Source organism: Flavobacterium denitrificans DSM 15936, from assembly GCF_000425445.1.
GTDB lineage: Bacteria > Bacteroidota > Bacteroidia > Flavobacteriales > Flavobacteriaceae > Flavobacterium > Flavobacterium denitrificans.
In genome coordinates this window covers 1-104,224 of the sequence record NZ_AUDL01000015.1, presented here as the reverse complement: position 1 = coordinate 104,224, position 104,224 = coordinate 1, and the positions used below count along the sequence as shown (strand labels likewise).

Here is a 104,224-nt window from a genome sequence, read left to right as displayed (position 1 = left end):
TTTTCTTTATCTCAGTATGTTAAGATATTGTTTTAATTATCAATTGTCAATTATCAATTATTAATTAAAAAGTTGCCCAAGCAACGAACGACCTTAAGGTGGTTATTGCGGCGGGGCTCACCTCTTCCCATCCCGAACAGAGAAGTTAAGCCCGCCTGCGCAGATGGTACTGCATCATTGTGGGAGAGTATGTCGTCGCCTTTCTTTTGAAAACCCTGTCCGTATCGGACGGGGTTTTTTGTTTTGTATCGGTTTTGAAAATTTTAGCTGTAAAATTCAAATAACTTATTTTTAAGAGAAATAATTCTCTATTTTTGCTTTTGCTACTTTATGTGGAATAATTATGAAAAACATTTTCTCAAAAGATGATTCTGACGAATTCATAAATCGTATCAATCAATTAAAAAATGATTCTCAGCCACTTTGGGGTAAAATGTCTGTCAATCAAATGCTGGCTCACTGCAATGTCACTTATGAAATGGTGTATGATAATATTCATAAGAAACCTAATGCTTTTATGAAATTCTTTTTAAAATCATTTGTAAAGAAAAATGTAATTAATGAAGTGCCTTATACTAGAAATATTAGAACTGCTCCTCAATTTATTATTTCAAGAGACTGTAATTTTGATTTTGAAAAAGAGCGACTAATCAAGTATATTATTAAAACTCAGGAATTAGGCGAAAGTGAATTTAATGAAAAAGAGTCACTTTCGTTTGGTAAACTGAATTCTAAAGAATGGAATATTATGTTTGCAAAACATTTAGATCATCATCTTTCTCAATTTGGCGTTTAAAAATCGATGATTATGAAATATATAATTATTTGCTTCTTACTATTAGGATTAACTGCGAATGCACAAAAGCAAGAAGTTCAAAAAACTATAGAAGTGTTTTTTGAAGGATTTCATCAAAAAGATTCTACTAAAATAAAATCGGTTTGTTCTGATCGAATTATTTTGCAGTCTATTTCAGAAAGTTTTACCAAAGGAAATAAATTGTCAGATGAAAAGGCAAGTGCTTTTTACAAATCTATTGCATCAATTCCATCAAGCATGAAATTTCAAGAGAAGATTTTGAGCTATAATATTCAAATTGATGGTACAATGGCTCATGTTTGGGCTCCATATGAGTTTTATTTGAATGAAAAATTAAGTCATACGGGCGTAAATACTTTTACTTTGTTTAAAGAAAAAGATTCTTGGAGAATTATTTATTTAATTGACACTAGAAGAAAGTAGATTTTTATTATGCGACTTCTGTAGCATAATAAAAACAAATATCTGCTAAGAGACATTCTTCGCATTTTGGTTTTGGTCTGCATGTTTCTCTTCCTAAAAAAGAAATTGCCATTCCAATTTCTGACCAGATATTTTTTGGCAAAACTTGCATCAAATCTTTTTCTACTTTATTTCCGTCTTTTGCTTCTTTAATAATTCCAATTCTTGGGGCAACACGAATAACATGTAAATCAGCAATAATACCTTCGGCGGGTCTTCCAGTTTCCCTTAAAATTACATTTGCAGATTTTCTACCAACTCCTTTTAGAGCTGTTAGTCCTTGCATTGTTAAAGGAATATCGTCATCATTTTGAATTGTTTTTGCAATTTCTAATATCCAATTGGCTTTTGTCCCGAAATTACGAACTTTACTTATATAAGGAATTAATGTTTCAATATCTGTTCGTGATAAACTTTTTAAAGTTGGAAATTTTTCAAATAAACCAGGCGCTATTTTATTAATATTAGCATCAGAATCTTGGGCAGATAAAATTACCATTACCAATAATTGATATGTATTTTGATATTCTAGAGGGTGACTTTTTCCTTTATATTTCTTTAAAATTGGTTCTAATTTAGTTTCCCAATCTGATGTTTCTCCAAATAAATTCATATCAAATTTCTCTTAAGTTAATCATGATAAAAATGCAACTATCACAAAATTAGTTAGTTTTGATGAAATCTAGAGTCGTTTTGATAACAATTTGATTTCCAAGTATTTTTCGATGACCTAAACCATCAGTTAGGTATAATGTTCCATTTTGAAGATTTTGATGGATATGAATTCCTGCTTTAACAAGAACTTCAGGATCATCATTATCATGAATTACTAAAACTGGAATTTTTACTTTTTGCGCCGCTCGATATGCTGAAAAATCATCCATTTTTACTTGATATTTTTCCTCAAAACGATCACGAAGACATTCGCTGATTTCTTGTTTTAAACCCAATTTTGAGATAAACTCATCTAAAATATCTTGTACAATATCACCGCTTCCAATAATAACTGCTTTGTTTACTTGAAGTCCGTCTTTAATTGCATTTAGAACTGACATTCCGCCAAGCGAATGACCAATTGCAATCTCAAATGGGCCAAATTGTTTTTCTATTTCTAATATAGAGGCAATAAACTCAGACATTATCGTGGATTTTCCTCGAGATTTTCCATGTGCAGGAGCGTCAAAACTCACTGTTGAAAAACCATTTTTTAAAAGTTCATCTGCTATTTTAAATAGTTGTGTGCCTCTTCCAGACCATCCATGAACTAATAAAACCTTACGATTGCTTTCTCCATATTGGTACGTTACAATGTTTTTGTTTATTGCTGGTACATGAATTATTTTGTGAATGCTTTTAGAATCCATCTCAAGTTCTCGTTTTGGAACCTTATGTTTTATAGGCGTTGTAAACAATTTTGCTGCATATGAAGTAACCAATTTGGTTGAAATAAAAGCGCAAATTTTACAGGATATAATAATAAACTGTGGAATTTTTAATGATTTAGTAGGATTACTTTCCTTTTTTGACATATTGATAATTTTTTTTTGAGAGCTTGATTCTCCTTATTTTTTCCTAAATTTAAAGAACATAAAAATAGCATATTATTGATTAGCTGTAGAAAAAAATAAATCAACAATTACTATTTAATACTGTTATAAAATTTTAGGATGGAAATATTTCATTTAAGCGCAGAATGTTACCCAATGGCAAAAGTGGGGGGATTGGCCGATGTTGTTGGAGCGTTGCCAAAATATCAGACTAATGCAGGACATCAGGTAAGAGTCGTTGTTCCTTGTTATGATACCAAATTCAGAAAAGAAAATGATTTTGAATGCGTGCATTGGGGAAATGTCAAATTAGGAAATTTTAATTTTCCATTTAGTGTTTTAAAAGAGACTTCTGATAAGCTTGGCTATGAGCTTTATTTGATTGAAATTAAAGAATTGTTTGATAGGCCAAATGTTTATGGCTATGAAGATGATATTGAACGTTTTCTATCTTTCCAAATTGCAAGTTTAGATTGGATTGTTGCTCGCAGTAAAGTTCCGGGAATAATAAATTGTCATGATCATCATACGGGAGTTGTTCCGTTTTTAATAAAGTATGCTTATAAATACGAAAGTTTACGAAATGTAAAAACGGCCATTACAATCCATAATGGTTTATATCAAGGATGGTTTGGATTTGATAAACTGCATTATTTGCCAGAATTTGATTTGATCCATGTTGGGTTTTTAGAATGGAATCATTCGATAAATTCATTAGCGGTGGGAGTTAAATGCGCGCATGCTGTTACGACTGTTTCTCCGAGTTATCTTAATGAAATAAATCGCTATGCAAACGGATTAGAAGGATTGTTTAATTCGGTTCGAAATAAATCTAAAGGAATTTTAAACGGAATTGATATTGAAGTTTGGGATCCATCAAAAGATCAAATGATTGAACATCATTATTCGATTGAAACTTTTGAATTTGGAAAACAAAAAAATAAAGAAAAGCTCTGTGAACAATTTGAATTAGATCCTACAAAACCTTTATTTAGTTTTATAGGACGTTTATTTGAAGAAAAAGGAGGGGATTTGTTGCCACAAGCTTCGGCGTTAGCATTATCTGAAAATTTTGAAAATATTAATATTTTAATTTTAGGATCCGGAAATTCAGAAATAGAAGCACAATTGACACAATTACGCAATGATTATAAAGGTAATTACAACGTTTTTATTGGATATAATGAAGATTTGGCTCATTTAATTTATGCTGGTTCCGATTTTATTCTAATGCCTTCAAGAGTAGAGCCTTGTGGTTTGAATCAAATGTACGCTATGCGATATGGTACAGTTCCAATTGTTAGAAGAACTGGGGGATTAAGAGATACAGTGATTGATTTTGGTGATGAAGGAAATGGTGTTTGCCACGATCAGGCTTCGGTTGGCGATATTTGTTATTCGATAAATCGTGCGGTAAAGCTGTACGATGATAAAATAAATTTCAATAAAGTTTTAAAAAGAGGAATGTCAGCAGATCATTCCTGGGAAAGTGTGTGCCAAGAATATATCGAAATATACAACTTAATAATTCAGCAAAATGAAGTTTAAAAAGAAAAATGTAGTTGCCATTATTTTAGGAGGCGGACAAGGATCTCGCTTGTTCCCATTGACAGAAACAAGATCAAAACCAGCTGTTCCAATTGGAGGTAAATATCGTTTGGTCGATATCCCGATTTCGAATTGCATCAATTCGGATATTTTTAAAATATTTGTTTTGACACAGTTTAATTCGGCATCTCTGAATGCTCACATTAAAAACACTTTTAATTTTAGTATTTTCAGCCAATCCTTTGTTGATATTTTGGCGGCAGAGCAAACTCCTGATAATCCAACGTGGTTTCAAGGAACTGCTGATGCTGTTAGACAATGTATGTCTCATTTTTTGAAGCATGATTTTGATCATGCATTAATTCTTTCGGGCGATCAGCTTTACCAAATGGATTTTAACGAAATGTTAGAAGCTCACATTGCGGCAGATGCTGAAATTTCTATTGCAACGTTGCCTGTAAATGCTAAAGATGCTCCAGAATTTGGGATTTTGAAAACCAATCACGAAAGTGTTATTGAGGCTTTTATCGAAAAACCTCACGCTTCATTATTGCCAGAATGGGAATCTGAAGTAAGTGAACAGATGCAGGAAAAGGGGAAAAAATATTTGGCTTCGATGGGAATTTATATTTTTAATAAATCATTGTTGGAGGAGTTAATGTCTAATCCCGATACGAAGGATTTTGGAAAAGAAATTATTCCGCAGGCCGTTGGAAAACATAAAATATTGAGTTATCAGTACGAAGGATATTGGACAGATATTGGAAATATTGAGTCATTTTTCGAAGCAAATATCGGCTTGACCGCTGATATTCCAGAGTTTAATTTGTTTGATAATGATAATAAGATTTTTACGAGACCAAGATTGCTTCCGCCATCAAAATTCAGAAATTCAATTATCAATCAATCATTGATTTCTGAAGGTTGTATTATCAATGCAAAAGAAATTAAAAGCTCAGTTATTGGTATTCGCTCCAGAATTGGTGTTGGAACTGTACTTGAAAATTGTTATGTGATGGGGAATGATTTCTACCAAGATTTGGATGAACTGAATCACGAAGCTAGTGTCAATAAAATTCATGTTGGAATTGGTGAAAACTGTTTTATAAAAAATGCTTTAGTAGATAAAAATGTCCGTATTGGAAATAACGTTCACATTAGCGGAGGAAAACATTTAGATAATTTTACCAACGAATTGTACAGCATAAAAGATGGTATTGTTGTGATTAAAAAAGGAGCAATTCTTTCGGATAATTTTAGAATCGAATAAAGTTTTAAAATTCCAATAATATAAAACCCAAATTTCAATTGCCTTAAAAACCAAATATGACAAAAGTAATTACGCATTCTCTATTTACCGATTTTGATATTGATTTATTCAAAGCCGGAAAACATTTCAAATTATATGAAAAGTTAGGCGCGCATTTAATTGAAGTAAATGGAACAAAAGGTGTGTATTTTGCCGTTTGGGCTCCTACTGCCAAATCGGTTTCTGTAGTGGGCGATTTTAATTATTGGGTGGAAGGTGAGCATGAATTACAAGTTCGTTGGGATTCTTCGGGTATTTGGGAAGGTTTTATTCCTGATTTGTCTAAAGGTTCACTTTATAAATATAAAATTCAGTCGCATATTGATGGAGTTGTAACCGAAAAAGCAGATCCTTTTGCTTTATATTGTGAAAAACCTCCACATACAGCATCAGTGGTTTGGGATTTGGATTACAATTGGAAAGATAAAAATTGGATGGAGTCGCGCCACGAAAATAATGCTCTAGATAAGCCATATTCGGTTTATGAAGTGCATTTGGGATCATGGAAACGTGCAGAACATAATCGTTTTTTGACTTACTTGGAATTAGCAGACGATTTGGTAAATTATTTAAAAGAAACTGGCTTTACGCATGTTGAATTTATGCCAATTATGGAATATCCTTATGATCCTTCGTGGGGATATCAGCTGACAGGCTATTTTGCGCCAACTTCTCGTTTTGGAAAACCACAGGATTTTATGGTTTTGGTTGACAAACTGCATCAGGCTGGAATTGGTGTGATTTTGGATTGGGTTCCGTCTCATTTTCCTGATGATGCGCATGGTTTAGGTTTCTTCGATGGTTCACACTTGTACGAGCATCCAGATCGAAGAAAAGGTTATCATCCCGATTGGAAAAGTTTGGTTTTTAATTATGGACGAAATGAAGTTCGTGCTTTCTTAATCAGTAATGCTGTTTTTTGGCTTCAAAATTATCATGCTGATGGACTACGAGTTGATGCTGTAGCTTCGATGTTATATCTTGATTATTCGAGAAATGACGGCGAATGGGAACCAAATATTTATGGCGGAAGAGAAAATTTAGATAGTATTAGTTTTCTTAAAGAATTCAATGAGGTAATCTATTCTAATTTCAAGGGAGTTCAGACAATTGCTGAAGAAAGCACCTCCTTTCCAATGGTTTCGAGACCAACATCTTATGGAGGTTTAGGTTTTGGAATGAAATGGATGATGGGTTGGATGCATGATACTTTAAAATATTTCCAGAAAGAAACTGTTTATCGAAAATACCATCAAAATGATTTGACTTTTTCGATGACGTATGCTTTTACAGAAAATTTTATGCTTCCGTTTTCTCATGACGAAGTGGTGTATGGCAAAAAATCTCTTATTTATAAAATGCCTGGCGATGAATGGCAACGATTTGCTAATTTAAGATTGCTCTACGGCTATATGTTTACGCATCCCGGAACAAAATTACTGTTTATGGGAGCAGAATTTGGACAAAGCGATGAATGGAATTTTGAAAAAAGCTTAGATTGGCATTTATTGCAATATGATTATCATTTGGGAATTAAAAAAGTAATTACAGATTTGAATCAGTTATACAAATCTGAACCGGCATTGTATGAAAAACAATTTACAGGCGAAGGTTTTGAATGGATCAATTATTCTGATCATCAAAATGCTGTTGTTTCTTATATTAGAAAAGGAAATAATCCTGATGAAAATCTAGTTGTAGTTTGCAATTTCACGCAAGTAGTAAGAGAGAATTATAGAATTGGCATTTCTAAAAAAGGAAAATTAAAAGAGATTTTCAATAGTGACGCAGAAATATATGGAGGAAGTGGCGTTGGAAATCCTGACTCTATAAAAATTGATGTTTCTCCTTATGATGGAAGAGATTATTCTGTAGAATTAACTTTGCCTCCTTTAAGCGTTACGGTTTATTCTTTTGAGTAGAAAATTAGAGATAAATTTCAATAATGTTGTTTTATCAATTTTGTGTTTTAAAATTATCGAATTATTGATTTTTTGTAAACTAATTTGTAACTCATTCAGAAAAAACGTTTTCGTGAATAAACCTTTTATTCATAGTGCTTTACCAAGTTTTTTTGTATGTTTGAAGTAAGGATTGAGTTATATAATTAAGACAATAGCGATATGATTACAAATACATCACTAGAACATAAAGGCAATTTATTTCCGTCGAAAATAGTTTCGTACGAGCATGAGGGAGATTCCATTTCTTTCTACACTGACAATAATGTAATTTTAAAAGTCACGGTTCTTAGAGACAGCTTAATTCGCTTTCGGTTTACTACGAAAGGATATTTTAGTAATGATTTTTCGTATGCGATTGATAAAACGCAATTGCATGGTTATAATTTTTTACAGGTTAGTGAAGATGAGAATTACTTTGAAATTAGAACCAGTAAAGTAATTTGTAAAATTAAAAAAGCAGATGTTCGTTTGTCTATTTATGACCTAGAAAATTGTTTGATCCTTCAGGACGAACTTGGATTTCATTGGGAAGAAAGTTATGAATACGGCGGTAACATTGTAAAAATGAGTAAATCGTCAAAAGACGGAGAATGTTTTTACGGTCTTGGTGACAAAGCCACTCAAATGAATTTAAAAGGCAAAAGAGTAGAGAATTTTGCTACTGATCAATATGCTTATCAAAAAGATCAGGAACCACTTTATAAAGTAGTTCCGTTTTATATTGGATTGCATAATCAAAAATCCTACGGAGTTTTCTTCGATAATACTTTCAGAACCTTTTTTGACTTTTGCCAGGAAAGAAGAAATGTAACAAGTTTTTGGGCTGAAGGAGGCGAAATGAATTATTATTTCATTTATGGTCCTCAAATGCAGGATGTTGTTACAACTTATACCGATTTGACAGGAAAACCTGAATTACCACCACTTTGGGTTTTAGGTTATCACCAATGTAAATGGAGTTATTATCCAGAAAGCAAAGTAAAAGAAATTACCTCAAAATTCAGAGAACTTAAAATTCCTTGTGATGCCATTTATCTGGATATTGATTATATGGACGGTTTTCGATGTTTTACATGGAATAAGGAATATTTTCCTGATCCAAAAAAGATGGTCAGTGAACTAGCTGAAGACGGTTTTAAGACAATTGTAATCATCGATCCGGGAATCAAAATCGATAAAAATTATTGGGTTTATAAAGAAGCTTTAGAAAAAGATTATTTCTGCAAAAGAGCCGATGGTCCTTATATGAAAGGAAAAGTTTGGCCTGGAGAATGTAACTTTCCAGATTATACAAATCCTGTAGTAAGAGAATGGTGGGCAGGATTATTTAAAGAATTAATTTCAGACATTGGCGTAAAAGGAGTTTGGAATGATATGAACGAACCAGCTGTTATGGAGGTTCCAAATAAAACTTTCCCGATGGATGTTCGTCACGTTTATGACGGAAATCCTTGTAGCCATAGAAAAGCCCATAATATTTACGGAACCCAAATGGCAAGGGCTACTTATCATGGTGTAAAACGTTTTGCGTATCCAAAACGTCCATTTGTAATTACAAGATCGGCTTATTCTGGTGCTCAGCGTTATACATCTTCATGGACGGGAGATAATGTTGCAACCTGGGAACATTTATGGATTGCAAATATTCAAGTTCAAAGAATGTCAATTTCCGGAATGGGTTTTACAGGCTCTGATATTGGTGGTTTTGCGGAACAACCTACAGGCGAATTATATGCACGTTGGATTCAGTTGGGTGTTTTTCATCCATTTTGCAGAACGCATTCTTCTGGAGATCATGGAAATCAAGAACCTTGGGCTTTTGATGAAGAAGTCATTAATATTACCAGAAAATTTGTAAGTCTTCGCTATCAGCTTCTTCCATATTTATATACTATGTTTTGGCAATATATTGAAGAAGGTATTCCGATGTTGAAACCATTGGTTTATTATGATCAGGATGATACACAAACGCATTATCGAAATGATGAATTTATTTTTGGAAACCAAATTTTAGTATGCCCAATTCTTGAACCTAACGCTGTAGGTAGACGAATGTATATACCAAGAGGCGAGTGGTATAACTTCTGGACAAATGAACTTTTCGCAGGAGGAAGAGAAATCTGGATTGATACAAAATTTGATGAGATTCCGGTTTTTATAAAAGCGGGTGCCATTATTCCAAAATATCCTGTTCAGCAATATGTTGGTGAATTGGAATTTGATGAATTAATATTGGATGTTTATTATAAAAAAGGCAAAGAGCAATCAGCAGTTTATGAAGATGCGCAGGATGGTTATGATTACAAAAAAGGTCGTTATAGCTATTTATCATTACGTTCTATAGGAAAAGAAAAAGAATTGATTATTCAGCTTCATAAAGAAGGAAAATATGATACGCCTTATTCTAAATATAAAATCAATTTAATTGGACTTCCGTTTAAAGTTACTGAAATCGAAATAGACAATGAAAAAATTGAGTTTGATAAAATAAGCTTTGAACAAAATAATTTCTTGATTGTTGACAAGGAGTTTAATGAACTTCATATTGTAGGGGAGTAGGTAAATTCTGGTAAAGTTTTTGAGAATTATATAAAAGTGAAATCAAATTTAGTTGTATTTTTGTTAGTGCTAAATTTGTAAAATCATGAAAAAAAATCTAATTGCTGGGATTTTTACAGCTGTTTTGGTTTATGGCTGTGCAACAAATCCAATAACGGGAAAACAAAATTTGAATTTTGTTTCAAATAGTGAATTATTTCCATCTTCATTTCAACAGTACAATCAGTTTTTGACTGAAAATAAAGTAATTACGGGAACTGCAGATGCAAAACTTGTAGAAACAGTAGGTTATAAAATTAAACTAGCTGCCGAAAAATATCTAAATTATCTAGGTCAAACGCAATACTTGAAAGATTATCGCTGGGAATATAAGCTAGTGGATAATAAAGAAGTAAACGCTTGGTGTTTGCCAGGAGGTAAAATTGTGGTTTATTCAGGTATTTTGCCTGTAACACAAAATGAATCTGGTTTGGCAACCGTAATGGGGCATGAAGTTTCTCACGCTTTGGCTAATCACGGTGCACAAAGAATGTCGGCCGCGCAATTGCAACAAATTGGAGGTGCTGCATTGAGTGCAGCGACAAGTACCAAATCTGCGCAAACTCAAGAAATTTTTGCTCAGGCATATGGAATTGGTTCTGAAGTAGGAGTTATGTTGCCTTTTAGCAGAAGCAATGAAAGTGAGGCCGATAAAATTGGTTTAACATTAATGGCTATTGCGGGTTATAATCCAGATGATGCTGTTGCTTTCTGGAGCAGAATGGCTTCAAAATCTGGTGGATCTGGAACTCCTGAGTTTATGAGTACTCACCCTTCTGATGCAACAAGAATTGCTAATATTAAAGCCTTAATTCCTGAAGCAAAAGCAATTGCATTAAAAGTAGGAACTATAAAATAAAATCTACAAGGCTTGATTTATAATATTGAAAGCTATTCGTTATTCGGGTAGCTTTTTTTTTATTTCATAATTTAATAATATACGAATCGAAATTTTCTCTTTGATTATAATAAAAATTAGATAAATTCGTAGCCTATTATCAAAACTACTTCCATGAAAAACCTACAAAAAGGCGACAAGAAATTATTAAATGCTTGGGCATTTTATGATTGGGCCAATTCAGTTTATACACTTACAATTGCTTCTGCAGTATTTCCAATATTTTATGAAGCATTGTTTACTGATCGCGGACATTATATTGAAGTTTTTGGGATGAACCTTAAGAATTCGGCTTTAATTAGTTTTACTACAGCTTTTGCGTTTTTAGTTGTTTCATTTATTTCGCCGCTTTTGTCAGGAATTGCAGATTATGTTGGGAACAAAAAAGCATTCATGAAGTTTTTTTGTTACTTAGGCGCTTTGTCGTGCGTTGGATTATATTGGTTCGATCTTGGAAATATTTATATCGGATTGGCATTTTATTTCTTAGGATTGATAGGATATTGGGGAAGCTTGGTTTTTTACAATTCTTATTTGCCAGATATTGCTTTTGAGGAGCAGCAAGACAGAATTAGTGCAAAAGGTTATTCTCTTGGATATATTGGTAGTGTAATTTTATTGCTGATCAATCTTGGTATGATTATGTTTCCAAAAACTTTTAATATCACAGCAATGGAAGCAATGCGTTATTCTTTCATTATGGTTGGTATATGGTGGATTCTTTTTAGCCAATATACGTATTACTATTTGCCAAAGGGAAGCAAGGAGAATGGCCAAAAACTGACAAAAGACGTGGTTTTTAATGGTTTTAAAGAATTGAAAAAAGTGTGGAGCCTATTAAAAGATAATGTGCCACTAAGAAGATATTTAGGAGGTTTTTTCGTCTCAAGTATGGCAGTACAGACCGTAATGCTGGTGGCAACTTATTTTGGCGCACAGGAAATTCAATGGTCATCAAAAGAAGAAGGAACAATAGGACTAATTATCTGTATCTTAATTATACAATTAGTTGCTGTAATTGGTGCAATTATTACTTCAAGATGCTCTGCAAAATTTGGCAATATTCCAACTTTGATTGTAATTAACGGTGTTTGGGCAGTATTTTGTGCATTAGCTTATTTTATTACTTTACCAATGCAATTTTATGTCATGGCAACGATTGCAGGGTTTGTAATGGGCGGAATCCAGGCTCTTTCACGTTCAACTTATTCAAAGTTATTGCCTGAAACAAAAGATACTGCTTCATTTTTTAGTTTTTATGACGTTGCAGAGAAAATAGGAATTGTAATAGGAATGTGTATTTATGGAATAATTGACCAACGAACTGGAAGTCCGCGTAAAGCAATTGTTGTTCTCGCAATTTTCTTCGTTACATCAATTTTTCTTCTGAGAAGAGTTCATAAAAAAGAGGCGCTTTAAGCGCCTCTTTTTTTTAGATTTTAAATATGAAAATAAATTAAAACTCAATAATAAAAGAGGATTGATTTGTTCGATTTTTGATTGAATGATGTTTTAAAATCTTTTATTATTGAGTTTTATCTAAAAATTATACTTTTGATACACTGCCTGAACCTGAAACCTTTGCATCACGTTTTTCCGGATTTCCAGCATATTTGATATCTCCCGAGCCTGAAACTCTTGCTGTTATACTTTCGTTGCAGTTTACTTTGACATCGCCTGAGCCTGATACATTTACAGTAGCATTTTTAGATTTAAGATTAGCCGCATCTATATCACCAGAACCAGAAAGTTTCACAACTACATTATCTGAACTGCCTTTTAGCTTGACATCTCCTGAACCGCTGAGACTGAAATCAAAAGAGTTGGATGCAACATCTAAATCAATATCTCCAGATCCTGATAATCTCACTGTAAATGAATCATTTTTTATTTGATTTCTTGATACGATATCACCTGATCCAGAAAGATTTAATTCTGATATTTTTTCAAACGGAACCGTAATTTCAACTTTTTTTCCACTGCTAGGGTGTACATTAGTGCCTTTTTTAACGTGAATTTTCAAAGCATTATCTTCAACTTCAACAACAATTACGTTTAAAATATTTTCTTCGCCCTTAATTGTAATTTTTCCTTCTTTTCCAGCTACTAAATCAACATCAAAAAAGCCTGATATTTTGATTGCATCATATTCTGAAGTTGTTCTGGTTTGAGTTACAACATTACCGTTTCCATTGATTTTTTCGGTTTGTGCATTAGCTGTAAAACCAACTAAAAGCGCACTGCAAACTACTGATTGAATAATTTTTTTCATGGTTTTTGATTGTTTAAAATTATTGTTTTTTGATTAATGATACGTTTCCGTAATTTGAATTAATTATTACCTTATTCTGACCTTTCTTTTTATGATAACCGCTTATACTTTTTGAATTGTTTTTAGTTTCGCTGATGTTAATTTCAAGATCATCTCCATTTTTAATGTTTGCGTATTTAGTGTTGATATCAAAATCGAAAGCATAATTGTAATTGTAGCCTAATGAAATATCAGTGTATCCAGAGTTAATATTTACATTGTTTGCCTTTTCTGTCAATGAACCAATATTTACTTTACTATAATTGGTATTGATGCTTAAATTGCTTGATACTTCAGCAACTGACACTGTAAGGTAGTTTCCAGAACCTGAAAAAGAGTTTACTTTTTGAAATTTCAGATTTCCATAATTACAATCGTATTTAATGTTTTGCGCATCAGAAACCACTAAATCAGTATAATTTGCATCAAAATTAATATTACCAGAATCATTGATTTTTAAGCCAGAATAACGTGCTAGCACTGTACCATTTTTTATAAAATCAATTGATGAATTTTGGCAATATTCAATATTTAGTCTATTTGCTGAGTTGTTTAATTTCCCAAGAGTGACTTTTCCGTATTTGCAGCTTATGTCGGTTGCGCCATCTATAGTCATTGTTGTAATGTTTCCGTATTTGTTCATCAATTTCACGGTTCCATTTTTTGGGATTTTAATCACATAATTAATCTCAAAACTATTGCTGCTTCCTCGTCCTTTGTTTGTTGAATTTCCAATTTTCGTAACAGCGGTAACCATTGATTTCAATCCTGTAATGTCAACATCAATTGTGTTTAGTTTTTCATTGACCCAGTTTTCATTTCCGCCAGTAACTTTTATTGTAATATCAAGGTCAATTTTATCTTCATCCCAAGTCGATACTGAAATATTTCCATACTTGTTATCAATGTCGATTCCGGCATTAGAATTTACGATAAAGGTTTTTTTGATGCTTTTTTGTTTTGAGATAGCAGTATCATCATTTGAAAACCCTAAAAAAGGAATCAAAATGAACAGAATTAGTATTTTATAATGTTTTTTCATGGCTAGTGTTTTTTAAATTTTCGTTTTCTTCAATTCTTTTCAAAACCGTCTGCAAAAAGGAAATTCTAGTTTGCAAATTGCTTATCATGGCATAAATGATTTGTTTGTTTTCGCCGTTTTTCTGCAATTCACTAATGATTTTTTGATAATCGGCATCAAAAACTTTCATTTGTTTTAATGCGTCATTTATGATTTGCTCATTTTCGGGCGAACTTTTTTCTTTGAGCTTAACCAGTTCGTTATCAATTAGGATGTTGAAAATAGAATCTGTGCGTTGCGTTTCTTTAGATGCAAATTTGAATTCCTTTGGCTTTTCATTTTTATAAAAAACAGTTATTCCAAGCATTAAAACTATAGTTGCAGCAATTGCTGTAGCAAACCAATAATTTTTCTTTTTAGGCTGTTTTTGGTTTAGTTTGCTCAAGAAAACATCCTGATGATCTGGATTTAATTCTTGAACATCCCATTGGTCTTCAAACTTGTTGAATAATTGATCTAAATTGTCGTTGTTCTTTTCCATTTTCATATCTCCTCTAATTTTTTTCGCAAACTTTCTTTTGCTCTGCTTAATGTAGTTCGGCAGTTTTGATAACTAATGTTCAAAATTTCGCTTATTTCTTCTTGATCGTAACCTTCAATGTAAAATAGTGTCAGGACCATTCGGTAGTTGTCCTTCAGACTCAAAATGGTGTCTAAAACTTGTTTTACTTTTAATGTGTTAAAATCAATGGTTTCAGAATAAAAGTCATCATTATCCTCAATTTTATAAAGCGTCTTGCTTAGATCATCGATCTGAAAAGCATTATTCTTTTTGTAAAAATCAATACTATAATTGATCACAATTTTCTTCAACCACGCGCCAAAAGCAACTTCTTGTTTGTAGTCGTTTATTTTTGTAAATGCTTTCAAAAAACCTTCTTGCATGACGTCTTGTGCAAAATGTTCGTCTTTTACAATACGGTACGCTACATTATACATAGCTTTACTGTATCTGTTGTAAATTTCAAATTGGGCTTTCTGATTATTCTCTTTACAAAGCGCGATTAATTCTTCGATATTTTGGTTGGTTATACTCAAGTAATGGTTGCTAGTTTTTTATAATGACTGGACTTTTTTTTATTTGTTACACTTTCTATAAAATTAATTTTATTTTTTTTATTTTTTTTTCTTTCCAATGGCTAAATTGGTGCCCAAATTGATTTCAGAATCTTCTTTTTTGCTTTTGGCACAATGATTGACTATTTTTATGTCCTATCTTTTAAAGATAACATTTAGCATAATTTTACTAAAAACTGCCCCAAGGAATGTTACTTTTGTAGATTGTATTAATCATTTAATGACAAAACGACTTATATATTATTATGTCAAATCATAAAATACTTACTATTGACAATCTGTCACTTCAGGAATTTGATTCCGAAGCAGAATTAATTCCATTATTAACTCCCGAAGACGAAGAAGAAATGAATAATGAGGAACTTCCGGTTTCTCTGCCAATTTTGCCTTTGCGTAATACCGTCTTATTTCCAGGTGTAGTTATTCCGATTTCTGCGGGAAGAGATAAATCAATCAAATTAATTAATGATGCCAATGCTGGAGGGAAAATCATTGGTGTAGTTTCTCAAATTAATGAAGAAGATGAAGATCCATCAAAAGATGATATTCATAAAATTGGAACTGTGGCAAGAATTCTTCGCGTTTTAAAAATGCCTGACGGAAATGTTACTGTTATTTTACAAGGAAAAAAACGTTTTGAAATTGATGAAGTAGTTTCAGAAGAACCATATATGAATGCAACGATCAAAGAAGTTGCAGAGGAAAGACCAGCAGACAATGATACTGAATTTACAGCTATTTTAGATTCTGTAAAAGAATTAGCAATTCAGATTATCAAAGAAAGCCCAAATATTCCATCAGAAGCAACATTTGCAATCAAAAATATTGAAAGCCAATCGTTTTTGATCAATTTTGTTTCATCAAACATGAATTTATCGGTAAAAGAAAAACAAGGGCTTTTATCTATAAATGGTTTAAAAGAACGCGCTTTGGAAACTTTGCGTTATATGAATGTTGAGCTTCAAAAATTAGAATTGAAGAACGATATCCAGTCAAAAGTGCGTTTTGATTTAGATCAGCAACAAAGAGAATATTTCCTTCATCAGCAAATGAAAACCATTCAAGAAGAATTGGGAGGTGTTTCGCAAGAAGAGGAAATGGATGAAATGGGGCAGAAGGCGAAAACCAAAAAATGGGACGAAAAAACGCAGAAACATTTCGAGAAAGAGTTATCTAAAATGCGTCGTATGAATCCGCAGTCGCCAGATTTCGGAATTCAAAGAAATTATTTAGAGTTGTTTTTAGAATTGCCTTGGGGTGAATATTCTAAAGATAAATTCGATTTAAAACACGCTCAAAAAATATTAGATAAAGATCATTTTGGTCTTGAAGAGGTTAAGAAAAGAATGATTGAGCATTTGGCAGTTTTGAAATTGCGAAATGACATGAAATCACCAATTATATGTTTGACAGGGCCTCCGGGAGTTGGTAAAACTTCAATCGGGCGTTCAGTTGCTGAAGCTTTAGGACGTGAATACGTACGTATTTCATTAGGTGGTTTGCGTGATGAAGCAGAGATTCGCGGACACAGAAAAACATATATTGGAGCAATGCCAGGAAGAATCATTCAAAGTTTGAAAAAGGCTGGAACATCAAATCCTGTGTTTATTTTAGATGAGATAGATAAATTATCTAGTGGAAACAGCGGTGATCCATCCTCTGCATTATTAGAGGTTTTAGATCCTGAGCAAAACAATGCTTTTTATGATAATTTCCTTGAAATGGGATATGATTTGTCAAAAGTGATGTTCATTGCAACGTCAAACAATATGGCGGCAATTCAGCCAGCATTGCGTGATAGAATGGAAGTAATCAAAATGTCTGGTTATACAATTGAAGAAAAGGTTGAAATTGCAAAAAGACACCTTTTTCCAAAACAATTGGAAGCACATGGATTAACTTCTAAGGATTTGACTATTGGCAAAAAACAATTGGAAAAAATTGTTGAAGGTTATACGCGTGAATCTGGAGTTCGTAACTTGGAAACTAAGATTGCACAGGTAATTCGTAATGCTGCAAAAGCAGTGGCGATGGAAGAAGAATACAATAAAAAAGTTACAGACGAAGATATTGTAACAGTTTTGGGCGTGCCAAGATTGGAGCGCGATAAATATGAAAACAATGATGTTGCTGGAGTTGTTACAGGTTTAGCTTGGACAAGTGTTGGAGGTGATATATTGTTTATCGAATCGTTGATTTCAGAAGGAAAAGGATCGTTGACAATTACAGGGAATCTTGGAAATGTCATGAAAGAGTCGGCTACAATTGCTTTAGAATATATTAAAGCTAATGCTAAGAAATTGGGATTGAGTACAGAAATTTTTCAGAAATATAATATTCACTTGCACGTTCCAGAAGGCGCAACTCCAAAAGACGGTCCAAGTGCTGGTATAGCAATGTTGACTTCATTGGTTTCGTTGCTAACTCAAAAGAAAGTAAAGAAGAGCCTTGCAATGACTGGAGAAATTACTTTACGAGGAAAAGTTTTGCCAGTAGGCGGGATTAAAGAAAAAATCTTGGCAGCGAAAAGGGCTGGTATCAAAGAAATCATTTTGTGTCACGAAAACAAAAGTGATATCGATGAAATCAAAGCTGAATATTTAGAAGGACTTAATTTTCATTATGTAAAAGAAATGAGTGAAGTTTTGGCCATTGCTTTGACAGATCAAAATGTAAAAAATGCTAAAGATTTGAAATAAATTCTTTTTTAATAATAAATTTCAATAAAAATCTAAATTCCAATTTTCTGATTGGGATTTGGATTTTTTTTATGCCCTTCTATGAATGATTTTTCAATTTATTTCTGGTATAGTTATTGATTTTAAGCTAATTATAAAAATTATTTTTTCAATTATATAATTTTATCTTTGTATTTACGTTATTCCCACATAGGAACGTTCCAAAAACATGTTAAAACAGATTGTTTTATTTTTTTTGTTGCTAATTTGTTCGAGCTCAATCGGGCAAGTAGGAGGGCGCTACACCTATCAATTTCTAAACCTGACATCATCGCCCAGGCAAGCAGCGTTAGGAGGGAAAATAGTTACAATTTATGATGAAGATGTTAATCAGGTGATGTTTAATCCCGCGGTTTTAAATGAAGATATGGATAATCATCTTGCGATGAATTACGGTAGTTATTACGGGGAAGCTTCTTACGGAACAGCATCGTATGCGTATACTTATGACAGGCACATTCAAACTTTTTATGCCGGTGTAAGTTATGTAAATTATGGTAGCTTTGAAGGTTATGATGAAAATGGTCAGGCAACTTCAGATTTTACAGGAAGCGAAGGCGCGTTGACGCTAGGATATGCGTACAATGTTCCTTATACGGATCTCCATATTGGTGTAAATGCTAAGTTAATAACTTCAACTTTAGAAAGTTATAATTCTATAGGTGGTGCAATTGATGTGGGAATTTTGTATGAAATTGAAAAAAATAATGTAAATTTGGCTTTAGTATTCCGCAACATTGGTACACAGTTTACCACATATTCTGGAATAAAGGAAAATTTGCCCTTTGAAATCATAGCTGGTGTTTCGCAGGAATTAGAGCATGTACCGCTTCGTTGGCATCTTTCATTAGAGAATTTGCAACAATGGAACATTTCTTTTTCGAATCCCGTTCGTGGAGAAACCAGTATTGATGGTTCAACAAGTGATGAAAAAGTTTCGTTTGTAAATAATGCTTTGCGACACGTCGCTTTTGGAGTAGAATTATTTCCCCAAAAAGCATTCAATTTACGTTTAGGATATAATTTTAGAAGGGGAGAAGAATTACGGATAGATGAACAACGTAATTTTTCTGGAGTTTCACTAGGATTTGGTTTAAGAATAAATAAATTAAAATTCAATTATTCTTATTCAAGATATACATTGGCAGCTAATACAAGTCTTTTTGGTCTAACTTTAAATTTTCAATAGTTAATGAAAATATTTACTCTATTTTTATTTATGACTGTAGGTGTTTTTACGGGAGCAAAACACTACTTCAAAGAAGAATCTACGATAACCAATGTTGAGATCGAAAGGATCAATACTAGAATAGTAGATATCAAAAACATGATTAAAAACGATCAGAAATACAATTCTAAAATTGCGTTTTTGATTGATATGAAAGTTCCATCTGGAAAAAATCGCTTTTTTGTTTATGATTTAGAAAAGAATGAAGTTATAGATCAAGGTCTTGTAGCGCATGGTTCTGGATCTGAAACGGGAATAAGAGGAATTCTTAAATTCAGCAATATGCCAAATTCAAATTGCACTGCATTAGGAAGATATTCAATTGGAAAAACATACAAAGGTATTTTTGGAAAAGCTTATAGACTTGCAGGTTTGGAAGAAACTAACAATAATGCTTTAAAGAGAGCAATTGTGCTTCATTCCTATTCAGCTGTGCCATATGATGAGCAAGATCATTATATTAGCAATAGCCACGGATGTCCAATGGTAAACGAAGAATTTTTCAAAAGAATCCAGAAGTTAATTGATGGTTCTAAAAAGAATATTTTGATGGATATTTACTATTAAAATAAACAAACTAAGAAATAACTTTTTAATTTAAATTAATATAGCTTTTTATTGTCATAAGTAATTTTACTTTTGATAATCGAAAGCTTTTTTTTTGTTTAAAAGTAATCTTTTATAACTGTTGTAAATCTTCCGAATAAAGAGAAAGATGGTTACATTTGCAACACTTTGATTAATTAGACTAATAAAATAAAAATAAAAAATTGAAAAAGATTACCATTGCAATCGACGGATTTTCATCAACAGGAAAAAGTACTTTGGCAAAACAACTGGCAAAAGAGCTTGAATATGTCTATGTAGATACTGGAGCAATGTATCGTGCAGTTGCCTATTTTGCTATGCAACATAATCTTATTGGAGTCGACTTTTTTGAAAAAGAAGCTCTAATTGCATCATTGCCAAAAATTCAGCTAGAATTCAAATTTAATTCTGATTTAGGTTTTGCAGAAATGTATTTGAACAGTGAAAATGTGGAAAAACAAATCAGAACTATTGAGGTGTCTAATTTTGTTAGTACAGTTGCTGCAGTTTCTGAAGTTCGTTCTAAATTAGTAGAACAACAGCAGGAAATGGGGAAAAACAAAGGAATTGTAATGGATGGGAGAGATATTGGAACAGTTGTTTTTCCTGACGCCGAACTTAAAATATTCATGACTGCCAGCGCAGAAACTCGTGCGCAGAGGCGTTTTGATGAATTGCAACAAAAGGGCAATAATGTCACTTATGAAGAGGTTTTGAAAAATGTAGTTGACCGCGACCATATGGATACACATCGTGAAGATTCGCCATTAGTAATTGCCGATGATGCAATCGAAATTGATAATTCTTACTTGAATAAAGAAGAGCAGTTCGCTGCGGTTTTGGAATTAATAAATGATGTTGTAAAAAACGCTTAATTTTTTGCAGATATTATTTTAAATGTTAGTTTTACCGCTTCATTTTTATTTTAAAGACAATTTCGATATATGGGAATTAAAAACAGGTTAATCGTAATGAGTTTTCTTCAATTTTTTGTTTGGGGAGCTTGGCTGATTACAATTGGAAATTATTGGTTTGGAACCAAAAATTGGGAAGGAACACAATTTGGTTTAGTATTTGGTACCATGGGAATTGCTTCTTTATTCATGCCTACATTAACCGGAATTATTGCCGACAGATGGGTAAATGCTGAAAAATTATATGGCTTTCTACATATTGCCTACGCAGCAGTTTTGTTTGGAATTGCACAAGTTACCACTCCGGATAACTTTATTGTTGTGATGCTTTTGGCAATGTGCTGTTACATGCCAACAATCGCTTTGAGCAACTCGATTTCGTATACTTCATTAAAATTAAACAATAAAAACATTGTCAAAGATTTTCCTCCAATTCGTGTTTGGGGAACTATTGGTTTTATTGTTGCGATGTGGATCACTAATTTAAGTGGGAGCAAGGCAACTGAATATCAGTTTTATATTGCAGGAATTGGTGCTTTAATTCTTGGAATTTATGCTTTTACATTGCCAAAATGCGAACCTCAAAGATTGATTAAAGAAAATGCAACGTGGATTGAGACTTTTGGTTTGGAGTCTTTCAAATTGTTTGCAAATTATAAAATGGCTTTGTTTTTTGTTTTCTCTATGTTTTTAGGAGGAGCATTACAATTGACAAATGCTTATGGAGATGTTTTCTTAGATGAATTCAAGCATTTTCCAAAATATGCAGATTCGTTCGTAATTAAATATTCAACTATTATAATGTCGATTTCTCAGGTTTCTGAGACGTTATTTATATTAGCGATTCCGTTTTTCTTAAAGCGTTTCGGAATCAAACAAGTTATGTTGATTAGTATGCTGGCTTGGGTATTACGTTTCGGATTGTTTGCTTTTGGAGACCCTGTAGGCGGATTATGGATGATTATCCTATCTTGTATTGTTTACGGAATGGCGTTTGATTTCTTTAATATTTCAGGTTCTTTATTCGTAGAAAGTAATACCGATTCTAAAATTCGTTCTTCTGCACAAGGTTTGTTTATGATGATGACAAATGGAGTAGGGGCAGTTTTAGGAAGTTTGACTTCTGGTTGGGCAATTGATCGTTTCTTTACAAAATCATTTGCTAATACAACTGAGTTGGCAGGATTTTTACAAACAGATACAACGAACTCTAAAATGCTAGAATTTGTAAAAAGCCAAGGAAATTCAGTTTCTGCAGATGGAATTTTTGCAAATCCGGTTTTAATGAAAGACTGGCATACAATCTGGTTGTCTTTTGCCGCTTATGCTTTGGTTATTGCAATTGCTTTTGCTGTTTTGTTTAAGCATAAACATGATCCGAAGGAGATTGAGAATTTGAGTCATTAAAATAATATTTGATCTTTTTCGGCGTTAAAAGGTTGAAGAAGTAAAATAAGTTAAAATTAAAAAATACCACAAAGTTTCTATTTATAGAAACTTTGTGGTATTTTTGTTATGTATAAATTGAATGAAATATTTTGAAACTAGATTTCTAGAAGAAGCAGATAAATTTATTTCCACATTAGATCGAAAAGCAATTGCTAAAATATTATATAATATAGATTTAGCTGAAAAGAATAATGATCCGAGACTGTTTAAAAAGTTAGATAATCATATATGGGAGTTTAGGATTAGATTCAATAATACTCAAATTAGGCTTTTAGCATTTTGGGACAAGACTAATAATCAGGAAACTTTAGTTTTTGCAACTCATGGTTTTATTAAAAAAGTAAACAAAATTCCATTAAAAGAAATTGAAAGAGCGCATAAAATAAGATTAAAATATTTCGAAAATAAGTAAAACTCATAAAGATGGCAAAGGAAAAAATGAAGTCGTATTCTCTTTCTGAGATGAAAGATAAATATATTGGTAAGATAGGAACTCCTGAAAGAGATCAATATGAATACGAACTTAATATGGAGTTATTAGGAAGAATGATTAAAACTGCTAGAAAAGAAAGAAATCTGACGCAAAACCAATTAGGTGAATTAGTTGGTGTGAAAAAATCACAAATCTCAAAACTGGAAAGTAGTGCCAATAGTGCAACGATAGATACGGTTATGAAAGTTTTTAAAGCATTAAAGGCAGAAATAAGTTTTAATGTAAAAATTGAAAATCAAAGTTTGCAGGTATCATAAAATATTTGCTAAAATTTAAAGCTTTGAAAAAGATAGTTGTGCATAGTAAATCTGACAGGTTTTTAAAACCTGTCGGATTTTTCTAATTAAGATCTTATGAAAAACAAAACTTTCTAATGTAGCCCCGATAGAAGTGAAAATCCTTTTATGGTGAGGTTCATCATAAAAGATTGCAACGGATAGCGGGACTTAGCTTCTTCAAAAAACATAAATCTTCTGCTTCATAAATAATCAACTGATAATCATATCGGTTTTGTTTTGTTAATTCAGAAAAATGTATTAATTTTGCAAACCTTTTGGCAGAGAAGAGTTTCCTTTAGGTATCAACCATTTATGTAAAACAACTTCTGTATTTTCTATCGCTTGGAGAAACTCGAGAAAAACAGAATACAAATTTTTTATCAGCATGTCTGAACAAACAAAATCACAAGAAGAGTTTTTAGCAAATTTTAACTGGCACAACTTCCAAGAAGGAATCGATGCAGTAGATGAAAAAAACTTACAAGAGTTTGAAGAACTAGTATCAAAAACTTTCATCGCTACAGATCAAGAAGAAGTAGTTGAAGGAGTTGTAGTTAGAATTACAGATAGAGACGTTATCGTTGATATCAATGCTAAATCTGAAGGTGTTATTTCTTTAAACGAATTTCGTTACAACCCAAACTTAAAAGTAGGTGACAAAGTAGAAGTATTAATCGACATCCGTGAGGATAAAACAGGTCAATTAGTATTATCTCACAGAAAAGCACGTACTATCAAATCTTGGGATAGAGTTATTGCAGCTAATGAAACTGGAGAAATCGTTAACGGTTTTGTTAAATGTAGAACTAAAGGAGGTATGATTGTTGACGTATTCGGAATCGAAGCGTTCTTACCTGGATCTCAAATTGACGTTAAGCCAATTAGAGACTACGATGTATATGTAAACAAAATGATGGAATTCAAAGTGGTAAAAATCAACCACGAATTCAAAAACGTTGTTGTATCTCATAAAGCGCTTATCGAGGCTGATATTGAAGTACAGAAAAAAGAAATCATCGGTCAATTACAAAAAGGACAAGTATTAGAAGGTGTTGTTAAAAACATTACTTCTTATGGTGTGTTCATTGACTTAGGTGGTGTTGACGGATTAATTCACATTACTGACCTTTCTTGGAGCAGAATCAACCACCCAAGTGAAGTTCTTGAATTAGACCAAAAATTAAACGTTGTAATCCTTGATTTCGATGATGAGAAAACAAGAATTCAATTAGGATTGAAACAATTAAACGCTCACCCATGGGATGCTTTAGATGCTAACTTAACTGTTGGTGATAAAGTTAAAGGTAAAGTAGTTGTAATCGCTGATTACGGTGCTTTCATCGAAGTTGCTGAAGGTGTTGAAGGTTTAATCCACGTTTCTGAAATGTCATGGTCAACTCACTTACGTTCTGCTCAGGACTTCGTGAAAGTTGGAGATGTTGTTGAAGCAGTTATCTTAACTCTTGACAGAGATGATCGTAAGATGTCATTAGGTATCAAACAATTGACTCAAGATCCATGGACTGACATTACTTCTAAATACCCAGTAGGTTCTAAACATACAGGTATCGTTAGAAACTTTACAAACTTTGGTATTTTCGTAGAATTAGAAGAAGGAATTGATGGATTAATCTACATTTCTGACCTTTCTTGGACTAAGAAAATTAAACACCCATCTGAGTTTGTAAATGTTGGTGAAAAACTTGATGTAGTTGTATTAGAATTAGATGTTGAAGGACGTAAATTATCTTTAGGTCACAAACAAACTACTGCTAATCCTTGGGATCAATACGAAGATTCTTTCGCTGTAGGAACTATCCACAACGGTGAGATTTCTGAAATCGTTGACAAAGGAGCTACTGTAGAATTCGGAGATGATATCGTTGCTTTCATTCCTACTCGTCACCTTGAAAAAGAAGACGGAAAGAAATTGAAAAAAGGTGATACTGCTGATTTCAAAGTAATTGAATTCAACAAAGAATTCAAAAGAGTAGTTGCTTCTCACACTGCTATCTTCAGAGAAGAAGAAGAGAAAAACGTGAAAGCTGCTGCTGAAACTACTGCATCTGCATCTACAAACGCACCAGCTGCAACTTTAGGTGACAACAATGATGTATTAGCTGCTTTAAAAGCTAAAATGGAAAAAACTGAGAAAAAATAATTTCTTAGATTCCTATAAATAGAAAGTCCCACAGTGATGCGGGACTTTTTTTATATTTTTTTGTTTCAGGTTTCAAGTTTGTTATTTCTACCGGAGTCGAGAACTTTATGGCTTAAAATTTTTATGAATTTAATTCGAGGCAAGTAATTTTGATTCTTCTGAAGTATAATAATCTACAACAGAATAGGAGTTAATTCCTGTAATTTTCATTTCATCAAGTATATCTACTAAATTTCCATAACTGGACTTTTTGCTTGGTTTGATAATAACTATAAGTCCATTTTGTGGTTTTCCTAATTGAGCAGAATATTCTAGTACTTTTTTATTTCTCTCTAATAATTTTTTTCTAATGCCGTCTTTACCATATTGAACTTCTTTTGGTGCATCAATGGGAACAAATAGTAATCCTGTATAAGTAATTATCTTATTGTTGTCATCTAAAAGTAATGTCATGACACGCCTTTCGGCATGCATATAACATCCAGTGCGAGGATATTCATCAATACAATTTGGTTTGCCGAATTCCATGCCTTTTGGCTTCGATAATTCTCCAACAACCATAAAAAATATAATCAATAAAAAAGAAACGCTGACCATTGCAGTTAAGTCAACTCTTGAATTTAACTTTTTGCTTCTGATTTTTTTAGGTAGATTTTTCATAAGCATTAATTTATTAATTAGAAGCTAATAATTTTTCTTCTTCTGGTGTAAATTGATCTACAATAGCGTAAGTGTCTATATTATTGATTTTCATTTCGTCCAATATATCAATCAAATTTTTGAAATTACTGCTTTTAGTGGGCTTTATGATAACAATTACACTGTTTTTAGGTTTTCCAATAGAAATCATTCTTTCGTCTACTGATTTTTTATGAACAGATATTTCTTTTCTGATGCCTTTTCTGCCGTATTCGGATTTTTTTGGTGTTTCGCTACTATCTGATAAAAGACCTGAATAAGCAACAATTTTGTTGTTTTCATCTAAGAGTATTGTATACAAACGACTTGTGTCTATACATGCAATAGTTCCTCTGCAGACATCTTTTTCCGAAAATGCGAAATCAAATACTTTTGGCTTAGATAATTCTCCAACAACCATAAAAAATATTATTAGTAAAAATGAAACGCTGACCATTGCAGTTAAGTCAACTCTTGAATTTAACTTTTTGCTTCTGATTTTTTTAGGTAGATTTTGCATACTAGATGATTTTGGTATTTTAAAGTTAATAATAAAATGGCGACAAAATTGAATTGTTTTTCAGATTTTATGAAAAAATATAAAATTTTCTTAGTCCTATATTTTTCAATAGTTGAGATTGATAATTTGGTGATTTTGTCATTGAATGTATTTTTTAATTTAAAACCAAAACAAAACTATCTGCGTAAATGAGCTTATAACTAAAAATTTATAAATTATGAAAACGAAAAAAATTTTATCAGCGGTAGTTTTGACTTTAGGATTTGCATTTGCATCTAATGCACAAAAAACAGTAATGGTTGGCGGTGCAGCGATGTATCCGAATAAAAATATTATTGAAAACGCCGTAAATTCAAAAGATCATACCACTCTTGTTGCGGCAGTAAAAGCAGCAGATTTAGTTGAAACTTTGCAAGGAAAAGGTCCTTTCACTGTTTTTGCCCCAACTAATGAAGCTTTTAATAAATTGCCAAAAGGAACTGTAGAAAACTTATTGAAACCAGAAAATAAAAAAATGCTTCAAACGATCTTAACCTATCACGTTGTTGCAGGAAAAATGAATTCATCTGATATTGCAAAAGCTATAAAAGATGGAAAAGGAAAAACAACTTTTAAAACGGTTAGTGGTGGGACATTAACAGCTTGGATGAGTGGCAAGGATTTATATATCAGTGATGAAAACGGAAATAAATCGAAAGTAACAATAGCAGATGTAAATCAGTCAAATGGTGTAATTCATGTTGTTGATGCTGTTTTGCTGCCGAAGAAATAAAACGACAAAGCTCCAAATTTAAAAATTCCAAATTGCAAGCTTAATTGGAATTTGGAATTTCCATTTTTTGAATACTTTATTGGATTATTTTTTAGAAGTCAATGTAGAACCAGCCGAAGCGACAACAACACAAACGACAGCCAAAATTTCATAAAAGCTTAAATTTTCATTCAGAAATATAAAAGCGCATATAGAAGCGGCCGCTGGTTCTAAACTCATTAAAATGCTAAAAGTTCTTGGAGGAAGTTTGCCTAAAGCTTTCATTTCTAAAGTAAATGGAATCGCACTCGACAATAATGCAAGCGCAAAACCCATTCCGAAAAGTCTTGGAGTAAGATTTGCTAATCCGTTTTCGAAAATACCAAAAGGTAAAACGAGAATTGCGGCCAATAACATTCCTGTTGAAACTGCTGTGCCTTCGTTTAAAATTTTTGAAATTTTCCCACCAAAGACGATATATGCAGCCCAAAGTGCTCCAGCAAGCAAAGCAAAGATGACACCCAGACTATCTAAGCGTTCGTTTGTCCAAGGAGCAATTAATAAAATTCCGATTGCAGCTAAAACAACCCAGAAATAATCCATAAGACGTTTTGATCCGATAATTGCAAGTAATAAAGGACCAATAAATTCTAATGTAACAGCAAGTCCAATTGGAATTCTTTCGATTGAAAAATAAAAAATCAAATTCATAGCACCCAAAGAAAATCCATATGGAATTACAACTTTCCATTGTTCTTTCGTAATTGTTTTTAAATTAGGTCTGTAAGCTAAAAGAAGAATTATTGCCGAAACACCAATCCTGATTGATGCTGTACCTGCCGCTCCAAGTGCAGGGAATAATGTTTTAGCAATCGCAGCGCCGCATTGTACACTAATGATTGCCAGTAAAACTGCCTGAACAGGAGGTAGGTTGATTTTTTTAGTTTTCATAGTTGAAATTGCAGAAAAAAATGAAACTATTTTCTGCTGTATAAATTTGATTTTAATTGCCTAATGCGCGTTTTGTGACATAAGCGCGATAGCCAATAATTGCCATTTGCCATTTTTTGGCTTTTGAAATATCCAAACCTTGTTTGGTAAAACTAGGCAACAACAGTTTATTTAATTTAGCTAAGATTTTGTACATGGCAGATTTGTTTTTTCAAAGATATAAAAAAAGACTTTGCCGAAAATGCAAAGTCTTTTTGATGATTTTATTCTTGAGCTGAATTTAAGCTTTTTTGTTTTCTTTTTCTTCAGCTCTTCTTTCTTTTTCTTGTTGCTTCATGTCTTTAGCGTGCTGTTTCATTTGTTTTGCATGCTCTTTCATGTCTTTTTCATGTTGCTTCATGTCAAGTTCGTATTGTTTCATATCTTGCTCATATTGCTTCATGTTTAATTCATAGTTTGAATCGATGTCAAATTTCATTTTCATATCAATATTGAATTTATCCATATTCATATTGAATTTTTGCATAGCAATTTCGTATTGCTTCATTTGTTTTTCGAAAATAGCTTCACGTTGTGACATGATTGCATCAATTTGTTTTTCGTAAGCATCCATTTGAGGTTCCCAATCTTCCATTTTTATTTCAAACTCTTTCATGTCTTTCTCAAATTGAGCCCATGCCACTTTATCATTTGGATTTTTAGGTGCTTTTGGAGGTTTAGGCATTTTTGACATATCGATTGCAGGAGCCGGAGGCATTGGCCCGCTTGGAAAAACTGGCGCAACAGGAGGAACTGGAGCTACATTGCCATGAATACTTGGTGGTGCAGGTGCATCAGGAGCATTAGGCGCATCGCTTGAATTGCTGAAATCTTTAATAACGATTTGTTGTCTGTCAATTTGAGGAGCTTCTAATTTATCTCCTGTTGTCAAAACAACATTTTTAGTGCCATTATCATCAGTGTTCAATACAATGTTGCAATCTTTTATTGCATTGGTACTGTTGATTTCAATAATTTGTTTTTTTCCGTTTTCTTTCAGAACCTGAACTTTAATGCTTGTAATTTCATTTTTACTGTTTCTTTTCAAATCAGAAATTACAACGTCAACATTATGCTCTGATTTTAGTTTTGCTGCTAAGTCTTTTAATTCTTGATCTGTAGTCGATTTAGTAATTTTGAAAATTTCTGTATCCTGATTTTCTACTACTTCGATTTCTTTTGAAGGAGCCACTTTTTTCTCTTGAGCAATCGTTTTTATTTGGAATAAAAATACAAAAGCTGCAAGCGCCGGAATTACAGCATAATATTTCCAGTAATTCCATTTTTTTGATTGATTTTTGTTTAACATGACAATTCGTTTTTTGATTAATGATTGATAAAAATGATTGGTGATTGCAACACAAGTTTCGTGTGTTGTTATTTTTAAAAGCGTGTATTGGTACGCTTTTTTGTCTGATAATTTTTTTGATGCCTCATTGTCGGCGATGAATTCTAAATTCTGCAGAATTGCTTTTTTGTAAAGCCAGATAATTGGATTGAACCAAAACAAAATACAGAAAATTCTAGAAATTATGACATCGATTGTATGATGCTGATCGCTGTGAACTTTCTCGTGTTCTAGAATGCTTTGCAGTTCTGCTTCGCTGTACAGTGATGAGTTGTACACGATATAATCGAAATAAGAAAAAGGAGCAATGTTTTCAGATACATCAACAAATTTGAAATCTTCTTGCTGTTTTATGCTTTTTCCTTTTAAAACAGAATTTAGGCTATAAAAGTCAATGGCAAATTTCAGCATGAAAGCGGCAAACCCAATTGCATAAATTGCCAATGAAACTAAATTCCAATTTATTTCAAAAGGTTCTTCTTCAATAATTTGTGGTGTAGACGCATAATTTAAAACGTAATGATTGTTTATGGCAGAAGTTTCTAAGACTGGTGTATAAATGATTGGTGCTGGGTCAACCCAGACTATTTTTGTGTAAATCACAAACGGCAATACAACCGAAGTGATTAATCCTGCAAGCAAAAAATACCTATTACTGGTAAAAAAAGTCTCTTTTCGCAATAAAAAATAGTAAGCAAAATAAAACATAGCGATTAAACCGCCTGATTTGATGATAAAGGTGAAAAGTGCTTCCATAACTTATTTTTCTTCTTTTGGATTTTCTATCATTGCTAAGATTTCTCGTAATTCGGTCGCAGAAATTTTTTCTTCTTTGGCAAAAAACGAAACCATGCTTTTATAAGAACTATTGAAATAATTATCAATTGCGGTGCTCATAAAGCCTTTTCTATATTCTTCAATACTCACGATTGGGTAATATTGATGCGTATTCCCAAAAGCATTATGGCTAACATATCCTTTTTCTTCAAGATTGCGTACAATAGTCGAAAGCGTGTTGTAATGCGGTTGTTCTTCAGTGATTTCAGCCTGAATTTCTTTTACAAAAGCTTTTTTAAGCTTCCATAAAATGTGCATTATCTCTTCTTCTTTGTTGGTTAATTTTTGCATTATTTTGGTTTTGGCTGTTAAATTTAATTAGTTAAGGAAAATGTTTTTTGGGTTCCGCTTGATTTAACAATTTTTCCTTGTAGTGGTTCAAATTCATATTTCCCTATTGCAACTTTTGTAACTACCTCAATAACTGGATGATTACCAGTTTCTCCGTATTTTGCTTCAGCCTCAATTCCTTTCTTAATTGTAATAGTGCTTATTTTAGTTGGGTTGATGTCCTCAATGTTTATATCAGGGTCAGCAAATTTTCCATTGATGACAATTATAGGTTTTGGATTAGCATTAATTTTCACCTTAACAATATTTTCAGTTTCATTTACAGATAAATCAGTATTTGCCTTTACAGAAGTATTTGTATTATCTCCAGCAGCACTTGCATCACAGCTTGTAACAGTATAATGATTAGTTTTAACATTTTTAATGACTTTAGAGTTTTGACTTGTTTGTACATCTAGTTTGTCTTCTGGGGCAATTTGAGAATTAGCAGTTTCATTAGATGTTTGAAAACCAACAGTTTTACTGCCATTTTGATCCGTTTTAACAATTACGCCAAAATCTTTTATAGCTTTATTGCCACCAGTTTGAATAGATTGCGATTGTTGCTTCCCGTTTTTAATATCAATTTTGATTGACGTTAATTGGCTCGAAGCATTTCTTTTGATTTCAGAAGTTTCAAAATCGATATTATGATTCGTTTTTAATTTCTGTTTAATGTCTTTTAAATCTGAATCTGTTGAAGTTTTACTGATTTTGTAGACATCCAATGATTTAATTTCGTCAGCTTTTTCCTTTTGAATCTGATGTTTTTCTTGTGCAATTGTTTTCACTTGAAATAATAAAACAAACGCAACAAGAGCTGGAATAACAAGATAGTACTTCCACAGATTCCTCTTTTTTGATTGATTTTTGTTTAACATAACAATTCGTTTTTTGATTAATGATTGATAAAAATGATTGGTGATTGCAATACAGCTTTCGTGAGTTGTAATTTTCAAAAGCGTGTATTGATAAGCCCTTTTATCTGATAATTTTTTTGCTGCTTCTTTGTCGGCAATAAATTCCAGGTTTTGAGCAATTGCTTTTTTGTAAAGCCAGATAACTGGGTTAAACCAAAAAAGCAGACAAAAAATGCGGGCTATCAAAATATCTGCAGTATGATTTTGATCGCTGTGCACTTTCTCGTGCTCGATGATATTCTCTAATTCTGATGGAGTGTACATTGATGAGTTGTAAACTATATATTCAAAATAGGAGAAAGGAGCAATATTTTCGTTGGTGTCAATAAATTTGAAATCAGCTTGCTGGTGAACTTTTTTTCCTTTCAAAACAGATTGCAAGCTGTAAAAATCTAATGCAAATTTTATTAGCAAGATTAAAAAACCTAGACCATAAATTGCTAGAAGTATATAATTCCAATTGATTACAAAAACTTCCTTTGGAGTAGTTTGTGAAAGAGGCACTTGTGGTAAAACAAAATTTGAAACAGGAGTAGGGTTTACTAAGATTGTTTTAGTATAAACCAAAAGAGGCAACAAAGCAGAGGTTCCTAGACCAGCCAGTAAAAACCATCTATTTGTATTGAAGAATGTTTCTTTGCGAAGTAAAAAGTGATAAACGCAAAAGAACATTACAATCAAACCAGTTGATTTTGCTATATATATGAAAAGTGCTTCCATAAACTACTATTTTTCTTCTTTTGGATTTTCAATCATATCCAGGATTTCACGTAATTCTGCTGCCGAGATTTTTTCTTCTTTAGCAAAAAACGAAACCATGTTTTTATAAGAACTATTGAAATAATTGTCAATAGCAGTTTTCATATACTTTTTACTGTACGCTTCTAAGGTAATTGTTGGATAATATTGATGCGTATTTCCAAAAGCATTGTGCGCTACAAAACCTTTTTCCTCAAGATTACGAACAATAGTCGAAAGTGTGTTGTAATGCGGCTGTTCCTCAGTGATTTCTGCCTGAATTTCTTTTACAAAAGCCTTTCTGAGCTTCCATAAAATGTGCATAATTTCTTCTTCTTTATTGGTTAACTTTTGCATGTGTCCTAAATTTTAATTCAAACCTACAACTATTTTTTTAGTTACACAACTATAAAAATAGTTATTTAACTATTTTTTAAGTTTGAATTGAGAATTTGGCACAAAAAAATATTTCAATTTAAAGGTAATAAATTGAAAATTAATATTTTATGCAGATGTTGAATTTTAAGACTTTTGTTTACTGTTTAAGGCTTTTTTTATCCAGAAACAACAAAGAGTAGCTACAAATCCGCTACAAGCCATGAAAAGCCAGTTTGCTTGATAATGAAAAACAGCTATAATTCCGAAACCCACCTTAGAACTTATAATATGAGCCAAACTAAAACTCATAGTATAGAGTGCCATGTATCGCCCTTCCTGGCCACGTGGCGCGCGACTTAAAGCAAATGCATTGGAGAATGGGAAAGTCAGAATTTCACCAATTGATATACAAATCATGCTGATTACAAGAATTCCCGCCCAAATATTAATTAATAAAAGTATAAAACTGAAAGCCATTAAAAACGATCCAACAATAATAATCTTGATTTTCGGGAAACCTTTTCTTTCCATAAAACCAACCGTTGGCATTTCTAAAGAAAAAATTAAAAGTCCGTTTAAAGTCATTAACAATCCAGTTTGGAATTCACTTAAACCAAATTTCTCGTTATGATATAAAGGTAGAGTGGTGAAAAGCTGAAAGAAAATCATAGCCGTGATAAAGCTCACAAACAAGAAAACCCAAAATATTTTATCGTGAAATACTGATTGTATATCAGTAGCACTTTCGGTTTTGTCATTATGTTCAGTTTTTTTCTTCTCCTTAACTAATAATGCAAAAATTGAAATTGAAACAATACAAGAAGCACCATCAACCCAAAAAAGTCCTGAATAGCCCATTCCCATAATAATCAAACCACCAAGCGCAGGCCCAGCAGCAAAACCTAGATTTACCGCAAGCCGAACAAGTGTTAGCGCTCTCGTTCTGTTTTCTGGTTTTGCATAAGCTCCTAAAGATACAAACATTGCAGGCCTGAACATATCTGCAATCGTCATTAAGCAAAACATTGCAATACAAAGTCCCCAAAATGAAGTTATATATTGAACAAAAAACAATGAAACTCCACTGGTAAACAAACTAAAAATCATGATTTTGTAAAAACCTATTTTATCGGAAAGTTTTCCGCCGAGCCAAGAACCTAACATAGAACCGAATCCAAATGAAACCATGATCCATCCCACCTGATTATAATCAAAATTTAAGTCTTCCTTTAAATATTTCGACAAAAAAGGAAGCACCATTGTTCCTGCACGATTAATAAAAGTGATTAGGGCAAGTATCCAAATTTCTCTTGTAAATCCTTTAAAATTGTTGATGTAGTGGCTAAAAGCGGTTTTGAGCATTATATTTTTTGTATTTGCAACAAAGTTAGGAAACTTTGTAAGTTTGAACGGTTGTTGCTTTGTTACTTTTAAACTATTTTTGCAGAAAATTTTCAAAGATGAAGAATTGCCTAATCCTAATTTGCGTATTGGTTTTTAGTTTTAGCCAAAAGAAATTTGATCGTGTTGAAGCAGAAAAATTTCAGAAGCAAATTAATTCCGAATATGCTGATGCTAAAACAAGTCCGTTGATGGAAGAGGATTTAAAGACATTTAAATCTTTAGATTTTTATCCGATTAATGGAAAATACTTTGTGGTTGCAAAATTTGAAAAAGCAAAAAACGAAAAAGTTTTCGAAATGAAAACTACGGGAACGAGAACTCCAAAATATATAAAGTACGGAACGCTGTCTTTTTCTTTAGATGGAAAAGCGCTGAAGCTGAATGTTTACAGAAGCATTGATCTTTCGAAACAAGAGCAATATAAAGATCATTTGTTTTTGCCTTTTTCAGATTTAACTTGTGGAAAAGAAAGCTATATCGGTGGAAGGTATATTGATTTGAAAATTCCGAAAGGAAACACAATTGTAGTCGATTTTAATCAAGCGTATAATCCGTATTGTGCTTATAATCATAAATATTCTTGTCCGCTTGTTCCTTTAGAAAATGATTTGAATGTTGAAATCAAAGCAGGAGTTAAAACATTTCATTAATGGAATTCTTTAATTTTCATACGCATCAGTTTACGGATCAATCTAATGTATTGGAATTGGTGAATCAATATCCACATGAATTTGATGCTTCAATTCCGTTTTATTCTATCGGAATTCATCCGTGGCATATTTCTGAGGAAAGAATGGAATCGGATTTGAAAATTATAGAAGAAAAATTGCAAACTAGAAATTGCTTAGCAGTTGGCGAATGTGGATTAGACAAACGAATAGAACAGCCTTTCGAAATTCAGATTTCAGTATTTGAAAAACAATTGGCTTTGGCCGAAAAATATAAAAAACCAGTAGTAATTCATTGCGTGGCGGCTTTTCAAGAAGTGATCGAAATCAAAAAGAAATTGAAAATTTCAGTTCCAATGATTATTCACGGATTTTCAAAAAACAGTCAATTGGCAAACCAATTAATTGCTGCAGGATTTTATATTTCATTTGGAAAATATTTGCTTAGAAATCCAGAATTAAAAACGGTTTTTCAGAATATTCCAAATGATAAATTTCTTTTAGAAACCGATACAATTGAAGAAGGTATTCAACAGGTTTATGATTTAGCTGGAACATATAAAGGATTAGATTTAAAAGAATTACAAGGGATTATTTCAAGTAATTATAAAGATATTTTTGAAGAGAAATAAAAAGTGTAATGTTTAAGGTAAAATGTGTTAGGCAGAAACCTGAAATAAAAAAATAAAACAACAAAAAATATAATATGGCAGAGTGGACAGAAAGAGCCGAGCTTTTATTTACAAAAGAAGGATTAGAAAACTTGCAGAATGCAAATGTTTTAGTAGTTGGATTAGGAGGAGTGGGATCATTTGCAGCTGAGTTTTTAGCAAGAGCAGGAGTAGGAAACATGACTATTGTTGACGGTGATGTGGTTGATATTACCAACATAAATAGACAATTGCCAGCTTTGCATTCAACTGTAGGCGAACCAAAAATTACAATTGTAGGAGATCGATTAATGGATATTAATCCAGAATTGAAATTAACGCGTGTAAAAGAGTTTTTATCGCCAGAACGTGCTTTTGAAATTGTTTCGCCAGAGTTTGATTATGTTTTGGATTGCATTGACAGTATTACTCCAAAATTAAATTTGATCATTGCTGCAAAACGCAAGAGAGTAAAAATCATAAGCAGCATGGGTGCCGGAGGAAAGATGTTGGCATCTAAAGTAAAAGTGGCAGATATTTCGAAAACAATCAACTGTTATTTTTCAAAAACAATTCGCAAGAGATTGAAAGCTGCTAAAATCAATAAATTAAAAGTAGTTTTCTCTTCTGAAATCCAGAATGAAAAAAGCTTAAAATTAACTGACGGAAAAAATTTCAAAAAATCTTTCTACGGAACAAACAGCTACATGCCTGGATTATTTGGTCTTCATGCGGCTGAAACCGTTATTCGTTATTTAATTTCGAAAGAAAAAGAATAATTAGTCACAGTTTTTAGAAAAAAAACTTAGAGCCTCAGTCCCTCAGAACCTTAGCAACTTAATAAAAAATGATTAAAACAGTAATTTTTGATATGGACGGCGTAATTGTCGATACAGAACCCGTTCATCGTTATGCTTATTACAAACAATTCTCAGAGTTAAATATCGAAGTTTCAGAAGAAATGTACACTTCATTTACTGGATTTTCAACTCGAAATACTTTTCAGACTTTAAAAGGATTTTTTCCGGTAATCGACCAAGAAGTCGAAGATTTGATTCAGAGAAAAAGAAGCATTTTTAATGATGCTTTTGATACAAAAGAAGATCTATTTCTGTTAGAAGGTGTTGAAGATTTGATTAAAGATTTATATGCGAATAAAATTCAGTTGATTTTAGCTTCATCAGCTGCAAAAGTTACAATTGATCGTGTTTTTACAAGATTTAATTTGCATCAATATTTTTCACACGTTGTGAGTGGTGAGGATTTTCCACAATCAAAACCGAATCCAGCAATTTTTATTCATGCCGCTTCGTTGTCGATCGCTCCAAAAGAAGAATGTATTATTATTGAAGATAGTACCAACGGTGTAAAAGCAGCAAAAGCAGCAGGAATTTATTGTGTGGGCTACAAAAGCGAGCATTCTAATATGCAAGATCTCTCAAATGCTGATTTAGTAATCAACCATTTTGATGAATTAAACGCGCAAAAAATATCACAGATTACAGTCTGAATTAAGTTAAATTTAACATTTGTTAGCTAATTGAATTTGTAAATTTGAACAGAAACAAATAAAAAACTAAAATGAAAAAAATACTTATTGCATTTGCTATCCTATTAGCGCCTTTTGCTTCTGAAGCACAGATAAGAACACCACAGGCAAGTCCAAAAGCTTACATTAAACAAACTGTAGGTTTAACTGATGTTGAAGTGACATATTCACGTCCGGGTGCAAGAGGAAGAGCAGTTTTTGGAAATTTAGTTCCGTTTGGAAAATTATGGAGAACAGGAGCTAACGAAAATACGATTATCAATTTTAGTGATGATGTAATAATTGATGGAAAAACCTTGAAAAAAGGTAAGTATTCAATTTATACGATTCCTAAAATTGAAAGCTGGGAAATTATTTTTTACTTGTCTACAGACAATTGGGGATTGCCAGAAAACTGGAGTGATTCTTATGTTGCTTTGAGAACTACAGTAAAAGAGGAAGCATTGCCAACTCCGGTGGAGACTTTCACTATCGGAATCAATGGTTTAGATCCTAATTTTGCTTACTTGGAAATGGCTTGGGAAAATTCTCATGTCGCTTTAAAATTTGAGGTTCCAACTGCAAAAACGGCGACAGCAAGTATCGAAAAAACTTTGGCTGGACCATCATCTAATGATTATTTTGCAGCAGCACAATATTTGTTCCAATCAAACGGAAATATTGAAACGGCAAGAACTTACGTTGACAAATCTTTAGACTTGGTTACTGAAAAACCTTATTATATCTTAAGATTGAAATCTATTATCCAAGCTAAGCAAGGAGATAAAAAAGGTGCAATTGAAACTGCAAAAGCGTCATTAGCTGCAGCTGAAACGGCAAACAATCAAGATTATGTAAAAATGAATAAAGACAGTATCGCTGAGTGGAGCAGATAAAAACTTTAAATTATAATATAAAAATCCCAAATTCCTCCCGAAGTCTCGGGACTAGAGTTTGGGATTTTTTTTATCAATTGATTTTTTCTGCGTGATTTGGAATTTGAACTTCAAATATTGCAATTTTATTAATTCATACTAGGCGGTTCTGGAATTTTGATGTTTCTTTTGGGTTTCTTTACAATCAATAAATAAAATGTAATTCCTCCTAAAATAATCAATAATGCAATTTCAAGCTGTCCAAAACTAACATCATCATTGTGCATAGCATTTGCGGCAGCAAGTTTTTCCTTTCCTTCTTTTATCTGAATTTGTGACAAAGATTCTAAAGTTTTTAAGGCTTGTTCGCTTGAATAAGCAATTTTGCTCCAGTTTTTATTTACGACTTGGTTGTTTATTTCTTTGCAAGAAGCTAGAAAAGCATCGAAATGTTCTTTTTCCTTATTGGTTAAAACTGTTTTCGCGTACAGATCATCAATATTATGAATAATATCGAGCGTATGAATGATTTCGTCCTTTTTAATATTATCGCTCAAATCAAGCTTTTCAGCTTCAGCTTTTATAAAATGCAATTCTTTTGAATACTGAAAAATATAATGTGCTACAACTAATCGGTCATTGTAAATCGCATTTATGTTTTCATTTACTTTTTTGGAATTTTCAAGCGTGTTGAAATTGCTTGCAATGATGATAAGCATCACAACAAGCAAAATAAATGCAGCCTTAGTTTTGTTGCTATATTTTTTCAAATCTCTCATAATGATGTATTATAAAGAAACAATCCTTTGTTAACCATTTGGTTTTCAATAAGCTCAATGTTTTCAACGGCTCCTAATGGAGTAATTTTTATAGTTTTACTTCCTTTAGCCGTATAAAAATAATAAAGACTATTAGTGTTGATTAAAAATATTTCCTCAGATTTACCACTATTATAATTGATCTTATAATTATAGTTTTCTTTGTGTTCTCTAATTTTTTTTCCTGTAAAATAACCGCCGGCGAGTCCATAACCTAAGAAAAATGAACAAAGTATCGCCGCAAGTGTTTTTACCGAAACACTATTAAAATAACTTTTGGTTTCTGCTTCAGAAAAACCTTCAATTTTTTTTAGTTCAAATGTTCTAATAACAAATTTTCTATCGTTGTATTTTGCTAGCAGCGATGGTAAATTATAATGGAATATAAAAAGTGAAATTACAAAAACTAAAATTATCGGATTTGAAGTAAACGTTGCAATTGGACTGATCAAAATATCCATAATTGTAGAATATTTCAAAATATTGATTCCTAATTGATAATGAAAAAAACATTCTTTTAGTATTCCCATCACAACAAGGAAAAGATAACCAAAGGGAAGCAATTTTTGAATATCGTCTGAAATTTTCATTTTGCAGTTTTTTAGGTTATTTTTTGATTGCTTTTAAACTTACTAAAATAACATTTTTTACTTACAAATGAAGAAAAATTGAATTAGGAATAAAGTGTTTGTAATTTTTAGGAGCTATTTCCTGCTGTCCGCTATATCTTTTTTATGGCAGAAAAAGCCATAAAAAAGGATGCCGCTTCCATCAGGGCTAGGGCATTTCGGTTTTTTAGAAGTGCTATTTTGATTGAGATTGTTTAATTAATAATTGAGTCTGTTTATTTATAATTTCAGCACCTTTTCTTAAATATGGCGGATTTGTACATTCTCCGTAACTAATGTAAACAAGATGATTATCATCGGTTAAATCTTCATTTTTCGCCTTTGCGTCTAGAGAACTATCCAAACCCATAATCAAATATACTGGATTTCCTTCTCTAAATAATTGAGTTGCAATCCCAATTAATCGTTTTTCAGCTGCAATTTGAACATCAATTTCTTCAAATGACAGTAAAACCATGCATTCTAATAAAGAACAAAATTTCATTCTTGAAGGATGCTTTTCAAAAATTTCAGCACCTTGATTTAAATTCTCAAAGCATTTTGTATAGAGCTGTGCTGAGATGGAATTATCTTCTACCTTACTTATTACTAAACTATTCTGGCTTTCAACTGAAATGCTAAAAAGAAGTATAACCGCGAGAATAATTTTTTGTAACATAACCTTCGAATTATTTTTTAGATCTAGCAAGTAATAAAAATGCAATAAAAACAATATTCAAAACAGGAATAAAATTAAAAATAAGAAATGCAGGATTTGCATTTAAATCTCTCAATCTTCTAGCTGTAGTGGCCTGCATAGGAACGAATGTAAATAAAACAATAAAACAGCTGTAGAAGATATGCAAAATAGTTTCATTATTTAGATTGATCGTTTGATATAAATACAAAGCAAGCATTTGCATCAGAATTGTAAAAAATGCATAAATTCCATATTCGATTCTTCCTGATTTTTCTAAAAAGGAAGAATAAAAGAAAAGCATATTTCTAAAATATTTCATTTAGATTTTATTCCAAAATTACTTTGTCTGAATCTGGTTTGTCTCTGAAAAATAAAAACTGTAGTACCAATGACAATACAACTGTAAGGTTTGCTCCAATGAAATTCAGCCATAAATAGCCAAGTTTTTCCTGACCACTCGGATAAATATAAATCATGAAATAATAAATCACAAAAATTGTCAATTGGCTAATAATAGCACTAATAAACATAGACTTTGCCTGAACGCGCTTCAAATAAAAACCAACAAGGAATATTCCTAAAACGGTTCCGTAAAAAATAGAACCAATAATATTTACAAGCTGAATCAAATTCTCAAATAAGGTTCCGACACAAGCAAAAAGAATCGCTACAACTCCCCAGAAAAGTGTGAAAAATTTAGTTGCCATCAAATAATGCTTTTCTGATTTTTCGGCTTTTATATTTCTTTTGTAAATATCAATTGCTGTTGTTGAAGCCAATGCATTCAATCCAGAAGCTGTTGATGACATTGCAGCAGAAATAATCACGGCAAGCAATAATCCGATTAATCCCTTTGGCAAATAATGCAGAATAAAATGAAAGAAAACATAATCCTTGTCATTCGTTTCGCTGTTGCTGTCGGCTTTCGAAATGATTTCTTTTGCTTTGTCACGCAAATCTTTTTCTTTGTTTGATAGAGCAACCAGTTCTTTTCTTAAAATCGGATTGTCATAATCCTGATTCAACTGATCGATGTATAATAAGTTGATTACTTTTTTATCTTCAGAAAGTTTTTCCAGTCTTTTTTCAAGAACATGATATTCTTCCTTAAAAACTGATTTTTCAATTACAGTTTTATTATTCGGATTAAAGTTTAGTGGAACTGGATTGAATTGGAAGAAAACAAAAACCATTACTCCGGTTAATAAAATGAAAAACTGCATCGGAACTTTTAAAAGTCCGTTCATAATTAATCCCATTTGACTTTCAGCAACCGATTTTCCAGATAAATATCGCCCAACCTGCGATTGATCCGTTCCAAAATAAGAAAGAGCTAAGAAAAATCCTCCTGTAATCCCACTCCAAAATGTGTACTTTTCTTCTGGATCAAAAGAAAAATCTACAATATTCATTTTGTCGTTTGCACCTGCAATATGCATCGCGCTTGTAAAAGTCATATCGTTTGGCAAATAGTGCAAAATCAAGAAAAAAGTAATAAACATACCAGAGATAATTACAAACATTTGCTGTTTTTGTGTTACGTTCACCGCTTTAGTTCCTCCAGAAAACGTATATATAATTACCATAACACCAATTATGATATTCATTATAGTCAGATTCCAGCCTAGCAATGCTGACAAAATAATGGCAGGAGCGTAAATCGTAAGTCCAGTTCCTAGACCTCTTTGAACTAAAAATAAAATAGCGGCAAGTGAACGCGTTTTTACATCAAATCGCTTTTCAAGAAATTCATAAGCGGTAAAAACTTTATTTTTATGATAAAGCGGAATAAAAGTCAAACAGATGACAATCATAGCGATTGGCAAGCCGAAATAAAATTGGACAAAACCCATTCCGTCATGATAAGCCTGTCCAGGCGTTGATAAAAATGTAATGGCGCTAGCTTGTGTAGCCATTACCGAAAGTCCAACAGTGTACCAAGGCGTCTCATTATTTCCTAAAATGAAATCTTCAACATTTTTACTCCCTTTGGTTTTCCAAGAACCATATCCAACAATGAATAAAAGTGTAACAATAAGTACGATCCAATCAAATAATTGCATAGGTTAAGAGTATAATTGCATGATTAAGAAGAAAATAAGAATATAAATAGCATTTGCCACCAAAACATAGGTGTAGCTTTTTTTCCATTTTTTTGTTTTTTTGGCTTCCATTTTACAAATGTTTTATTGCTTAAATTCTTGTTTAGGAGCTTCTACTGGTTGTTTTAGCGAAATGATGTTAGACAGCAATCTATAAGCGCCGGCAACACCTTCTGGCAGTTCTCTAAAAAAGCTTAAACCAGTGTAAATATAATACCCTTTTCCGTAAGGCGCTACTAACAAAGCACCATCTTTTGGAGATTCACCTTTATCATGAGATGAGATGATAGGAGTGAAGGCAGCGTCATACTGGTCTGGATAATATAAACCTTGTTCTTGCGTCCAGCCCTGAAAATCTTTTTCAGTGATTTTATTCGGAATATTTAAAACCGGATGATTTGGTGCCAAAAATGTGATTTTAGCATTTTCTTCTGTTACACGGTCGTTTGAAACTTTTAGCGGATAGGGTGCAATTTGGTCAGTTACCATTCTGCCATATGTATTGTATTGCACAATCATGTTTTTACCGCTTTTTACAAAATCAAAAAGTACTTTTTGTTTGTGGGCCAAAGCATTTACAGTATTGTAAGCACGAATTCCTGTAATAACAGTATTGAAAGAATCCATACGTTCTGGTGTGATTTCTTCTGGTTTTAAAATTGTAACTTTATATCCCATTTGTGCCAAGCTTTCAGGGACTTCGTCGCCAGCCCCCATAATGTAGGCAATTGAATCGCCAGAAGTTTTTAAGTCAATTCGGATACATTTTGACTCGGTCGGTTTTAAAACCATCTGTTTGGTAATATGGCTGTATTCTATAACTGTTTCATCTTTGTCAAAACGTTTATTGTCAGTAATGACAACGGCTTTTGCAATGGCTTCCTCTGGATTTAAAGGAGGTGTAACTTCAAAATAAAAGGTTTGTTCGCTTCCTTTTTTATCTAAAGAAAACGGAATCTGTTTTGGTGAAATTACCCAGCTTTTTGGCAATTCTAATTGAAGATTTCCTTTTATTCCGTCTCTTCCGGCGCGAACTTTTACTGGAATCATTTTGCTTTTAGTATCCTTAAAAATCAATACTTTTTCAAGAATAGAAGTCGTAACTTCAGGAACGATGTCAAGAAAATTATACATTTCGCCTTTAACGCCGTCATTATATTTGTAAACAACAGTGCGTTCAAACGGAATTTCAACTCCATTAATTTTCACATTAAAAACAACTTTAACTTCTCTGATGATATCTGGAATTCCAATTATTTCCTGATTCGAAACAGTATACATTCCAACCGTTGCTTTTTCTTTCAGCCAATACGGTTGAGTATATTCAAGGTTTTCAGGAAGTTGTAATTGAATACTGAATTTTTGATCGTTATTGTTTTTTAAAACACTGTTTTGAGGAATTGTTTTATTATCTGGCAAAGTGGTAATGCTTGCCAATTGCATTTCAACAGCACATCTGTTAATAGCTTCAAGATTCAATTTGATTGTGCTTCCTGGCGTTGCTTCTTGTTCTGTGGCTACAGCTTCAAGATATAAACCTGAGCACGATGCAATGATATTTTTTATTGCATTTGCTTTTAATGGTTTCCAATGATCATCTTCTAAAGCTTCGATCATTGTGTAAGCTTTTATCAAATCAGGAATACTTGCTGAAGGATTACTGAAATCGTATTTTGAAATGATTTTAGAAATCAATTCACCAATTGGTTTTCCGTTTTTAACTCGGTTCCATGAAGTATCAATGCCATCAAATAAATTATCTCTTTCTTTTGGTGTTTCTCCATTAATAAGTTCCAAATATTCTGTTTCTTCACCACGCGCACCTGTACTTCCAAAACCTTGTGATTGGTGACGGCTTCGGCTTAAAGCCGCAATTTCTTGATTTGATTTTCCAATTCCTGTATAATAAACTCCCGTTTCTAATTTGGTAAATTTTGATTTATTAGCGGCATCAAATTTTTCTTGGCTTCCATAAAACCACCAAGACGGATTAAAAAACTGGCGTTTTACTTGCCAAGGCGCAACAAATTTTAATTGTTCCGGATATATTTTTGGGTCATTTGTTAATTTATAACTTTCCACGCTCAACATTGCAGATGACGTATGATGTCCGTGTGTTGTACCAGGAGAACGATGATCAAAACGGTTTATGATCACATCCGGTTGAAATTTTCTGATCGTCCAAACCACATCGGCTAGAACTTTGTCTTTATCCCAGATTTCTAAAGTTTCGTTTGGATTTTTTGAAAAACCAAAATCATTTGCACGAGAGAAAAATTGTTCTCCGCCATCAATTTTTCGAGCTTCAATTAATTCTTGAGTTCGTATAACGCCTAATAATTCACGTAATTGCGGACCAATTAGATTTTGCCCTCCATCACCACGAGTTAAGGATAAATATCCAGTTCTTGCATTCATCTCGTTTGCCATGTAGGAAATTAAACGCGTATTTTCGTCATCGGGATGCGCTGCAACATACAATACAGAACCTAAAAAGTTCAATTTCTTGATTTGATTATAAATTTCTACTGAACTTGGTTTTTGAGGCTGTTGAGCAAAAGAAATTGAAATTCCTGTTAAAAAAAATGAAAGAATTAGTAACTGAATTTTTCGCATAGCGTGGTTAGTGTTTTTGAAAGTGCTTCAAAAATAGTAATTATATTTTTGAAGACTATTTAAATGAATTGTTAATGTTTGGTTATTGATTTCCTTTTTTAAGAAAAACTACTCCACAAAAAAAATGCCATCAGATTGTCTCCGACAGCATTTTTTTTAAGAATCGATTTAATTTTTTAAATCGGGTGGTATTTCTTAGGATTACAGAAAATTATTTCAATTTGTTTTCTGTGTCATTGTACGTTCCCGTAATGGTAACGCCACTATTTTTAGTCACTTTACCATAAATAGTAATCGACGAATTGTTTCCAATAAAATTAATTTTTGCACCACTGTTCAATCTAAGGTCACCCCAGATTACCACAGAACCTTCAATTTGCAATAAAGCGTTACTATTGATAATAAGTTCTGTTGGGTTTGACTGCTGGTATTTTCCTTGTGCCAAAGTTCCAGTCATATTAAAAGTACCGCCACTGTTTAAAATCAAAGTGTTTTGAACAGAGATTGATCCACAGTGGGTTAAAACACCTCCAGAATTAACAATAATAGAATTGATTGCAGTTGAACCATTATATGATTTTACTTCATTAGAATTCAAAATCAAATCTTTTCCTTGGTTGTAAACACCATATGAAGAGCAATTAGCAAAAGTTGTATTTGGTTTTTCCATTTTAATGATTTTCAAACCACCTTTTCCGCTTGCAACATAAATGTAATTTCCACTAGATTTTACATAGTTTGATGAACCTGTGATTCCAACAGTTCCAACTAAACTATAAGGCGTTCCAGATTTGTAAACGTTTAATCCGGCAGCACCATTTGCAACAAAAGCATATCCGTCATTTACAGAAACCGCATTGGTTACATTATCGCCTCCAGCAGAAGCCAAGCCAATTGTTTGCAATTTTGATCCACTGTTGATATCGTAAATTCCTAAACCATTGTATCCTTCAGAAACCAATAGTTTTGTTCCGTCAAAATCAATTGTTCTTTTTGCGGCACTTACATCATTACTTGTTGCAAATGATTTTTGAAGCGCAAGAGTTGATTCATTATATATGTTAACACCTTTTGTACCACTTAAGGTAACAATTTTGTCACCACTAATCGCTACAGTTCTTAAATCCTGAACCGCAACTTTTGAAGTCACTTGTTTGGTAGAATTGCTGATTTTAAACAAGCTTCCCGTATCTCCTGTAACTGCAAAGTAAGAAGTTGAATTAGCAGAAACATCAGTCGTTGCGTGGCTTTCAAGTTTAGATACTGTATATTTATCTGTCAACATTCCAGAGCTTAATTGCATATTGATTACAATTGCTGGATTTGTCAACGTAGCGTCTTTGTCGATATCCTTTGCTCCGGCAATAATTAAATTTCCGTTCGAATAAGTAAGAGACGTAATATCTGTATTTGCTACTAATGCTGATGTAAGTAACTTTGGCTTATAAGGATCTGTAACGTCAATTACATCAATCGCTCCAGAGTAAGCATCGCCCATCATAGTATAGGCTACATACGCATAATTTCCGTTTACTGCTACATGATTGGCTTGTAAAGTTCTTCCATTACTATCTGTTGGCGGATTTACTTCAGCAATTTGAACCAAAGGCAAATCTGTAGTAGCCTGTGTTGCTAATCCTTTTGCTGTTGAAGTGTTGGTGATTGAAATAACTCCAGAATTAGTATAATCAAGTCTTTTGTTTAAAGAAACAGCATCACTATTAATTGTAATACCATTTTCTGTAGCTTGATTATCAGAATTGTCATCATTGTTGTCACATGAGACAAAAAGCGACGTCGTTAATAAGGCGAATAGATAAAATTTATTTTTCATAATCAACTAGGATTTAAAATATTGTGCAAATATAAGATACAATAATAATAGAATAAGATATTTGTTATAATTATAATCAATTTAAGCATCATTTTTAAATATAACGTAATATATTAACATTTAATCATAGTGTTATGCATGCATAAAAAAAAGAGTATCAATATTATTGATACTCTTTTGCGTTGAAAATTAGATATTTAGCAATTATCTTCTGCCGTGTCCTCTGTGATCATCGTGATCATCATGGTCATGACGGTCGTGTTTATCATGGTGTTTTTTGTCATAATGCTTGTAATCTCTGTGATCATGACGGTCATTGTAGCCGTAAACCGGTCTTGGTTTGTAAGGTCTTTGTGGAGCTCCGTGATATCCTTTGTAATATTTTACTCTGTGACGATCAAAATATACGTATGGAGTTCTTCCATGATAGTCAGTTAAAACTACTTTATATCCTCCGTACAAATCATAATTTCTGTATTGTCTTGGCAAATAAGTTGTTCTAACCCATCTTCCGCCTCCAAAATAAATAAACTGTGAAGCTCGAACATCGTAATAAGCTTCAATGTCTGGCAAATAATAATATTCCATTTCAGCATATCCTGCAGGACCCCAAGCTGGTGGCGTACCTATATTTACATTAATTGATACTTGGGCTTGCGTGGCGTTTGCAACCAAAATAAATAATCCTACGATTGCTATTTTTAACGTTTTCATTTTTTCTAAGTTTTAATGTTACTCTTGTTTAGTAATATTCATATACTGTGCCAAAAATAAAAACTAAATGTATTTCGTCGGATAAAAATAGCACTTTAACGAGTGGAGGAGGGCTGATTATATGGTAATGTGTTGATTTTTAAATGTTTTTAAATGATTGAAAAAAAATAAAAAAAAGCCAAAAAAAACTTTTACTTGTAATCTACAATTCTCGGTTTTGACAGCTCAAAATTCATTAAGCCAAAATCTGTTGTTTCAAAAGTATTGGTTTTGAAAACATTATCTCCTTCAAATGGAATAGTCGGGTAATATGACAAGGATAATTGAAAAGAACTGAATACTAAATAATCATTGCTTATAATTACTCCAAGCGTAAATTTTGAATATGCTTTATTTTTTCCCATAGCATCATTCGGACTTCCCAGAACGGCTACTGAATAATTAAAAAACGGATTAAGACGAAAACCTAAAACTGCATTTGGTGAATAAGTCTGCGTTTGAAGTGACAAAACCATTTTATTGGTTCCATAAATTGCACTGTTGAAACCTGCAAGTCCGTTTTGTTCATTTATATTTAATTGATCGCCAATAATATCTTCACGATTGACGCCAATTACTATTTTTGGATTTACAAATTGTCTTATTTTCCAGTTTCCAATGCTGTAAAGCTTGGTGAAATAATTGGTTTCTATTGAAAAAGCAGTTTCATAAGTTTTTGAATCATGGAAAAAAGTTCCACCTTCAAAATTTGCACTCAAAAAACCTAATCTATAATAATTGCCAAAAGAAAACTGACCACCAATATAAGGCCTCCACATTTGGTTTTTATATTGATAACCAAACGTAACGCCATAGATTCGACCAATCGGAACATCCTCCGTCTGTCCATTTCTAAAAATATAATTGTCTTTAATAAATTTTCGGGTGTTGATCCCAATTCCAGATAAAATGAGTTTTTGGTCTGAATAGAATTTGGTCGGATCGTATAAATCGGATGGCGTTTCGCTGTAATTAACATTCAGAAATCGGCCAGAGGTAATCAAATTGGTAATCCCTTTATCTTCATCTTCAAAAACTTTAAATGCTTTTCCTGCCCAAAAATCCTGAAAGTTATATTTGAAAGGCTGGTAGGCATAAGACATATCTGGAGCCTGAAGTGTATCTTTTCTGAAATTTTGCCCAACATAAATTCCGCCAGCCCATTTAGTTAAAGGCGAATAAAATAAGCGTTCAATGTTGATGCTTTTGGTATAATTGTTATCGAGATCCATTTTGTAATTCAGCGTCGTCCCGATGTACGTATTTTTGATATTCGGCACCGTATATGTAACATCATTTCCGTTGGCGCCATCATCAAAACGATTTGTGAAACGATATTCCAATTGCTGTCCCGTTCCAAAAAAATCTTTTTCCTTAAAGCCAACAGAAACCTGATTGCTTGATATCGAAAACCTGGGAATCGTACTCCAAGAATCCAAAACCCTGATTGTAACATCGACGGAATCTGATGCAACGCCGACTAGTTGATGTGTGATTCGAACCGCCGTTACATATTTTTGAGATCGTATCAAACGTTCGGTTTCCTGAATTTTATAACTGTCATAGACGCTGTTTCTTTTAAACAAAAGCAAATTGTAAATGGCAATTTTTTTTGTTTTTAAATGCAGCCGATTCCCAGTTCGCTCGCCCCAATTTTTAGGAACTTGCGTTGTATCAGTGAGAGAATGCCCAAAAGGATCAAGCGTGACGATATTAATTTTACGAATAATTTTGCCATTGTAATTTGAAGTATCACTAGGTATTATAAGATGTTCTTTCTTTTTAGGTTTATTGGTTCTGAAGAAAAGCTTATGCATAGTTTTAGTGAATTTATTCTTTTTTGAATAATTTCTAATTCGTTCGTAAACTCCAGTAGTATCTTTTTTTGCAGATGAATCTTTTTTTGTATTATCTGATTGTCCGTGAATGCTTTGCAAACAAAAGCACAACAAAAGAAAAACGATTATTTTTTTGTTTAGAAACATTCAGGTATTTTTTCAATGATTTGAATAAGGTTTGTAATATGAATTTAGTATAAATATTGCTGGTATTTTAAAAATTAACTGTTTTTTTAGCTAGTGATTTTCGGTCTTCTAACTCTCCAAGTAAATTTGCGAGGCACATGATTGCCCATCAAATAACCCCATGCTTCCATAGATTCGATTCGTTCAAAAATTATCTTCAAGATTGCCAAGAGTGGAATGGCTAAAAACATTCCCGCTATTCCTGCAGCGGCGCCTCCTACGATAATTCCCATTATAGAAACAAAAGCGTTAATTTCAACTTTGGAATTAATAATCAACGGAACTAATAAATTATTGTCTATAAATTGCACAATAATGTTTACAATCAGGATTCCTAAAATAATTGACGTTTCGCCAGTTCCGGTTAATGAAGCCAAAACTGTAATTATTCCAGCAATGAATATCCCGATGTACGGAATAAGATTCAGAATTCCAGTTATCAATCCTAATAAAATAAAATATTTTACACCAATAATCCAAAGGCCTAAACTTGTCAAAATGGCCACAGTTGTCATTTCCAGTAAAAGGCCGACGATGTAGTTATTTATCGAAACTTTGATTTGCGACAAGATATCTTGTAACGCCGCATGATTTTCTTTGTTTATCAATTTTGCTAAAAAAAGAATAAAATGTTCTTTATAAATTAAAAACAAAAAAGTATAAATTGGAATAATGGTACAATCTAGAAGCAAATCTGTTATGGAAATTAATGCCGAACCGATTGTAGCATTTCCATTTTTAACCGAATCTTTAGTTACATTGTCAATATATTTTTTTTGTTCGCCAATGCTTACATTAAAACTGTCTTTAATAAATTTATGAATATCTGTAATAAAGGCATTTGCATTTTTTTTGATGGTATCAAAATCATTAGCCATATCTCTAACTTCGTAGGAAATAAAGACTAAAATTCCGACAACAAAGGCAGCAAAAGTCAAAACACAAATTATTGCGGCAAGATGTCTCGGAAACTTCAATCGATGCTTTAGAAATGTAAATATGGGCAACAATAGAACAGCAAACAAGAATGCCATAAGTACAGGTGTGATGACATCCTTGGCAATACAGAATATATAGGAAAATGAAATTAGGCTTATTAATATGCAAGCAAGCTTTGCATAAAAAGGCAATTTTATAGGCTGAGTCATTTTTGTGAAATTTTGAATAAACGTAAATTGGCTAAACAAATATTGCACTTAAAATCAGAAATTCTGTTTTAGGTTTTTTGTTTTCGTTTATAAAATTCCCATTCAAATATCAGTCAAAAAACTCTTTTTCTTCGTAGTGTGCTGGCAAGATTGAAATCCCTTTTTGCAGCAAAAGATTATTTGGGAAAATAATTCGCTCTCCTTCTTTTGTTTTCAAATTAACATGAAAAGCACTAATATCTTCTATTTCGGCCTCAATAGGAAAATCTTTATCGTGGATTTTTATTGTGTCTCCAATTCTAAAGGGGAACGAAAAAAACAAAATAACTCCAGAAGTAATGTTGCTTAAAATTGACCATTGGGCAAACATAGCAACACCAACTACAGTTGCAATTGAAGAAACATAGAAAAAAATATCTTTGGTTTCAACACCCCAAATCACAGTCAGGCCAATTGCTACCAAGATATTCATTAGAATATGAACATATTTAATTACTAGGTTTGTTCTGTGTTCCAATAATTGGCTGCTGCTGGCATAACGACGGATAAATTTAGCTACGATAATCCTTAAGGCCACTAAAACCAGAAGAAGAATAATTGTGGCAAATATTTCCTGGCTATATTCTTTGAAAGAAACCATAAGATAATTTTTATACTAAAGTACTCAAATATTCGTAAACTTTTGCAGTTGGAAGTCCCATAACATTGGTATAAGAACCCTCAACTTTTGCTACTGCCATAAAACCAAACCATTCTTGAATACCATACGCACCAGCTTTGTCATAAGGTTTATAATTTTCAATATAGTATAAAATGGCCTCGTCTGATAATTCGTTGAAAGTAACTTTTGTAATATCGTGTAATAGAGTAGAAGCAGTATTGGTTTTAAAGCAGACAGATGTAATTACATCATGCGTTGCGTTTGACATTGATTTGATCATTTCAAAAGCTTCTTCGGCATTTTTTGGTTTTCCTAAAGCTTTGTTTTTGTGCCAAACAATGGTATCGCTAGTTACTAAAATTTCATTTTCCTTTAGTTCGCCTTCAAATGCATTTGCTTTTAATTCGGCTAAAAAATCTGTGATTTCAACTGCTTTTAATTCTGGCGGATAAATTTCTTCAACATCTTTTAAGCGGATTTCAAAATCCAAATCCAAATCTTTAAAAAATTGCTGTCTTCTTGGAGATCCTGAAGCCAAAATCAAAGTATATTTTTTTAGTTTTTCCTTAAGCATTGTACTTGATGTTTAATGTTATTACAAGAATTGACAAAATTCCGAAAAACAAAATGAGTTTTAAAACAGTACTCAAATGATGAAATTCCTTTTGTGTTTTTGCAGTGAATATTTTAACAATAAAATACAATAAAGGTGCAAGAACAGTAGCAAAACCATATAAAGTAGCAATATAAAGTTTGTTTTGCATAAAGTATTCATTAATGTAGAGCAACGATAAAATAAATGGAATAACAGCAAATCCTAAAGCGATTTTAGCAGCTCTACTATTACCAATTGCAATTGGCAAAGTATTCATTCCTTGATTGTAATCACCATTTACATCTTCAATGTCTTTAACTATTTCCCTGATAAAATTGATCATAAAAGCAAATAGCGCGTAATCAATCAAAATAGAAAAAAGACTTGCCATTTGCGCTTGATTTTCTGCATTTGTTGCAGGAAACAAATCGAAAATGCCAATGATAATAACACTTAACGCTAAAAGTAACGCCACAATAAAATTCCCAACAATCATGATTTGCTTTAAGCTTGTAGAATAAAAATAAAGCAAAGATGCAATCAAAATGAAAATGGTTGCAAAACTGGGCCTCAAAATAACATTCGATAAATAAAAACCAATTGCAACGCCGGTAATATTCAATCCGATGTAGATATTATAAGCTTTAGTTTCAGAAATTCCCTTGCCAATAATTACTTTACTTGGCTTATTTATAGAATCAGTTGCAACATCAAAAATATCATTGATTACATAACCTGCTGCTGCTAATAAAACGGTACTTAAAACCAATAATCCATATTGCCAATCTGCTAATGCAAGTGGGATATTTTGCTGTTTCAAAAAGGCATAACGAAATAAGACCTGCATAAAAGCAAGCATCAGTAAGTTTTGATATCTAATGAGTTTTAAGTATTTCATTTTTTAAGATTCTAAGTAGCTAAGGGGCTAAGTTGCTAAGTTTTTAGTTTATAATTTATAATTGTCAATTAATTAATCGTGTTTTCCGTTAAAATATTCCATCCATTTTCCTTGCACTTTCATTACTTGTTCGATTACATCACGTGCAGCGCCACGTCCGCCTTTTACGTGCGAAATATAACGGCAGATATTTTTGATCTCAGGGCTAGCGTCTTGCGGGCAAGTTGGCAATCCAACTAGTTTCATAACATGAAAATCAGGAATGTCGTCACCCATATATAATACTTGTTCAGGTTTTATATTATTAGCATTTGTATAATCTTTAAAAGTCTGAACTTTGTCAGGAGTGCCCAAATGAACATCAGCAATTCCTAAATTATTTAAACGAATACGGACGCCTTCATTGCTACCGCCAGAAATAATGCATACATGGTAACCGCTTTCAATTGCTGCTTTCATTGCATAACCATCGCGAATGTTCATTGTACGAAGCATTTCGCCTTCATTGGTTACAAAAACAGAACTGTCCGTAAGTACGCCATCAACATCAAAAACAAATGTTGTGATGTCATTCATTATTTCTTTATAACTTTTTGCCATTTTTTATAGATTGTGTAAGGATATTATAAATGTTTTTTTGATTTTCGTTGGTTAAAAACGCCAAATGTGATTCGATAGTATTAGAATCATTACGTTTTGCTGGCCCAGTTTGCGCATCACTAGGGTCCAGTGTGTTTATTTTTTCAGCAGTTTCCTGAATTAAAGGTTTTAAGACTTCAAAAGGAACACGATGTTCGTCACAAATATCTTTTCCTATTTGATACAGATGATTCGTAAAATTATTCACAAAAACTGCCGCAACATGTAGTGCTTTTCGTTGCTCTGAAGCAATAGCAAAAACGGCTTTTGAGATGCATTTTGCAGCTGATTCTAGCTCACGATAATCGAAAGTATTTTCTGCTTCTAAACAAATAGGGATATTTGAAAAATCAACATCTTTACTTTTTGAGAATGTTTGAAGCGGATAAAAAACGCCTCTTCTGTTTTTAGGATCCAAAATATCAATAGGAGCAGCACCTGAAGTATGAACGACCAGTTGGTTTTGAAAAGGCAATTGTTTTGAAACTTCGTTAATAGCATTATCTGAAACAGCAATAATATACAAATCAGCTGGTTGAAAATTATTTAAATCAGTAATAATTAAATCTTCATTCAGCAACGAAAGCAAAACTTCTTTTTTTCTAGAAAATACCTGCACAATTTCAACAGCTTCACTTTTGGTGAAAGCTTTGATCAAATGCTGTGCAACATTTCCGGAACCAATTATCGATAGTCGAATCATACGACAAAATTAAGATTTATTTTTTTAAATGCAGTTGGGTTTATTTTTGTTTGAATAAAATATAAAATCCGCTTTTTTATCATTAAAAAAGCGGATTTAGTTTATTGATTTTAATTGTTTTAGAATTTCACAGCTCCTTTAGGAACCGTTTCTCCAATCGTAATGTTTTTAGACAAATCAGAATTCGCATTTTTTGCAAACTCAATATTTTGGCTTACTTCTCCGTTTATCGATATGGCTTTTTCTGATTTGGAATTGAATTCGATATTCTTGAATGACATATTTCGTCCATTATAAATTTCAAAAATAGTAGGTTTTTCGATATCTAATTTTGCGTTAGTTATTTTAATTCCATTTGCATCTATGATTGAAAAGCCGTTTTCAGCTTTTGCAGTCAAGTTTGAAATTTCAATGTTTTCCAAATTCATTTCAGGAAGACCTTGCAAAAATACCGCTTGTTGTGCGCCAGCAATAGTAATATTTTTAATAGAAATGTTTTTAAACTGAGGTGTTTCTACATTTACAGGCATTGTTTTATTTTTAACTTTTGCACCGCCTTCTTCCAATGTCTCAGCAATTGATTTTCCTCCATAATACAAATCAAATGAAATAGCTTGTGAAGGGATATCTGTCATATAAATGTCCGAAATAAAGATATTTTCAACAATTCCGCCGCGTCCACGAGTACTTTTGAATCGTAAACCAACATCAGTTCCCATAAAAGTACAATTTGAAACGTGCAGATTTTTAACGCCGCCAGACATCTCGCTTCCAACCGTTACGCCGCCATGACCGTGATAAACGATATTGTTTTTTACAATTATATTTTCGCAAGGAACACCACGATCGCGTCCATCTTTATCTTTTCCAGATTTAATGCAAATGGCATCATCACCAACATCAAAACTTGAGTTTTCAACCAAAACATTTTTGCAAGATTCAACATCAAGTCCGTCACCGTTTTGAGAATACCACGGATTTCTGACTGAAACATTTCTGATAATCAAATCCTCAACCATAAGCGGGTGAATGTTCCAAGCTGGCGAATTTTGAAAAACAGGGCCATCAAATAAAACTCTTTTACTATTTTGAATGCTTACCATTACAGGACGCAGAAAATCATGAATCTCTTCAAATTGTTCTTTCGTTTTTAGATCAGAACGCACATTTTGATCTGCATTTTGATTTCCTTTTACATATTGCTCAGATGGGTACCAACTTGTTTTGGATTCGTTTAAAACACCACCAGAAGCAATTACTTTTTTCCATTGGCTTTCTGTTACTTTTCCTTTTTTGAGCATTCGCCAGGCTTCACCTGAACCATCCCAAACGCCATTTCCTGTAAAAGCTATATTTTCAAGGTTTTTTCCATAAATAGGAGAGATGCAACGCCAAGTATTCAATCCCTCGAAACTAGTTTCGATAATTGGGTAAAGTTTTTTATCCGTTGAAAATTTTATAAGTGCGCCCGTTTCTGCATGGAGTTCAAGATTACTTTTTAAAACAATTGGACCAGTAAGCCAAATTCCTGGAGGAATAATCAATTTTCCGCCACCTCTTTTAGAAATGGCATCTATAGCATCAGCAAAAGCTTTTGTGTTTAAAACATAACCACCGCTTACTGCGCCAAAATCCTTCAAGTTGACTGTGTTTTTTGGAATTTTGGGTTCTTGAACTTTGGCCATTTTGAATTCAATGTCATTGTAAAAAGAATCAGACTTTGATTTTTGAGCAAAAGTGTTACTTGTTATAGCCAACGCAAAAATTGAGAGCGATAGTACAAGATTAATGGTTTTGGTTTTCATTTTAATAGATTTAAAAAGAGATAGTTAATAAACGATTATTTATTTTCAAGCTTTCATTTTGAGAAAAATGGAAATTTCTTTGTTTAAAAAAGACAAATTAAAAATGTAATCGATTACACAAAACTATGAAAAATTATCAATATTCAAAAAAAATATTGAATAGTTTGTTTTTGTAATGATTAACTTACTTTTAGGCGTCTTTTTATAAAAATGACTATCTACTTTTAGTTTTTATTAACAAATCTCAAATATTGGAACTCAACATTTTTAAGTACTTTTGTGCCACTTTTATACAATGTAATTCCTCAAAAATGGATAAAAAAATATTCTCTTTTTTGTTTTCTACACGCTTAATGGCTGTTCTTTTCTTAACATTTGCGATAGCAATGGGTATTGGAACTTTTATCGAAAGTAAATACAATACAGATACGGCAAGAATCTTAATTTACAATACTTGGTGGTTTGAAGCTATAATGGCTATTTTTATGATTAATTTCTTCGGAAACATCAAACGTTATCAATTGCTTAAAAAAGAAAAATGGGCAACTTTATTACTTCACCTTGCTTTTGTTTTTATCCTTTTAGGAGCTTTTATTACTCGTTATATCAGTTATGAAGGAATGATGCCAATTCGCGAAGGCGCTGCAGAAAATCAAGTTTATTCAGATAAAACATTCATTACCGTTTTTGCTGATGGAGAATATAAAGGCGAAATGAAACGAAGAGTTTTTGATAAAAGTCTTTTATTGTCACCTGTAACTAATAATGATTTTACTCTATCAGGAAAATTTGACGAGACTCCGTTTGAAGTGAGTTACGTTAATTACATCATGGGAGCAAAAGAAACCATAAAACCAGATCCAAAAGGAACACTTTACCTAAAGTTAGTTGAAGCAGGAGCCGGCGGACGTGAAGAGCATTTCTTGAAAGAAGGAGAAGTTCAAAATATTCACAATGTTTTGTTTGCATTAAATAAACAAACAGACGGTGCAATTAACATTAACACAAAAGGAGATAAATATACCATACAAACGCCATTTGAAGGTGAATTTATGCGAATGGCAGATAAATTAAAAGGAACTGTAACCAAAGATAATGTACAGCCTTTGATGATGCGTTCGCTTTACAGTATTGGCGATATCCGAATTGTGTTTCCAGATCCAGCTATTAAAGGAGTGGTGGATTACGAATCTAGCAATGACTTTAAAGCAAAATCACATACTGATGCATTATTTGTAAAAATAAAAGCTGACGGTCAGGAAAAACAAGTACGTCTTTTAGGCTCTAAAGGAAGTATAGGGGAGCCTCAAACGGTAAAAATCGGTAAAATTGAATACAGTTTGTTTTTTGGAAGCAAGGCTTATGTGTTGCCTTTCAAAGTTAGATTGAATGATTTTATTGCAACAAAATATCCGGGAACAGAAAAAAGTTATTCTGCTTTTGAAAGCCAGGTTACTGTTCAAGATTCGGCAGATACTTTTGATGCTAGAATTTATATGAACCATGTTTTGGATCATAAAGGTTTCCGTTTTTTCCAATCGTCATTTGATCCAGATGAAAAAGGAACTGTGTTATCAGTAAATCATGATTTTTGGGGAACCAATATTACTTATTTTGGATATTTCCTTTTATATATTGGATTAATGGCAATTATGTTTACTAAACATTCTCGTTTTGGAGATTTGAAAAAGAAATTGGACGCTATTCAAAAGAAAAAAGAAAAACTAATTACAATTTTAGTTTTAATGATCAGTTTGAGCGGTTTTGCACAACAAAATCCTCATGTTCACTCACATGATCACGATCATAACCACACTGCAGATCCAAACGATCACGCAAATCATGTAGTGGCTCCACCAAGCAAAAAACAATTGGATTCGCTATTGACAATTTATAAAGCACCTGAAGCACATGCTGCTAAATTTGGACGCTTGGTTATTCAGGATGCTGGAGGAAGGATGAAGCCTATCAATACATTCTCATCTGAATTGCTTAGAAAAGTAAGCCACGATGACAAGTATAACGGAATGAATTCTGACCAGGTTTTCTTGTCAATGACACAATACGCTCAAGTTTGGATTCAAGTTCCTATTATTTATCTTAATACTAAAAATGACAGTATCCGTAAAATTATCGGAATTGATTCTAAAGATAAATTTGCGCCATTTGTTAAGTTTTTTGATGAGAACGGAAATTACAAATTATCACCGTATTTGGACGCAGCCTATAAAGCAGCAAATCCAAATAGTTTTGAGAAAGACTTTATAGAAACTGATAAAAAAGTAAACTTGATGGAATCTGCTTTGAGTGGCAGTATCTTGAGGATTTTCCCTATTCCAAATGATCCAAACCACAAATGGGTTTCATATTTAGAGCGTGAAAATGCAGGTCTAAAAGGAATGGACTCTACGTACGTAAAACAGATAATCCCATTGTATTTTAGTGCCTTAAACAATGGTTCCATTTCTAAAAATTGGGATACTGCTGATCAATTATTGGAAAGTATTAATGGTTTTCAAAAGAAATTTGGAGCAAAAGTTCTTCCAAGCGAACAAAAAATTGATGCCGAAATTGCATACAACAAATACGATGTTTTTCAAAAATTACCGTATTGGTACATAACTGTTGCAATCTTTATGTTGCTTTTTACGATGTTAAATATCTTTTTTGAGAAAAAATGGCTTCGTATTACTGTAAACGTTTTCCATGTTATGGTCGGGCTTTTATTTGTGATTCATACTTTAGGATTGATAGCAAGATGGTATATTTCGGGTCATGCACCTTGGAGTAACGCTTACGAATCTATAGTTTATGTCGCTTGGTCAACAATGTTCTTTGGATTAGCTTTTGATAGAAAATCTAAATTGACAGTTGCTTCATCTGCCTTTGTAACAGCGATGATTTTAATGGCAGCATACTTGAACTGGATCGATCCTGAAATTGCAAACTTGCAACCGGTTCTTAATTCATATTGGTTAATGATTCACGTTGCTGTAATTGTAGCAAGTTATGGTCCAACTGCATTAGGAATGATTTTAGGTTTTGTTGCTTTAGTATTGATCTTTTTTACAAATGATAAAAACAAAGCTAAAATGGAATTGCACATAAAAGAGGTAAGCTACATTAATGAAATGGCAATAACAATTGGACTTATCATGTTGACGATTGGAAACTTTTTAGGAGGGCAATGGGCAAATGAAAGTTGGGGACGCTATTGGGGATGGGATCCAAAAGAAACATGGGCTTTAATCTCGATTATGGTTTATGCATTTGTGATTCACGCTCGTTTTGTACCAGCATTGCGCGGAAAATGGTTCTTCAATTTGATGACTATGTTTGCCTTTATTTCAATTTTGTTTACTTATTATGGGGTTAATTTCCACTTGGTTGGTCTGCATTCATATGCAAGCGGAGAGGCGCATTCTTTAAATTGGATTTATTATTCAATGGCTACTATTGCCTTGATTGGAGCTTTGACATATCCGAAATATCATAAATATTACAAAAACAAAAAAGTGAAAAAGAAATAATTGCTTTCAAAGAAATTATTAATTCATAAAAAAAGGTTCAGCTAAATAGTTGAACCTTTTTTATTTTAGAATCCTTTACTTATTAGTTGGGAAGTTTTCCCAAAATTGCAAGTATTATTCCTATAACGATACAAAAGCAGGTTAGGAATATCAGGTGACTTAAGATGCTTAAAAAGAAAGCTTTTGTTTTTGATATTTTATTGAAAAACTGAATATTAGTCCAAAATATTAAAATCAACCCAATCAAATATGTTGCGTTTGAAAATTTATGAATATGAGGTGTTCCATTCAAATAAAGCAATATTGGGAATGTCAAAATCTGTACAAAAAGACGTTGCGATGCCTTAAAAGTATTTAAAACAAAAAACTCAAAAAAGTTATATCCTTGCTTTTTGAAAACGGTATAAGTTCCAATAGTATAAAGCGGAATTGTACCGATAGTTACCCACGAGAAATGCATTGCCATCCATTCATTAAACTCGCTATAATCCATTTTGCCATCTTTTGCATCTGGGAATGTATTGATGTGGTAATAATGATATAGCACCCCGTAAAGTGTTGCTAAAACAACAACTAAAGAAAGCGGTTTAAAATGTTTCACACGTTTTCCTTCAATAAATTTACGTACCGAATGTCCGGGTCTTGTAAAGAGTTGTTTTAACGAATAGGTAATTCCTTTGTCAAAATGCAGTAAACCATGCTGAATATCGTGCCATAAAAAATGAGCATTTATTTTGTGAGTTGCAGCGGGTTGTCCGCAATTGCCACAGTAATGTCCTTTATAAACGTGATGGCAGTTTTTACAGATTATTTCCATTAATTGTGTGGTATTATATTTCGATTTAAATAGTATTCTTTTTAAAGCCATTCGGGAACATGATTGCCAGCAAAACTATAATAAGCAAAAAGTTATATTCAACGCCGTTTCTTCCACCCCCAACAACAAACCAACCTTCTTGAAAATGAACGAGAATAATTCCCATTACTAAAACAAAAATGGTTACAAATCCAGCAAGTTTAATGTATTTATTCAGAAGCAGAAGTACAGCGGCAATTACATGAGATAATTTGATGCTCCACGCAAGAAATACACCAAAAGGAGCAAAACCAATTTGATTTAAATACAAATTCCCAAAATCATTAATACCATTATTAAACATTCCAAAGACAGAATGTGTAAGGAGGATAATAGCAACCGCAATTCTTAAAAAGAAATTTCCGTTCATGATGTGGTATTTGGTAAATAATCAATTAAAAATAATAAAAAAGCGCATATTAAAACTAATATGCGCTTCATGTTTTTATGAAATTTCAATTTTAAACTTTTCCTAATGTATAAAGTTGTGTCATTGTCGGAGTCAAACTTCCGCCTGCTGGTTCAAGAGTAATCCCAAAAGCTTCCGCTTCATTTGTGCGATCAACAGCGAAAATTTTATTAGAATTTCCTTCGAAATCGCTCAATAAACCAATACTTGTCGGTGTCAATACGGGACTTAATTTTAATGCCCAAACTTGATAAACCATTCCTTTTGGAGGTTTTGGAAGTCCCGCAGCATCTATATAAGTTGTTTTGGTGTCTTTGTTCCAATATACTTTTGCAAATGATGTTGGAGAAACTGCTTGGCCGCCAAGTGTTACACCAGTATTTTTTACATCTCTAACGATAGCTAAACTTTTCTCGGTTTCTTTATTTTGCTGATCTAAAAAAGCATAATCTCTTTCAATTTTGCTTTTTTCAGTTCCCACTGTGCTGATGGCTTCTTTGGTTTTTGTCAATTCCAAAGTTTGATAGCCTAAACCAAGCAGTAAAAGCACTGCTGCAGCCCATCCTACATATTGTGACCAGTTTGATGCTGGTTTCATGTCGACTACCTTGCCGTGTTTAAGCTCTAATCGGGCTTTTATTTTCTCAAAATTTGCAACCGAATGGAAAGGAGAGAAGCTTGACGACAAAGCAACAATCGCCTTTTCGATCGAAATAATTTCTTGTAAAACTTCTGGGTTTTTCTTCGCCAATTCGGCAATTTCTAGATTTTCAGTTTCGGTCAATAAGCCATAAACATATAGCTCTAAAGTTCCTGATTCAATATATTCTTGTGCTTCCATTATATTTTTAGATAATTTCTTAAGTCATTAATACAGTTTCTGTTTTGTGTTTTGATAGTTCCCAATGGCATTGCCAATTCTTCTGAAGCTTCTTGTTGGGTATATCCTTTGAAGAATAATAAATTAATTATTTCGATACATTTTGGTTTCAGCTTCTTTACGAACTCTTGAATTCCAATCGCATCCAATTTGTTGCTTAATTTATTGCTCTCGTCTAACAGATTTACGAAATTATCTGATGAAAGGTTTTTTTGAGTGTTATTATAATTTTTGGATCTTAATGTATCAATAGATGTATTTCTAGCAATATTAAGGATCCAGGTATAAAATCGGCCTTTACTTTCGTTGTACGAATCGATGTTTTTCCAAATTTTCACAAAAACTTCCTGCAAAACATCTTCAGCTTCTTCGCGATTTTTGATCAATACATTAATGACCGAAAATAAACTTTTTGAGTACATATCGTACAAATGCGTGAAAGCTCTTTCGTCTTTCTCATAAATTAAAACTAATAATTCTTCTTGACTCATAGATTTGGATTTAAGCTTAAACAAAAAATAATTTAACAGTATTTTATCGCCAGACATAAAGATAAATCATTTTTTTATGAAAAAAACATTTTTTTTGACAATCATAAACTCAATAAAAACAGGGCTTGGTAAAAAAAAAATAAAAAAAAATCATTTTTTTAAAACCAAAAACAATCCAATTACGTACATGAATTTAGAATGAAATAAGTAGGAAATAGATTAAAGGCATTTTTTGTTTGTCTAATATTTCTAGATATCTGATAAACAAAATTTATTTTTTAAAGATCAAAAAAATAGTGTGAACCAAAATTAAAACAAAATGAATAAAATAAATAGTTTAAAGATTTTGATTATAGCGCTAACGAATGTTTTAGCCGTAACACACTTTGGTAATAGTGATAATAGTAAAGATATAAAAAAGCTGAATTTTTCAGTTTTTAAGATTCAGATGTAAAACAATTCATAGTTGATGTCCTCGGACTTCCAAACCGAAAATTATTTTTAAAGTGTATTTTTTGTATTATAAACGAGTAAAATCCATTGTACAAGCCATAAAAGAATTAAATGAAAATGCGAATTAGGATTTACAAAATAATTTTTCATTCAACCGAGCGGCATCAACTATATTTCAAATAAGAAATAGAATAAGGCATAATAATTAATTCATGGTTTGATTTGTTTGTATGGGGGGAAGCCTAACGTCTGATTAACGTTAGGCTTCATTTTTTTTAACTAATCTTTAAGTCAAAATATAGCGATCAAAGTCCTTTTGTAAAACAGATTTTAACTAATTTTATAAAAAATTAAACAATGAAAAAAATAGTATTTTTAGTTTGCAGTGCACTTTTTATGATAGTCGCTCAAACTCAAGCTCAAACGAGTAATAAGAAATCTAAAACAGAAAAAAATATGGCAGAAGGAACCATTTACCAATTCAAAGTTGAAGATTTATCGGGAAACACTTTTGATTTTTCATCATTAAAGGGAAAGAAAGTGATGATCGTAAATACAGCTTCAAAATGTGGTTTAACACCGCAATACAAAGATCTAGAAGCGGTGTATAAAGAGTACAAAGACAAAAACTTTGTAATTGTAGGTTTTCCAGCAAATAATTTTGCTGGGCAGGAGCCAGGGACAAATGAAGAAATCGCTACTTTTTGCCAATTAAATTATGGTGTAACTTTCCCTATGATGGACAAAGTTTCTGTAAAAGGTGATGATATGTGCGAAGTTTATAAATTTTTGACGCAGAAATCTAAAAATGGTTTGCAAGATTCTGATGTAGAGTGGAATTTTCAAAAGTACTTGATTAATGAAAAAGGGCAATTAGTTAAGGTAATAAAACCTAAAACATTAGTTACAGATCCAGAAGTAATTAATTGGATTAAAAGTTAATTGCAGTATTAAAAAAAAAATCCACAAATTTGAAGAAATTCAAGTTTGTGGATTTTTTTTGGATGTCAGACTGAGCGAAGTCGAGGTATCGAGTGCAATATCACTTTATGGGACTTCGACTTCGCTCAGTCTGACAAAAACAATTATTTATTAATTTTTGCAAACCTTGCGTAGGACTTTGTGCCCATTGCAGTTAAACTAATATCAATTGCATAAAAACTAAATCCAACCAGTGGTCAAATTTATATCCAACTTCGCGCAAAGTTCCTGTTGCCACAAATCCAAAGCGTTCGTGAAAAGCGATACTTCCAGCGTTATCAGCATCAATTGCGCCAATCATAACATGATATCCCTGTTCTTTTGCTAAGCGAATTAATTCGGTCAATAATTTAGATCCGATACCTTTTCCAATTACATTATCGACCACATAAACCGAATGTTCAACAGTATATTGATAACCAATTTTTTCACGAAACTGACCATAACTTCCAAAACCTACAACTTCACCATCTAAATCGGCAACAACAATTGGCAGATTTTTCGCTTTTTTATCTTCAAACCATTTAGTTTGTATTTCAAGTGTTTGAATATCATAGCTGTAATTTGCAGTTGTGTGCAAAATAGAATGATTTACAATTTCTAGAATTTTTTCTAAATCATTTTCAGTTGCGGGTCTTAGTTTAACTTCCATGGTAATTTTATAAAGTGTTTTTTGGTATTATTTTGTATTTAGTTCCGCTAACAAAGTGTCAACTTCTTTTGGGTTCCAGGTCATTTCGGTACAAATGACTTTGGCATCTTTGGCATATTGCAACGCCATTTTTTTGTCCTTGATTTTATTGTAAAGTCGGGCGATTAATAAATTTCCATCGTATGAATCATTTATTTCTAATGAATGTTTTACCCAGAAAATTGACTTTTTCAAACTTTCAGTATCAATAATATGCTTTAAATAAGTCTGCCCAATATCTTTAAGAAAACTAGCATCATTCCAAACTAATTTTTGAGTGTTTTCAAGTGTCACCTTTTTGTAAAACTGCCATTTTTCTGTTCGTTCTGCCAAGGTTAAGTCAAACTTGAAAACCAATGAATCTGTTTTCTGCAATCGAATCGATTTTGCAACTTCTCTTTGTTTATAATAATTTACAGTATCTAAATTATCAACTAAAGGACGAAGCAATTCGGTTACAATACTTTCAATTTTGCGGTCTACACGATTTTGTGAAGCGACCGTGGCAAATTCTTTTTGATGTTTTAAAACAAATTGAAATTCCCTTGAATTAATATCAGTCACACCGTTAGCAATAATTCTCCAATTGGTTTCGCTAATTAGTTGTGCGTCAGATTGTGTTTTTAAATAAATATGTGTTGCTGGTGATAAGTCAGTTCTGTCTTTACCTTTTTTCAGCGTGTTTAAGTATGTGAAAAACTTATCAGAATTACTCGGGTCAGACATAAATTCTTTTTCTAAATAAGGCAATTGCATTCTCGAATTCAGCGCATATTTTACTTCGGTCATAAACTCCGGCGTTTTCATTTCACCTTTCAAAGCATATAAAAGCGTTTCATTCGAATCCAAAAACAAAAATGTAGGCAGCGATTTTGTTTTGTATTTGTCTTTTAAAGCTATTCCTTCATCTTTTTCAATGTTTTTCCAAATACAAACGTAGTTTTCGTTTAAAAAAGCCATAACATCCGGATTGCTAAAAACCTCTTTTTTCATTTGATTGCAATGCGGACACCAATCCGCATAAAGCATTACGAAAAGAGGTTTTCCTTCGGTCTTTGTTCTTTCCAATGCGGTTTTATACGGCGTATCATTTGGAACAAACTGATTTTGAGAACTTACAATTTGCAGCGAAAGAAAAAGGATAACAATATAAAGTAGACGCATAAAGTGTATATTTTTAGTACAAATTCACTTTTACAAATATATTCCCTTTTTCGAGAATGTTTCTTAATATCTTGCCATTTATAAGTTAAATCAACTGCGAAGTTTGTAACTTTGTATATGAAAAAGAAAATTGAAATTTTAGATTTTCTTCAATAAAAATAATACGCCACAGGAATGATTTACCCCAAAATACCGCTTGCACAAAGCATTATCGAAATTTGTTTAGCAAAAGGAATAACTAACATTATAATTTCTCCAGGTTCAAGAAACGCACCTTTAACGATAGGATTTGCACAAAATCCAAATTTTAAATGTTACAGCATTGCTGATGAGCGTTGCGCAGCGTTTTTTGCGTTAGGAATTGCACAGCAAACCAAAAAGCCAACAGCGGTTGTTTGTACTTCAGGATCAGCCTTGTTGAATTATTATCCAGCTGTGGCTGAGGCTTTTTACAGCCAAATTCCATTGATTGTAATTTCTGCTGATCGTCCGCAAAGCAAGATTGATATTGGCGATGGACAAACCATTCGTCAAGAAAATGTCTTCTCGAATCATTCAGTTTTCAATGCCAATTTAACTGAAGAGGCTTCTGCTGAAAATGATTTGAAAATCAACAAAGCTATCGAAACTTCAATCCTTCAAAAAGGCCCCGCACATATTAATGCACCTTTTGAAGAGCCTTTGTACGAAACAGTTGAAACGCTTTCTGTTGAACCGAAAATTACAATTCCAGAAAATGCTATTGAAACAAAAATTATTGAAAATGAAGCTGAATTTGTTTCAATTTGGAATAAAGCCAAGCGCAAACTTGTTTTAGTTGGCGTAAATGAAACAAATACAATTGATTCGTCAATTATTGAAAATTTAGCCAATGATCCATCAGTTGTTGTGCTAACCGAAACAACTTCAAATTTGCATCATCCTAATTTTATTAATAGTATTGATACTTTAATTACTCCATTTGACGATACTGATTTTAAGGCTCTTGAGCCAGAAATTTTAGTCACATTTGGAGGTATGATTGTTTCCAAAAGGATTAAAGGATTTTTGCGAAAGTACAAGCCGAAACAGCATTGGCACATTGATACATTACGCGCATATGACACTTTTGGGGCACTTACAGAACATTTTGTGATGAAACCAAATGATTTCTTTACTAAATTATTTGCTAAAACTGATTTTACAAAAAGCAATTATTTTTCTGAAATCAAAAAAGTATATGATTTAAGAAAAGCAAGACGAAACGAATATCTACAAAAAATACCTTTTTCAGATTTTAAAGTTTTTGACGAAATTATCAAATCATTGCCGAAAGATAGTCAATTGCAGATTAGTAATAGTTCAGCAATTCGTTATGCACAATTGATTGACATTGATGATTCGATTGAAGTTTTCTGCAACAGAGGGACTAGCGGAATTGACGGAAGTACATCAACAGCAATTGGAGCGGCAGTGGGAAGCGAGAAGCAAGGTATTTTTATAACTGGCGATATTAGCTTTTTATACGACAGCAACGCTTTGTGGAATTCTTACATTCCGAAAAACTTCAAAATTATCTTAATTAATAATGGAGGAGGAGGAATTTTCAGAATTTTGCCTGGACATGAAGAGAAACCTGTTTTTAATACTTATTTTGAAACTTCACACCAATTAACGGCAGAGCATTTAGCAAAAATGTATCAGTTTGAATATTTAAAGGCTTCTGATAATGAATCATTAAAGGAAAATATAGATATATTTTATTCTCAAAATGAAACTCCAGTTATTTTTGAAATATTTACTCCAACAGCCGAAAATGATGTTATTTTAAAACAATATTTTAAAGAATTAATTTGATTATTTGTAAGTTAAATAGTGTTAAATTTTAGATTCGAATTGTTTTAAGTTTTAAATTGGCTGCATTAATTGTAACCAATATTAAAATTTATGAGCGCTAGAGAAGAACTAATTAAGAAGTATGCTTCAGATTTAAAAGAAAAATGTGGAATAACACCAGATATGGATTTGCTTACAAAAGTAACCATTGGTTGCGGACCATCAATTTACAATGCTGATGCTTCAACGGTTGCATCGTCACAACAATCTGAGTTAGATACTGTAAAGAAAAACTTTCTGATTAAAAAATTAGGATTGAAAGACGGGCCTGATTTAGATGCAGGTATTCAAGCAATGATTGAGAAATATGGTCATGCTAATAAGCACAAATACAGAGTAGTTGCCTACTATTTATTGATACTTCACTTTAAAAAAGAAAGTGTTTATAAATAAGACAAAAAAGCGCCAATTTAGGCGCTTTTTCTTTTAATATCTTTTTATTTAATTGGAATTGGAAAAATTGGCAAACTTGCATGACCTAAAGCATCCACCGTCTGAACAGCAAAAAAGTAGTTGTCTTTAGAATAAGGAATTTCTGCTTGTGTCTCTTTCACGAAAATTGTTTTCTCCCAATGTGAAGATGAAGTTTCTCGCATTAAAATTTGATAGCCATATTGCGCTTTTCCTTCCGGAGCTGACCAAATCAAAGTAGATGAATTGGATAGTTTTTTAACTTCAATCCCAACATTTTCGGGAGCTTTTGGCGATGAAGCAAGATTGGCTAAAGTCGCTAAATTGGCACAAGTATTTTTTCTTAAATAATCAAAATCCATAAATTCGGGCAAATCTCCATATACGACATTGTTTTCTGTTCTCAAATCTTGATGCTGATGATCGAAGTTTTCATTCATTTCACAAAAACGAACTGCTGTAAATCCGTTTTGGCTAAATGGCGTATGATCGCCACCACGCAAAAAACGATCATTTCTATAAACCAATTTTACTTTCAGCTGATCTACATATTGTTCGGTAACGGTTTTGATATAACGAGCCAAAAGCCTAGAAGGACTATCGTTATCGCGGCTAATTGCCTTACGCATTTTAGCTTCTTCTTCAGTTTCTAAATAGGGAATAGTTTCACTGAAAACACGAATTTGTGTATTGTCTCTTAAATTAGTTCCACTTGACAAACTGTTTCCAATCATATCATTGTTGAGCATTGCAATTATATTCCAGTTTTCTGCTTTTGCTTTTTCAGCAAGATGGCGTGCGCCAATTAATCCTTGTTCTTCACCAGTTACAGCAACAAAAATAATCGTAGCAGGAAAAGATCTTTTGCTCATTACTTTTGCAAGTTCAATCACAGCCGCAACACCAGAACCATCGTCATTTGCACCTGGAGCATTTGATTTGATATTCATAACATCAGAAACCCTTGAGTCAAGATGTCCACTGATAATCAGTACGCGATTATCATTTGGATCTGTTCCTTTTAAGGTTGCCATTACATTTCCAATCTTACTATCGACATTGATTCTTTTGCCATCTGCTTTAACGTCAAAATAATCAATCTCGGCAGTTAATCTTCCATTTGATTCCAAAGCAAATTTGTCAAACTCAGCTTTCACCCATTGCTGAGCAGCGCCAATTCCTTTGGTTTTGCTTTTTGGGTCACTTAAGGTATGTCGAGTACCGAAAGAAACTAATTTATGGATGGTTGCTTCAAGGTTTTCAGCTTTAATTTCGCTAATCATTTTTTTGATTTCCGAGTCTTCAGAAACTTGTGCAACAGAAGCTTGAGTAAAAAATAAAAATGCAAAAGCTGCGTAGATAAGGGTCTTTTTCATTTATTTGGTGTTAATTATAGGTTTTCAAATGTAATTAAAAGGAATAAACTATGACAAAATGCAGCGTTCTTTAACATTTTTCGGTTTACCATTCCCAAACTTCGTACATTTGCACCTTACAACTTAAAGAATATGCTTAAAATAGGAAAATACAATGCACTAACAATATTGCGTGATACTAAAGTTGGCTTGTTTTTAGGAAATCCTGAAAATGACCCAGAAGGAATTCACGATGTTTTGCTTCCAAATAAATATGTTCCAAATGAATTTGAAATAGGCGAAGAGCTTGTTGTTTTTGTTTATTTGGATCACGAACAGCGACCAGTAGCAACTACGCTTGAACCTTATATAACGTTGAATGAATTTGCACTTTTGAGAGTGAATTACATCAATCAAGTTGGTGCTTTTATGGATTGGGGAATGGAAAAAGATATTCTTGTTCCGTTCAAAGAACAAGCCCGTCCAATGGAAAAAGGGAAACGCTATTTGGTTTATTTGTATATGGACCAACAAACAAATCGTTTGGTAGCGTCAAGCAAGACCAATCAGTTTTTAAGCAACGATCAATTGACGGTTGAAAAAGGAGAAGAAGTTGATTTGATCGTTTCGCATATTACAGATATGGGAATTAATGTCATTATCAACGAGCAGCACAAAGGCCTTTTATACAAAGATGAAGTGTATGACGATTCAATAAGAACCGGAGACAGAATGCGCGGTTACATCAAAAACATTCGCCCTGACAATAAAATAGATGTTGCATTGCAAATACAAGGTTATGAAAGCATTGAGCCGAATGCAGAGAAGATTTTAGGGGAATTAAGAGCCAATAGAGGCTTCTTGAGGCTAAATGACAATTCTCATCCCGAAGATATCAAAACCGTCTTGAAAATGAGCAAGAAGACTTTTAAAAAAGCAATTGGAGCTTTGTATAAAGAGAAACTCATCGAAATAAAAGACGATGGAATTTATCTTGTAAAAGAAAACTAAAGTCTTAAATTCCAAAAGGTTGAAATTTGGGATTTTATTTTGGAATTTAATACTATTATAACAAGAAAGGCTGCTCATTACAAGCAGCCTTTCTCTTTTTATTCTAGTTTTAAAAAAAATTGTAATTAAAAAAAAACAGAAATAAAATAATTCGAATCCACTTAAAAAATAATAGCTTTATTACTTTTAGAAATTACTTTTCATCATGGGTATGTCTTTTAAACAATCAATACATTCATTTTTATTTGCAAAAGCTCGATTTCACGGCTAATCCATTTGGTTTGATAAAATAACTTTTAGAAAGTTTCAGTTAGTATTTTTTCCTCTTTTCGTAATCAATTTTAACATACTAATTACATTGAACAATTCTATTGTTTAACCGTAGGTGTTACTATCTCCCTTTTGAAGTCTTAACAAACGCATAAATCATTTGCCCACTGTTTTTGGTTTTATTACTTATTAGAACCATAAAAAAATGAGCGACAAATTTTTTAAATTTTCTCAAAAAAATCATTTTTTAGGTTAATAAATCAGTGAAAGAAAATCAATCTTATATCAACAAAATAAATTGTATCTCGTTGATTTCTAGGGTGTAAAATTAATTATTATTTTTTAAAACTAATGTTAAAAAGTGTTATTTTTTGTAAGTAAATACCAATTGTTGACATTCGGAGCCGTTTTGGTGCAAGACTTAAATAAAATTGAGTAGGTAAAAATGTAAAAATGCTTTATTTTTACACTATAATTATAAAACAAACAAATAAAAATGGATTGGATTACAGCCAGAGAATTTGAAGATATAACCTATAAAAAATGCAATGGAGTTGCCAGAATTGCTTTCAACAGACCAAATGTGAGAAATGCTTTTCGCCCAAAAACAACTTCTGAATTATATCAAGCTTTTTATGATGCGCAAGAAGATACCTCAATTGGCGTAGTTTTGCTTTCTGCAGAAGGGCCGTCAACTAAAGATGGTGTTTATTCTTTTTGCAGCGGTGGCGACCAAAATGCCCGCGGACACCAAGGTTATGTAGGAGACGATGGACAACACCGATTAAATATTCTTGAAGTGCAACGATTAATTCGTTTTATGCCAAAAGTGGTTATTGCTGTAGTTCCAGGATGGGCTGTAGGTGGCGGCCATAGTTTGCATGTAGTTTGCGATATGACTTTGGCAAGTAAGGAACACGCTATTTTTAAACAAACTGATGCTGACGTAACAAGTTTCGACGGAGGTTACGGATCTGCTTATCTAGCTAAAATGGTTGGACAGAAGAAAGCGCGTGAAATTTTCTTTTTAGGAAGAAATTATTCTGCTCAAGAAGCTTTTGAAATGGGAATGGTAAACGCCGTGATTCCACATGATGAATTAGAAGCGACTGCTTACGAATGGGCACAGGAAATTCTTCAAAAATCTCCAACTTCAATCAAAATGTTGAAATTTGCTATGAACTTGACGGATGACGGAATGGTTGGTCAGCAAGTTTTTGCCGGTGAAGCAACACGTTTAGCCTACATGACTGAAGAAGCAAAAGAAGGAAGAAATGCCTTTTTAGAAAAAAGAAAACCAAACTTTGGCGAAAATAAATGGTTGCCATAAACTAAATAAGTTTAAAAAACAGTTTTAAGTTTCAGGTTTCGGGTTTTAAACCTGAAACTTGAAACCTGAAACCCCAATCTAAAAAACTAAAAATAAAATAATGAAACATTGGATTGAAGCCGCACGACTGCGCACATTGCCTTTATCAGTTTCTGGGATTATTGTTGGAAGCGTTTATGCATCCATCAATCCAACCGAAAATAATTTAACACCAACCGAGGTTTTTAGCTGGAAAATTTTTGCTTTTGCGCTCTTAACAACCTTGGGTTTACAGGTTTTATCCAATTTTGCGAATGATTACGGCGACGGAGTAAAAGGTACTGACAATGCCGAAAGAGTAGGGCCGCAACGTGCAATTCAGAGCGGAAAAATCACGGCTCAAGCCATGAAAAAAGCAATCATAATCACATCTTTATTAACGCTTTTGTCAGCTATAATATTGATTTATTTTGCATTCGGAAAAGATAATTTCGGTTATTCGATTTTCTTTTTATTATTAGGAATCGCCGCAATAGTTTCCGCAATTCGTTATACAGTAGGAAATTCAGCTTATGGCTATAAAGGATTTGGAGATGTTTTTGTTTTCATTTTCTTCGGATTGGTAAGTACTTTGGGCGTTAACTTTTTGTATTCTAAAGAAGTTGATCCATTGTTGATTCTTCCAGCAATTTCAATTGGTTTATTAAGCGTAGGCGTCTTGAATCTAAACAATATGCGTGATGAAGAATCAGACCGAAAATCAGGAAAAAATACAATTGTAGTTCAAATTGGCGGAGCAAAAGCTAAAATTTATCACTTTACATTAATTATTACAGCTATGATTTTAGTAGTTGTTTTTGCGATTTTAAGTGACTATCATTTTGATCAATATCTGTTTTTATTGGCTTATATTCCTTTAACTAAACATTTAATTACAGTTTCTAAAAACCAAAATCCTAAGCTTTTAGATCCAGAATTAAAAAAAGTAGCATTGAGTACTTTCTTGCTTTCTATTTTATTGACAGTTTGTATGATTTCATTGATTTCAGACATCATCGTAAATCTTTTCCTTGGCGGAAGATAAAGTTCAACTTAATAAATAAAACCATGAAAATAACATTTTACGGACACGCCTCATTAGGCATCGAAGTTGGAGGAAAACATATTATTGTTGATCCATTTATTACAGGAAATCCAGCTGCAGCAGCAATCGACTTAAGAGAATTAAAAGCCGACTATATTTTATTGACACACGCGCATGCTGATCACGTTTTAGATGTTGAAGCTATTGCGAAACTTCACAGTGCAGTAGTTATTGTATCTAATGCAGAAATCGCAAGTCACTATGCAAAAAAAGGTTTTAATGCGCATCCAATGAATCATGGCGGAAGCTGGAAATTCGATTTTGGAAAAGTAAAATATGTTAATGCAATTCACTCAAGTTCTTTTCCTGACGGAACTTACGGAGGAAATCCTGGTGGGTTTGTAATCGAAAGCGAGCACAAAAATATTTACATCGCTGGAGATACTGCGCTTACAATGGATATGAAGCTGATTCCAATACGTACAAAATTAGATTTAGCAATTCTTCCAATCGGAAATAATTTTACCATGGATGTTGAAGATGCTATCATCGCCTCAGATTTTGTGGAATGCGATAAAATCCTAGGATATCATTTTGATACTTTTGGCTACATTGAGATCAATCATGAAGAAGCAATCAAAAAATTCTTTGACAAAGGAAAGGATTTGATGTTGTTAGAAATTGGCGAATCAATCGAATTATAAAATAAGAATAGCCGAAAGTTGGCGGTAATCCGCTTTCGGCTTTATTCCCGATAAACAAAACCTAGGGCTAAAAGCCTTGTTCTTCTAAATTGGGAAGCCCCGCCTTTATTGCGACTAAGGCACTTGGTTTCATAAGAAATAATTTTGGCATACTTTTTTATAATATTATTTCGATTATGAAATTGACAACAAAAAAACGACCATTCTATATGATCTTTAAGAAAATAATTTCTTCTCTTTTAATTACTTTTTCGTTCAATGCATTTGCTCAAAAAGATGGTTATTGGGATAAAGAACGTGCCACCACAAAAGAAATAATAGTTTCTGCGCGTGATCGAATCACAATAAAAACAGAAGATTTGCCAGTTGGAACAACTGAAATCGTTTATAGAATTACACTTTTAGACGAAAATCAGCAAATGGCAAACAGTTTGGTTTCGGTCTTAAAATCAATTCCAGATCCAAGCGGAATCAGTCAAGGCTCGGCTGGAGCCATGTTTTTAATGTCTAAAATTTCTGGAGACGATACTTGTACTTATGCATTATTTACTTCGGGAGAGAATGCAAAAAAATACATTGATGACGGAAAAATTGACAAAGCCTGTTATGCTCAAGAAGAACCATTGAGCAAAGATGCTAAGCGTTTATCGTTAGATAAATCTTCTTGTTTAGGACAAACCATAAGCAATATTTGGTTCGGATTTCATAGCAAAAACTGGCTGTTAAAACAGAAAATTGTTCTGGAAGTTGTGCCGTGGGTTGACGTAAAATTAAACCGTGGTTGGAATCAGGATAATAAAAATGATATTATAAGCTTGTGCAAAACATCAACAATGGCACAAAAAATGGCCAATTCTGATGATTTTTGTGTTTGCATTTTGGATAAAATCATGAAGCAGTATCGCTACAATGAATTTCAAAAATTGCTTCCAATCGAAAAAAACAAAGTTTATAAAGACTTTGGAAATGCTTGTTATAAAGATGCTGATATTTCTAAAAATGTTTTCAATGACCTAAGAAATCAGGCTTCGTCATTAATCAAGCAACAAAAATACAACGAAGCTATTCCGAAATTAAGTACTATTATAAAAGATGGAAAAGGAACTGCTTTAGATTACAGTTCAATAGGTTATTGTTATGTTTTAACCAAACAGTACGAGAAAGCACTAAAATTATTACTAGAAGGCGAAAAGCTGGATGATACTGAATTGTTAGTTAAATTGAATTTAGCACATTTGTATCTAATTACTAATAAATACAGTGATGCTAAAGCAATCTATAAAAAATATCAAGATCAGAATGTTACTGACAGCCTAAGCTGGAAAGACAAAACAAAATCTGATTTTGCAGTTTTTCAAAAAGCAGGTTTGCCATCAAAGGATTTTGAGAAAATTCTAAAACTTTATAATTAAAATTTCTACGGTTCTAAGTTGCTAAGATGCTAAGTTTTTTTCAGCATTATTGCTCCTCAGAAACTTGAAACTTTAGCCACTTAGCACCTCAAAAAAGATGAAAGCTAATTATTACAAGTACATGCTTCAGTTCAAAGTCCCGTCAGGTACTTCACGAGGCATCATGACTGAAAAGGAAACCTGGTTTATCATTCTTGAAGAAAATCACAAGAAAGGAATAGGCGAGTGCGGAATTTTAAGAAGTTTAAGTGCTGACGATCGTGATGATTATGAAGAAAAACTGAAGTGGGTTTGCGAGAATATTCATTTAGGAGAAAAAGCATTATGGGAAGCTATGCTGGAATTTCCTTCAATTCAATTCGGAATTGAAATGGCTTTTTTATCGCTTAAAAGTGAAACCCCTTATTTGTTATTTCCGTCTGATTTTACTTCAAATACAAAATCAATTGTAATAAACGGTTTAGTTTGGATGGGCGATGAATCGTTTATGAAACAACAAATCGAAACCAAATTAGCAGAAGGATTTACTTGCATAAAACTTAAAATTGGAGCAATCGACTTCCAAAAAGAATTGGATTTGTTGCAATTTATAAGAAGTCATTTTTCGCCAGAACAAATAGAAATCAGAGTAGATGCCAATGGTGCTTTTGCTTTAAATGAGGCTTTAGATAAATTACATCAACTTGATAAATTCCAGCTTCATAGTATTGAACAGCCAATCAAAAAAGGAAACACAAAAACAATGGCGGAGTTATGTAAAAAAACTCCATTTCCAATTGCATTAGACGAGGAATTAATTGGTGTCTTTTCGTTTGAAGATAAAGAGAAACTATTAAAAGAAATCCAGCCACAATATATCATTTTGAAACCCAGTTTTATTGGCGGTTTCAGAGGAACAAAAGAATGGATTGATTTAGCAGACAAATACGGAATTGGTTGGTGGATTACATCAGCACTAGAAAGCAATATCGGTTTAAACGCCATTGCACAATGGACTTTTTTGCAAAACTCTATTATGCCACAAGGTTTAGGAACTGGCGCACTTTACACCAATAATTTTGATTGTCCGCTTGAAGTTTCAAAAGGACAGCTTTGGTACAATACTTCAAAAAGTTGGGATATTTTTGAAGTAACGAAGTAACAAAGTAACAAAGTAACAAATGTTCAAAGTCCCAAAATATAAAACTTTGTGCCTTTGTCACTCTGCATCTTTGTATCTTTTTTTCACTCTTTTCCTCCTAATAAATTAGCTTGCCAGTCCTTAAGTTCCTGCCATTTTCCCTGGTAGGCCATTAATGCTTGTCTTGCCCATGTGCTAGGATTGTGTATGCTGTAGTTCTCACCGCCGGCATCTAAAATCGATTGTAGTTTCTCTGTAGAAGCTATGGATAATGCGTGCCAACTTGTAATTCCTGCTTCTATAAATAATGATTCGATCTTGACTCCAATTCCTTCGACAATTTTCAAGTCGTTATTTTTTACTTTTTTGCCTAAAATGGTTAGAGCAATCTCTTTGTCAAATATAAATTGTGGTTGTAATTCCGAGTAATGGTGTTTTGTTTTCGTAGCCAGCTCAGCATCAAGACTGTTTATTTTTTGATTTAGATTCTTGACAGTAGCTTTGCATACATCTAGATCTTCTTGCAAAGATATAGCAAGCAAAACATCTTTCTTCGAACTCATTCTTCCTAGTAGATAACCTAAAATCCCAAAAATCAAACCTACTAGTGTCGGTATTAAAAAAGACATAATGTTCATGATCAGACATTTTAAATTTTGATAATTTTTGAACTGCTGAAATGTGGACAGCTTTAAATTTTATTTCCAAAAACATTGAAAATCAATTGTATTTAGGGTCAATCAAATTTAGTCAAAAAACAAATCTTAAAGTATTAATAATCAGTTAATTTGATTTGTTTTTCTAATTTATTAAATCAGAAACGACATCGAGACTCATTTTATCAATTTAGATACTGAATTAAATTGAGTAACTTGCAGTAAAAATTAATTGAAGCATCAAAATGGTTGAAATTGAACGAAAGTTTCTTGTAAAATCAGAAGATTTTAAAGAACAGGCTTTTACTCAAAATAAAATTGCTCAGGGTTATTTAAGCTCAATTCCTGAAAGAACAGTTCGTGTTAGAATTAAAGGAGAAAGAGGCTTTTTAACTATTAAAGGAATTGGGCATCAAGGAGGAATGACTCGTTTTGAGTGGGAAAATGAAATTCCGTTAGAAGAAGCTACGGAATTGCTGAAATTGTGTGAAAAAGGAAAAATCGAAAAGACTCGTTTTGAAATCAAATCTGGAAATCATGTCTATGAAGTTGATGAGTTTTACGGCGAAAATGAAGGTTTAATTATTGCTGAAATAGAATTGAAGTCTGAAACAGAAACGTTTGAAAAACCAAATTGGCTCGGAGAAGAAGTAACAAATGATGAGCGGTATTATAATGCTTATTTGAGCAAAAAACCTTTTAAAGACTGGCAAAAATAACTGATTTATGACAGATTATGATTTGATTATTGTAGGTGGCGGTCCAATTGGTCTTGCCTGCGCAATAGAAGCTCAAAAGAAAAATTTACGTTATTTAATTATCGAAAAAGGTGCAATTGTAAATAGCATTTTCAATTATCCTTTATATATGACTTTTTTTTCCACCGCAGAAAGATTAGAAATTGGAGATATTCCTTTTAATTGTCTGGCGCCCAAACCTGGTCGTCAAGAAGCTTTAGAATATTATCGAAATATTCATCGCTATTTTAATTTCAATATTAATTTATTTGAAAAAGTTACTGGAATTCAGAAGAATGAAAATTCAATTTTTGAAATTACCACAAACAAGAACTTTTATAAGTCAAAAAATGTAATTATTGCGACCGGATTTTATGACATTCCAATTACGATGAATGTAAAAGGAGAGGAGTTGCCAAAAGTTCGTCACTATTACAAAGAAGCGCATGAATATGCTTTCCGAAATGTTTTGGTTGTTGGAGCAAATAATTCTTCTGTAGATGCAGCTTTGGAATGTTGGCGAAAAGGAGCAAACGTTACAATGGTTATTCGCAAGAATGAAATTAATAATAGAGTAAAATATTGGGTTAAACCCGATATTGAAAACCGAATTGCGGAAGGAAGCATCAAAGCTTATTTTGAGTCAAATATCACAGAAATAAAAGAAAATGAAGTGGAAATTTTAACTCCTAACGGAAAAGTGACGCTTGAAAACGATTTTGTACTTGCATTGACAGGCTATAAACCTGATTTGAATTTTCTAGAAAGCATTGGGATTCAACTTTCAAACGACGAATTGAAAATTCCAGTTTATAATATGGAAACGATGGAAACTAATATTGAAGGATTATTTCTTGCAGGTGTTGTGTGTGGTGGCATGCAGACACATAAATGGTTTATTGAAAACTCAAGAATTCATGCCAAAATGATTTTAGATTATATTGCTTCAAAATAGCTTTTCGCCAATAATTCACGATTTTTTTTCACGCAGATTCCGCTGATTTAAGCAGATACACTCCGATTTAATTTGTAAAATCTGTTTGAATCTGTACAAATCTTTTTAAATCTGCGTGAAAAAAAAATCTTGAATTCTTTCGCTTATTTGCTATAGCTAGAGTGGTAGCCAAAAAACTTTATGAACTACAAGAAAGCATTGAGCAACCTACTTTTGATCGTGCCCAATCAGGTCGTTTTGCAAACCATTTTTCGTGTTCTGGTTGTTCATCGTATGGCTTTTGCAAAAGCGTATAAAGCTCATCAATCAAAGAGTAGTCTTCTTTCTCAGCAGCATCAATCGCCAATTGCGCCATATAATTTCGAAGTACATATTTAGGATTGATCAAGTTCATTTTTTGGGAACGTTCTTCATCTGATAATGATTCAGCTTTTAGTCTTTCCAAATAAGAAGCGAACCATCTTGTCCAGTTTTCCAGGATTTGTCCTGAAACTTCATCAACATTATAAAATGCATATTTGATTTTTTCGATCGCTTCTGGAGCAAAATCTGTTTTTTCTACCGAGCATAAATTTCTGAAAAAGATTGTCATGTCGGTTTCTGTCAGTTGCAAAATATTTTCTAAATCCGAAATCAATTCACCGTCAGCATCAGCTGCAGTAAACAATCCTAATTTACTTAAAAACATTTCTTTGTAGTCAAATTCAAAATCACTAATAAACGATTCAAGAATTTTTTCTAATGGTGCAGCTTCATTAATTAATGGATAAAGTGCGTTTGCTAATTGGAACAAATTCCATTGCGCTACTCCAGGCTGATTCCCGAACCGATATCTTCTATTTTGGCTGTCGGTTGTGTTTGGTGTCCAATTTGGATCATAATTTTCCAGCCAACCATACGGGCCGTAATCAATTGTAATTCCGTGAATCGACATATTATCTGTATTCATTACACCATGAACAAAACCAACGCGTTGCCAATGCAGAATCATTTCACGGGTTGTATCTGCTACTTTTCTAAAGAATTGCAAATATTGTTCTTTTGGCTCACCTGTAATTTCTGGAAAATAATGTTTAATATTAAATTCAACAAACTGCTTTAAATTTTTTAATTCATTTCGAGCGGTAAGCATTTCGAAACTTCCAAATCTGATGAATGATGGAGCAACTCGGCACACTATAGCACCTTTTTCATAAGCAGGATTTCCATTATATAAAATATCACGCAAAACCTGATCTCCGGAGAGAATTAAAGAAAGCGATCGAGTAGTGGGAACACCCAGATTATACATAGCTTCCGCACATAAATATTCTCTAATAGAAGAACGCAAAACAGCCAAACCATCAGCAGTTCTTGAATATGGAGTTTTTCCTGCACCTTTTAATTGAAGTGTATAAAACTGATTATTGTGTTCAATTTCAGTTAAGTTAATTGCACGGCCGTCACCTAATTGTCCGGCCCAATTCCCAAATTGATGTCCAGCATAACACATGGCATACGGCTGTGTTTCAGGAAGAATTTCTTTTCCTGAAAATATATTTAAGAAATCTTGTGAATGAATTTCATCTTTTGAAATACCAACTAATGCAGCAACATCTTCTGAAGCATGAATCAGTTTTGGATTTGAAGGTTTTGCTGGATTTACATACGAAAACAGGGTGTTTTTTACCTGACGAACTTCATTTGACAATTCAGGATCAGCAGGCAATTCGGCAGTAAATCGATTATTTATTTTTAGATTTTTCATTTTATTTTTCTTTTTTTCTCACTGATTACAGAGATTTAATTTTTTTTAATCTACGTAAATCCTTTAAATCTGTGGCTAAAAATTAAATTAATCGATCAGCGTACATTTTTTTCAATTTCTGTACTTTTGGATCGATCACGATTTGGCAATAACGCGCATCTTGATTGTTATTGTAATAATTTTGATGATCTTCTTCGGCAATGTAAAATACTTCAAAAGGAGTTAATTCTGTTACGATTCTATCTTCGTAAAAAGGCTGTACTTCTTGAAAGACCTGCTCAGCGATTTCTTTTTGTTCTAAATCATGATACAAAACAATTGAGCGATATTGTGTTCCAACATCGGCACCTTGACGATTCAACGTTGTAGGATCGTGGCTTGTCAAAAATATAAAAATCAAATCGTGATATGAAATAATGTCAGGGTCAAATGTAACTTGTATGACTTCGGCATGTCCTGTTCTGCCAGTACATACTTCTCGATAGGGTGGATTCTTAATAAAACCACCTGAATAACCTGATTTTAAAGATTTTACTCCGTTTAAACGCTGAATTACAGCTTCAATACACCAAAAACATCCGCCACCAAAAGTAGCTGTTGCTAAATTTCCCATAATAAATAGTAGTGTTTATTGTTTTAATGCCTATTAATCCGATAGAATATTATGATAATTTATTAAAAAAAGAACTAAATACTTAAAGATAGTGATTGGTTCTTTAAAATTTGAAGTTTAGTATTGATAAATTCGCAATTGTATAAAAAAGCAATATATTTGCAATCAAACTCAGGCACACATAATGAATAGCAAAAATAATACCATCAGTTTAGAAACTTATTTTCAGGATTTTCGTCAAAATATTGTGGGAATTAACCAAGAATTCACTTCTCCATTTGGCAAAAAGCGAATAATTTACACCGACTGGACTGCAAGCGGAAGGCTATATCGCCCTATTGAAGAGAAACTTCTTAATGAATTTGGGCCTTTTGTAGCCAATACACATACTGAAACAACTGTGTCAGGTACTGCCATGACAAAAGCATATCATCATGCCAGACATATTATCAAACGCCATGCAAATGCAAATCATGATGATGTCTTGATTACTGACGGAACTGGAATGACGGGAGTTGTCAATAAATTTCAGCGTATTTTAGGATTAAAAATCCCTGAAAACCTAAAGAGTTGTACTACTGTTCCAGCTGAAAAAAAGCCAATTGTTTTTATCTCGCATATGGAACATCATTCTAATCAAACTTCTTGGTTAGAAACGATTGCAGATGTTGAAATTATTCCGTCATGCGAAAAAGGACTTTTTAGCCTTGAGCATTTAGAAAAACTTTTAGAAAAATACAAGGACAGAACTATAAAAATTGCGTCGATTACTTCATGTTCTAATGTTACGGGATTAAAAACGCCTTTTCATGAAGCAGCAAAATTAATGCACCAATATAATGGTGTTTGTTTTGTTGATTTTGCTTGTTCAGGACCTTATGTAGAAATCAATATGCACCCAGCAGATCCTGAAGCATATTTAGATGCTGTTTTCTTTTCGCCTCATAAATTTTTAGGCGGGCCTGGAACTTCGGGAGTTTTGATTTTCAACAAAAAATTATACAATAATATGATTCCGGATTGTCCTGGGGGAGGAACTGTAAGCTGGACAAATCCATGGGGAGAACATAAATATATTGACAATATTGAAGATCGTGAAGATGGAGGAACTCCGGGATTTTTGCAGGTTATCAAAACGGCTCTTGCTATTGAGTTGAAAGAAGAAATGGGAATCGAGAACATTTTGCAACGCGAGCACGAAATTGTCGAGTATGTTTTTGACCAATTAGAACCAGTCGAAAATATTAAAATATTAGCTGGCCAACATAAAGAAAGATTGGGTGTTGTTTCGTTTTTTATTGAAAACCTTCATTTTAATCTAGGCGTAAAATTATTGAATGACCGTTTCGGAATCCAGACTCGTGGTGGATGCAGCTGTGCCGGAACTTACGGACACTTTTTGCTTCATGTTGATCAAGAAACTTCAAATAAACTGGTTAACGAAATTACGATTGGTGATTTGATCAAAAAACCAGGATGGATTAGAATGTCGATTCATCCGACGACTACTGATGAAGAAATTGCTTACGTATGCGAAAGTATTAAAGAACTGGCTAGAAACCATGAAGCTTGGGCTTTTGATTATTCTTATAATAAAAACACAAACGAATTTATTCATAAAGATGCGACTTCATTTGAAGATGAATTAGTAGAAAGCTGGTTTAAGTCTTAAAGAAAATAATTTTTTATTATATAGTAAAACCGACAGGTTTTATCTCGAGGCTTCGGGACTGTCGGGTTTGATTTGTATGTCTCTTTTGAAAATGATATTTCTCGATTAGCCCCGATAGAAACGGCATCCTTTTATGGTGGGGTTCACCATAAAAGATATAGTGGATAGCGGGACTTAAGATGAATTGAAAACGAGTTTTTCTGCTTCTAAAAATTACGATTACATTATCAATCGGACTCCGCCTAAATCTGAAACTCGGTAAGAAAATTTATTTCCAGGAGAAGCTATAAACATGAAATTTTTAGGAATATTCCACTTTTTTGAAAGCTCGTCAATCATATCAGGGCCAAACTCTCCTTTTATTTCCAGATATTCAATGTCAATATCGTCGTAAGCCCGGTCTAAAACTTCAAGATCTTTTTTCAAAGCACTGTTCATTGCTTCGTCTTTTTTGACATGAACAATTTTTAACTTTTTAGTCGTTTCATTATTTTCGACATATTGCAAAACTTTATTTAAAATTGCTATGTCATCGCCTTTCGTAAAAAAAACAAATTCCTGTGAATTAATTTTGATACTTAAATTTTGAAGATAGCGATTACTCAAAATAACCATTCGGCGCAAGGGCTGATAAAAATATTCGAGCGCTTCTATCAAAAGTTTAATGAGCATGACGCGATTGAGCATGATTCCGATGAAAACCAAGGATGGAATCATGTATTTTAGAAAGGTGTAAAACGAGTGAATATTTAATTCCATGTTTCCTATAAAAGCTGCAATAACAAAAATTACTGCTGCCACAACTGCAATTCCTCGCGCGCGTTCCGGTCTTGGAAGTTTTTGGCGCTTGAATTTCAGTAGTAAATTTCCAATTCCGAAGAGGGCCATTACTGCCAAAAACGAAAAAGTATAAACTCCGGCCAATGATTCTAAATGACCTTTTGTGGCAAAAAGGACAGAAATGCAAAGAATTAAAAAGCTGATTACAATTCGGTAATGAGAACCTCTTTTATTTTGTTTTAGAAAATAGTTAGGTAGAATTCTGTCCAATGTCATTCGGTTTAACAATCCCGAAACACCTACAAATGAGGTTAATACAGCTCCACATAAAACTAAAACAGCGTCAATAGAAATAAGCCAAGCCAACCATGAACCTCCTGTTGTTTCGCCTAAGTGAGCTAAAAGAGATTCTTTGTTTTCGCCAACTTCAGTCAATGGAATTACACTAATCAACAAAATAGCAATCACGGGATTAAAGAAACTGACAATTGCCCACATATTGCGAAGTGTTTTTGGGAAAATTCCTTGTTCTTGTTCTTCGACAAAATTTGCAGAACTTTCAAAACCTGAAATTCCGAGCATTGCCGCAGAAAACCCCAGAAAAAGAGCCGTTTTAATATTTCCTGTGGCAAGAGGAGTTTGCCAATTTACATGAAAAGTGTCTAATCCATTGTAAAGTAAAAACCAAATCGACGCCAAGACCAACAAAGTCAAAGTTGTAATATGCGTAATAAATATAATGACTGCTACAAATGCTGATTCGCCTATTCCTAAGATTGCCAAACAAGTAAAAATTATCAAAATCACAACTGTTGCAATGGTAATGTTTAGCCCTTCAAAAATTCCGTGTAAGTAATGCATTCCTTCGGATGCTGAAATTACGGCTGTTGCCATATAAGACAAAACAGTTAATGTAGCAGCAAGTGATGCCAAACGTTTTGTAGAAGTGTTTAATAAAACATTATAAGCTCCTCCGTTCAAAGGAATTGCACCAACAACTTCTCCGTAAATTTTTCGGAATAAGAATAAAACGACTGCAACAATCAATAAGGAAATCCAAGCATATTGCCCTGCATACAAAATAGTCAATGCCGAAACATAAAGGCAAGAAGAGCTAATATCGTTGCCACAAATGGCTGTCGCCTGCAGCTGGTTTAATTTTTTGTGTACAACTTCTTTCATGATTATTCGAAATTAAAGCATGATTAACTTTATAAAAAATGGCAACAAAACAACTAAAATCTTTTATGCGCATAGTTTCGTGGAAGAAACTGAATTATATCTAGTTAATCTGAATTTCGAATGTTCAGGTTAAGAAGATTATGTGGATTGCTGAAACTTTTTTAGTGACAACAAAGCCTGTTCTTGAATTTTTTTGTGGAAAAATCCTGTCCATCCTAATAAAAGTCCGGTAAAGCCAAAAGCTTGTTTCGACCATTTCCAAACATCAAAATTATCAGTGTGTTTAATTATAAGCCCGTCTTGAAACACGAACTCTGCAGAAATGTTGTTTACAACCTTCCTATTTGTTTTACTGAAATTATAGGTAGCCACCCATCTTGCCGAACCTGAAAATTCATTGGCTTTGACATGTGAAAATTCAATTTTGATATTGCCTTTGCTTTTTAAAAGAAGCATTTCCCACATTTTAGAAACCTGTTCTTCTTTTAGTAATCCAAATGCTGGATCTATAAAATGAACTTTGGGATGATAGCATTCGCTCATTGTTTTCGCATCGGCGTTTGCAAAAGCAGTATAAAATTTTGTAATTAAATTTTCGTTGGCGTTCATTTAGATTTTAATTAGAGTATAAATATAATATTTATTATCTTAAGTCTTTTCTTTATAAAACGCTAATTTCTTTAGCAGTATCGAAAGTTTTTTTTGATTTGTCGTAGGCCGTTGAAAAATAAGAACTTCTGTTTACAGCCGTAAAATACCCGGTTTGATTTCCAAAAGAGCTCGAACCACCAGCAATTATAAAACGAATCGCTTGAATATCTGTCTTTTTTAACTTAATCATTTCTGCTGGAGTAAAATAATAATAGGCTGTTGTTTTGCCATTTGCACTTTCCTTGACGTTTTTGTCAACGCACGGAATTACATCGCCGTTGGCTAAATCAACATAAACACCGCCAGAAATTCGAGCTTGATCATTTGCAGTTGCAATTGTCAATTTCAAAATACCGCCTTTTTCTGTCTTTGCAATTTGTACATTTGTTTCGCCTGAGAAAGCATATTTTTCACAAATAAAAATATAATTCTGTGTTGCTGGATAAGGTTTTGAGCCTTTTACGCTTATAGTTTCTTGAGCATTAGCAAAGTTTGTAATTAACAGTAATAAAAACAGCGGTACTTTTAAACTCATATATTCAGATTATTATTCGGTTATTTTAGCATCAAATTTTTCATCCCAATCCATAGATTTTATGGCAGAAACTAAATTATTTTCATCTACAAAAACTCTAAGTTCTTTGTTGGCTACCTTTTTGGAGTACAAAGCATGATAACGATAAATGACTTCGTTCTTGGTTTTATAAACGCCGTCTAATTTCAAATCAATAAAACTACCGTAATACTGTCTAAATCTTGTGCAAGTTTTAGTCAGTCTTTCTTCGGTAGTATTTTCCATTACAGACTTGGTTACTTCCGTTTCGTTAAATGGCTTAAATTTAGAAGTATTGCAGGTTTCTAAAACACGTTTACCTAATTCGTACGCTTTTTTCTGTTGGTTCGAATTAATTTCAGAAGTTGCAATTTTCTTAATTTTCAAATCGTCAGTATCTCTACTAACAGTTTTTGATTTGCATCCAATTAGCAATAACAAACATATAATCAATCCTGCTTTCTTCATAACTATTTATGTTATTTTTAATAATAAGTTAGGGTCGGGGCAATTTTCTATATAAAAGTTGAGATCGTTTGAATTGCACACTCCAGGATAATCGCCCCAATAGTCTTCAATATTTTTTATAATCTGAAAGTGAACGTGTGGTGCATAATCGCCATTTACGGCAGCTTCTCCAAGCGTTGCAATTTGTTCTCCTTTTTTGAAAATTTTCCCGACAGTTAAGTTGTCTAAACTTTCTAACGATAAATGTCCATATAAAGTATAAAATTTTTCATTTTCAATTTCATGTTCCAAAATAATTGTCGGGCCATAATCTCCCAAACCAATATTATTTTTAAAACTATGTACTTTTCCGTCAAGCGCGGCCAAAACAGTTGTTCCTAATTTTGTCCATAAATCAAGCCCAATATGAATATTGCGTTCCGGAATTGAATCATTTCTAAAAATAGTACTTCTTTGATATAAGGTACGACCTTCAATATAACCGCCAAAAGCAACTTCAGCATTGTTTTTTTTTAGATAATTTGAAATAAAATCTTCAAATTCAACAGCGTTTTCTGGTCGGCTGTCCATCAATTCTTCATTAGTTGCAGATAGATCTAAAGGGATATATTTTGAAAAATCGATACTTGAATCAATGATTTTAGTAGGCGGCAAGGCGTTTAAAATGGCGGAAAGGGGTTTCATAAAAATAAAATTTAGGCTACTTTTTCGATTATAATTAACTCATTGTGAACCTCAATTCGAGGCAGCATTTTTGAGGAAAACAATTTAGGATTTATTTCTGAAATGTACTTCCTATTTCTCACATTATGTGCTTCATCTAAAATCATTGTATTGAAAAGTACAAAACCTTGATCTTTTAACAAATAACAAATTCGCTCGCTGAAAAAACGTTCAAATAGGAAATTCGGCATTTTGATATCTTCAAAAATATCAATTATAATTAAGTCGTACTTGTCTTTTGTTTTTAAAACAAATTCGAACGCGTCATCTATAATTAGTTCTAGTTGCTCAATTTCATTCAAATTAAAATATTGATTGGCAACCTGAATCATTTCGGGATCAATTTCAACTCCGGTAATTTTTCTCTTATATCCAATTTCATCCACCAAAGTCTTGATTACACTGCCACCGGCAACACCCAAAACTAAAATATGATCCATTTTCAAAACCTTGTTATAGCCAATATTTCGAAGTCCGTATCTTAATATGCGCTGCAAGCTTCCATAGGAATAATTAGTGTTTTCAGAATCTAAAACCAATTCTCCGTTTGCCCAGGTAACTTCAATTGTTTTGCTTCTTGATGATTTTTTTTTGAAAATTTTTATTGGGATAATATAACTGAACAGTTTTTGAATCATTTTATAAGGCTTTTACCCAAAAATACATTTTAAATCTTTTATTTTGCAGAAATAATATTCTTTTTTAATGAAAAAACAACTATATAAATTCATCTTTTATAAGCTCATGGGCTGGAAAATCAAAGGAATCGAAAATGCAGATGTAAAAAAATGCATTTTGATGGTTATGCCACACACCAGCAATCATGATTTTTATATTGGGCTTTTAACGCGTGGTATTTCTGGACTGCAAATGAATTGGGTTGGAAAGAAGGAATTATTCAAATTTCCTTTTGGTTATTATTTTAAAAATGTTGGAGGTGAACCGCTTGACCGTTCTGGCGGATTGAACAAAGTTGATTCTATTGCTGCAATTTTTGATCGCAAAGAAATATTTCGTTTAGCAGTTGCTCCAGAAGGAACTCGAAAAGGAGTGAACGAAATTAGAACTGGCTTTTATTATATCGCGCTTAAAGCGAATGTGCCAATTGTTCCCGTTGCTTTTGATTGGGGAAAAAAAGAAGTTAATTTAGGAAAACCGTTTTATCCGACAGGAAATTATGAGGCCGATTGGGAAATCTTAAAAAGACATTATATAGGAGTAGTTGGAAAAATTCCGGAGAACGGAATCCAAATCTAAAATTTTTGATATTTTTTCAATTGCGTGAGAATCGCTTAAATGAAAAATATTTTTAAAAATTTTCAAATACGCGAAATTTTTGAATTACGGGATATATACCTTAAATGTTCCGTTTTTATGAAAAAAGATAATTTTTTCGATTTCTTCTCCTTCTGAAGCAAAAATTTCATTTTTAACTGGGGTAGAATTTTTAGTTTCTACTTTTTCTTTTTCAGGGGTGATTCCAGAAAACAAATCAAACGCATTAAAATTTTCATTTGAAGAAATAGGAGGGGATGTTTTTTCAATTTCTGAAATAACATCAAATTTTTGAATGCTCATTTCCTCATTGTTTTTAGGAAAATTTCCTTTTCCATTTAAGAGCCAATATAAATCTACATCGGGAAAAACTTCAAGAATTTTCATGACAAAATCCAGACTTGGTTTATTTCTACCAGATAGGAGATGAGACATACTTGAGCGCTGTACGCCAATTTTATCTGCAAATGAAGAGGCATTTAAAGTATAGTAATCGAGTATAATTTCAAGCCTTTTTACAAAATCATCGATGTTTACCATTGTAAATTACATTAAAAGATTTACCTGTTTACAAATGTAACAAAAAGAAACTGAATCGCCAATTTTAGACTTACAAAATGTAAAAATAAAATAATATAATTTAAACTAATACTTTAATATATTAGATGTAACTAACTGAAATTAAAATAAAAAGTTTTATATTTATTCTATAATAACATTTGTTAATACTATAATTTAAATTCATTCTGGCAGAGCGATAAATTCTGTTTACAATTCTGAATTATCACAAATTTCAGCAGTTTACATTTGTAAAAATAAAGATGTTTACTTTTGTAAACAAATCAAAAGACAATGAATTTAGAAGAATTATTTAATCAGAACAAAGAAGAATCTATATCAGGTCGTTACTTGACTTTAGATCATATTGAGCCTTTATTGAAAAAACTAAACACAAATAATCAAGTTTCGGTTATTGGAAAATCAGTTCTAGGCGCACCTATATATAGTTACCAAATTGGAACAGGTAAAACACGCGTTTATCTTTGGTCGCAAATGCACGGAAACGAAAGTACAACGACAAAAGCTTTATTTGACTTTATAAATGTATTAAATAACGGTTCAGAGTTTGCTCAAAAAATGCTTGATACTTTTACCTTTTATAGTATTCCCATACTAAATCCAGATGGAGCGAAGTTATACACACGAGAAAATGCTAATAAAATTGACTTAAATCGTGATTCACAAAACTTAACTCAGCCAGAAAGCAATGTTTTAAGAGATGTATTTGAGAGCTTCAAGCCTCATTTTTGCTTTAACCTTCATGACCAAAGAACAATATTTGGCGCTGGAGAAACTGGAAAACCTGCAACAGTCTCATTTTTAGCACCATCCTATAATGAAGAAAGAGAAGTTAACGCAAACCGTTTGACTGCTATTAACTTGATTGCAGGAATTAATGATGAGTTGCAAAAACACATTCCAGGACAAATTGGGCGTTTTGATGATTCTTTTAATATTAATTGTATCGGAGATACTTTTCAGTTTTTAGGTGTCCCAACCATTTTATTTGAAGCAGGGCACTATGCAGGCGATTACGATAGGGAAATTACGCGAAAATTCATATTTTTCTCACTAATTACGGCGTTTAAACTGATTTCCGAAAACGATTTAGTTCATAATAGAATTGGTGATTATTTGAATATTTCACAAAATAAAGTGGTTTTTTATGATTTTATGTATAAAAATATCAAAATAAATTATGATGGTATCGAAATTATTACGAATTTTGTCGCACAATACAAAGAAGAATTGATTGAAAATAAGATTCATTTTAATGCTTACATTGTTGAAGCAGGAGAATTAGAAAATTATTTTGGACATTATGAATATGACGCAAAAGGCGCAATTTATTCTGACGACCACGATAATTTTCCGAAATCGAATCAAAAAGCAAATTTTTATTTAAATAAAAATATTAAATTTGTTAACGGGTTGATAAAAAGTTAATTTTTATGTGAATTTGTTGTTTTTTATATATATTTTTATACTTTGTAATAGCAATTAGTAATATTAATTAAAGAATTATGAGTAAATTTCGTTTAGATGAAGTAGATCACCAGATTTTAGATATGTTAATAGACAATACGAGAGTTCCGTTTACTGACATTGCAAAAAAACTATTGATATCTGCTGGAACAGTACATGTTAGAGTAAAAAAGATGGAGGATGCCGGTATCATTATGGGGTCTTCGTTAGCCTTAGATTACGATAAATTAGGGTATTCATTTATTGCTTATGTAGGTGTATTCCTTAATAATACGTCTCAAACAAAATTTGTATTAGAGCGAATCAATCAAATTCCATTCGTGACAGTAGCTTCTGTAACGACAGGTAAATTCAATATTTTTTGCAAAATTAGAGCAAAAGATACTAAACACGCGAAAGAAGTTATCTTTATGATTGACGACATCGAAGGTGTTTACAGAACAGAAACTATGATTTCATTGGAAGAAAGTATTAACGATAAGAAGCGTTTGATGCATACTATTTTTAAAAATATGTAATATTTTCTTGAATGCTATATAAAAATATACCTCAAGTTTACTCTTGGGGTTTTTTTATGACTAATTAACCAACCAACTACAACACAATTATGTACACGTTACCAAAAATTGAGCGTTTTAATCAAGACGTTCTCTCTAAATACTACATTTATAATAGTGTTTTTATAACATTGCCGTTTGACTCTATTGACAACACAGGTGTTTTATTGCCTTTGTTTACAGAGACTTGTGAAACGGGATTTAAAAAACAAGAAACACCTAAAGAGATTTTTGATTTTTTCTCAAATAAGTTTCTGAACAATGCTTCTGAGAAGGAAAAAATCGACTTAATGTTTCGATTTATTCAATATATCGAACGTCAAATTGTATTATTTGATGCTATTGAAGACGCAGCTTTTCCAGAAGTAAATAATATGGAAGGTCGTGGATCTCTTCGTGATATTAAAGAAAAAACAGATGCTAAGGAAAAAGACGAAGAATTGATTGAGTTTTTAGAAAACTTCAATGTTCGTACGGTTTTAACAGCACATCCAACGCAGTTTTATCCTGGGCCAGTTTTGGGAATTATCAATGATTTGACTGAAGCAATTCGTAAGAATGATTTATTGGAGATTAAACAATTACTGGCACAATTAGGAAAAACACCTTTTATTCAAAATGTAAAACCAAATCCTTATGATGAAGCCGTGAGCTTGATCTGGTTTTTAGAAAATGTGTTTTATGCAACTTCAGGAGAGATTGTTCATTATTTGCAGAAAAATATTTTAAACGGAAGTGCAATTCAGAATCAATTAATCAAGCTTGGTTTCTGGCCAGGAGGTGATCGTGATGGAAATCCTTTTGTTACAACAGAAATTACTTTGAAAGTTGCGGATCGTTTGCGTACTTCAATTTTGAAGTGCTATTATGTTGAAATGAGGAATTTAAAACGTAAGCTAACTTTCTCAGGCGTAGATACTTTGGTCGCAGAACTTGAACATAAACTTTACCGTTCGGTATTTTATTCTAAAGGCGAAATCTTCATCACTTTAGAAGAATTATTGGCTCAATTAAATAAGATCAGGACTATAATAATTGAAAAACATCAGTCTTTATATTTAGATGAATTAGAAGCGCTTTTAGTAAAGATCAATCTTTTTGGATTCCATTTTGCAACTTTAGATATTCGTCAGAATAGTAAAATTCATAATGCCGTATTTAAAGACGTAGTGAATTATTACCTGAATTCTGGATCAGATATTTTCCCTAAAAATTATTATGAATTGACTGAAGATCAAAAAATTGATGTTCTGTCAAAAGTAAAAGGTAATTTAAATCCTGCTGATTTTGAAAACGAAATTACTAAATCGACTCTAGAGTCTGTTCAAGCGATTAAAACAATTCAGCAGAATAATGGAGAAGAAGGAGCTAATCGTTACATCATAAGTAATAACGAAAGTGCTCTGAATGTAATGGAAACTTTTGCAATGATTCGTTTGAACAATTGGGAAAATCCAACAGTTGATATTATTCCGCTGTTCGAATCGGTTGATGATTTACAGAATGCGCACTCTATTATGGAACAGCTGTATACAAATCCGGAATATGCTAAACATCTTGAAGCGAGAGGAAACAAGCAAACTATTATGCTTGGTTTTTCTGACGGAACAAAAGATGGTGGTTATTTGATGGCAAACTGGAGCATTTATCAAGCAAAAATTTCGTTGACAGAAATTTCGAGAAAATATGGAATTAAAGCGATATTCTTTGACGGACGTGGTGGCCCTCCTGCACGTGGTGGTGGAAAAACGCATAAATTCTACGCTTCATTGGGTCCGAAAATCGAGAATAACGAAATTCAAATTACAGTTCAAGGCCAGACTATTAGCTCTAATTTTGGAACTTTAGATTCTTGCCGATATAATATCGAGAATTTATTGACTGCTGGGGTTACGAATCAGGTGTTCAAAAAAGAAGAAAACGAACTAAGTGCTGAAGAAACACAAATTTTGACGCAATTAGCGACTTTGGGTTATGACAAGTATTTGAGCTTTAAAAATCACCCAAAATTTATTCCATACTTAGAAAAAATGAGTACGTTGAAATATTACTCAAAAACAAATATTGGAAGCCGTCCGTCAAAAAGAAGCAAATCAGAATCATTAGATTTTGCTGACTTGAGAGCAATTCCGTTTGTTGGATCTTGGAGTCAGTTAAAACAAAACGTACCTGGGTTTTTTGGTGTAGGTTCTGCTTTGAAACATTTTGAAGAATCTGGACAATGGGAAAAAGTAAGCGATCTTTACCACAATTCATTGTTCTTTAAAACGTTGCTTGAAAACAGTATGATGTCATTAGCGAAATCATTTTTGCCATTAACAGCTTATATGCGCAAAGACCCTGAGTTTGGCGAATTCTGGCAGATTATCTATGATGAATTTTCAGAAACAAAACGACTTTTGCTTAAAATTGCAGGCCATAAAACGTTGATGGAAAATTATCCTGATGGTATTGCTTCGATTCAAATTAGAGAGCGTATTGTATTGCCATTATTGACAATTCAACAATATGCTTTATTGAGGATTAATGAATTAAACAAAGAAAAAGAAGCAAATGAAGATTTGATTAAAGTCTATGAAAAAATCGTGACTAGATCGCTTTTTGGCAATACGAATGCTAGTAGAAACTCAGCTTAATTCGAATCACAAACTATAATCTGTAAAATAATGGACGTAAGTGAATTGTTAGAGAATGAATATTCAGGTCATTTTGGAAACTATATCAAACAAGCCGGAGACGGACAAATGATTGAGAATCTGGAAATTTCGTTACATGAATTTATCCGATTTGTTCAAAATATTCCAATGGATAAATTTGATTACCGCTATGCAGAAGGAAAATGGACAATCAAAGATATTATCCAACATGTCATAGATACGGAACGTATTTTTGCTTATCGCGCGTTGCGTTTTTCAAGAAATGACAAAACGCCTCTTCCAAGTTTTGAAGAAAATGATTATGCCGAAAATACTGATTCAAACAAAAGAAGCATTCAGGATTTGCTAACTGAATTCTCAGCAGTAAGACATTCAACCTTATTGTTTTACAAAAGCTTATCTAAAGAACAACTTAAACGAATTGGCACAGCTTCAAATAACCCTATTTCCGTTAGAGCTTTAGGTTTTGTATTGATTGGACATCAAAAACATCATCAAAAAGTTTTTGAAGAAAGATATTTGTAAGGTTTAAAATAGGTAAAACTAAAAATCCTGTGAAGTAAATTTCACAGGATTTTTCATTTAAACTTGTTGGCTTTGATTCTTTCGTTCTATGAAAGCTAAGCCAAAACGGATTTTATCGTACGATATTTTTTCTTCAAAATAATCGAAATACGGTTTTAAAGCATTTGGGTTTTCAAGTTTTAATTGAGCATTTCTGATTTTTTCAATTTCTTCCTCGGAAACGAATTGGCTTAAATCTAAATTATATCCATCAACATATAATTTTGCCAAATGTGAAATTACAGTCGTCTGGCTGATATTTCTTCTTTCTGCAATTTCTTCAACAGATATGCCGTTTTCAAATAATTCTAAAGTTTTTTTATAAGTACTGTCTTTTTTCTCTTTTTTGATAACTGATTTGTTTCTATGAAATTGAATTATTGCATTAATAAATTCAGAGCCATATTTTTCCAATTTGACCTTTCCAACTCCTTCGACAGCAAGGAATTCATCCTCATTCATTGGTCGCAAAAGTTCCATTTGCCTTAAAGCTGCATCACTAAAAATTACATAAGCTGGAACTTCTTCTTCTTTTGCGATTTCATAGCGCAATTTTCGAAGTGTTTCAAAAAGAGAATTTTTAATCGCTTTTGCTTTTTCTTGTTTAATTTCATTTTTATCAATTACTTTCTTGACAACAGTTGTAAGCTTTACTTTTTCACCTTCAAATAAAACTTTTTTAGCAAAAGAAGTAAGCAAGATTTTGTTATGTTGATGAAAAGCAATTTCGCAATATCCTAAATTTATAAGCTGAATTAAATATTGATTCCAATCGTACCAAGAAATATCAGCGCCAATTCCGTACGTTTTTAGCGTTTGATAATTTTTTTCATAGATATACGCATTTCTCGAGCCTCTTAAAAAATCAACAATTACCGCTAGTGGCTCAGATTCCTGTAAACGTGTAATTGCTGATAATGCTTTTTGTGCGAGAATCGTCCCATCGAAAAAAGTTGGCGGATTTTTGCAAATATCGCAGTTTCCGCAATTTTCAGTTACAAGCTCGCCAAAATAAGAAAGTAAAATTTTTCGTCGGCAACTCACAGCATCTGCATATTGCTTCATACGATCTAACTTAGCTAGCTGAACATCAGAATTTAATCCTTCAGAGGCAAATTTCTGAAGTTGAATAACATCAGCATAGCTTTCAAACATTATGGTTTCGGCTGGCAGACCATCACGACCAGCGCGTCCGATTTCTTGATAATAGCCCTCAATATTTTTTGGGAGATTATAATGAATTACCCAACGCACATTTGATTTGTCAATTCCCATTCCGAAAGCTATTGTAGCGCAAACTACTTGACAATCATCATTTATAAATTGATCTTGCGTTTTAGCTCTGGTTTCATTATCCAAACCTGCATGATATGCTTTTGCCTGAATTCCGTTTTTAGATAGTTTTTCAGCAAGCTCTTCTGTTGTCTTTCGGCTCAAGCAATAAATTATTCCTGATTCGTTTGGCTTTTTTTCAATAAAATCAATAATTTGCTTTACACGATCCAGCGCAGGACGAACTTCAAGACTTAAATTTTTCCTGTCGAATGAAGCAACAAATGTTTTTGGATTTTTTAAATTTAGCTGTTTTGTAATATCACTACGAGTTGCTTTATCTGCAGTCGCAGTCAAAGCAAGAATTGGAGTAGAAGGGAAGCGGTTTTTTAAATACCCTAAATTTGTGTAAGCAGGTCTAAAGTCATGCCCCCATGAAGAAATACAATGCGCTTCGTCAATAGCAATCAAGCTGATGGTGAGTTCGTTAAAAATGACATCTAGATATGACAAACTCTCTGGAGCAATATAAACGAGCTTAAAATTATTTGATTTTAAGTTGTCTATATAAAATTGCTGCTCCTCTGCCGATTGACTGCTATTAATATAACAAGCGGAAATTCCGTTTGTCTTTAAACTATCAACCTGATCTTTCATCAAAGCAATTAAAGGCGAAATTACAATTGTAATCCCTGGCAAAATGAGAGCAGGCAATTGAAAACATATCGATTTTCCACCACCAGTTGGCATAATTGCTAGTGTATCCTGGCCAGAAAGTACTGTGTTAATTATAGTCTCCTGATTTGGTCGAAACTTTTCAAATCCAAAGTTCTCTTTTAGTTTGGCGTGTAGTACTTCGTTGGTCATGTTGCAATTAAATTTTAAATAATAAATTTAAAGAATTTTCTTTCAAATTTTAATTGTTTTTTAAATTATTATTTAAAGGAAAAATTTTATTAAGAGTAATAAAAAAAGGAACTCAAAACTGAGTTCCTTGAATTTATTTTAAAGATATAAATTAATCTTCATCATCTTCATCATCGTCGTCATCTGCGATATCATCTTTATCTTCATCATCCTCATCGTCATCACCACCGTCAGTATCTGGTTTATCTTGGTTGTCATCATCATCGTCATCATCAGCTGCATCATCGTCAAGATCAAGGCCTTTTACTGGTTCGATTGTGTCAACATCAAGATCCATATCATCATCTTCGTCGTAATTTTCGATTCTGTCAGCAAGTTTAGTACTGATTTTTACTAAATAAATAGTGTCTTCCGTGCGAACTTCAACAGCTTCTACTAATTCGTTTTTAGCGTTTCTGAAACGGATAACATCCGAATCGTCATAACCATCAGGGAATTTTTCAACCAAAAGGTTTAAAATTTCGTTGGTCAATTTGGCGTAGTCTACTATAATTCTTTTCATAAAAATATACTATAAATCTAATAAATAGGCGAAAATTAACGGAGCAACAATCGTAGCATCCGATTCAATAATAAATTTTGGAGTTTTGATATCTAATTTACCCCAAGTGATTTTTTCATTCGGAACTGCTCCAGAATATGATCCATAACTTGTTGTTGAATCAGAAATTTGGCAGAAATAGCTCCAGAAAGGAACGTCATGCATTTCCATATCTTGGTATAACATTGGTACAACACAAATTGGGAAATCTCCCGCAATACCACCACCAATTTGGAAAAATCCGATACCGTTATCGCTATTTTTTGAATACCAGTCAGCAAGGAAAGTCATGTATTCAATACCTGATTTCATTGTTGATGCTTTCAAATCTCCTTTGATCACATAAGAAGCAAAAATATTACCCATTGTACTATCTTCCCATCCTGGAACGATAATTGGAAGATTTTTCTCTGCAGCTGCATACATCCAGCTGTCTTTTAAGTCGATTTCATAATATTCTTCGAGAACACCAGACAACAACATTTTGTACATGAATTCATGTGGGAAGTAACGTTCTCCCTTGTCATCTGCATCTTTCCAAATTTTATAAATATGCTTTTGCAAACGTCTGAAAGCTTCATGCTCAGGAATACAAGTATCTGTAACTCGGTTTAATCCTCTTTCAAGCAATGCCCATTCGTCTTCTGGCGTCAAATCACGATAATTAGGTACTCTTTCATAATGAGAGTGAGCTACTAAATTCATGATGTCTTCTTCTAGATTGGCTCCAGTACATGAAATAATTTGTACTTTATCTTGTCTAATTATTTCAGCGAAAATTTTACCAATTTCTGCTGTACTCATAGCTCCAGCCATACTTACAAGCATTTTAGCGCCATTCGCTAATTGTTGCTCGTATTCTTTAGCCGCATCTACAAGAGAAGCAGAATTAAAGTGCAAATAATGTTTTTCAATAAACTGACTGATTGGTCCTTTCATTTTGTTCTTTTTTTGTTTTTTTTGAATTAAAGATTTTAACCTTCTGTGTGTATGCAAATTAAGTATTTTTAAAATATTAACATTTAATTTACAGTTATTTTTTTACATTTTTTTCTTGTATCCTAAAATCTTCAATACATCATCAGAAGTTTGTTGCTCTGAAAATACTTCGGTTGCTAAAATACCGTTTTCGTCACGGTCTATTAGAATATGCTTAGGCTGGGGAATTAAGCAGTGGTGCAAACCTCCATATCCACCAATAGTTTCTTGATACGCACCTGTATTAAAGAAACCAATATACAATGGCTTTTCTTTGTTGTATTTAGGCAAATAAATGGCGTTCATATTTTGTTCTGAATTGTAATAATCGTCACTATCACAAGTAAGACCTCCTAATAAAACCCGTTCGTATGTATCATTCCAGCGATTGATTGCTAGCATAATAAAACGTTTATTTATAGCCCAAGTATCAGGCAAAGTTGTTATGAACGATGAATCGATCATATTCCATTTTTCTCTATCATTTTGTTGTTTTTGATACAAAATCTGATAGATTGCGCCTCCGCTTTCACCTACTGTAAAAGAACCAAATTCCGTAAATATATTTGGCACATCAACTTCAGCTTCTTCACAAGCAATTTTAATTTGATTGATAATTTCATCAATCATGTATTGATAATCATATTCAAATGCAAGTGAGTTTTTGATAGGAAAACCACCTCCAATGTTCAAACCATCTAGAGTAGGGCATTCCTTTTTAAGCGCAATGTACACTTTAATACATTTTACTAACTCATTCCAATAATATGATGTATCATTGATTCCAGTATTAATGAAAAAGTGAAGCATTTTCAGCTCTAGTTTATCATTTTCCTGAATTTGTTTTTTATAGAACGAAACAATGTTTTTATAACCTATTCCTAATCTAGAAGTATAAAACTCAAATTTAGGTTCTTCCTCAGCAGCAATACGAATTCCAATTTTAAATTTTCCTTTGATTTCTCCTTGAAGCAAATCAAGCTCTTCATAATTGTCAATAATCGGAATAGTATTTTTATGACCGTTATTGATTAATCTTGCAATATTCGTAATGTATTCATCTCTTTTGAAACCATTGCAGATAACGTATGTACTTTTGTTGATTTTTCCGTTTTCCAACAAATTCTCAACAATATTAACATCAAATGCTGACGAAGTTTCAATATGAATGTTATTCTTAAAAGCTTCATTCATAATATATTCAAAATGAGAACTTTTTGTACAATAGCAATAGTAATATTTTGCTTCGTATTTATTTTTTTCCATTGCTTTTCTGAACCAAGATTTTGCCTTGTTAATGTTTTCAGAAATTTGAGGCAAATATGTAAACTTTAAAGGTGTACCATATTGTTCAACAAGTTTCATTAAATCGATGTTATGAAACTGAAGATTGTCTTTATTTAGTTTAAATTCCTCTTGTGGAAAATAGTATGTTTGGTTTATTAGATCAGAATATTTTGTATTCATTTAATTTTCAATATTTTAATTTGTATTTAAATTTAGTAAAAACGGCGCTAAATTTAAAATTCAAACTCTAATATTGGCAAAAATAATCGGCAGCTTTTCGTGCTCGGCTTTTGAACATAAGAAAACATCAAAACAAAACGGACTTTTACTATTGTAAAAACGGTTCAACATTCTTAGTAAAGAACTGTTGAGTCTGTTTCTATAAGAGCTGAAATGTCTTTGTTTTCTGTTTGTTTTCATCGAGGCAAATGTAAAAAATAATATATACCTAAAGCAATGCTTTTGATTAAAAAAAAATTAAGATTTATAATCCTGAAACGCGTCTAGAATTAATTTATTTTCAACAGATTGGTTAATTTTTATTTTTCCGATTCCTTCAATTAATGCAAATTGAATTAATCCGTATTCATTTTTTTTGTCATGAATAAGCAATTCCAAGATCGGATCGATGTCATTTTCTTCAAAAATCACATCGTCATATATACTTTTAATTATTGCTTTTATTTCTCTATACTCTTCTTCAGAAATAAGTCCTTTTTGAAGAGAAATATAACTTTCTAAAATCATTCCAACTGCAATCGCTTCTCCGTGCAATAATGTAGTTTTTTCTTCGCTCTCCAAAAAGTATCCTTCAATTGCATGTCCTAATGTATGTCCAAAGTTTAAAGCCTTACGAATGTTTTTTTCAGTTGGGTCCTGAATAACAATTTCATTTTTAATTTCAACAGAACGATAGATCAATTGATCCAGTTCGTCGAAAACAATTGATTTTAAGTCTGAAAATTGTCTCCAGTATGGCGCATCATATATTAAGCCATGTTTCAGCATTTCTGCTAAACCAGAACGCATTTCACTTTGTGGCAAAGTCTCTAAATATGCTGTATCAATCAAAACCATTTGAGGTACATTGATAACCCCGATTTGATTTTTTAGATTTCCTAAGTCAACTCCTGTTTTTCCTCCAACAGAAGCGTCAACCATAGATAATAATGTAGTTGGAACATTAATGAAATTGACCCCTCTTTTAAAAGTAGAAGCAACAAATCCTCCCAAATCAGTCACGACACCGCCACCAACATTGATTACAAGCGATTTTCTATCTGCTCCAAGTTCAGTTAAAATGTTCCAGATTTCAATACAAGTTTCAATATTTTTGTTGGCTTCTCCAGCTTCAAATTCAATAATTTCGATTGCCAAATCTGTTTCCAACATGGGAATGAATTTAGGAAGGCAGTGCTCATTCGTTTGATCATCAACAATTATGAAGATGTTTGAATACTTGTTTTCTCGTAAATGTTTATTTAAAGCTTCGTAGGCATTTTGGTTGAAATGCACTAGATAATTATTGGCTTGAATTGAGTTCATACTTCTTAGGTTAATTGAAACCGCAAAATAAGGCATTTTTGAACAAATAATATTCAAACTTTGGTTCTAATTTGTTGGATAAACACCATATTTTATTCAATATTTTATCAAGCAGGCCATGTTGCATAATTTATGTGCTAATATTCTTAATTCTTTAAACTTTTGCTCCAAATGTCAACTTTAACTAAAAATATGCAAAATTATAATGCCGATTTATAAACAATATTCAAAACACTCTATATCTTTGCATAAAAATTAAACTTAATGGAAAAAATATTCGATAACACTCAAGTTGCATTTTCGCTAAAGAGTGATACAGAACTAGACAGAGCTTACTTTCTTTTTAAAATGATTGACAGCGAACCTCTTGTAAGAATTGGGACTGCTGTAACTAATTTTGCGATAAAAGCGCATCTTCCTGTTGAAGGGTTAATTCGCGCAACTGTTTTTGATCACTTTTGCGGTGGTGTGAACGAAAATGACTGTCTAACAGTTGTAGACAAAATGTTTACAAAAGGTGTTTCATCTGTTTTAGATTATTCTGTCGAAGGAAAAGAAGAGGAGGAGCAATTTGATGCTGCTTTGGAAATGACATTAAGAACAGTAGAATTCGCAAAAGAACGCCTGGCGATTCCTTTCGCTGTTTTCAAACCAACAGGTTTAGGTCGTTTTGAGTTATATGAAAAGTTAGGAGAGAAACAAACTTTGTCTCCCGCAGAACAAGAAGAGTGGAATAGAGTAGTAGCTCGTTTTGATAAGATATGTAGTGAAGCGCACAAAAAAGATGTTGCATTGTTAATTGATGGTGAAGAAAGCTGGATGCAAGATGCCGCTGATGATCTTGTAACTGATATGATGCGCAAATACAATAAAGAAAAAGCAATTGTATTCAACACATTGCAAATGTATCGTTGGGATCGTCTGGATTATTTGAAAAAATTACACGATATCGCAAAAACAGAAGGTTTCTATATCGGAATGAAATTGGTTCGTGGTGCTTATATGGAAAAAGAACACAAAAGAGCTGAAGAAAGAGGTTATGTTTCTCCGATTTGTGTTTCTAAAGAAGCAACTGACGTAAACTATGATGCTGCTGTACATTATATGTTAGAGCATTTAGATACAATGGCTATTTTTGCTGGAACTCACAATGAATTGAGTTCTTATAAATTAATGGAAATGATGGCTCAAAAAGGAATTGCTAAAAACGATAACCGAATTTGGTTTGGGCAATTATACGGAATGAGTGATAACATTAGCTATAATTTAGCTGAGAACGGTTATAATGTGGCTAAATATTTACCATTTGGGCCTGTTAAAGACGTTATGCCGTACTTGATTCGACGTGCAGAAGAAAATACTTCGGTAGCTGGACAAACAAGCCGTGAATTATCAATGATTAAAGCAGAACGTAATAGAAGAAAAGGGAAATAGTTTACATTTTTCTGTCTTAGTTTACAGTTTATATATAAAAGGCTCCAATTAAAAATTGGAGCCTTTTTTTGTTTTAATATTCTTTGTGTAAACTGGACTGAAGTCCAACTCTACAATATGATTTGTTCCTTCGGAACTCTACTAAAGAGCCTTGGCTCGATTTACATTGTAGGGCTGGACTTCTGTCCAGTTTACACATGTATTTATACAAAAAAAGCAAACCCGACAGGTTTCAAAAACCTGTCGGGCCTGCTTTATAATTAGAATTTCTAAAATTGAAATTTAATTTAAGAATTGCTAAATTGTAAATTACTTAAGTTTTTATAAATACCATTTTCTAGATTTATCAATTCTTGATGCGTTCCTTCTTCGGATATTTTTCCGTTATCTAAAACTAGAATTTTATCAGCGTTTCTAATAGTTGAAAGACGGTGAGCGATAATAATGCTTGTTCTTCCTTCCATTAAAACTTCTAAAGCTTCTTGAACAAGTTTTTCGCTTTCACTGTCTAATGAAGATGTTGCTTCGTCTAAAATCAAAACACTAGGGTTTTTAAGCAAAGCTCGAGCAATTGCAATACGCTGGCGCTGCCCGCCTGAAAGTTTCACGCCACGCTCTCCAACCAAAGTTTCAAATTTCTCCGGAAAGCCTTCTATAAAATTAAATGCATTTGCTTGTTTTGCAGCGGCTATAATTTCTTCGTCTGACGCATCAGGTTTTCCGTAAGCGATGTTTTCTCTGATTGTTCCTCCAAATAAAATTACATCCTGGGGAACGATACTCATGTTGCCACGAAGATTTTCTAAATCATAATCATGAATGTTTTTTCCATCAACTAAAATTTCTCCAGACGTAATATCATAAAAACGCAATAATAACGATGAAATAGTAGATTTCCCGGCACCACTTGGACCAACGATTGCAATTTTTTGTCCAAATTCTGCTTCGAAATTTACATCTTTTAAAACCTGAACTTCTTTTCTTGAAGGATAATGGAAAGCCACATTTTTAAAAGACACATTTCCTTTAATTTTCTCTATTGTTGATGCATGAGGATTTGCATTGATTTCTTCTGGAGTTTCTTCTAATAATTCAAAAACACGTTCTGTTGCTCCAACTGCTTTTTGAATTTGGGCATACATTTCTGCAATTCCTCCAAAAGAAGCTCCAATAAAAGTCGTGTAAAGAACAAAAGAAATCAAATCTCCAACACCTTCAACTTCGCCTCTGATTGTCAAAGTAATTCCGTACCAAACAACGGCAACGACGCATCCAAAAAGACATAAAATGATAAATGAAGCAAAATATCCTCTGTATTGCCCGCCTTTGATCGCGATTTTTACAATTTCTTTGATTTTGTTTTTATAACGCTGAATTTCATACCATTCGTTAGCAAAAGCTTTTACATTACTGATTCCTTGTAAAGTTTCTTCCACAATTACTTGGCTTTCGGCAACTTTATCTTGCGTTTTCTTTCCGTATTTACGAATAAATCTTCCAAAAATTACTGCAGCAACAGCTACAACTGGAACAATAGCCAACATCATTAAAGTCAATTTCGGGCTAATACTTCCTAAAATCACAAAACCTCCAATAATCAAAATAAACTGACGTAGAAATTCAGCAATTGTTGTGGTAAAAGTATCTTGAAGCTGTGAAATATCAGCGCTGATTCGGCTGTTTAGTTCTCCAACACGTTTTTGCGAATAAAAAGACATTGGTAATTTTACCAAATTCTCATATAATGCAAAACGGATATTTGATAGTGAATTTTCAGTGAAGTTTACAAAAAGTGAAATTCTGAAAAAAGAGAAAATCGCCTGCAATGTTAGAATTCCCATTAAGGCTAGTGCAATTTCATTTGCTTTGTCGAGATCTTTATTAGTGACACAATCTACTAGCATACCCATTAATTTAGGAAAGGCGAGGGCAGTGGCGCTTGTTAATAAAAGGAAAATCAATCCTAGGAAAAATTTCCATTTGTGATTTTTGGCGTATTTAAAAATTCGGAGTGCTTTTTGAAGCGAGTTAGAGTCTAATTTAGCTTTCGGTAAATCATTTTCTTGAAATCTTGCCATTGGAGTTTACAATTAAAGTACGACAAAGGTATGATTCTAGCAAGTGAATACAAAAGAATATTCTAATTTCCGTTTTGAGTTTGCCTTTTTTAACTAAAATTAAGAAAACGTGTGTTTTTTTCGTTTTTTTAATAGGCTGAAAAATAGAATTCTAATTTCTTTTTCAAAATTATTTTTGTTTTTTTTCTACAAAACGCTTGCAAATACAAAATCTAGCTGTACATTTGCACTCGCAATCACAAAATGATAGCAACCTAGTAAAATAGGGCGATTAGCTCAGCTGGTTCAGAGCACCTCGTTTACACCGAGGGGGTCGGGGGTTCGAACCCCTCATCGCCCA

The 104,224-nt window shown here is 32.7% G+C and carries 95 protein-coding genes, 1 tRNA gene and 1 rRNA gene; 43 read left to right on the top strand and 54 right to left on the bottom strand.

Going from position 1 to position 104,224, the window contains the following annotated elements; all coding sequences use genetic code 11:
- Positions 1 to 94: 94 nt before the first annotated feature.
- From rrf to H600_RS0110630, 3 genes are all read left to right on the top strand, one after another.
- A 5S ribosomal RNA gene (gene rrf, locus H600_RS0110640) occupies positions 95 to 204 on the top strand.
- A gap of 139 nt (positions 205 to 343) precedes the next feature.
- Entirely contained in the window at positions 344 to 796 is a 453-nt protein-coding gene (locus tag H600_RS0110635) for a DUF1569 domain-containing protein (protein ID WP_026728777.1), read from the top strand.
- Between the two features lie 12 nt (positions 797 to 808).
- Positions 809 to 1,240 (top strand): nuclear transport factor 2 family protein, encoded by a 432-nt coding sequence (locus H600_RS0110630; protein ID WP_026728776.1) that lies wholly within the window; start codon positions 809 to 811, stop codon positions 1,238 to 1,240.
- A gap of 7 nt (positions 1,241 to 1,247) precedes the next feature.
- Here the strand turns inward: H600_RS0110630 and H600_RS0110625 are convergent, their stop codons facing one another.
- Both H600_RS0110625 and H600_RS0110620 read right to left on the bottom strand, forming a co-directional pair.
- Positions 1,248 to 1,892 (bottom strand): endonuclease III domain-containing protein, encoded by a 645-nt coding sequence (locus H600_RS0110625; protein WP_026728775.1) that lies wholly within the window; start codon positions 1,890 to 1,892, stop codon positions 1,248 to 1,250.
- A 49-nt stretch (positions 1,893 to 1,941) separates the two neighbouring features.
- Entirely contained in the window at positions 1,942 to 2,808 is an 867-nt protein-coding gene (locus H600_RS0110620; protein WP_026728774.1) for an alpha/beta hydrolase, read from the bottom strand.
- A gap of 138 nt (positions 2,809 to 2,946) precedes the next feature.
- On the opposite strand from H600_RS0110620, the gene H600_RS0110615 reads away from it, so the two are divergent.
- From H600_RS0110615 to H600_RS0110590, 6 genes are all read left to right on the top strand, one after another.
- Positions 2,947 to 4,374 carry a glycogen synthase gene (locus tag H600_RS0110615; protein WP_026728773.1) on the top strand — a complete coding sequence of 476 codons (1,428 nt, stop codon included), beginning with the start codon at positions 2,947 to 2,949 and terminating at the stop codon, positions 4,372 to 4,374.
- Positions 4,364 to 5,644: a glucose-1-phosphate adenylyltransferase gene (locus tag H600_RS0110610; RefSeq protein ID WP_026728772.1), complete on the top strand. Its 1,281-nt coding sequence runs from the start codon at positions 4,364 to 4,366 to the stop codon at positions 5,642 to 5,644. Before H600_RS0110615 ends, H600_RS0110610 begins: the two co-directional genes overlap by 11 nt.
- A 56-nt stretch (positions 5,645 to 5,700) precedes the next feature.
- Positions 5,701 to 7,605 (top strand): 1,4-alpha-glucan branching protein GlgB, encoded by a 1,905-nt coding sequence (gene glgB, locus H600_RS0110605; protein WP_026728771.1) that lies wholly within the window; start codon positions 5,701 to 5,703, stop codon positions 7,603 to 7,605.
- 201 nt (positions 7,606 to 7,806) lie between these two features.
- On the top strand, positions 7,807 to 10,206 hold the full coding sequence (locus tag H600_RS0110600; RefSeq protein WP_026728770.1) for a glycoside hydrolase family 31 protein: 2,400 nt from the start codon (positions 7,807 to 7,809) through the stop codon (positions 10,204 to 10,206).
- An 85-nt stretch (positions 10,207 to 10,291) separates the two neighbouring features.
- Positions 10,292 to 11,104, top strand: a complete 813-nt coding sequence (locus H600_RS0110595; protein WP_026728769.1) for a M48 family metallopeptidase — start codon at positions 10,292 to 10,294, stop codon at positions 11,102 to 11,104.
- Between the two features lie 153 nt (positions 11,105 to 11,257).
- Positions 11,258 to 12,562 (top strand): MFS transporter, encoded by a 1,305-nt coding sequence (locus H600_RS0110590; protein WP_026728768.1) that lies wholly within the window; start codon positions 11,258 to 11,260, stop codon positions 12,560 to 12,562.
- Positions 12,563 to 12,689: 127 nt separating this feature from the next.
- Here H600_RS0110590 and H600_RS0110585 read toward each other — a convergent pair whose 3' ends face one another.
- Genes H600_RS0110585 through H600_RS0110570 form a run of 4 tightly spaced genes read right to left on the bottom strand, consistent with a single transcriptional unit; the run spans position 12,690 to position 15,573 of the window.
- The gene (locus tag H600_RS0110585) at positions 12,690 to 13,415 is read right to left on the bottom strand and encodes a head GIN domain-containing protein (RefSeq protein ID WP_026728767.1); all 726 of its coding nucleotides are present in this window, start codon (positions 13,413 to 13,415) and stop codon (positions 12,690 to 12,692) included.
- A gap of 19 nt (positions 13,416 to 13,434) precedes the next feature.
- Positions 13,435 to 14,496, bottom strand: a complete 1,062-nt coding sequence (locus H600_RS0110580) for a hypothetical protein (protein WP_026728766.1) — start codon at positions 14,494 to 14,496, stop codon at positions 13,435 to 13,437.
- Complete coding sequence (locus H600_RS0110575) at positions 14,480 to 15,022, bottom strand: anti-sigma factor (RefSeq protein ID WP_245176551.1); 543 nt, start codon at positions 15,020 to 15,022, stop codon at positions 14,480 to 14,482. The genes H600_RS0110580 and H600_RS0110575 overlap by 17 nt, the downstream gene beginning before the upstream one ends.
- Positions 15,019 to 15,573: an RNA polymerase sigma factor gene (locus H600_RS0110570; protein ID WP_026728764.1), complete on the bottom strand. Its 555-nt coding sequence runs from the start codon at positions 15,571 to 15,573 to the stop codon at positions 15,019 to 15,021. The genes H600_RS0110575 and H600_RS0110570 overlap by 4 nt, the downstream gene beginning before the upstream one ends.
- Positions 15,574 to 15,857: 284 nt before the next feature.
- Between H600_RS0110570 and lon the strand changes: the two genes are divergently transcribed.
- From lon to rpsA, 8 genes are all read left to right on the top strand, one after another.
- Positions 15,858 to 18,311 (top strand): endopeptidase La, encoded by a 2,454-nt coding sequence (gene lon / locus H600_RS0110565; RefSeq protein WP_026728763.1) that lies wholly within the window; start codon positions 15,858 to 15,860, stop codon positions 18,309 to 18,311.
- A 208-nt stretch (positions 18,312 to 18,519) separates the two neighbouring features.
- A complete protein-coding gene (gene porQ, locus H600_RS0110560) occupies positions 18,520 to 19,539 on the top strand; it encodes a type IX secretion system protein PorQ (RefSeq protein ID WP_026728762.1) in 1,020 nt (339 codons plus the stop codon).
- A 3-nt stretch (positions 19,540 to 19,542) separates the two neighbouring features.
- A complete protein-coding gene (locus tag H600_RS0110555) occupies positions 19,543 to 20,145 on the top strand; it encodes a murein L,D-transpeptidase catalytic domain-containing protein (protein ID WP_026728761.1) in 603 nt (200 codons plus the stop codon).
- A gap of 203 nt (positions 20,146 to 20,348) precedes the next feature.
- Positions 20,349 to 21,041 (top strand): (d)CMP kinase, encoded by a 693-nt coding sequence (gene cmk, locus H600_RS0110550; protein ID WP_026728760.1) that lies wholly within the window; start codon positions 20,349 to 20,351, stop codon positions 21,039 to 21,041.
- Between the two features lie 69 nt (positions 21,042 to 21,110).
- A complete protein-coding gene (locus H600_RS0110545) occupies positions 21,111 to 22,487 on the top strand; it encodes a nucleoside permease (RefSeq protein ID WP_026728759.1) in 1,377 nt (458 codons plus the stop codon).
- Between the two features lie 121 nt (positions 22,488 to 22,608).
- Positions 22,609 to 22,941: a type II toxin-antitoxin system RelE/ParE family toxin gene (locus H600_RS0110540; RefSeq protein WP_026728758.1), complete on the top strand. Its 333-nt coding sequence runs from the start codon at positions 22,609 to 22,611 to the stop codon at positions 22,939 to 22,941.
- 11 nt (positions 22,942 to 22,952) lie between these two features.
- Positions 22,953 to 23,279 (top strand): helix-turn-helix domain-containing protein, encoded by a 327-nt coding sequence (locus H600_RS0110535; protein ID WP_026728757.1) that lies wholly within the window; start codon positions 22,953 to 22,955, stop codon positions 23,277 to 23,279.
- Between the two features lie 406 nt (positions 23,280 to 23,685).
- Complete coding sequence (gene rpsA / locus H600_RS0110525) at positions 23,686 to 25,461, top strand: 30S ribosomal protein S1 (protein WP_026728756.1); 1,776 nt, start codon at positions 23,686 to 23,688, stop codon at positions 25,459 to 25,461.
- Between the two features lie 129 nt (positions 25,462 to 25,590).
- Here the strand turns inward: rpsA and H600_RS0110520 are convergent, their stop codons facing one another.
- Together H600_RS0110520 and H600_RS0110515 are read right to left on the bottom strand one after the other, a co-directional pair.
- Complete coding sequence (locus H600_RS0110520) at positions 25,591 to 26,121, bottom strand: ExbD/TolR family protein (protein ID WP_026728755.1); 531 nt, start codon at positions 26,119 to 26,121, stop codon at positions 25,591 to 25,593.
- A gap of 13 nt (positions 26,122 to 26,134) precedes the next feature.
- Positions 26,135 to 26,659: an ExbD/TolR family protein gene (locus H600_RS0110515; RefSeq protein WP_026728754.1), complete on the bottom strand. Its 525-nt coding sequence runs from the start codon at positions 26,657 to 26,659 to the stop codon at positions 26,135 to 26,137.
- 217 nt (positions 26,660 to 26,876) lie between these two features.
- Here H600_RS0110515 and H600_RS0110505 point away from each other — a divergent pair, with 217 nt between their 5' ends.
- On the top strand, positions 26,877 to 27,431 hold the full coding sequence (locus H600_RS0110505; protein WP_026728753.1) for a fasciclin domain-containing protein: 555 nt from the start codon (positions 26,877 to 26,879) through the stop codon (positions 27,429 to 27,431).
- Between the two features lie 84 nt (positions 27,432 to 27,515).
- Here the strand turns inward: H600_RS0110505 and H600_RS0110500 are convergent, their stop codons facing one another.
- The 7 genes from H600_RS0110500 to H600_RS0110470 form a co-directional block, all read right to left on the bottom strand.
- A complete protein-coding gene (locus H600_RS0110500; protein WP_026728752.1) occupies positions 27,516 to 28,361 on the bottom strand; it encodes an EamA family transporter in 846 nt (281 codons plus the stop codon).
- Positions 28,362 to 28,413: 52 nt separating this feature from the next.
- A complete protein-coding gene (locus tag H600_RS0110495; RefSeq protein WP_026728751.1) occupies positions 28,414 to 28,557 on the bottom strand; it encodes a hypothetical protein in 144 nt (47 codons plus the stop codon).
- Between the two features lie 84 nt (positions 28,558 to 28,641).
- Positions 28,642 to 30,504, bottom strand: coding sequence for a M56 family metallopeptidase (locus H600_RS0110490; protein WP_026728750.1), 1,863 nt, complete (start codon positions 30,502 to 30,504; stop codon positions 28,642 to 28,644).
- Between the two features lie 3 nt (positions 30,505 to 30,507).
- Positions 30,508 to 30,876, bottom strand: a complete 369-nt coding sequence (locus H600_RS0110485; RefSeq protein ID WP_026728749.1) for a BlaI/MecI/CopY family transcriptional regulator — start codon at positions 30,874 to 30,876, stop codon at positions 30,508 to 30,510.
- A 23-nt stretch (positions 30,877 to 30,899) separates the two neighbouring features.
- Positions 30,900 to 32,555: a M56 family metallopeptidase gene (locus H600_RS22005; RefSeq protein WP_084157375.1), complete on the bottom strand. Its 1,656-nt coding sequence runs from the start codon at positions 32,553 to 32,555 to the stop codon at positions 30,900 to 30,902.
- A gap of 6 nt (positions 32,556 to 32,561) precedes the next feature.
- Positions 32,562 to 32,930 carry a BlaI/MecI/CopY family transcriptional regulator gene (locus H600_RS0110475; protein WP_026728748.1) on the bottom strand — a complete coding sequence of 123 codons (369 nt, stop codon included), beginning with the start codon at positions 32,928 to 32,930 and terminating at the stop codon, positions 32,562 to 32,564.
- A gap of 165 nt (positions 32,931 to 33,095) precedes the next feature.
- The gene (locus H600_RS0110470; RefSeq protein ID WP_026728747.1) at positions 33,096 to 34,313 is read right to left on the bottom strand and encodes an MDR family MFS transporter; all 1,218 of its coding nucleotides are present in this window, start codon (positions 34,311 to 34,313) and stop codon (positions 33,096 to 33,098) included.
- 98 nt (positions 34,314 to 34,411) lie between these two features.
- On the opposite strand from H600_RS0110470, the gene H600_RS0110465 reads away from it, so the two are divergent.
- The 5 genes from H600_RS0110465 to H600_RS0110445 all read left to right on the top strand — a co-directional run bounded on the left by H600_RS0110465 (position 34,412) and on the right by H600_RS0110445 (position 38,097).
- A complete protein-coding gene (locus H600_RS0110465) occupies positions 34,412 to 35,005 on the top strand; it encodes a DUF1684 domain-containing protein (protein WP_026728746.1) in 594 nt (197 codons plus the stop codon).
- Entirely contained in the window at positions 35,005 to 35,655 is a 651-nt protein-coding gene (locus H600_RS0110460; protein WP_026728745.1) for a TatD family hydrolase, read from the top strand. Before H600_RS0110465 ends, H600_RS0110460 begins: the two co-directional genes overlap by 1 nt.
- Positions 35,656 to 35,729: 74 nt before the next feature.
- Positions 35,730 to 36,452, top strand: coding sequence for a tRNA threonylcarbamoyladenosine dehydratase (locus H600_RS0110455; protein WP_026728744.1), 723 nt, complete (start codon positions 35,730 to 35,732; stop codon positions 36,450 to 36,452).
- A 68-nt stretch (positions 36,453 to 36,520) separates the two neighbouring features.
- The gene (locus H600_RS0110450) at positions 36,521 to 37,183 is read left to right on the top strand and encodes an HAD family hydrolase (protein ID WP_026728743.1); all 663 of its coding nucleotides are present in this window, start codon (positions 36,521 to 36,523) and stop codon (positions 37,181 to 37,183) included.
- Positions 37,184 to 37,254: 71 nt separating this feature from the next.
- Positions 37,255 to 38,097: a DUF2911 domain-containing protein gene (locus H600_RS0110445; RefSeq protein ID WP_026728742.1), complete on the top strand. Its 843-nt coding sequence runs from the start codon at positions 37,255 to 37,257 to the stop codon at positions 38,095 to 38,097.
- Positions 38,098 to 38,225: 128 nt separating this feature from the next.
- Here the strand turns inward: H600_RS0110445 and H600_RS0110440 are convergent, their stop codons facing one another.
- From H600_RS0110440 to H600_RS0110360, 16 genes are all read right to left on the bottom strand, one after another.
- The gene (locus H600_RS0110440; RefSeq protein WP_026728741.1) at positions 38,226 to 38,855 is read right to left on the bottom strand and encodes an MCP four helix bundle domain-containing protein; all 630 of its coding nucleotides are present in this window, start codon (positions 38,853 to 38,855) and stop codon (positions 38,226 to 38,228) included.
- Positions 38,852 to 39,484, bottom strand: coding sequence for a hypothetical protein (locus H600_RS0110435; protein WP_026728740.1), 633 nt, complete (start codon positions 39,482 to 39,484; stop codon positions 38,852 to 38,854). Before H600_RS0110435 ends, H600_RS0110440 begins: the two co-directional genes overlap by 4 nt.
- Positions 39,485 to 39,698: 214 nt before the next feature.
- Positions 39,699 to 40,181: a hypothetical protein gene (locus H600_RS0110430; protein WP_157509899.1), complete on the bottom strand. Its 483-nt coding sequence runs from the start codon at positions 40,179 to 40,181 to the stop codon at positions 39,699 to 39,701.
- A gap of 10 nt (positions 40,182 to 40,191) precedes the next feature.
- Positions 40,192 to 40,521: a DUF805 domain-containing protein gene (locus tag H600_RS0110425; protein WP_026728738.1), complete on the bottom strand. Its 330-nt coding sequence runs from the start codon at positions 40,519 to 40,521 to the stop codon at positions 40,192 to 40,194.
- 7 nt (positions 40,522 to 40,528) lie between these two features.
- Positions 40,529 to 42,265, bottom strand: a complete 1,737-nt coding sequence (locus H600_RS0110420; protein ID WP_026728737.1) for a sodium:solute symporter family protein — start codon at positions 42,263 to 42,265, stop codon at positions 40,529 to 40,531.
- Positions 42,266 to 42,388: 123 nt separating this feature from the next.
- The gene (locus H600_RS0110410; RefSeq protein WP_026728736.1) at positions 42,389 to 44,920 is read right to left on the bottom strand and encodes a PIG-L family deacetylase; all 2,532 of its coding nucleotides are present in this window, start codon (positions 44,918 to 44,920) and stop codon (positions 42,389 to 42,391) included.
- Positions 44,921 to 45,131: 211 nt separating this feature from the next.
- Complete coding sequence (locus H600_RS0110405) at positions 45,132 to 46,754, bottom strand: LVIVD repeat-containing protein (protein WP_026728735.1); 1,623 nt, start codon at positions 46,752 to 46,754, stop codon at positions 45,132 to 45,134.
- A gap of 204 nt (positions 46,755 to 46,958) precedes the next feature.
- Positions 46,959 to 47,468: a hypothetical protein gene (locus H600_RS0110400; RefSeq protein WP_026728734.1), complete on the bottom strand. Its 510-nt coding sequence runs from the start codon at positions 47,466 to 47,468 to the stop codon at positions 46,959 to 46,961.
- Positions 47,469 to 47,659: 191 nt separating this feature from the next.
- Positions 47,660 to 49,492, bottom strand: coding sequence for a hypothetical protein (locus H600_RS0110395; RefSeq protein ID WP_026728733.1), 1,833 nt, complete (start codon positions 49,490 to 49,492; stop codon positions 47,660 to 47,662).
- 86 nt (positions 49,493 to 49,578) lie between these two features.
- Entirely contained in the window at positions 49,579 to 50,679 is a 1,101-nt protein-coding gene (locus H600_RS0110390; protein ID WP_026728732.1) for an AI-2E family transporter, read from the bottom strand.
- Between the two features lie 109 nt (positions 50,680 to 50,788).
- Entirely contained in the window at positions 50,789 to 51,319 is a 531-nt protein-coding gene (locus tag H600_RS0110385) for a mechanosensitive ion channel domain-containing protein (RefSeq protein WP_026728731.1), read from the bottom strand.
- 10 nt (positions 51,320 to 51,329) lie between these two features.
- A complete protein-coding gene (locus H600_RS0110380; RefSeq protein WP_026728730.1) occupies positions 51,330 to 51,914 on the bottom strand; it encodes a Maf-like protein in 585 nt (194 codons plus the stop codon).
- Positions 51,907 to 52,833, bottom strand: coding sequence for a geranylgeranylglycerol-phosphate geranylgeranyltransferase (locus H600_RS0110375; protein ID WP_084157374.1), 927 nt, complete (start codon positions 52,831 to 52,833; stop codon positions 51,907 to 51,909). Before H600_RS0110375 ends, H600_RS0110380 begins: the two co-directional genes overlap by 8 nt.
- 72 nt (positions 52,834 to 52,905) lie before the next feature.
- Positions 52,906 to 53,433 carry a KdsC family phosphatase gene (locus H600_RS0110370; RefSeq protein WP_026728728.1) on the bottom strand — a complete coding sequence of 176 codons (528 nt, stop codon included), beginning with the start codon at positions 53,431 to 53,433 and terminating at the stop codon, positions 52,906 to 52,908.
- Positions 53,417 to 54,175, bottom strand: coding sequence for a Rossmann-like and DUF2520 domain-containing protein (locus H600_RS0110365; RefSeq protein ID WP_026728727.1), 759 nt, complete (start codon positions 54,173 to 54,175; stop codon positions 53,417 to 53,419). The genes H600_RS0110370 and H600_RS0110365 overlap by 17 nt, the downstream gene beginning before the upstream one ends.
- Positions 54,176 to 54,294: 119 nt before the next feature.
- On the bottom strand, positions 54,295 to 55,980 hold the full coding sequence (locus tag H600_RS0110360) for a glycoside hydrolase family 28 protein (protein WP_026728726.1): 1,686 nt from the start codon (positions 55,978 to 55,980) through the stop codon (positions 54,295 to 54,297).
- Positions 55,981 to 56,291: 311 nt separating this feature from the next.
- Here H600_RS0110360 and H600_RS0110355 point away from each other — a divergent pair, with 311 nt between their 5' ends.
- A complete protein-coding gene (locus H600_RS0110355) occupies positions 56,292 to 59,510 on the top strand; it encodes a cytochrome c biogenesis protein CcsA (protein WP_026728725.1) in 3,219 nt (1,072 codons plus the stop codon).
- An 82-nt stretch (positions 59,511 to 59,592) separates the two neighbouring features.
- On the opposite strand, the gene H600_RS22540 is transcribed toward H600_RS0110355, so the two are convergent.
- From H600_RS22540 to H600_RS0110335, 4 genes are all read right to left on the bottom strand, one after another.
- Positions 59,593 to 60,327, bottom strand: coding sequence for a DUF3667 domain-containing protein (locus H600_RS22540; RefSeq protein WP_167330302.1), 735 nt, complete (start codon positions 60,325 to 60,327; stop codon positions 59,593 to 59,595).
- A gap of 25 nt (positions 60,328 to 60,352) precedes the next feature.
- Entirely contained in the window at positions 60,353 to 60,736 is a 384-nt protein-coding gene (locus tag H600_RS0110345; RefSeq protein ID WP_026728723.1) for a DoxX family protein, read from the bottom strand.
- Between the two features lie 91 nt (positions 60,737 to 60,827).
- Complete coding sequence (locus H600_RS0110340; protein ID WP_026728722.1) at positions 60,828 to 61,616, bottom strand: anti-sigma factor; 789 nt, start codon at positions 61,614 to 61,616, stop codon at positions 60,828 to 60,830.
- On the bottom strand, positions 61,616 to 62,146 hold the full coding sequence (locus H600_RS0110335) for an RNA polymerase sigma factor (protein ID WP_026728721.1): 531 nt from the start codon (positions 62,144 to 62,146) through the stop codon (positions 61,616 to 61,618). The genes H600_RS0110340 and H600_RS0110335 overlap by 1 nt, the downstream gene beginning before the upstream one ends.
- 810 nt (positions 62,147 to 62,956) lie before the next feature.
- Here H600_RS0110335 and H600_RS0110325 point away from each other — a divergent pair.
- Positions 62,957 to 63,541: a glutathione peroxidase gene (locus H600_RS0110325; protein WP_026728720.1), complete on the top strand. Its 585-nt coding sequence runs from the start codon at positions 62,957 to 62,959 to the stop codon at positions 63,539 to 63,541.
- A gap of 193 nt (positions 63,542 to 63,734) precedes the next feature.
- Here H600_RS0110325 and H600_RS0110320 read toward each other — a convergent pair whose 3' ends face one another.
- A complete protein-coding gene (locus H600_RS0110320; RefSeq protein ID WP_026728719.1) occupies positions 63,735 to 64,232 on the bottom strand; it encodes a GNAT family N-acetyltransferase in 498 nt (165 codons plus the stop codon).
- 27 nt (positions 64,233 to 64,259) lie between these two features.
- On the bottom strand, positions 64,260 to 65,435 hold the full coding sequence (locus tag H600_RS0110315; RefSeq protein ID WP_026728718.1) for a thioredoxin family protein: 1,176 nt from the start codon (positions 65,433 to 65,435) through the stop codon (positions 64,260 to 64,262).
- 174 nt (positions 65,436 to 65,609) lie between these two features.
- Between H600_RS0110315 and menD the strand changes: the two genes are divergently transcribed.
- Together menD and H600_RS0110305 are read left to right on the top strand one after the other, a co-directional pair.
- On the top strand, positions 65,610 to 67,271 hold the full coding sequence (gene menD, locus H600_RS0110310; RefSeq protein ID WP_026728717.1) for a 2-succinyl-5-enolpyruvyl-6-hydroxy-3-cyclohexene-1-carboxylic-acid synthase: 1,662 nt from the start codon (positions 65,610 to 65,612) through the stop codon (positions 67,269 to 67,271).
- A gap of 90 nt (positions 67,272 to 67,361) precedes the next feature.
- A complete protein-coding gene (locus H600_RS0110305) occupies positions 67,362 to 67,703 on the top strand; it encodes a DUF2853 family protein (protein WP_026728716.1) in 342 nt (113 codons plus the stop codon).
- Between the two features lie 44 nt (positions 67,704 to 67,747).
- Here H600_RS0110305 and H600_RS0110300 read toward each other — a convergent pair whose 3' ends face one another.
- Positions 67,748 to 69,097 carry a M28 family metallopeptidase gene (locus H600_RS0110300; protein ID WP_026728715.1) on the bottom strand — a complete coding sequence of 450 codons (1,350 nt, stop codon included), beginning with the start codon at positions 69,095 to 69,097 and terminating at the stop codon, positions 67,748 to 67,750.
- Positions 69,098 to 69,229: 132 nt separating this feature from the next.
- Between H600_RS0110300 and H600_RS0110295 the strand changes: the two genes are divergently transcribed.
- From H600_RS0110295 to H600_RS0110265, 6 genes are all read left to right on the top strand, one after another.
- Complete coding sequence (locus H600_RS0110295) at positions 69,230 to 70,087, top strand: CvfB family protein (RefSeq protein ID WP_026728714.1); 858 nt, start codon at positions 69,230 to 69,232, stop codon at positions 70,085 to 70,087.
- 766 nt (positions 70,088 to 70,853) lie between these two features.
- Positions 70,854 to 71,687, top strand: a complete 834-nt coding sequence (locus tag H600_RS0110285; protein WP_012024845.1) for a 1,4-dihydroxy-2-naphthoyl-CoA synthase — start codon at positions 70,854 to 70,856, stop codon at positions 71,685 to 71,687.
- Between the two features lie 100 nt (positions 71,688 to 71,787).
- Positions 71,788 to 72,750, top strand: coding sequence for a 1,4-dihydroxy-2-naphthoate octaprenyltransferase (menA, locus tag H600_RS0110280; RefSeq protein ID WP_026728713.1), 963 nt, complete (start codon positions 71,788 to 71,790; stop codon positions 72,748 to 72,750).
- Between the two features lie 23 nt (positions 72,751 to 72,773).
- Complete coding sequence (locus tag H600_RS0110275; protein ID WP_026728712.1) at positions 72,774 to 73,454, top strand: metal-dependent hydrolase; 681 nt, start codon at positions 72,774 to 72,776, stop codon at positions 73,452 to 73,454.
- Between the two features lie 209 nt (positions 73,455 to 73,663).
- Positions 73,664 to 74,866 carry a tetratricopeptide repeat protein gene (locus H600_RS0110270; RefSeq protein ID WP_026728711.1) on the top strand — a complete coding sequence of 401 codons (1,203 nt, stop codon included), beginning with the start codon at positions 73,664 to 73,666 and terminating at the stop codon, positions 74,864 to 74,866.
- A gap of 97 nt (positions 74,867 to 74,963) precedes the next feature.
- Entirely contained in the window at positions 74,964 to 76,007 is a 1,044-nt protein-coding gene (locus H600_RS0110265; protein ID WP_026728710.1) for an o-succinylbenzoate synthase, read from the top strand.
- A gap of 83 nt (positions 76,008 to 76,090) precedes the next feature.
- Here H600_RS0110265 and H600_RS0110260 read toward each other — a convergent pair whose 3' ends face one another.
- Entirely contained in the window at positions 76,091 to 76,624 is a 534-nt protein-coding gene (locus tag H600_RS0110260) for a hypothetical protein (protein ID WP_026728709.1), read from the bottom strand.
- Positions 76,625 to 76,887: 263 nt separating this feature from the next.
- Between H600_RS0110260 and H600_RS0110250 the strand changes: the two genes are divergently transcribed.
- Together H600_RS0110250 and H600_RS0110245 are read left to right on the top strand one after the other, a co-directional pair.
- The gene (locus H600_RS0110250; protein WP_026728708.1) at positions 76,888 to 77,361 is read left to right on the top strand and encodes a CYTH domain-containing protein; all 474 of its coding nucleotides are present in this window, start codon (positions 76,888 to 76,890) and stop codon (positions 77,359 to 77,361) included.
- Between the two features lie 7 nt (positions 77,362 to 77,368).
- On the top strand, positions 77,369 to 78,334 hold the full coding sequence (locus H600_RS0110245; RefSeq protein ID WP_026728707.1) for a YpdA family putative bacillithiol disulfide reductase: 966 nt from the start codon (positions 77,369 to 77,371) through the stop codon (positions 78,332 to 78,334).
- 178 nt (positions 78,335 to 78,512) lie between these two features.
- On the opposite strand, the gene H600_RS0110240 is transcribed toward H600_RS0110245, so the two are convergent.
- Positions 78,513 to 80,081, bottom strand: a complete 1,569-nt coding sequence (locus H600_RS0110240) for a protein adenylyltransferase SelO (RefSeq protein ID WP_026728706.1) — start codon at positions 80,079 to 80,081, stop codon at positions 78,513 to 78,515.
- Positions 80,082 to 80,163: 82 nt separating this feature from the next.
- Entirely contained in the window at positions 80,164 to 80,694 is a 531-nt protein-coding gene (gene msrA / locus H600_RS0110235; RefSeq protein ID WP_026728705.1) for a peptide-methionine (S)-S-oxide reductase MsrA, read from the bottom strand.
- A gap of 184 nt (positions 80,695 to 80,878) precedes the next feature.
- Here msrA and H600_RS0110230 point away from each other — a divergent pair, with 184 nt between their 5' ends.
- Entirely contained in the window at positions 80,879 to 82,366 is a 1,488-nt protein-coding gene (locus tag H600_RS0110230) for an aminotransferase class V-fold PLP-dependent enzyme (RefSeq protein ID WP_026728704.1), read from the top strand.
- A 219-nt stretch (positions 82,367 to 82,585) separates the two neighbouring features.
- Here H600_RS0110230 and H600_RS0110225 read toward each other — a convergent pair whose 3' ends face one another.
- From H600_RS0110225 to H600_RS0110200, 6 genes are all read right to left on the bottom strand, one after another.
- Positions 82,586 to 84,328, bottom strand: a complete 1,743-nt coding sequence (locus H600_RS0110225) for an APC family permease (RefSeq protein ID WP_026728703.1) — start codon at positions 84,326 to 84,328, stop codon at positions 82,586 to 82,588.
- Between the two features lie 138 nt (positions 84,329 to 84,466).
- A complete protein-coding gene (locus H600_RS0110220; RefSeq protein ID WP_026728702.1) occupies positions 84,467 to 84,937 on the bottom strand; it encodes a nuclear transport factor 2 family protein in 471 nt (156 codons plus the stop codon).
- 52 nt (positions 84,938 to 84,989) lie between these two features.
- Positions 84,990 to 85,514 (bottom strand): hypothetical protein, encoded by a 525-nt coding sequence (locus H600_RS0110215; protein WP_026728701.1) that lies wholly within the window; start codon positions 85,512 to 85,514, stop codon positions 84,990 to 84,992.
- A gap of 12 nt (positions 85,515 to 85,526) precedes the next feature.
- Complete coding sequence (locus tag H600_RS0110210; RefSeq protein ID WP_026728700.1) at positions 85,527 to 86,000, bottom strand: hypothetical protein; 474 nt, start codon at positions 85,998 to 86,000, stop codon at positions 85,527 to 85,529.
- 6 nt (positions 86,001 to 86,006) lie between these two features.
- Complete coding sequence (locus tag H600_RS0110205; RefSeq protein ID WP_026728699.1) at positions 86,007 to 86,684, bottom strand: peptidoglycan DD-metalloendopeptidase family protein; 678 nt, start codon at positions 86,682 to 86,684, stop codon at positions 86,007 to 86,009.
- Positions 86,685 to 86,695: 11 nt separating this feature from the next.
- The gene (locus H600_RS0110200) at positions 86,696 to 87,361 is read right to left on the bottom strand and encodes a spermidine synthase (RefSeq protein WP_026728698.1); all 666 of its coding nucleotides are present in this window, start codon (positions 87,359 to 87,361) and stop codon (positions 86,696 to 86,698) included.
- A 67-nt stretch (positions 87,362 to 87,428) separates the two neighbouring features.
- On the opposite strand from H600_RS0110200, the gene H600_RS0110195 reads away from it, so the two are divergent.
- Positions 87,429 to 87,980 (top strand): 1-acyl-sn-glycerol-3-phosphate acyltransferase, encoded by a 552-nt coding sequence (locus H600_RS0110195; RefSeq protein ID WP_026728697.1) that lies wholly within the window; start codon positions 87,429 to 87,431, stop codon positions 87,978 to 87,980.
- 84 nt (positions 87,981 to 88,064) lie between these two features.
- Here the strand turns inward: H600_RS0110195 and H600_RS0110190 are convergent, their stop codons facing one another.
- Positions 88,065 to 88,538, bottom strand: a complete 474-nt coding sequence (locus tag H600_RS0110190) for a helix-turn-helix domain-containing protein (protein WP_026728696.1) — start codon at positions 88,536 to 88,538, stop codon at positions 88,065 to 88,067.
- Positions 88,539 to 88,850: 312 nt separating this feature from the next.
- Between H600_RS0110190 and H600_RS0110185 the strand changes: the two genes are divergently transcribed.
- The 4 genes from H600_RS0110185 to H600_RS0110170 all read left to right on the top strand — a co-directional run bounded on the left by H600_RS0110185 (position 88,851) and on the right by H600_RS0110170 (position 93,783).
- Positions 88,851 to 90,005: a M14 family metallopeptidase gene (locus tag H600_RS0110185; protein ID WP_026728695.1), complete on the top strand. Its 1,155-nt coding sequence runs from the start codon at positions 88,851 to 88,853 to the stop codon at positions 90,003 to 90,005.
- A gap of 77 nt (positions 90,006 to 90,082) precedes the next feature.
- A complete protein-coding gene (locus H600_RS0110180; RefSeq protein ID WP_007805990.1) occupies positions 90,083 to 90,562 on the top strand; it encodes an Lrp/AsnC family transcriptional regulator in 480 nt (159 codons plus the stop codon).
- A gap of 89 nt (positions 90,563 to 90,651) precedes the next feature.
- Complete coding sequence (locus H600_RS0110175; RefSeq protein ID WP_026728694.1) at positions 90,652 to 93,237, top strand: phosphoenolpyruvate carboxylase; 2,586 nt, start codon at positions 90,652 to 90,654, stop codon at positions 93,235 to 93,237.
- 30 nt (positions 93,238 to 93,267) lie between these two features.
- Complete coding sequence (locus H600_RS0110170) at positions 93,268 to 93,783, top strand: DinB family protein (protein ID WP_026728693.1); 516 nt, start codon at positions 93,268 to 93,270, stop codon at positions 93,781 to 93,783.
- Between the two features lie 57 nt (positions 93,784 to 93,840).
- On the opposite strand, the gene recQ is transcribed toward H600_RS0110170, so the two are convergent.
- The 5 genes from recQ to aroB form a co-directional block, all read right to left on the bottom strand.
- Positions 93,841 to 95,961 carry a DNA helicase RecQ gene (recQ, locus tag H600_RS0110165; protein WP_026728692.1) on the bottom strand — a complete coding sequence of 707 codons (2,121 nt, stop codon included), beginning with the start codon at positions 95,959 to 95,961 and terminating at the stop codon, positions 93,841 to 93,843.
- A gap of 151 nt (positions 95,962 to 96,112) precedes the next feature.
- Positions 96,113 to 96,523 (bottom strand): hypothetical protein, encoded by a 411-nt coding sequence (locus H600_RS0110160; RefSeq protein ID WP_026728691.1) that lies wholly within the window; start codon positions 96,521 to 96,523, stop codon positions 96,113 to 96,115.
- 9 nt (positions 96,524 to 96,532) lie between these two features.
- Positions 96,533 to 97,501, bottom strand: a complete 969-nt coding sequence (locus tag H600_RS0110155; protein ID WP_026728690.1) for a deoxyhypusine synthase family protein — start codon at positions 97,499 to 97,501, stop codon at positions 96,533 to 96,535.
- A gap of 102 nt (positions 97,502 to 97,603) precedes the next feature.
- Positions 97,604 to 99,007 carry a type III PLP-dependent enzyme domain-containing protein gene (locus H600_RS0110150; RefSeq protein ID WP_026728689.1) on the bottom strand — a complete coding sequence of 468 codons (1,404 nt, stop codon included), beginning with the start codon at positions 99,005 to 99,007 and terminating at the stop codon, positions 97,604 to 97,606.
- A 297-nt stretch (positions 99,008 to 99,304) separates the two neighbouring features.
- The gene (aroB, locus tag H600_RS0110140) at positions 99,305 to 100,372 is read right to left on the bottom strand and encodes a 3-dehydroquinate synthase (protein WP_026728687.1); all 1,068 of its coding nucleotides are present in this window, start codon (positions 100,370 to 100,372) and stop codon (positions 99,305 to 99,307) included.
- 264 nt (positions 100,373 to 100,636) lie between these two features.
- Here aroB and H600_RS0110135 point away from each other — a divergent pair, with 264 nt between their 5' ends.
- Positions 100,637 to 101,806: a proline dehydrogenase family protein gene (locus H600_RS0110135; protein ID WP_026728686.1), complete on the top strand. Its 1,170-nt coding sequence runs from the start codon at positions 100,637 to 100,639 to the stop codon at positions 101,804 to 101,806.
- Positions 101,807 to 102,093: 287 nt separating this feature from the next.
- Here the strand turns inward: H600_RS0110135 and H600_RS0110130 are convergent, their stop codons facing one another.
- A complete protein-coding gene (locus H600_RS0110130) occupies positions 102,094 to 103,884 on the bottom strand; it encodes an ABC transporter ATP-binding protein (protein ID WP_026728685.1) in 1,791 nt (596 codons plus the stop codon).
- Positions 103,885 to 104,149: 265 nt separating this feature from the next.
- Between H600_RS0110130 and H600_RS0110125 the strand changes: the two genes are divergently transcribed.
- Positions 104,150 to 104,224 (top strand) — tRNA-Val (locus H600_RS0110125).

Excerpts from the sequence above, each read along its gene's own strand:
- H600_RS0110635 (WP_026728777.1), top strand. The coding sequence starts at position 344 with ATGAAAAACATTTTCTCAAAAGATGATTCTGACGAATTCATAAATCGT.
- H600_RS0110630 (WP_026728776.1), top strand. The coding sequence starts at position 809 with ATGAAATATATAATTATTTGCTTCTTACTATTAGGATTAACTGCGAAT.
- H600_RS0110625 (WP_026728775.1), bottom strand. The coding sequence starts at position 1,892 with ATGAATTTATTTGGAGAAACATCAGATTGGGAAACTAAATTAGAACCA.
- H600_RS0110620 (WP_026728774.1), bottom strand. The coding sequence starts at position 2,808 with ATGTCAAAAAAGGAAAGTAATCCTACTAAATCATTAAAAATTCCACAG.
- H600_RS0110615 (WP_026728773.1), top strand. The coding sequence starts at position 2,947 with ATGGAAATATTTCATTTAAGCGCAGAATGTTACCCAATGGCAAAAGTG.
- H600_RS0110610 (WP_026728772.1), top strand. The coding sequence starts at position 4,364 with ATGAAGTTTAAAAAGAAAAATGTAGTTGCCATTATTTTAGGAGGCGGA.
- glgB (WP_026728771.1), top strand. The coding sequence starts at position 5,701 with ATGACAAAAGTAATTACGCATTCTCTATTTACCGATTTTGATATTGAT.
- H600_RS0110600 (WP_026728770.1), top strand. The coding sequence starts at position 7,807 with ATGATTACAAATACATCACTAGAACATAAAGGCAATTTATTTCCGTCG.
- H600_RS0110595 (WP_026728769.1), top strand. The coding sequence starts at position 10,292 with ATGAAAAAAAATCTAATTGCTGGGATTTTTACAGCTGTTTTGGTTTAT.
- H600_RS0110590 (WP_026728768.1), top strand. The coding sequence starts at position 11,258 with ATGAAAAACCTACAAAAAGGCGACAAGAAATTATTAAATGCTTGGGCA.
- H600_RS0110585 (WP_026728767.1), bottom strand. The coding sequence starts at position 13,415 with ATGAAAAAAATTATTCAATCAGTAGTTTGCAGTGCGCTTTTAGTTGGT.
- H600_RS0110580 (WP_026728766.1), bottom strand. The coding sequence starts at position 14,496 with ATGAAAAAACATTATAAAATACTAATTCTGTTCATTTTGATTCCTTTT.
- H600_RS0110575 (WP_245176551.1), bottom strand. The coding sequence starts at position 15,022 with ATGAAAATGGAAAAGAACAACGACAATTTAGATCAATTATTCAACAAG.
- lon (WP_026728763.1), top strand. The coding sequence starts at position 15,858 with ATGTCAAATCATAAAATACTTACTATTGACAATCTGTCACTTCAGGAA.
- porQ (WP_026728762.1), top strand. The coding sequence starts at position 18,520 with ATGTTAAAACAGATTGTTTTATTTTTTTTGTTGCTAATTTGTTCGAGC.
- H600_RS0110555 (WP_026728761.1), top strand. The coding sequence starts at position 19,543 with ATGAAAATATTTACTCTATTTTTATTTATGACTGTAGGTGTTTTTACG.
- H600_RS0110545 (WP_026728759.1), top strand. The coding sequence starts at position 21,111 with ATGGGAATTAAAAACAGGTTAATCGTAATGAGTTTTCTTCAATTTTTT.
- H600_RS0110540 (WP_026728758.1), top strand. The coding sequence starts at position 22,609 with ATGAAATATTTTGAAACTAGATTTCTAGAAGAAGCAGATAAATTTATT.
- H600_RS0110535 (WP_026728757.1), top strand. The coding sequence starts at position 22,953 with ATGGCAAAGGAAAAAATGAAGTCGTATTCTCTTTCTGAGATGAAAGAT.
- rpsA (WP_026728756.1), top strand. The coding sequence starts at position 23,686 with ATGTCTGAACAAACAAAATCACAAGAAGAGTTTTTAGCAAATTTTAAC.
- H600_RS0110520 (WP_026728755.1), bottom strand. The coding sequence starts at position 26,121 with ATGAAAAATCTACCTAAAAAAATCAGAAGCAAAAAGTTAAATTCAAGA.
- H600_RS0110515 (WP_026728754.1), bottom strand. The coding sequence starts at position 26,659 with ATGCAAAATCTACCTAAAAAAATCAGAAGCAAAAAGTTAAATTCAAGA.
- H600_RS0110505 (WP_026728753.1), top strand. The coding sequence starts at position 26,877 with ATGAAAACGAAAAAAATTTTATCAGCGGTAGTTTTGACTTTAGGATTT.
- H600_RS0110500 (WP_026728752.1), bottom strand. The coding sequence starts at position 28,361 with ATGAAAACTAAAAAAATCAACCTACCTCCTGTTCAGGCAGTTTTACTG.
- H600_RS0110495 (WP_026728751.1), bottom strand. The coding sequence starts at position 28,557 with ATGTACAAAATCTTAGCTAAATTAAATAAACTGTTGTTGCCTAGTTTT.
- H600_RS0110490 (WP_026728750.1), bottom strand. The coding sequence starts at position 30,504 with ATGGAAGCACTTTTCACCTTTATCATCAAATCAGGCGGTTTAATCGCT.
- H600_RS0110485 (WP_026728749.1), bottom strand. The coding sequence starts at position 30,876 with ATGCAAAAATTAACCAACAAAGAAGAAGAGATAATGCACATTTTATGG.
- H600_RS22005 (WP_084157375.1), bottom strand. The coding sequence starts at position 32,555 with ATGGAAGCACTTTTCATATATATAGCAAAATCAACTGGTTTGATTGTA.
- H600_RS0110475 (WP_026728748.1), bottom strand. The coding sequence starts at position 32,930 with ATGCAAAAGTTAACCAATAAAGAAGAAGAAATTATGCACATTTTATGG.
- H600_RS0110470 (WP_026728747.1), bottom strand. The coding sequence starts at position 34,313 with ATGCTCAAAACCGCTTTTAGCCACTACATCAACAATTTTAAAGGATTT.
- H600_RS0110465 (WP_026728746.1), top strand. The coding sequence starts at position 34,412 with ATGAAGAATTGCCTAATCCTAATTTGCGTATTGGTTTTTAGTTTTAGC.
- H600_RS0110460 (WP_026728745.1), top strand. The coding sequence starts at position 35,005 with ATGGAATTCTTTAATTTTCATACGCATCAGTTTACGGATCAATCTAAT.
- H600_RS0110455 (WP_026728744.1), top strand. The coding sequence starts at position 35,730 with ATGGCAGAGTGGACAGAAAGAGCCGAGCTTTTATTTACAAAAGAAGGA.
- H600_RS0110450 (WP_026728743.1), top strand. The coding sequence starts at position 36,521 with ATGATTAAAACAGTAATTTTTGATATGGACGGCGTAATTGTCGATACA.
- H600_RS0110445 (WP_026728742.1), top strand. The coding sequence starts at position 37,255 with ATGAAAAAAATACTTATTGCATTTGCTATCCTATTAGCGCCTTTTGCT.
- H600_RS0110440 (WP_026728741.1), bottom strand. The coding sequence starts at position 38,855 with ATGAGAGATTTGAAAAAATATAGCAACAAAACTAAGGCTGCATTTATT.
- H600_RS0110435 (WP_026728740.1), bottom strand. The coding sequence starts at position 39,484 with ATGAAAATTTCAGACGATATTCAAAAATTGCTTCCCTTTGGTTATCTT.
- H600_RS0110430 (WP_157509899.1), bottom strand. The coding sequence starts at position 40,181 with ATGTTACAAAAAATTATTCTCGCGGTTATACTTCTTTTTAGCATTTCA.
- H600_RS0110425 (WP_026728738.1), bottom strand. The coding sequence starts at position 40,521 with ATGAAATATTTTAGAAATATGCTTTTCTTTTATTCTTCCTTTTTAGAA.
- H600_RS0110420 (WP_026728737.1), bottom strand. The coding sequence starts at position 42,265 with ATGCAATTATTTGATTGGATCGTACTTATTGTTACACTTTTATTCATT.
- H600_RS0110410 (WP_026728736.1), bottom strand. The coding sequence starts at position 44,920 with ATGCGAAAAATTCAGTTACTAATTCTTTCATTTTTTTTAACAGGAATT.
- H600_RS0110405 (WP_026728735.1), bottom strand. The coding sequence starts at position 46,754 with ATGAAAAATAAATTTTATCTATTCGCCTTATTAACGACGTCGCTTTTT.
- H600_RS0110400 (WP_026728734.1), bottom strand. The coding sequence starts at position 47,468 with ATGAAAACGTTAAAAATAGCAATCGTAGGATTATTTATTTTGGTTGCA.
- H600_RS0110395 (WP_026728733.1), bottom strand. The coding sequence starts at position 49,492 with ATGTTTCTAAACAAAAAAATAATCGTTTTTCTTTTGTTGTGCTTTTGT.
- H600_RS0110390 (WP_026728732.1), bottom strand. The coding sequence starts at position 50,679 with ATGACTCAGCCTATAAAATTGCCTTTTTATGCAAAGCTTGCTTGCATA.
- H600_RS0110385 (WP_026728731.1), bottom strand. The coding sequence starts at position 51,319 with ATGGTTTCTTTCAAAGAATATAGCCAGGAAATATTTGCCACAATTATT.
- H600_RS0110380 (WP_026728730.1), bottom strand. The coding sequence starts at position 51,914 with ATGCTTAAGGAAAAACTAAAAAAATATACTTTGATTTTGGCTTCAGGA.
- H600_RS0110375 (WP_084157374.1), bottom strand. The coding sequence starts at position 52,833 with ATGAAATACTTAAAACTCATTAGATATCAAAACTTACTGATGCTTGCT.
- H600_RS0110370 (WP_026728728.1), bottom strand. The coding sequence starts at position 53,433 with ATGGCAAAAAGTTATAAAGAAATAATGAATGACATCACAACATTTGTT.
- H600_RS0110365 (WP_026728727.1), bottom strand. The coding sequence starts at position 54,175 with ATGATTCGACTATCGATAATTGGTTCCGGAAATGTTGCACAGCATTTG.
- H600_RS0110360 (WP_026728726.1), bottom strand. The coding sequence starts at position 55,980 with ATGAAAACCAAAACCATTAATCTTGTACTATCGCTCTCAATTTTTGCG.
- H600_RS0110355 (WP_026728725.1), top strand. The coding sequence starts at position 56,292 with ATGGATAAAAAAATATTCTCTTTTTTGTTTTCTACACGCTTAATGGCT.
- H600_RS22540 (WP_167330302.1), bottom strand. The coding sequence starts at position 60,327 with ATGGAAATAATCTGTAAAAACTGCCATCACGTTTATAAAGGACATTAC.
- H600_RS0110345 (WP_026728723.1), bottom strand. The coding sequence starts at position 60,736 with ATGAACGGAAATTTCTTTTTAAGAATTGCGGTTGCTATTATCCTCCTT.
- H600_RS0110340 (WP_026728722.1), bottom strand. The coding sequence starts at position 61,616 with ATGGAAGCACAAGAATATATTGAATCAGGAACTTTAGAGCTATATGTT.
- H600_RS0110335 (WP_026728721.1), bottom strand. The coding sequence starts at position 62,146 with ATGAGTCAAGAAGAATTATTAGTTTTAATTTATGAGAAAGACGAAAGA.
- H600_RS0110325 (WP_026728720.1), top strand. The coding sequence starts at position 62,957 with ATGAAAAAAATAGTATTTTTAGTTTGCAGTGCACTTTTTATGATAGTC.
- H600_RS0110320 (WP_026728719.1), bottom strand. The coding sequence starts at position 64,232 with ATGGAAGTTAAACTAAGACCCGCAACTGAAAATGATTTAGAAAAAATT.
- H600_RS0110315 (WP_026728718.1), bottom strand. The coding sequence starts at position 65,435 with ATGCGTCTACTTTATATTGTTATCCTTTTTCTTTCGCTGCAAATTGTA.
- menD (WP_026728717.1), top strand. The coding sequence starts at position 65,610 with ATGATTTACCCCAAAATACCGCTTGCACAAAGCATTATCGAAATTTGT.
- H600_RS0110305 (WP_026728716.1), top strand. The coding sequence starts at position 67,362 with ATGAGCGCTAGAGAAGAACTAATTAAGAAGTATGCTTCAGATTTAAAA.
- H600_RS0110300 (WP_026728715.1), bottom strand. The coding sequence starts at position 69,097 with ATGAAAAAGACCCTTATCTACGCAGCTTTTGCATTTTTATTTTTTACT.
- H600_RS0110295 (WP_026728714.1), top strand. The coding sequence starts at position 69,230 with ATGCTTAAAATAGGAAAATACAATGCACTAACAATATTGCGTGATACT.
- H600_RS0110285 (WP_012024845.1), top strand. The coding sequence starts at position 70,854 with ATGGATTGGATTACAGCCAGAGAATTTGAAGATATAACCTATAAAAAA.
- menA (WP_026728713.1), top strand. The coding sequence starts at position 71,788 with ATGAAACATTGGATTGAAGCCGCACGACTGCGCACATTGCCTTTATCA.
- H600_RS0110275 (WP_026728712.1), top strand. The coding sequence starts at position 72,774 with ATGAAAATAACATTTTACGGACACGCCTCATTAGGCATCGAAGTTGGA.
- H600_RS0110270 (WP_026728711.1), top strand. The coding sequence starts at position 73,664 with ATGATCTTTAAGAAAATAATTTCTTCTCTTTTAATTACTTTTTCGTTC.
- H600_RS0110265 (WP_026728710.1), top strand. The coding sequence starts at position 74,964 with ATGAAAGCTAATTATTACAAGTACATGCTTCAGTTCAAAGTCCCGTCA.
- H600_RS0110260 (WP_026728709.1), bottom strand. The coding sequence starts at position 76,624 with ATGAACATTATGTCTTTTTTAATACCGACACTAGTAGGTTTGATTTTT.
- H600_RS0110250 (WP_026728708.1), top strand. The coding sequence starts at position 76,888 with ATGGTTGAAATTGAACGAAAGTTTCTTGTAAAATCAGAAGATTTTAAA.
- H600_RS0110245 (WP_026728707.1), top strand. The coding sequence starts at position 77,369 with ATGACAGATTATGATTTGATTATTGTAGGTGGCGGTCCAATTGGTCTT.
- H600_RS0110240 (WP_026728706.1), bottom strand. The coding sequence starts at position 80,081 with ATGAAAAATCTAAAAATAAATAATCGATTTACTGCCGAATTGCCTGCT.
- msrA (WP_026728705.1), bottom strand. The coding sequence starts at position 80,694 with ATGGGAAATTTAGCAACAGCTACTTTTGGTGGCGGATGTTTTTGGTGT.
- H600_RS0110230 (WP_026728704.1), top strand. The coding sequence starts at position 80,879 with ATGAATAGCAAAAATAATACCATCAGTTTAGAAACTTATTTTCAGGAT.
- H600_RS0110225 (WP_026728703.1), bottom strand. The coding sequence starts at position 84,328 with ATGAAAGAAGTTGTACACAAAAAATTAAACCAGCTGCAGGCGACAGCC.
- H600_RS0110220 (WP_026728702.1), bottom strand. The coding sequence starts at position 84,937 with ATGAACGCCAACGAAAATTTAATTACAAAATTTTATACTGCTTTTGCA.
- H600_RS0110215 (WP_026728701.1), bottom strand. The coding sequence starts at position 85,514 with ATGAGTTTAAAAGTACCGCTGTTTTTATTACTGTTAATTACAAACTTT.
- H600_RS0110210 (WP_026728700.1), bottom strand. The coding sequence starts at position 86,000 with ATGAAGAAAGCAGGATTGATTATATGTTTGTTATTGCTAATTGGATGC.
- H600_RS0110205 (WP_026728699.1), bottom strand. The coding sequence starts at position 86,684 with ATGAAACCCCTTTCCGCCATTTTAAACGCCTTGCCGCCTACTAAAATC.
- H600_RS0110200 (WP_026728698.1), bottom strand. The coding sequence starts at position 87,361 with ATGATTCAAAAACTGTTCAGTTATATTATCCCAATAAAAATTTTCAAA.
- H600_RS0110195 (WP_026728697.1), top strand. The coding sequence starts at position 87,429 with ATGAAAAAACAACTATATAAATTCATCTTTTATAAGCTCATGGGCTGG.
- H600_RS0110190 (WP_026728696.1), bottom strand. The coding sequence starts at position 88,538 with ATGGTAAACATCGATGATTTTGTAAAAAGGCTTGAAATTATACTCGAT.
- H600_RS0110185 (WP_026728695.1), top strand. The coding sequence starts at position 88,851 with ATGAATTTAGAAGAATTATTTAATCAGAACAAAGAAGAATCTATATCA.
- H600_RS0110180 (WP_007805990.1), top strand. The coding sequence starts at position 90,083 with ATGAGTAAATTTCGTTTAGATGAAGTAGATCACCAGATTTTAGATATG.
- H600_RS0110175 (WP_026728694.1), top strand. The coding sequence starts at position 90,652 with ATGTACACGTTACCAAAAATTGAGCGTTTTAATCAAGACGTTCTCTCT.
- H600_RS0110170 (WP_026728693.1), top strand. The coding sequence starts at position 93,268 with ATGGACGTAAGTGAATTGTTAGAGAATGAATATTCAGGTCATTTTGGA.
- recQ (WP_026728692.1), bottom strand. The coding sequence starts at position 95,961 with ATGACCAACGAAGTACTACACGCCAAACTAAAAGAGAACTTTGGATTT.
- H600_RS0110160 (WP_026728691.1), bottom strand. The coding sequence starts at position 96,523 with ATGAAAAGAATTATAGTAGACTACGCCAAATTGACCAACGAAATTTTA.
- H600_RS0110155 (WP_026728690.1), bottom strand. The coding sequence starts at position 97,501 with ATGAAAGGACCAATCAGTCAGTTTATTGAAAAACATTATTTGCACTTT.
- H600_RS0110150 (WP_026728689.1), bottom strand. The coding sequence starts at position 99,007 with ATGAATACAAAATATTCTGATCTAATAAACCAAACATACTATTTTCCA.
- aroB (WP_026728687.1), bottom strand. The coding sequence starts at position 100,372 with ATGAACTCAATTCAAGCCAATAATTATCTAGTGCATTTCAACCAAAAT.
- H600_RS0110135 (WP_026728686.1), top strand. The coding sequence starts at position 100,637 with ATGGAAAAAATATTCGATAACACTCAAGTTGCATTTTCGCTAAAGAGT.
- H600_RS0110130 (WP_026728685.1), bottom strand. The coding sequence starts at position 103,884 with ATGGCAAGATTTCAAGAAAATGATTTACCGAAAGCTAAATTAGACTCT.